Here is a 111,292-nt window from a genome sequence, read left to right as displayed (position 1 = left end):
GTTCCCCGAAGGGACCAAACTGCCGACCTTGCACGAAATCCCTGGCCTGAACCTGATCTTCACCAAACAGGTGCCCGCCAATGTCACGCTGTTCGTGGCGCTGGCGGCCTGTGTGGCGGTCTGGGCGATCCTGCGGCGCACCCGTCTGGGCTATGAAATCCGGTCTTTCGGCAAATCGGAACCGGCGGCGCGCTATGCCGGAATTTCGGCGGTTCGGGTGACCATGATCGCAATGCTGCTGTCGGGCGGGCTGGCCGGTCTGATGGCCATCAACAACGTGATGGGCGAAAGCGAACGGCTGCTGCAGAATTCGGCCGAAGGTGCCGGGTTCATCGGTATTGCTGTGGCGCTGATGGGGCGCAACCATCCGTTCGGGGTGCTGCTGGCGGCGCTGCTGTTCGGGTTCCTGTATCAGGGCGGGGCCGAGTTGGGCCTCTGGACCTCAATCCCGATCGAGTTGCGCACCGTGGTTCAGGGTCTGGTGATCCTGTTCACCGGCGCGCTGGACATGATGGTGCGCATGATGCTGGGCTGGGTGTTCCGTGCCCGGCGGCTGGCTGCGGCATAAGGGGCGGAAACCATGGATTACGCAACCCTTCTGCAAATCCTCGACACCACGCTGCGGCTGGCGACACCGCTGCTGCTGGCCTGTCTGGCGGGGCTTTATTCCGAACGTGCGGGCGTCTTTGACATCGGGCTGGAAGGCAAGATGCTGATGGCCGCCATGAGCGCAGCCGCCGTCGCCGCCGTGACCGGATCAGTCTGGATCGGACTTTGCGCCGGCATTCTGGGATCGATGATGTTTGCACTGGTGCATGGCGTCGCCTCGATCACCTTCCGCGGCAATCAGCTGATTGCCGGGGTCGCGCTGAACTTCGTGGCCTCGGGCATCACCGTGCTGATCGCGCAGGCCATGTTCGGCCAGGGCGGACGCACCGCACCGCTGACAGGCGATGCACGGTTCAATGCCATCACCTTGCCGGGAGCCGAAGCCTTGTCGGGCGTGCCGCTCATCGGCCCGCTTTATGCCGAGGTGATCTCGGGGCATACGCTGCTGGTCTATGTGGCGCTGGCGCTGGTGCCGATCAGCTGGTGGGTGCTGTTTCGCACCCGCTTTGGCCTGCGGTTGCGCGCCGTGGGCGAAAACCCGGCCTCGGTCGATACGGCGGGGGTTTCGGTCAAGCGGCTGCGCTTCACCGCCGTGCTGATCACCGGCATTCTGTGCGGGTTGGCCGGGGCTTACATGTCCACCGGCCTGCAGGCGGGCTTTGGCCGCGAGATGACGGCGGGCCGGGGCTATATCGCGCTGGCCGCGCTGATCTTTGCGAAATGGCGGCCATGGCACGCGCTCTGGGCCTGCCTGCTGTTCGGCTTCTTCCAGTCGCTGGCGCTGCGCCCTGATGTGATCGAAAAGACCTTCGGTCTGGCGATCCCGGTGCCCGCACTGGATGCCCTGCCCTATGTGCTGACGGTGGTGGTGCTGGCCGGTCTGGTGGGCAAGGCCATCCCGCCCCGCGCGGGCGGCGAGCCCTATGTGAAGGAGCGCTGATGACCGATCTGCTGCAATCCGTTCAGGCCCGCGCCGGGGCCGATCCAGTTCGGCTGGGCCTGATCCTTGGCTCTGGCCTTGGCCATCTGGCAGGTGCAGTGCAGGGCGTGGCGATCCCCTATGCCGATCTGCCGGGCTTTCCCCATGCCGGTGTATCGGGCCATAACCCGCAACTTGTGATCGGCGATCTTGAGGGCGTGCGCGTCGCAGTCTTTGGCGCGCGCGAGCATTACTATGAAAACGGCAATCCCGCAGCGATGCGCCCGGCGCTGGAACTGCTGAAGGGTCTGGGGGCTGATGCGCTGATCGCCACCAATGCGGCGGGCAGCCTGCGCCCCGATATTCCACCGGGCGATCTGATGCTGCTGTCGGATCACCTGAACTTCTCGGGGCTGAACCCGCTGATCGGCGAACGCACAGATGCGCGGTTCGTGCCGATGGGCGATGCGCATGATCCGGCCATGCGTGCTGCCCTGCGCGCAGCGGCGCAGGCCGAAGGCGTGGCCCTGCCCGAAGGGGTTTACACCTGGTATTCGGGACCCAGCTTCGAAACTCCGGCCGAAATCCGCGCCATCAAGATCCTGGGTGGCGATGCAGTCGGCATGTCCACCGTGCCCGAAGTGATCCTGGCACGGTTTCTGGGGCTGAAGGTGGCCTGCATTTCGACCATCACCAACATGGCGCAAGGCATGTCGGACGAAAAGATCAGCCACGAACATACCAAGGCCATGGCCCCCTTGGGTGCGGCCAAACTGGAACGGGTGTTGCGCCGTTACCTGCGTGATCTGCAATAGTCGCCGCAGCGCCGCAAAACGCCGGACAAGCATTTGACAGCACAGGGAAAGGGCGCAACAGTCGATGCTGCGCCCTTTCCCTTGTCCCCGACCGGCCCGCCCATGACGCTTTACCTCCCCATCGCCGAGGTTTCGGTCAATGTCTATCTTCTGGTGGGCATTGGCGGCATCGTGGGCTTTCTGTCCGGCATGTTCGGCGTGGGGGGCGGGTTTCTCATCACGCCGCTCTTGTTCTTCATTGGGGTGCCACCTGCCGTTGCCGTGGCGACCGGCAGCAATCAGGTGGTCGCCTCGTCGATTTCCGGCGTGCTGGCGCAGTTCAAGCGCAAGGCGGTGGATGTGCCGATGGGGCTGGTGCTGCTGGCTGGCGGTCTGGCTGGATCTGGTTTCGGCATCTGGGTCTTTGCGATCCTCAGCGCGGCCGGGCAGGTCGATCTGTTCGTGCAACTGTCCTATGTGCTGTTTCTGGGCATTGTCGGGGCCTTGATGCTGCAGGAAAGTCTGCGGACAATGATGAAAACCCGCAAGGGCGTTCCGCCGCTGCGTCGTGCGCATCAGCACAGCTGGGTGCATGGCATGCCTTTGAAGATGAAATTCCGCGCCTCGGGCCTTTATATCAGCGTCATCCCGCCGCTGATGATCGGTGCCTTTGTCGGCTTTCTATCGGCAGTGATGGGCGTGGGCGGTGGTTTCATCATGGTGCCCGCGATGATCTATCTGCTGGGGATGCCGACCAAGGTGGTCATTGGCACCTCGCTGTTCCAGATCATCTTTACCACAGCCTTCACCACCGTGATGCATTCCGTCACCAGCCAGACGGTCGATCTGATGCTGGCGCTGGCACTGATCGCGGGGGGGGTTGTGGGGGCACAGATCGGCGCGCGGATCGGAATGCGGCTTCGGGCCGATCAACTGCGGGTTCTGCTGGCGCTGCTGGTGCTGGCAGTCTGCATCCGCGTTGCGATGGATCTGCTGCTAACCCCGGACGAGGCCTTTTCGATCACAGCGGTGGCCCTGCCATGATCCGCTGGCTGGCCCCCCTGCTGTTCTGTGCCCTGCCCCTTCAGGCGGCCGAAACCATTGTAGTCGGGCTCAGTCAATCCTCCGTGTCGATCACCGCCGATTTCGACGGGTCGGAAATTCTGGTCTATGGCGCGGTAAAGCGCGAAAGCCCGATCCCCACGGAAGAGCCGCTGCGGGTGATCATCACCGTGCAGGGGCCGGATACCGCGCTGACCGTGCGGCGCAAGGATCGCCATTTCGGCATCTGGCAGAACCGCGCCGCCATCACGGTGGATCGCGCGCCCAGCTTTTATGCCATCGCAAGTTCGGCCCCCTTGCGCGAAAGCCTGTCCGAAACCGAAGACCTGCGCCACCGCATCACCATCCCCCGCGCGATCCGCGCCGTCGGTATCAGCGCCGAGGCGGAAAGATCGGGTGATTTTCTGGAGGCGCTCTTGCGCATCCGCCGGGCCGAGGGGCGCTATAGCCTGCGCGAAAGCAGCGTCGCGCTGACCGAACAGACACTGTTTCGTGCGGATATTGCCCTGCCCGCAGCCCTGACCGAAGGCGATTACAAGGTGCGCATCTTCCTGACCCGCGATGGCCGGGTGGTGGATCGGATGGAGCGCGCGATCTGGGTGCGCAAGGCCGGGCTGGAGCGGTTTCTCTACCAATCCGCCCATGAACAGCCGCTGCTGTATGGTTTTGCCGCACTGATCGTGGCGGCGGCGGCAGGCTGGGCGGCTTCGGCCCTGTTCTCGCGCGTCAGGTGGTAAGGCGCTGCGCAATGCCGGGCCAGCGCAGGGTCTGTGTCAGTCCGCGTAGCACATAAAGCCCCATCATCGACGCCCAAAGCCCGTGATTGCCGAAGGCGGGCACCAGCATGGCCAGCAGTGCGGCATAGGCGCTGACGCACAGGATCATCAGATTGCGCATCTCGCGCGTCGCGGTGGCCCCGATATAGATGCCATCCCACAGCCAGCTCGTTACGCCCAGCAGCGGCGCGGCCACCATCCACCACAGGTAATCGCGCGCGGAAATCCGCACTTCGGGCGCGGTGGTCATCACATCAATGATGACTGGCCCCGCCAAGGCGAAGCCAAGTGCCAGCAGGCCCGCGCCGATACATCCCCAATGAAACACGATGCGGATGGTGCGGCGCAGATCGCCCGCAGCCCGTGCGCCCACGGCCTGCCCCACAAGGGTTTCCGCCGCAACGGCAATCCCGTCCAGCGCATAGGCGGTGATTTCCAGAAACTGCATCAGCACCTGGTTGGCGGCCAGCGTCACATCGCCCTGCCGCGCCCCCAGAAAGATGAAGGTTGTAAAGGCCCCCTGCAGCAGGACCGACCGCAGCATGATATCGCCATTCACCCCGACCAGCCGCCGCCAGGCCGGGGCATCGAACAGCCGCCCGCGCGGCAGTCGTCGCAGCCCGTCACGGCAGAGCCACAGGCCAAGCGCCAGCCCGCTCCATTCCGCGATCAGCGTGGCAATCGCGACGCCCGGCACCCCCCAGCCCAGACCCAGCACGAACCACAGATCCAACCCGATGTTCAGCCCGTTCATCCACAGCTGCAACAGCAGCACGCCCCGGGTGCGCTCCAGCGCGATCAACCAGCCGGTCACGGCATAAAGCGCGATGGTGGCAGGTGCCCCCCAGATGCGCAGCGCCAGATAATCGCGCGCCAGCGCCTCCACCTCGGCACTGGCGGGGGCCACGCGAAAGGCCAGCCAGAACAGCAGCACCTGCCACGCGATGAAGACAAGCCCCGCCCCAAGCCCGATCAGCAAGGCCCGGATCAGCGTGGCATCGCGCTCGGCCAGGTGGCCAGCCCCATGGGCCTGCGCCGCCAAGCCGCTGGTGCCCATGCGCAAAAAGCCGAAGATCCAGTAGAAGGTGGCCAGCACCACCGCCCCCAGCCCCACCGCGCCAATCGGGGCCGCCTGCCCCATCTGCCCCACGACCCCGGTATCCACCGCGCCCAGCAGCGGCACCGTGGCATTGGACAGCACGATGGGCAGCGCGATGCGCAGCACCCGGCCATGGCCGATGGTGTCAGCCATCGCGATCGGGCATCAGGAAATGCCCCGTGGCCTGTGCAAACAGCCGCGCGCGATTGTCCTGCCAGGCTTCGACATGCACGCTGGCATAGCGCCGCCCCGACCGGTTCACCCGCGCCCGCGCATAGGCATCGCGCGGCAGGCCGGACCGAAGATAGTCCACCGTGAAATCAATCGTCTTGGGCAGGCGCGGCAAATGCGCGGCATCCAGCGCCGCCGGGTCCAGCGTGCCGGATTCCATATCTTCCCAGAGCGTGGCCCAGCTCAGTTCGATGATCGCCGCCACTTCCAGAAACGCGGCAGTTGCGCCGCCATGCAACGCCGGGATCAGCGGATTGCCGATCAGATCATCGCGAAACGGCAGGATCGCGGTCAGCTCATCGCCGCGCCGGTCGAACTGGATACCCAGAAAGCTGATATAGGGCACCCCGTCGATCAGCCGCCGCAACGCCCCGTCGCGGCGCTGCTTCACCACCTGGACGGGTTCGGGTTTCATGCGCGGGGTCATGACTTGGCCCTTTCGATGGTAAAGGCACCATTCACGGCGGCAACCGGACGGCTTTCATCGTCATCGGTGGCGGTTGCACGCACGAAAGCCACGCTTCGGGTGACGTGATAGCATTCGGCCCGCGCCCGGATGGTCTGGCCCGGCGTGGCGGCGCGCATGTAATCGATCCGCAAATCCAGCGTGGCGGTGGCCCCCGGGCTTGCCGGATGTGCCATCACCGCCGCACCGCTGGCTGTGTCCATCAGCGCCGAAACCGCGCCGCCATGAATGACCCCGGTTGCCGGATCGCCCACGAAGCGCGCGTCCCAGGCCATGGCGATCACCGCCCGACCGCCGCCGAAATGTTCAAGTTTCATGCCCAATGCCTTGGCGTGGGGCAATGCTTCGATGAATTGCCGCGCGATCTTTTCCCGGTCCATCCCCTGCCCTCTCGCGATCCGGTGCCAGCAAACACCGCCCGCGCGCCGCCCGCAAGCCCCGGCAGGATTGCGCGCGCCCCGGCTTTGCCTTTAGGGTGGCGGCAGGAGGAGAGCCGCATGACCGAACCCCGCCTCAGCTTCAAGGAAATGTGCGCCCGTTTTGACGTGACGCCGCGCACCTTGCGCTATTACGAATATATCGAGCTGCTGGCCCCCCAGAAGGAAGGCCGCGCCCGCTTTTACGGCGCGCGCGAAATCGCCCGGATGACGCTGATCCTGCGTGGCCGCCGCTTCGGCTTCAGCCTTGAGGAAATCCGCCAATGGCTGTTGATCTATCAGCAGAAGGGAACCCGCCCGCAACTGGAGGCCTGGATCGCCATGGCCGATCGCCAATTGGCCGAACTGGATCGCCAGCGCGCAGAACTGGATGTCACCATCGGGGATCTGCGGGCGCTGCGCGAAACCGCAAGATCCGAGCTGGACAGCTGAGTCGGCCCGCAGCGCGACCCAATCCGCCTTTGAAGCCGCCCCTGTCGGGGCGGTTTTCGTTTGACGTGAGGTCATATTCTTTCGCGCCCCGGCGCGACGGTTTTACCGACATTACGTCACCGCAGACACGACGCGACGTTACATTTACGTTAACGTAACTCTCTCTGGTATGAATGGGGTCAACCCCACATGTTTGACGCAGAGTAATCTGCGAGACCCAATCCATGACCAGTACCGAAAAAACCGAAGGCAAGCGCGACCTCAGCGATGTGATGTCGATCCGCGAGATGTGCGACGCCTTTGATGTGACCCCGCGCACGTTGCGCTTTTACGAGCAGAAGGAACTGCTTTTTCCCATCCGCCAGGGCACCAGGCGGCTGTTCACCCGGCGCGATCGTGCCCGACTGAAACTGATCCTGCGCGGCAAGCGCTTTGGCTTCAGTCTGGAAGACATCCGCCAGCTTCTGGACATGTACAACCGCGATCCGGGCCAGCAGGAGGCGCAGCTCAAGCGCACCTATGAACTGGCACAGGACCGGCTGCGCCAGATGGAACAGCAGCGCGACGAGCTGAACGAGGCGATTGCCGACCTCAAGGCCCAGATGGCCTGGGGCGAAGACATGATGGCGAACCTGCACAAGGCCGCCAAGAACTGACGATCCAAGGGAGAGACCCATGACGCGCTACACCGCCCCCGTGAAGGACATGCAATTCCTGCTGCAGGACGTGCTGAAGGTGACCGAAACCGGTATCCCCGGCTATGAAGACCTCGATGCGGGCTTCACCTCGGCGGTGCTTGAAGAAGCGGGCAAGGTGGCCAGCGATGTGCTGGAGCCGCTGAACGTCGTGGGCGACCGCGAGGGCTGCGTGCTGGAAAACGGCGTGGTGCGCACGCCCGAGGGCTTCAAGGCGGCCTTTGCCGCGATGAAAGAGGGCGGCTGGACCGCGCTGGATTGCGACCCGGAATATGGCGGCCAGGGCCTGCCCTACGTCATGGGCACCGCCGTGGGCGAGATTTTTGTCAGCGCCAACATGGCCTTCAACATGTATCAGGGCCTGACCCATGGCGCCTATTCGGCGATCCATGCCCATGGCACGGCGGAGCAGAAGGCGACCTATCTGCCCAAGATGGTATCTTGCGACTGGACCGGCACGATGAACCTGACCGAGCCGCATTGCGGCACCGATCTGGGCCTGCTGCGCACCAAGGCCGAACCGCAGGCCGATGGCAGCTACAAGATCACCGGCCAGAAGATCTTCATTTCGGCAGGCGAACATGATCTGGCCGAAAACATCATCCATCTGGTGCTGGCCAAGGCGCCCGGCGGCGGCGAGGGCACCAAGGGCATCTCGCTCTTCATTGTGCCGAAATTCCTGGTGAATGCCGATGGCACCCTGGGCGCCCGCAACCCCGTTTCGGTTGGCAAGATAGAAGACAAGATGGGCATTCACGGCAATGCCACCTGCGTGCTGAACTATGATGGCGCCACAGGCTATCTGCTGGGCGAGCTGCACAAGGGCATGCGCGCCATGTTCACCATGATGAACGAGGCGCGTCTGGGCGTGGGCCTGCAAGGCTACGCCGTGGCCGAGGCCGCCTATCAGAACGCGCTGGATTACGCCAAGGACCGCCTGCAAGGCCGGGATGTGACCGGCGTGAAAAACCCCACCGGCCCGGCCGATCCGCTGATCGTGCACCCGGATATCCGCCGCAACCTGATGGATCAGAAAAGCTTTGTCGAAGGCGCACGCGCGCTGACCTTCTGGGGCGCCTCGCTGATCGACCGCCACCACCGCCAGAACGATGCGGCGGCGGATGGCCTGATCGGTCTCCTCACCCCGGTCATCAAGGGCTTCCAGACCGACAAGGGCTTTGAAATGGCGGTGCAGGCCCAGCAGATCTATGGCGGCCATGGCTATATCGAAGAATGGGGCATGAGCCAGTTCGTGCGCGATGCCCGGATTGCCATGATCTATGAAGGTGCCAATGGCGTGCAGGCGCTCGATCTCGTGGGTCGCAAACTCGCCACCGATGGCGGCAAGCATGTGATGGCCTTCTTTGAAATGGTGAAGGCCGAATGCAAGGCGCATAACGGCGACGACCGGATGAAACCCTTCACCGATGCGCTGAAACTGGCGTCAAAGCAGATGCAGCAGGCAGGCATGTTCTTCATGCAGAACGGGATGAAGAACCCCAATGCAGCACTCGCGGGCAGCTATGATTTCATGCACCTGATGGGCCATGTCTGCCTCGGCCTTATGTGGACGCGAATGGCCAAGGCCGCCTTCACCGCGCTGGATGCAGGTGCCGCCGACAAGACCTTCTATGAAACCAAGATCGCGACGGGCCGCTATTACATGGCCCGCCACCTGCCCGCTTGCGGCATGCATCTGGCGCGTATCGAAACTGGCGCTGAACCGGTTATGGCGCTGGCAGCCGAGGCGTTCTAAACTCCGCCTATGGGGTGCGGTCCGGCCAGACCGGATCGCACCCACCCCAAACGGAGACCACCATGCCGCGCCGCTTTCGCCTGACCCGCCGCTTTCCCGTCGCCATGACCGAAGACGGCTATCGCCGGTTGCGCGCCTTTGCGCAGGAAGCCGGGCTCGACGAAGGCGAGGCGCTGTCTTTCCTGTTTGAAAACTGGACCAGCGTGATCGACCACGACACGCTGACCCACCGCCTGCGCCTGTTCAACGCGGAACTGGAAGACCGCAAGCGCTGATCCCAAGGATGCGCGCGGCAACCGCCCATCACGAAACGTGATTTCCCGTTTTGCACTTTGTCCAAATACTCTGCGGGCGATGCGGGTGCGCCAAGCCCCGCGCCTTGCCACAAAGGACAGTTGCATGACCACGACGCTCTATTGTTTCGGCGAATCCGGCCACAGCTACAAGGTTGCCCTTGCCCTTGCGCTGACTGGACAGACCTGGCAGCCGCGCTTTGTCGATTTCTTCAATGGCGAAACGCGCAGCCCGGAATTCCGCGCCCTGAACCCGATGGGCGAATGCCCGGTGCTGGTGGAGGGCGACACGGTCCTGACCCAGTCGGGCAGTATCCTCATGCATCTGGCGGAAAAGACCGGGCAACTGGCAGGCCAGACCCAGGCCGAACGGACCGAAGTCTTGCGGTGGGTACTCTGGGACAATCACAAGATGTCGTCGCAGGTCGGGATGCTGCGGTTCCTCAGGAATTTCCTGCCTGCCGACAAACGCCCGGCCGAAGTCATCGCCTTTACCGAAGGCCGGGTGAAATCGGCCTATGCCGTGCTGAACACCCAACTGGCGACCCGCGACTGGCTGGCCGGTGGCAATGCCATCACTGCGGCCGATATCTCCTGCTGCTCGTATCTGTTCTACCCTGAACCCTTCGGTTTCGACCGCGCCGAATGGCCCCATATCGACAGCTGGCTGACCCGCATCGCCGCCCTGCCCGGCTGGAAACACCCCTATGCTCTGATGCCGGGCAATCCGTCAGATCGCGCGGCGAAGTGACGTGACGTGACAGTTACGTCAACCTTGTTGCGACGTGACGGCATTTACACATCCCCTGCAATGGGCTGCTAACCTTCTTGCAACCGACCACATGCCCGCAATGCACGACCGGAGGAAACCATGACCGAGGCTTTCATCTACGACGCCATCCGCAGCCCGCGCGGCAAGGGCCGTCCCGATGGCGCGCTGCACGAGGTGACCTCGGTCAGCCTCTCGGCCCAGATGCTCAACGCGATCCAGTCCCGTAATGGCCTGACCGGCCATGCGGTCGAAGATGTGATCTGGGGCAACGTCACCCAGGTGGGCGAACAGGGTGGCTGCCTTGCCCGTTCGGCGGTGCTGGCCTCGAATCTGGACGAACGCATCCCGGGCCTGGCCATAAACCGGTTCTGTGCCAGCGGGATCGAAGCGGTCAACCTGGCCGCCAATCAGGTGAAGGGCGGGGCAGGTGCGGCCTATATCGCCGGCGGCGTGGAAATGATGAGCCGGGTGCCGATGGGCAGCGATGGCGCGGCCATCGCCGTCGATCCGCAACTGGCCATGAAGACGAACTTTGTGCCGCAGGGCATTTCGGCGGACATCATTGCCACCGAATACGGCTTTACCCGTGAAATGGCCGATGCGCTGGCGGTGGAAAGCCAGCGGCGCGCGGTGGCGGCCTGGGCCGAAAACCGCTTTGCCAAATCCATCGTTCCGGTGACCGACCGCAACGGGCTGACCATTCTGGACCGTGACGAATATATCCGCCCCGGCACCGATATGGCCGCACTCGCCGGGCTGAAGCCGGCCTTCAAGGACATGGGCGAAACCATGCCCGGGTTCGACAAGGTCGCCCTGATGAAATACCCGCATCTGGAGCGGATCAACCACATCCACCATGCGGGCAACAGCTCGGGCATCGTGGATGGGTCTGCCGCCATGCTGATCGGCAATGCCGATTTCGGCAAGGCCCATGGCCTGACGCCGCGCGCGCGCATCCGCGCCACGGCCAAGATCGGCACCGATCCGACCATCATGCTGACTGGCCCGGTTCCGGTGACGGAAAAGATCCTGGCCGACAGCGGCATGAAGATTTCGGACATCGACCTGTTCGAGGTGAACGAGGCTTTCGCCAGCGTCGTGCTGCGCTTCCAGCAGGCCTTCGACGTTGATCCGGCGCGGGTCAATGTGAATGGCGGATCGATCGCCATGGGCCACCCGCTGGGCGCCACCGGCTGCATCATCATCGGCACCTTGCTGGACGAACTGGAACGCAGCGGCAAGTCCACCGGTCTTGCCACCCTCTGCATCGCAAGCGGCATGGGCGTCGCCACCATCATCGAACGGGTCTGATCATGGCCGGTCGCCCTGCCTTCGCACGGCTCTTTCCCGGCAAAAGCCCCGTTTTTTGTGGTTTTCCGTTAGCGCGTCGTCAAATGCAGGGCATAAACTTTCGGTTATTCCTTGCTTTTGCGCGATTCTCGGCGGATGCTCTGACTGTGGCGGGGGAAACTCTGGCCACAGCAGAGGAGGGCGCAAATGCTTGGACGGGTTCAAGCCTTGCTGAACGACCTGACCACCCAGTTCGAGGCTGGCAATCTGTCGGGTGTGATCACGCATTACGACTTTCCGCTGCATCTCGATCTGGAAGACCGATCGGTACTTCTGACCGGACCGGCCGAGATGGAAGCGCTTTTGCAGCATGTGATGCAGACCTATCACGAAAAGGCCTGGACCCGAACCGTCGCGCAGATCACCGCTTTGGAATTGCCACGCCGTGGCAGAATGCGCGCTTGGGTGCGGTATCATCACAGCGATTCCACCGGCAAGGTGATGCAGCATTCCGACCGGATCTTTCACCTGCGCGACCGGGGCAATCGATTTGTGATCGACGCGCTGGAAATCACCCGGCTGGCCACATCGGAATTTCGGATCTGGCACCCGCCGCGGCGCCGCAGCGCCTGATCACAGCCTGTCAGACCGGGGGCCATCATGCCCAAGCTTGACCTTGCACAGGTGCCGGTCAAGACCGGCTCGATCTATCCCGAACCCTATGCCAGCATGATGCAGGGCCGCTCTTCGTTGCGCCTTGGGCAGGCTGGTGGGCTGACCCAGTTTGGCGTGAACCTCGTCCGGCTGGACCCTGGCGCGCTGTCCTCGCTGCGGCACTGGCACCTGAACGAAGATGAATTCGTCATGGTCACCAAAGGTGTCTGCACCCTTGTCGAAGACCAAGGTGAAACAGATCTGCATCCGGGCGATTGCGCAGCCTTCCCAGCCAATACGCCGAACGGGCACCATTTCATCAACCGCAGTGCCGAACCCGCCGAATTTCTGGTAATCGGGACCAAGGCCCCGCGCGAGGTGGCCACCTATTCCGATGTCGACCTTCGGGTTGAAATGGAACATGGCACGGCGCGCTTCACCTACCGGGACGGCACCGATTGGCGGGGGCCACGCTGATGCCCAAACTGCAGCCACCGCCCTTTGTCACCGAAACCGGATCTGTCCACCCGATCACCGGGCCGCTTCCTGCACCCTATGCCTATCAGCTGCTCTCTGATCCCGGTGGTCTGACACAATTCGGCTGCTTCATCGAAGAACTGCCGCCCGGATCAAGCTCCAGTCACCGTCATTGGCACGAAAACGAGGATGAAATGATCGTCCTGCTTTCGGGCAACCTGGTGCTGGTTGAAGAGACCGAAACCCCGCTCGGCGCCGGCGATGTGGCCTGCTGGCCTGCGGGCCATCCGATCGGCCACCGGCTCGACAACCGTTCCGGGGAACCGGCCCGCTACCTGGTGATCGGCACCCGCGCCACCACCGATACCATTCACTACACCGACCATGACCTCATCACCCTGAAGGACGGCACAGCCCGAACCTATCTGCATCGCGACGGCACCCCCTGGCATCTGCCGGGCTGATCCGCTGCCCTTTACCTTGGACCAAATATCCCGCGGGGGTCCGGGGGCGCGAAGCCCCCGCTTCCACGGCCGGAGAGGAGACGAAGATGACCGATTTCACCTATGCGCTCGATGCCGATGGCGTCGCCACCATCACCTGGGACGTTCCCGGCAAAAGCATGAACGTGATGTCGCTGGCGGGGTTCTCGCTGCTCAGCGATCTGATCGACACGGCTCTGGCCGATGCGGCGGTCAAGGGCATCATCCTGACCAGCGGCAAGAAGGATTTCGCCGGCGGGATGGATCTGAACGTCATCGCCCGTATGAAAGAGGAAGGCGGCGATCAGGCGGCCAAGGCCGTGTTTGACGGCGTGATGTCGATGCATGCCATCCTGCGCAAGATCGAACGCGCCGGGATGGACCCGAAAACCCTGAAGGGTGGCAAGCCGATCGTGGCGGCCCTGCCCGGCACTGCGCTTGGCATCGGCCTTGAACTGCCGCTGTCCTGCCACCGCATCATCGCCGCCGACAATCCCAAGGCCAAGATCGGCCTGCCAGAAATCATGGTCGGCATCTTCCCCGGCGCAGGCGGCACCACCCGGCTTGTGCGCAAGATGGGGGCCATGATGGCCGCTCCCTTCCTGTTGGAAGGCAAGCTTTCCGATCCCAAGGCCGCCAAGGCCGCCGGTCTGATCGACGAAGTCGTCACCCCCGATCAGCTTCTGGTCCGGGCGAAGGAATGGGTTCTGGCCGCCAAGGAGGCCGATCTGGTCAAGCCCTGGGATGCCAAGGGCTACAAGATGCCGGGCGGCACGCCCTATCACGCGGCGGGCTTTGGCACTTTTGTCGGGGCCTCGGCCATGGTTCTGGGCAAAACCCAGGGCGTCTATCCGGCGGCCCGCGCCCTGCTTGCCGCCGTGTACGAAGGTGCGCTGGTCCCGTTTGACACCGCGCTGAAGATCGAGGCGCGTCACTTCACCAGCGTCATCCTGAACCCGTCCTCGGGCGCGATGATCCGGTCGCTGTTCATCAACAAGGAAGCGCTGGAAAAAGGCGCCAACCGTCCGAAGGTTGAAGATCAGCAGGTCAGCAAGGTGGGCGTGATCGGCGCAGGCATGATGGGCGCGGGCATCGCCTATGTCAGCGCCAATGCCGGAATCGAAGTCGTCCTGATCGACGCGGCACAAGAGGCAGCGGATCGCGGCAAATCCTATTCCGAAACCCTGCTCGACAAGGGCATGAAGCGCGGCAAGGTCACGGCTGACAAGAAGGCCGAAGTGCTGGGCCGCATCACTGCCACCACAGATTACGCGGCCCTTGCAGGCTGCGACCTGATCGTGGAAGCCGTGTTCGAGGACCCGAAGGTCAAGGCCGAGGTGACCGCCAAGGTCGAGGCCGCTGTCGGCCCCGACTGCATCTTTGCCACCAATACCTCCACCCTGCCGATCACCAGCCTGGCCAAGGCCAGCGCACGGCCGGCACAGTTCATCGGCATCCATTTCTTCAGCCCGGTGGACAAGATGAATCTGGTGGAAATCATCCGCGGCAAGGAAACCGGTGACCGTGCAGTGGCCAAGGCGCTGGATTATGTGCGTCAGATCCGCAAGACGCCCATCGTGGTGAACGACGCCCGCTTCTTCTACGCCAATCGCTGCATCATCCCCTATCTGAACGAAGGGATGCGCATGGTGGCCGAAGGGGTGGAACCGGCGCTGGTGGAAAATGCCGCCAAGTTGGTCGGCATGCCGCTGGGCCCGCTGCAGCTTGTCGATGAAACCTCGATCGATCTGGGGGTCAAGATCGCCAAGGCGACCAAGGCCGCCATGGGCGACGCCTATCCCGATGGCGCGGTGGACGAGGTGATCTTCCGCATGGCCGATATGGGGCGTCTGGGCCGCAAATCCAATGCGGGCTTCTACGCCTATGATGACAAGGGCAACCGGTTGGGCCTGTGGGATGGGCTTGCGACCGAATGGCCCGTGGCGGAGACCCAGCCCGATCTGGCCACCGTGCAGCAGCGCCTGCTGATGGCGCAGGTGCTGGAGGCGGTGCGGGCGCTGGATGAAGGCGTCTTGACCGACATCCGTGAAGGCGATGTCGGCGCGATCCTTGGCTGGGGCTTTGCGCCCTGGTCGGGAGGCCCCTTCGGCTGGCTCGACATCCTGGGTGCGGGCCGCGCCGTAGAGATTTGCGATGATCTGACCGCACGCTTCGGGAACCGCTTCATCACACCGCAAAGCCTGCGCGAGATGGCCTCAAGCGGGGGCAGCTTCTACGGCAGCAAGGCCCGCAAGGCCGCCTGATCCAGCACGGGTGCGGGGGCCCGGCCCCCGCCGCCCAATCGGCCAACAAGGCCTGCACCACGGGCCCATCGGCCACAGCCCAGCCTTCGGGGTTGAAGCCCCCCGGGCCGGGATCGAGCATCAGAACCGGCGCGGGACAACTGATCAACACCCCGCCTGCCGCGTGAATGACCACTGGCCGCGCAAATCCCAGACGCAAGACGCTTTGCCCCGGATCGGGCCTTTGTCGGCAAATGCCCCGCCAGCCATCCAGCGCGGCTGCCGGGAATAGAACAAAGGCATCGCCCAGCATATCTTCCGCCAGATCGCTTTCCAGCAGAACCTGCGCCTCGGGCATCAGCCGGATTGCGCGGTCATTGCCAAATGCCCCGGCAGGCAGGCAAAGCGGCCAATGCTGCGGCAGATCGGAAGGCCGGTCGAGCGTCTGATAGGCCAGTTCCAGCAAGGGTTGCGGCCCGGCATCGAAACACATCACCAGATCACCGGGCGCAAGCTGCCCTGCAGCCCGCCAGCCGGCAGCCGTTGCCACCGGGGTTTCCGGCAGGATCCCGTCCGCCAGCGGGGGCGGAAGGTCTGGGGTGGCCCTTGACCACATGCGCGCGCGTCTCCTCTGGCCAACCGCACGGATCATCGGGCTGGCGGATGGAGGGACAGGCTGGCCCAGCTTTGCGGCGCAAGTTGGACGCTATCGCGGCAGGGCGTCGTCAAACCCATAGCCGAACCGCACGATATCCTCGGCGCAGAGATCCGCCACCAGCGCCGCATCGGCATCGCAGTAGCTGGGCCGCCAATCGCGCGGGCGGGTGCTTTCGTTGGCGACGGTGATCGGCCCCAGCCGCAGCCCGGCATGGGCCTCGAAAGGCCGCAAATCATCGGCCAGATGTTCCAGCCGCACATAAAGGCTGGCCCGTTCCTGCCCGAACCGATCGGTCATATAGGCCCGCGCGGGCCAAAGGGCGAGCGCCGTCCGCGTCTGTGGATGGTTGAGAAAACCGCTGAAGGACAGTGCCTTGGCCAGGCCGACTGCCGGATGCGCAAATCCCTGCCCGCGCAGCCAGTGGTAATAGCTGACCATCCGATCCCACGGGTTGCGCACCAGCGTGAAGGTAAAGAAATCCGCGATTTCCTGATCCGAGGCGAGACCGGCAATATCGGACAGGGTGGCATGTTTCCACAACCGCCCATGGGCCTTTGCCCCCTGCCAGCGGGTCTTGCGCGCCCGGGCCTTTGGCGTGTCGCCGATCAGGACATCGTCCTTCATCGCCCGCGCTTCCAGCGCCAGGGCCAGCGCGGTGCCCCCGGTCTTGGGAATATGGATGAATATGAAGCGACGGCCGCGCGACAGGATCATGGGATTTCCATATCCGGGGGGGCCGTCCGCAGGGGCATTGAGCCCCCTTGGACGGCATTGCCATGGACGGCTTTGCCCGATCTGCCCTGCCCCCGGCGGTGGATGGGCGGGGAAGGTGGGCAGTGGGGCAAGATGCAAGGGGCCATGGCTGCTCCCCGGTCAGACCGGGTTGGGCAGCGGGCGCCCCTCGGCAAAGGCGATCAGATTGTCGACCGCCATCATGCCCATGGCGCTGCGCACCTCCAGCGCCGCCGTGCCCAGATGCGGCAGCAGGGTCACATTCTCCAGCGCGCGCAGGGCTTCGGGCACATGCGGTTCCTGTTCATAGACATCCAGCCCCGCCCCCGCGATACGACCCGCCTGCAAGGCTGCGATCAGCGCGCCTTCATCCACCACATCGCCCCGCGCGATATTGACGAATATGCCATGGGCAGGCATGGTGGCCAGCGCCTGCGCATCGATCAGATGCCGGGTGGCAGGACCGCCGGGCACAGCAACCACCACCACATCGGCGGCCATGGCCTGCAGCAGCGGCACGGCCCGGGCCGGAAGCCCCGGATCCATGGGGCTGCGGGTGTGATAGACCACCGACATGCCAAAGCCGAAATGGCAGCGCCGGGCGATGGCCTGACCGATGCGCCCCATGCCGATCAGGCCCAGCGTCTTGCCACTGACATGCTGGCCCAGCAATTGCGTCGGGTGCCAGCCCTGCCAGTCGCCCCGGCGCAGCAACCGTTCGCCCTCGCCCGCGCGACGGGCTGTCATAAGGATCAGGGTCAGGGCGATATCGGCTGTGGCATCCGTCACCGCACCCGGCGTATTGCTGACTGCCACCCCTGCGGCATGGGCCGCCGCCACATCGATATGGTTGTACCCCACGCCGAAATTGGCCAGCAGCCGGGCGCGCGGGCTGGGCACATCGGCAAAGACCCCGGCATCGAAGCGGTCGCCCAGCGTGGGCAGCACGAGGTCGAATTCGGTCAGCGCCGCGCGCAGTTCGGCTGGGGCCAGCGGCAGGGTATCGGGCCGCACGACCGTATCGAACTGCGCCCGTGCTGCCTGCAACACCGCATCGGGCAGGGGTCGGGTGATGAACAGCCGCATCAGAACAACCTGCCGCCGAGGGGAACTTCGTGTCCCGGGCCGATCAGCACCACTTCGCCCGCAGCATCGGGCACGCCCAGCACCAGCACTTCGGATTTCACGGGGCCGATCTGGCGCGGCGGAAAGTTCACCACTGCCAGCACCTGTCGCCCCAGCAGGGTTTCTGGGGTGTAATGCGCGGTGATCTGCGCCGAGGACCGTTTCTCGCCGATCTCCGCCCCGAAATCGACCCAAAGCCGATAGGCCGGCTTGCGCGCCTCGGGAAAGGGTTCAACGCGGGTGATGCGCCCCACCCGGATATCGACGCGGGCGAAATCGTCATAGGTGATGGTCATTTGCCCAGCTCCCGCCCGCGATCTGCCGCCGCCTGCACCGCCCGCGCCATCAAGGGCGGCAATCCGGTATCCGGCGCCATCAACACGGACAGCGCCGCCGCCGTGGTGCCCCCGGGCGAGGTGACATTGATGCGCAATTGCGCCGCCGTCTCGGCTGATTGATGGGCCAGCTCGCCCGCGCCGCAAACCGTCGCACGCGCCAGCTGCATCGCGAGCGCCTCTGGCAGGCCCTGCGCCACACCGGCCGCAGCCAGCGCCTCGATCAGGTGAAAGACATAGGCCGGGCCCGATCCCGAAACGGCGGTGACGGCATCCATCTGATCCTCACGTTCCAGCCGGACCACCTGCCCGACCGCCGAAAGCAGGGTTTCCGCCAGTGCCAGATCGGCTTCCGAAGCGCGGGCATTGCCGATGATCGCGGTAATCCCGCGCGCGACGGCGGCAGGCGTATTGGGCATCGCGCGGATAATCGGGGTGGCAGGCCCGAAAGCCGTTTCGAAACTGGCTATGGTGGTGCCCGCGGCAATCGACAGGAACACCGTTGTGCCACCGCCAAGCGCGGTGACGGCGGGCAGCGCCGCCCCCATCATCTGCGGCTTTACCGCCAGCAGCACGATGGCGGGGGAAGGAGGAAGACCCGTGTTCAGCGCAACGCCCGTACTGCGCAGCCAGTCCGACGGGTGGGGTTCGATTACCGTCACGGATTCGGGCGGCACGCCCTGCCGCAGCCAGCCTTCCAGCAGCGCCGACCCCATCTTGCCGCAGCCCAGCAGCACAAGGCCCCGTTCGCGCACCCGTTCCAGCATGTCATTCCTCCGACTGTTGGCGGCAGATTAGGCAGAGCGCCGGGCGTGTGCAATGGCGCGAACCAGCACCGGGCTTGCAGCGCGGGCTGGACCGGCCTAGCTTGCCCCCACATCCTGCAGGAGATCCGCGCCATGTTCATCCGATCCGTTCTAGATGCCATCGGCGATCGCCCTCTGGCCGCCGTTCCGCCAGGCACCACGATCCGCGATGCGGCCCATCTGCTGGACCGCTACAATATCGGCGCATTGGCGGTGATGGCGGAGGGCGCGTTGCAGGGTATTCTGTCGGAACGCGACGTGATCCGTCGCTGCATCGCACAGGATGCAGACCCGGCAACCACGCTGGTCGATGCGGTGATGACCCGCGATCCGGAAACGGTCGATGCCGCGGCCGGGCTGGCCGATGCCATCGCCCGGATGGAGGCCGGACAGTTCCGCCACCTGCCGGTGATGCGGGATGGCACCTGCATCGGTATCCTGTCGATCCGCGACATTCCGACCGAATACCGCATGATGTTTGAACGCTTCCGCGAGATGCGCGGCTGAACCGGCCCTTGCCGGGGGGCGCAGGGCGGGTTACGGCTGGGCCATGCTGTCTTATCAACATATCTACCATGCCGGGAACCTGGCCGATGTGCAAAAGCACATGTGGCTGTCCCATATCCTGTCCTATCTGACCGAGAAGGACAAACCGCTTTCCTATATCGAGACCCATGCCGGCCGGGGCCTGTATGATCTTGGCAGCGCCGAGGCCGAAAAGACCGGCGAGGCCGCACAGGGGATTGCCGCGATTGAAAAGCGCATCCGCCCCGATCATCCCTATCGCCAGCGTCTGGCTGAGACCCGTGCCCGATGGGGCGATGCGGCCTATCCCGGATCGCCGCTGATTGCCGCGCTGACGCTGCGCGACAGCGATACGCTGCATCTGTGCGAACTGCATCCGCAGGAACATCACGGGCTTTACCTGGCGACCGCGGATTTCACCGCCAACCTGTACCAGAAGGACGGTTTTCAGCAGGCCCTGTCGATCACCCCGCCGATGCCACGCCGTGGGGTACTGCTGTGCGATCCATCCTATGAGATCAAGGAAGATTACACCACGATCCCGGGCCATTTTGCTGCGATCGCGCGGAAATGGAACGTCGGCATCCTGATGCTGTGGTATCCGATCCTGACTTCGGGTGCCCATGTGCCGATGCTGGAGACGATGGAACAGAACCATCCCGAGGCGCTGCGCCACGAAGTACGCTTTCCACCGGTGCGCGACGGGCACCGCATGATCGGATCGGGCATGTTCATCATCAATCCGCCCTATGGCAGCGACCGGGCCGCCGCCGAAATCAGCAGGCTGTTCCGGGCTTGAACAGGCATGGGGGGAAGGAAAGACCGGCGATGACGACAGGGAACTGGCTGGAGTTTCACACGCTGGATGTCTTTACCAACCGCGCCTATAGCGGCAATCCGCTGGCCGTCGTGCTTGGGGCCGAAAACCTGTCGGTGGCCCAGATGCAAACCATCGCGCGCGAATTCAATCTGTCCGAGACCATCTTCGTGCAGCCCCCGGTGAACCCCGCCCATACCGCCCGGGTGCGTATCTTCTTTCCCACCGCCGAAATTCCCTTTGCCGGGCATCCCACCATCGGTTGTGCCATCCATCTGGCCAGTGCCGCGCAGCCCGAAGGGGATTTCACCGCCGATCTGGTGCTGGAGGAAGAGGCCGGTCTGGTGCCAGTGCGCGTCACCCGCACAGGCGCGCGGATCGAGGCCGAATTCACCGCCCCCGTGCTGCCACATGCCGCCCCCGGTCAGGCCCCCGGTGACCTGATTGCCCGCGCGCTTGATCTGGCACCCGCCGATATCGGTCTGCCCGGCCATGTGCCCGCGATCTGGCAGGGAGGCCCCAGCTTTTTATATGTCCCCATCGCATCGCTGAACGCGCTTGGGCGCGCCCGCCCGATCGAACCGCATTGGTCCGACCTGATGGAGTGCGCCGGGGTGGACAGCGCCTATCTCTACACCCCGGGCCTGTCCGCCCCTGAACCGGGCTGCGATTTTCAGACCCGGATGTTTTCGCCCACCGCAGGCATCCCCGAAGACCCGGCCACCGGTTCGGCCACCGCCATTCTGGCCGCGCAATTGCGTGCCGCGGGCATGCTGCGCCCGGGCAGCCAGCGGTTCCGCTTGCGTCAAGGCGTGGAAATGGGTCGCCCCTCGGACCTGACGCTGACCATTGACAGCGGCCCTGAAGGCCTGCGCGCCGTTCGCATCCGAGGCGCGGCTGTGCCGGTGTCGCAGGGGCGACTTCTTGTCCCGCAGGAGGATCACCCATGACCAAAGGCTATTGGATCGGCCATGTCGATATCAGCGACCCTGCCGCCTATGAGGCCTATCGGCAGGCCAATGCCGCCCCGCTCGCCCGGCATGGGGCGCGGTTTCTGGTGCGCGGCGGGGCGCAGACCGTGGTCGAAGGCACAATCCGCGCCCGCACGGTGGTGATCGAGTTTCCCAGCCTGCAAGCCGCGATGGATTGCTATAACGACCCCGAATATCAGGCCGCGATTGCGTTGCGCAGCCCGGTCTCCATCGCAGATGTGATGATCGTGGCCGGATATGACGCATCGTGATGTCGCGCCCTGACTTGCATCGCCCGCCGCTTGGGCACAGGCTGCGCCCATGTTCGATACGCTGATCCGCCGCCTTCTGGCCCCCGCCCCTGACCGTTTGCCCGCCCCCGAAGGGCGCTTGGCCATGGCTGCCCTGCTGGTGCGGGTGGCCCGCGCCGATGGCCGCTATGACGCGGATGAAATCGCCCATATCGACCGCGTTCTGGGCCAGACCTATGCGCTGACGCCTTTCGCCGCCGCCGCATTGCGGGCCGAGGCCGAGGGGTTGGAGCGCGAGGCCCCCGATACAGTCCGCTTTACCCGTGCGCTCAAAGATGCGGTGCCGCTGGAAGATCGGCTGGCTCTGGTCGAAGGGCTCTGGTCGGTGGCGCTGGCCGACGGGCAGCGCTCTGACGAGGAGGACCAGCTGCTGCGCCTGATCGCCCGGTTGCTGGGCCTGACTGATCCACAATCCGCGCAGGCCCGCCATCGGGCCGGGGGGGCCGCATGATCGCCGCATTGGGTATGTATGACCGGGCTGAACTGCGCAGCCAGACCGATGCCTATTGGGGCGCGATCCGCGATGGCCTGCGCACCCGCGGGATTGCCGCACCCGATACCCTGACCCGCGATGACCGGGCCTATTGGGCGGGCTGGACGGACCCCGACCTTCTGCTGTCGCAGACCTGCGGCCTGCCCTTCCGCGCGCGCCTGCATGACAAGGTAGCGCTGGTCGGCACGCCGGATTTTGCCGTGCCGGGATGCCCGCCCGGGCATTACCGCAGCATGTTGGTGGCTCGTGCCGATGACCCCCGCGATCTGACGGCATTGGCCGAGGCGCGCTTTGCCCTGAATGAAGACTTGTCGCAATCCGGCTGGGGCGCGCCTTGGGCGCATATGACCGGGCTTGGCCTGCCGATCCGCCCCGCCCTGCGCACGGGCGGCCATGTGCTGTCCGCCCGGGCCGTGGCCGAAGGCGCGGCGGATTGGGCGGCGCTGGATGCGGTGACCTGGGCGCTGATCGAAAGTCATGATCCGGCGCTGGCCGGGCGGTTGCGCGTGGTCGATGCCACGGCCCCTACCCCCGGACTGCCCTATATCACGGCACTGACCCGCGACCCCGAACCGATCCGCGCCGCCGTTGCCGAGGCCATCGCCGCCTTGCCCGCAGAGACCCGCGCCGCGCTGCGCCTGCAGGGAATCGTTGCCATTCCCGTGGCGGCCTATCTGGCGCAGCCTCTGCCCCCCGCGCCGGAGCTGCCGGATCATTGACCGCTTTGGCTTGTCAATTCGCCGGTTTGGGCGTTCAGTCTGACCGGTATGGCATATTGTTTCGGCACAATTGGCATTGCAAACTGGCAGAACATCCGCGCTAACTTGGCGTAACAGGGTGCCTTTCAGGCCAAAGAACAAGCGAGAAACCGTGACCGCCGACCGAACCACCGCCGCCCCGGCCCAGAATTCCCCCGCGGCCGATGTGCCCGTGATCGAAATCCGCGATCTGCACAAGGCTTATGGCCAGCTCGAGGTGCTGAAAGGCGTCGATCTGCGCGCGCCCAAGGGCAATGTGATCTCGCTCATCGGGTCGTCCGGCTCGGGCAAATCCACCTTGCTGCGGTGCTGCAACCTGCTGGAAGACAGCCAGCAGGGCGAAATCCTGTTCGAGGGCGAAGCGGTGCATTGGAAAGGCACCGGCCTGAACCGCCACCCCGCCGACAAGGCACAGGTGCTGCGCATCCGTACCAATCTTTCGATGGTGTTCCAGCAGTTCAACCTGTGGTCCCACCTGACCATCCTGCAAAACGTGATGGAAGCGCCGGTGACCGTGCTGAAACGCGACCCGAAAGAGGTAGAGGAAAAGGCCCGCCACTACCTTGCCAAGGTCGGCATTGCCGACAAGGCCGATGCCTGGCCCGCCATGCTGTCGGGCGGCCAGCAGCAGCGCGCGGCCATTGCCCGCGCGCTGTGCATGGAACCGCGCGCTTTGCTGTTTGATGAACCGACCTCGGCGCTCGACCCGGAACTGGAACAGGAAGTCGTGAAGGTGATCAAGGCCTTGGCCGAAGAGGGCCGCACCATGATCATCGTGACCCATGACATGAAGATGGCCAATGACGTGTCGGATCATGTCATCTTCCTGCACCAGGGCCGGATTGAGGAACAGGGCGCCCCTGCCGATCTGTTCGGCAACCCGCAGACCGAACGGCTGAGGGGTTTTCTTTCCGCGACAATGGCGTGACAATCGCCAGCGCGAAACAGGCGCGAACGGCGCCAAAGCAACCACCAACGGGAGTAACACCATGAAAAAACTGCTTCTTGCCACCGCGCTCGTGGCCCTGTCGGGCGGCATTGCCGCCGCACAACAGACCGTGCGTCTGGGCACCGAAGGCGCCTACCCGCCCTTCAATTTCATCGACGATTCGGGCAATGTGGCGGGCTTTGAACGCGAAGTCGGTGACGAACTGTGCAAGCGTGCCGGGCTGACCTGCGAATGGGTCACCAATGACTGGGACAGCATCATTCCGAACCTGCAGTCGGGCAACTATGACGTGATCATCGCCGGCATGTCGATCACCGACGAGCGTGAGCAGGTCATCGACTTCTCGGAAAACTACTTCCCGCCGGCCGCCTCGGCCTATGTCGCCGCAGCCGCGGATGCTGATACCAAGGGCGGCGTCGTTTCGGCCCAGGTAGGCACCATTCAGGCGGGCTATGTCGCTGAATCCGGCGCGACCCTGCTGGAATTCGCTACCCCTGATGAAACCATCGCCGCCGTGAACAATGGCGAAGCGGCTGCCGTCTTTGCCGACAAGGACTTCCTCAAGCCCTATGTCGATCAATCGGAAGGCAAGCTGATGTTCGTGGGCGAGGATGTCCAGCTGGGTGGGGGCGTCGGTCTGGGCTTCCGCGACAGCGATGACGAGCTGCGCGGCAAGTTTGACGAAGCGATCAAGTCGATGAAGGCCGATGGCACGCTGAACGCCGCCATCGAAAAGCACTTCGGGCCGGAAACCAACAAGTTCTGATCCATTTCGATTCCGTCCCCGTCCGCCCCCGGCGGACGGGGTCTCCCTGACCGGCTTTCCTGCCCCGGCCTCTCCAGCCCCGGACCCCCGCCATGTTCAGCACCTGCGCCGACCCCAAGACGCTTGAGGGCCTTTCCTGGCTTTTCTGCTATCTTACCTCTGGCAAGCACATTGATTTCTATTGGTCTTTCCTGACGGTGCTGGTGCTTCTGGCCGTCACCGCCCCCACGGCGCTGGCCTTCGGCTTTGGCGGTGCCATGGCGGCGCGCAGCCCGTTTCTGCCGCTGCGGCTGTTCGGCAAGACCTATACCGCCATGGTGCGCGGCGTGCCCGATATCGTGTTCTTCCTGTTCTTTGTGATCGCGCTGGATCAGGGGATCGAATGGATGAAACACCAGATCGTCTGCCCCGACTGGAAGGAACCGATCCGGCAAGGGCTGGAGTTTCGTGTTTGTCCAGAGGCCAAGGTGCCATTGGGCAACAGTGCCCAGATCTGGCACCAGCTTTATGGCTTTGCGCTGGCAGTCTTTACCTTTGCCATCGTCTTTGGCGCCTTTGCGGCCAATGTGCTGTATGGTGCGATGAATGCCGTGCCCAAGGCGCAGCTTGAAACCGCAGAAAGCTATGGCATGTCGCATGGCCAGGTTTTTCGCCGCATCCTAGTGCCGCAGATGTGGACCTATGCGCTGCCGGGGCTGTCGAACCTGTGGATGATCCTGATCAAGGCGACGCCGCTGCTGTTCCTGCTGGGGGTCAAGGACATCGTCTATTGGGCGCGCGAATTGGGCAGTGCCAAGACGCAGGCCTATGCCTATCCCCATCCCGACTGGCGGCTGTGGTATTTCCTGTTCCTGATGGTGGTCTATCTGCTGATGACGCGCGGGTCTGAAATCATTCTGGGCAAGCTGTCACAACGGCTCAGCCACGGGCAGGCCACCGCGGCCGGCGAAGCGATGCGGAGGGCCGCGCAATGACCTGCTGGGATACCATCGGCGCCTATGCCTTCCGCAGTCTGGGCTATGGCGAAAAGCTGTTGCCGCGCAGTGATTTCACCCTGTGCCAGCAATTCACCCTGATCGGATCGGGGCTGATCTGGAACATCTATTTCGGTGCAGTCGCACTGATGCTGGGCTTCTTCTTTGCCAATGCCCTGGCCATGGCCAAGGCCAGCGCCAACCCGTGGCTGCGCAAACCGGCAGACTGGTTCATCTTTGTGTTCCGCGGTTCGCCGCTGTTCATCCAGTTCTTCCTGGCATATTCCGCGCTGGTGATGGTGCCGCGTGGCGGCATTGACATCTTTGGCCTGCACATCGCGACGAACTGGCTGACGGCAGCCTGGGCAGGGGCGCTGTTCGTGTTGTTCCTCAATACCTCTGCTTATGCGGCGGAAATCTTCTATGGCGCGCTGCAATCCATCCCCAAGGGCGATCTTGAGGCAGCCGAGGCCTATGGCATTTCAGGCTGGTCCAAGTTCCGCCGCATCCAGTGGCCCACCATGCTGCGTCTGGCCTGGCCCGCCTATACCAACGAGGCGATCTTCCTGTTTCACGCCACCACGCTGGTGTTCTTCTCGGGCTTCCCGGCGTTCCAGCAAAGGGGCGATGCGCTCTATTACGCGAACTATTTCGCCGACAAGACCTTCAACCCCTTCGTGCCCTATCCGATCGTCGGCTTCTACTTCATCCTGCTGACTTTTGCGCTGATCGGGCTGTTTGGCATGATGAACCGCAGACTGAACCGGCACCTGCCGTCCAACACACGCAGCAAAATTCGCTTGCGTCCGCAGTTGATCCGGTAGTAGCCTATATTTGATCAAATTCTTCGGGCCGTCGCCCGAACCGTGCCACTTGACGGGGGCATGGCGTCCCCTGCCCCTCCGGGCGGCCCAACCCCGTAAGGGGCGCGGATGGCAAGGATCAAAAAAGGGAGAACGGGCCGGGGCCCATGGAAACGCGCCCCCGCTCTTTGATGACGACATGACAATGAAGGATTGGCTTCGCAAGCATCCGCAGGTTCGCACCATTCGTGTGGCGGCAGCGGATTTGAACGGTCAGGCACGGGGCAAACGGGTTCCCGCGCGATTTGCCGAAAACGTGGTGAAAAGCGGCACGCGCTTCCCGTTTTCGGTGCTCAATCTCGATATCTGGGGCGAAGATATCGATGACAGCCCGCTGGTATTCGAACAGGGCGATCAGGATGGCGTGCTGAAACCCACCGAACGCGGTTTCATGCCGATGCCATGGCTGGAGGCCCCGACGGCGCTGCTGCCGATCTGGATGTTCCGCGAAAATGGCCAGCCCTATGAGGGCGATCCGCGCCACGCGCTGAATGCCGTGGTGCAGCGCTACAAGGCGCGGGGGCTGACCCCGGTTTGCGCAGTCGAACTGGAATTCTTCCTGATCGACGATTCGGGCAAGACCATGCAGGTGCCCGCCTCGCCCCGTTCGGGCAAGCGCCGCAAGGCGGCAGAAACGCTGTCGATCCGCGCGCTGGATGCCTTCGACACCTTCTTCACCGATCTGTATGACGCCTGCGAGGCGATGGACATTCCGGCCGATACCACCACATCGGAAACCGGTCTGGGCCAGTTCGAAGTGAACCTGATGCATTGCGACGATCCGCTTCGGGCCGCCGATGATGCCTGGTTGTTCAAGATGCTGGTCAAGGGCCTGGCCCGTCGTCATGGTTTTGCCGCCAGCTTCATGGCGAAACCCTACCCGGAATATTCCGGCTCGGGCCTGCATACCCATTTCAGCGTGATTGATGAAAAGGGCGACAATATCTTTGACAGCGGCGGCCCCAAGGGCACGGCGATGCTGCGCCATGCCGTGGCAGGTTGCCTGAATGCGATGCATGACAGCACGCTGATCTTTGCACCGCACCAGAACAGCTATGAACGGCTGGTGCCCGGCAAACATGCGCCGACCTCTATCGGCTGGGGCTATGAAAACCGCACAACCGCCATCCGTATTCCGGCGGGCAATCCGGCGGCGCGGCGGATCGAACATCGCGTCGCGGGCGGCGACGTGAACCCCTATCTGATGCTGGCGGCCATTCTGGGCGCGGCGTTGTCCGGGATCGAAGACCAGCAGGAACCGCCCGCGCCGATTACCGGCAATGCCTATTCGCTGGATCTGCCGCAGATCCCCGACAGTTGGGAAGCCGCCATCGACGCCTTTGAACACAGCGACACGCTTTATCGCTTCCTGCCCAAGGAACTGATCCGCAACATGGTTCAGACCAAGCGGCAGGAGTTGCACTATATCGCAGAGCTGACCCCGGAAGAGCGGGTCGAACTGTACCTCGATACGGTGTGATCCTGTGATGACCGGGCGGCAAGCCTGCCCGGTTCTCTCCCTGCCCCCTTGCCCAGTGCGGGGGGGCGTTGTTACATCTTGAACAGAGTGAAGACGGAACGCCCCATGCGCATCGGCATCCTGCAGACCGGATTGGCCCCCGAGGCTCTCGCCCCGCAATCGGGCGATTACCCCGACATGTTCGCCCGGCTGCTGGCAGGACAGGGCTTTACCTTCCGCACCTATCGGGTGGTGGAGATGGAGTTTCCAGCCGATGTGCATGACTGTGACGGCTGGCTGATCACCGGATCGCGCCATGGCGTTTATGAAGATCACCCCTTCATCCCGCCACTGGAAGATTTCATTCGCAAGGCCCATGACAGCGCCGTGCCCATGGTCGGCATCTGCTTTGGCCATCAGATCGTGGCCCAGGCGCTTGGCGGCAAGGTCGAACGCTTCGCGGGTGGCTGGGCCGTCGGTCCCACCGAATACGATTTTGGCGGGCAGACCCTGCGGCTGAACGCCTGGCATCGCGATCAGGTGGTGCAGGCGCCCGAAGGCGCCACCGTCCTTGCCTGCAACGATTTCTGCCAGAACGCGGCGCTGGCCTACGGCGACCGCATCTTCACCGTACAGGCCCATCCCGAATTCAAATCGGAATTCGTGGACGGTCTGATGAAGACCCGGGGCAAGGGCCTTGTTCCGGACGAGGTCATGGCCGAGGCGGGCGCGCGTCTCGATCAGGCCATTGATGACCAGACGATTGCGCGCCGCATCGCAGAATTTTTCAAAGCCCCCCGGCTGCAGACCGCCTGACCAGGTGGTCGCGGCCTTCGGGCCAGAACCAAGAGTGTGCCCCATGTCCGACTGGACCAGCAAGCTGCCCGAGGCAGCCCGCGCCTTCATTGCCGACCGCCGCATCGACGAAGTGGAATGCGTGATCGGCGACATTGCCGGCGTGGCGCGCGGCAAGGCCATGCCCGCCGCGAAATTCGCCAAGCAAACCAGCTATTTCCTGCCCAACTCGATCTTCCTGCAGACCATCACCGGGGATTGGGCAGACAACCCGTTTGATGCCTTCACCGAACCGGACATGATCCTGGAACCCGATTGGTCCACCGCCACTGCCGCGCCCTGGACTGCGGATGTGACGCTGCAGGTGATCCACGATGCGAAGGACCAGCAGGGCAATCTGGTGACCTTCAGCCCGCGCAATGTGTTGAAGCGTATTCTCGCGCTCTATGCCGCACAGGGCTGGCAGCCGGTGGTCGCGCCGGAAATGGAATTCTTCCTGACTGCACGCAATCTGGACCCCAATCAGCCGGTGATCCCGCCGATGGGACGTTCGGGCCGCCGCGCGGCAGGCAAACAGGCCTACAGCCTGTCGGCGGTCGATGAATATGGCAAGGTGATCGACGACATCTACGATTTCGCCGAAGCGCAGGGCCTTGAAATCGACGGCATCCTGCAGGAAGGCGGCGCGGGCCAGATCGAACTGAACCTTGCCCATGGCGATCCGGTCCGGCTGGCGGATGACGTGTTCTTCTTCAAACGCCTGATCCGCGAAGCCGCGCTGCGGCACGATTGCTTTGCCACCTTCATGGCGAAACCCATTGCGGGCGAACCGGGCAGCGCCATGCATATCCATACGTCGGTGGTGGATACAAAGACCGGCAAGAACATCTTTGCCGGACCAGACGGCGCAGAAACCGAGGCATTCCAGCATTTCATCGGCGGGCTGCAGAAACATCTGGGCGCAGGTGTCGCGCTGTTTGCCCCCTATGTGAACAGCTATCGCCGCTATGTCCCGGATTTCGCCGCCCCCATCAATCTGGAATGGGGCCGCGACAACCGCACCACGGGCCTGCGCGTGCCGATCTCCAGCCCTGCGGCGCGACGGATTGAAAACCGCTTGCCCGGCATGGATTGCAACCCCTATCTGGGCATCGCCGCCACACTGGCCTGCGGCTATCTGGGGCTGATGAACAAGGTCGCCCCGCGCCCCGAATTCAAGGGCAATGCCTATATCGACAGCGACGAAATCCCGACCACGCTGGGTGATGCGCTTGATCTTCTGGAGGAGGACGCCGCCCTGACCGAGGTGATGGGGGCCGATTTCTGCAAGGTCTATGACAGCGTGAAACGGAATGAATACAAAGAGTTCCTGCAGGTCATCAGCCCATGGGAACGCGAGCATCTTCTGCTGAACGTGTGACGCGATGAACCTGCTTTATGCCAATGACAGGCCGGGAGAATACCCGGCCTCCTATTACGCTGCGACGGCGGCGCCGCTGGCGCGGTTTGCCCCCCTGCGCGGCGAAACCACGGCCGATATCTGCATCATCGGCGCAGGCTATACCGGACTTTCGGCGGCGCTGCATCTGGCACAGGCAGGCCGGCGCGTGGTGGTGGTGGAAGCCCATCGCGTGGGCTTTGGCGCGTCAGGCCGCAATGGCGGTCAGGTCGGCAGCGGGATGCGGCTGGATCAGGACGATATGGAACGCATCGCCGGCCGCGATGCTGCGCGCCAATACTGGGCTTTTGGTGAAGAGGCAAAGGCACTGGTGCGCGATCTGATCCGCGAACACGCCATGCCCTGCACCTTCCATCCCGGCGTGGCCCATGCCTGCTGGCAGGAGCGCGAGGTCCGCGCGACCCATGCCTATGCCGAAAAGCTGGCCCGTGATTACGGCTATACCCAGTTGGAACCGCTGGATCGGGCCGGGATCCGCGATCTGATCGGATCGGATGCCTACAAGGGCGGCGAGATTGACTGGGGCGCGGGCCATGTTCACCCGCTGAACTATGCCATCGGTCTGGCACAGGCGGCCACAGCGGCGGGTGCGGTGATCCACGAATGCAGCCCCGTGCATCACATTCAACATGGCGCGAAAGCCGTGGTGCAAACCGACAAGGGCCGCGTCGTGGCCGATCAGGTGATCCTGGCCTGCAATGGTTATATTGGCGGGCTGGAACCCAAGGTGGCGGCCAAGGTCATGCCGATCAACAATTTCATTCTGGCCACCGCCCCGCTGGAGGATCCGGCGGCGATCCTGTCAAAGCCGGTGGCCGTGGCCGATACCAAATTCGTGGTGAATTACTGGCGATTGTCGGAAGACAACCGGCTGCTGTTCGGCGGCGGGGAAAGCTATGGCTGGAAATTCCCCGATCTGGTGAAAACGGTGATGAAGCCGATGCTGGAGGTCTATCCCCAGCTGCGGGGGATCAAGGTCGATTACGCCTGGGGTGGCACGCTGGCCATCACCATGAACCGCCTGCCCTGCTTTACCCGCCCAAATCCGAATGTCTGGTCGGCCTCGGGCTATTCCGGTCACGGGGTCGCCCTGGCCACGCTGGCGGGCAAGATGATGGCCGAGGCCGTGGCAGGCCAGACCGGGCGCTTTGATGTGATGGCTGCGCTGCCGCAGCCGCGCTTTCCCGGGGGGGTGGCCCTGCGTTGGCCGCTTCTGGTTGCAGCGATGACCTGGTTCTCGCTGCGCGACCGACTGGGCATATAACCGCCACCTGCCGTGGCGGAAGCACCGCCACGGCCCTTTGTCATGAACTTGTCGCTGGAAAATCCGGCGCCTCCGGCTTACAGCTTTCCTGAATGACAGTTTCAGGAAAGCTGTAAATGGCCGCTGACGGACAGATTGCCCCGCCCAATGTTTACGATGCCGAACCGATCCCCGAAGCCGCGCGGGCCGAGATCGACCGGCTGCTCGCCTCGGGCGATCTGTTCCGCTACACCGCGCCCGAAGGGGCACCGGTGGCGCTGCTGGAGACCGAATTTGCCGCCCTTCTGGGCAGCCGTTATGCGCTGGCGGTTTCCTCCTGCTCGGCCGCGCTGTTCCTGTCGCTGAAAGCGCTGGACCTGCCCCGTGGCGCCCGGGTGCTGACCCCGGCCTTTACCTTTGCCGCCGTGCCTTCGGCCATCGTTCATGCCGATTGCACCCCGGTTCTGGTTGAGGTTGGCGCGAATTACCGGGTGGATATGGCCGATTTCGCCGCCAAACTGCCGGGCGCGGGCGCAGTGCTGATCAGCCATATGCGCGGCCATACCTCAGATATGGATGCGATCATGGCGCTGTGCGATGCCGCGAGCGTGCCGGTGGTGGAAGATGCGGCCCACAGCCTTGGCACCGTCTGGAACGGGCGCAATATCGGCACCATCGGCAAGATCGGCTGTTTCAGCTTCCAGTCCTACAAGATGATTAACGCGGGTGAGGGCGGGATTCTGGTCACCGACGATCCCGAACTGGCGGCGCGCTGCGTCATCATGTCGGGTGCTTATGAACATAACTGGAAAAAGCACCACGGGCTGCAGAACAGCTATATGTTGTGGCAGAACAAATTGCCGCTCTACAACATGCGGATGCAGAACCTTTCGGCTGCCGTGATCCGCCCGCAATTGCCGGAACTGGCCCGCCGCGTGGCGCAGGGCCGGTTCAACCACGATCACGTCGCCGCCCGGCTGAATGCCTGCCCTTGGCTGCAGGTGCCCGATGCCCTGCCCGGCGAAGACCGTGCACCCGACAGCATCCAGTTCAACCTTTTGGGCTTTGATACCGACGCTCAGGCCCGCGCCTTTCAGGCCGAAGCGAAGCTGCGCGGTATTTCGGTGCAGGTTTTCGGCCTGTCGGAAGACAACGCGCGTGCCTTCTGGAACTGGCAGTTTCTGGGCGACCAGCCCGATCTGCCGCAGACCCGCGCCATGTTGATGCGCGCCTGCGACGTGCGCCTGCCCACCCGCCTGACCGAGGCAGAGCTTGATTTCATTGCCGATGGTCTTGTCGCCGCGGCCATGGCCGTCCGGGGCTGAAATGGCCCCGTTTCCTGGGCCTGGTCAGAACGCGTTCATCACCACGAAGATCACGGATTTGACCAGCCCATAGGCAATGCTGCCGACCCAGCCGAAGGCGGCCACGGTGCTGGCGAGGCCCAGCACCACCCAGAACCCGTCGCGCTCCAGCAGGGCCAGTGCGATCACGCAGATCGCGACCGAAGGCATCAGATTTCCCAGCGGAATGGGCAGCGACAGCAGCACCGCCAACGCCAGACACACACCGCCCAGAACCCGTTCCATCATCGGGCTGACCAGCGGCCACCAGCGCTGGCGCAGCATGCGCTCGGCCCGGTTCAACACCGGCATCGCCCGCGACACGATCATGGCAAAGGTCTCGCGCGTCATCGAGCGATCGGCGATGAAACGCGGCAACCAGGGTTGCCGACCCAGCATCAGCTGAAACGACAGATAGATCAGCGGCAGGCCCAATACGGCCGCAAGCCCGGGTGGCGTCGGCAAGATATTGGGGAAGGCAAAGATGAACAGCAGCGCCGCAATCGCACGCCCCTCCATCGCGTGCAACAGATCGGCCACGCTGACACGCTCGCCCGGATGATCGGCGGCAAACTGTTCCAGCAGTTCGGAAAATCGGCGCCGGGCCAGGGCCGGGGCGGCCATCGGTTCCGCGTCTTGGGCTGTCATGGCGCGCATCCGCGTATAGGGTCTGACAACAGCTAGGCATAGACTGAGGCCGCCGCAAGCCCCGTCACAAAACCTTCAGATCGCCGGCAAGCCAGGGCCAGCGCCCCAACGTTGGTGCAACCACCTCGGCCTGCAAAAGTCCGCGCAGCCGTGTGGCCAGTTGCGCGGGCATTTCCTGCAACATGCCCGCCCGGGCCGACACAGTGATCACGCGGTCAAACCTGCCAAAAGGCAGGGGGGCCACCGTCACCCCGGCACGAAACTGTGCCGCATGATGCAGCGCAAGCGGCGTCAGGATCGACCAGCCTTGCCCGCCCGCCACCATGGCCAGAATGGCGGAATAGCTGTCCAACTCGAACCGGCTGGCCAATGTCAGGTTCTGCCCTGCCAGATGCGCCGAGATTTGCCGCCCCATGTGATGCCGCGCCGAATAGCGGATCAATGGCAGATTGCGCAGACTATCCGGATCGGTTGCCACGCCTGACGGGGCTACGGCCAGAAACGGCTCAGACAAGAGCGGATGGATCTCAAGCCCCGCTTCGGGTGGTTGGGCCGCGCCCAGATCGGCGGCCACCACCATATCCAGCGCGCGCGCCTCCAGCCCGTCGCGCAGCCGATGGCTCGGCCCGGTTTCCAGCAAAAAGCGGCAGGTGCGCAAATCTTCGGCCAGCCCCTGCAACAGCCGGGGGGTGACATCGGCATCCAGATCCTCGATCACCCCCAGCCGCAGCGTGGTCAGCCCCGACAGATCGGCCATGGCCAGCGCCGCCTGCGCCTCTTGCGCCGCGTTCAGGATGGTCTGGGCATGGCGACGGAACAGCGCCCCTGCAGGTGTCACCTGCATGGGCCGCGCTGCCCGATCCAGCAGCACTGCGCCCAATGCGGTTTCAAGTCCGGCCAGCTGCTGGCTTACGGCAGAAGGACTGGCCCCCAGCCGCCGCGCTGCGGCAGAAATGGCCCCCTCTTCCGCTGTGGCCAGAAAGACCTCGATCCCCCACAAGGTGACACGGCCAGAACCGCTTTCCGGCACGATCCACCCGCCCGATCAGAGCTTGGACAGTTTGGATTGCAGATCGGCCAGTTGCTTGCGGATCTGGGCCAGTTCATCACTGCTGGCCGGGGTCATCTCGCCCTCATCCTCACGCGCGGGGCCAGACGACCCGGACCAGCCCGGCAAGCCGCCCATCATGGTTTTCATGAAGGCTTCCTGCTGTTTGCGCATGGCGTCAAACCCCGGCATGGCGGCCATCGGGTTGGGAAAGCCCATATTTTCCATCAGCTTGGATTGGCCATCGCGCAGCATTTCGAAGCTGGCAGCCAGAAACTGCGGCACCACGCTCTGCACTTCGGTGGTATAGCTGCGCACCAGATCGGTCAGCACATTGATCGGCAGGACGTTTTCGCCCTTGCTTTCATGTTCGGCCACGATCTGCAGCAGATATTGGCGGGTCAGGTCATCTCCGCTTTTCAGATCGACGATCTGCACTTCGCGCCCGGCGCGAATGAAGCCTGCGATATCTTCCAGCGTCACATAATCGCTGGTTTCCGTGTTGTAGAGCCGACGGCTGGCATATCGTTTGATCAGCAGCGGTTTGTCGGTATTGGCCATGGAACCGGCCCCTCCCCCGTTTCTTTGCGCTTGCAGAGAAGCTTAGGGCAGCGGCGCAGAAAAAGGAAAGCAAAAAGAACGAGGCAGCAGCCCGAATGGAAAGGGGCGGGCCAATGGCCCGCCCCGGCGCATCCATCCGACAGGGAGGAAGGAAGGGGATGCGCGCGAAGGATTACTTCGCAGCCGCAGCGGCTTTCTTCACGGCAGCGGTGGCTTCCGTCGTGGCTTTCTTGACAGCGGCCTGAGCTTCTTCCGAAGCGTCCTTGCCAGCAGCCAGCATCAGCTCGACGGTTTCCATCTGCACTTTCTTGGCGATTTCTGCGAAAGCGGCCAGGTTCTCGGCAGCCATTTCGGCAGCAGCCGAAGCGAAGTCGGTCGCAGCTTTGGTGTATTCCGAAGCGTCAGCCTTGGCTTTCGACGCGTCGCCGATCTTGGCAAGGGTGTCCTTGGCCCACTTGGAGCTGATCTCGGTCGATTTCTCGGCAGCTTCCAGAGCAACCTTGGCGAACTTCTCGCCCATGGCAGCCTGGGTCTTGAATGCGTTCTGGAAAGCAGAGGCGTCAACCGGGAAGGCCGCCATCATGTCCTGAACAACTTTGGTGAAGTCCGGGGTCTTGGTCATTTCAATGCTCCATGCATCGGGCTGTGAACGTCGATTGGCCCGTTTCCTGAAGACAGATATAAAATGCTGCACCGCAGAAATCAAGTGAAATTTCTGCAACGCAGCGAAACCATAGGTTGCGGATCGTGCTGCGTCGCAGAATCTCGGAAAATCAAATGCTTGGCACGGCGCCCACATAGGTGCCCGGCGCGGGAGCCAGCACAGGGTTCGTCGAATCGCCCGGAACCCGGGCCGGAACCATCTTGCCAGACCGCCCGGCCAACCATTCGCCCCAGCGTGGCCACCAGCTTGCCTTGGTGAAAGTGGCCCCCGCCATCCAGTCTTCCGGCGTCGTCATCGGGGCATCATTGGTGTAATGCCCGTACTTGCCCTTGGACGGCGGGTTGACGATCCCGGCAATGTGGCCGCTTTCCGAAACGATGAAGGTCTTGTCCTTGGACCCCATCTTCTTCACGCCGTTGAAGCTGCCTTTCCAGGCGGCGATATGGTCGGTTTCGCAGGCGATGGCGCAAAGCGGCACCTTGACATCCGACAGGGTCACCATCTCGCCCAGCACCGGAAAGCCCTTGGTGGCGAATTCGTCGCGCTGACACAGGCCGCGCAGGTATTCCACCGTCATCCGGGCCGGCAGGTTGGTGCCATCGCCGTTCCAGAACAGCAGGTCAAAGGCTGGCGGGGCCTCGCCCATCATGTAGCTCTTGATCGCCGGCTGATAGATCAGGTCATTCGACCGCAAATAGCTGAAAGTCCGGCTCATGAAGAACTTGCTCAGCACGCCATCCTGACTGACCTGGCGTTCGATCCCTTCGATGAAATCGTCGTTCAGGAAAACACCCACTTCGCCCGGATCGCTGAAATCGGTCAGCGTGGTGAAGAAAGTGGCCGATTTCACCGATTTGTCGCCGGCTTTCTGCGCATGGGCCAGTGTCAGGCTCAGCGTGGTGCCCGCGATGCAATAGCCGACCGCATTCACCTGCTTTTCGCCGGTGATCTGCTTCACCTCGGCAATCGCGGCCTGATAGCCGTCGCGGATATAGTCATCCAGCCCGACATCGCGATAGCTCGGGTCGGGGTTCACCCAACTGACCACGAAAAGCGTAAAGCCCTGATCGACGATCCATTTGATCAGGCTGTTCACCGGTTTCAGATCGAGGATGTAGAATTTGTTGATCCATGGCGGGAAAATGATCAGCGGCGTCTGATGCACCTTTTCCGTGGTGGGTGCATATTGGATCAGCTCCAGCATCCGATTGCGGAATACAACCGATCCCGGTGTGGTGGCGATGTTCTGCCCCACATGGAACGCCTCGCGGTCGGCCAATGTCACCAACAGGTCGCCCCGGTTTGCTTCGATGTCACGCACCAGATTTTCCAGCCCCTGAACAAGGCTTTCACCATCAGTTGCCACCGCCTTCTCCAGCGCATCCGGGTTGGTGCCCAGAAAATTGGTCGGCGCCATCAGATCGGCGATCTGGCGGGTAAAGAACTCCACCCTGCGACGTTCGGCCTCGTCCAGCATGGTCAGGCCAGAGGTGGCATTGGTGATCGTCTCGGCGTTGATGAGGTATTGCTGCTTGAGGAAATTGAAGAACGGATGGGTATCCCAGAGCGGATTTGCGAATCGCCGATCCTTCGGTCCGGTATCGGCCGGGGGCTTGAACTGGCCCTGCGCCAGGCTCTGTTGCGCCTCGACATAGTGCTTCAGCGTCTTGCCCCAGTGCCCCACCTGCTGTTCGATGATTTTCGAAGGGTTCTGCATCATTTCCGCCACATAGGCAGCAGCGGCCTTCACAAACAGCTCCTGCGAGGGGCCATCCAGCGCCTGATCATGCATTTTTCGCGCTGTTAACGCTGATGTCAGGCGTTTTGACAACTCTTCGACCTTGGCCAGATTGGCATTCAGCCGCTCCAACCGGGCGCTCTCATCTTTGGTCGCAGTTGTCATGTTAATCTTTCCCCCCTACAGTCCAATTTCGCAAACGCAGCATTCCGCCTCCTCCTCCGCTGCCGGATCGGGGAGCGCAGCTAAGCCACGGCCCATCGGGCAAGGAGACGTGAATGAAGTATATGGCGACTTATGACCTTATGGAAACCGCCCGCAACACAAATGAATGGTTGGGGGCAACCGCGCGGGCCATGGCGTCATATCCAGCCTTCGCCCTGTCCACCAATCCGATGCTGCAGCTGACCGCAGCCTGGGGTGCGGTGGCAGAACGCACCTTCAACCGCATGGTAGCCAAACCGGATTGGGGCATCCGGTCGATCGTCGGCCCCGATGGTCAGGATCATTTGGTCGATGTGAAGAAAGTGGTCGAACGGCCATTCGGCGACCTTGTGCAGTTCTTCGTCCGCCGACGTGCGCCGATGGCCCGCAAAATCCTGCTGGTTGCCCCGATGTCCGGCCACTATGCGACGCTCCTCCGCTCCACGGTGGCAAGCTTGCTGCCGGACGCTGACGTTTTTGTGACAGATTGGCATAATGCGCGTGATATTCCGGTATCGATGGGCAAGTTTGATGTCGAGGATTACACGCTCTATCTCGTCGATTTCATGCGCCATCTGGGGCCCGACACCCATGTTCTGGCTGTATGCCAGCCGGTGCCGTTGACGCTGGCCGCCACGGCCTATCTGGCAGGCGAAGACCCCGATGCCCAGCCCCGCTCGCTGACCCTGATCGGCGGGCCAGTCGATCCTGATGCCGCCGCGACCGAGGTGACAGATTTCGGTCGTCGCGTGACCATGGGCCAGTTGGAACAATGGGCCATCCAGCGCGTCGGTTTCAAATACCAGGGCGCGGGCCGTCTGGTCTATCCGGGCCTGCTGCAACTGGCATCCTTCATGTCCATGAATGCCGAGCGCCATTCCAAGGCATTCAGCGAACAGATCCTGCGCGTCGCCCGGGGTGAGGCCAGCGATCACGATGCCCATAACCGGTTCTATGACGAATATCTGGCGGTGATGGACATGACCGCCGAATTCTACCTGTCCACGGTCGAACGCGTATTCAAGAACCGCGAAATTGCCCGCAATGCCTTTGTTGTGGCAGGGACGAAGGTGGATTTCGGCAATATCACCAAGGTCGCCGTGAAGATCGTCGAAGGGGCAAATGACGATATTTCAGCGCCTGGCCAATGCCTTGCCGCGCTGGACCTGCTGACCAACCTGCCCGACAGCAAGAAGGCCAGCCATCTGGAACCGGGTGCCGGCCATTACGGCATCTTTGCCGGCAAATCCTGGCGGCTGAACATCCGCCCGCTGGTGCTGAACTTCATCGATGCCAATTCCGGCGATGATACCGCGGGTCGTGCGGCCAAGGCACCAGTCAAGCTCACCGTCGCGCAGTAAGCGCGACGGTGCCGCTACCGCAAAAGCATCGGACCGCGCAGGAACTCTTCCAGCGCGGTCGTTACCGCCTCCGGGGCCTCCAGCGGCAAGAGGTGCCCCACCCCTTCGATCATGTGCAGCGTGGCAAAAGGCATCAGCTCAGCCACGAATTCGTGCCGACGTGGCGGCACCAGCGTATCTAGCCGCCCACCCAGGATCAGTGCCGGGATCATCGCCCGCCGCAGGGTCTTTTGCTGGTCCGGGCGGCGTTGCATGGCCTTTTGCTGGCGCAAATAGACCCCTTCGCCCAGATGTTCCGCCATGTCGCGAAGCAGCGCCTCTATCCTCGCGCGGTTTGGGCCCATATCGGCAGTGGGATATTCTTCGGCTACGGCCTGAAACAGGCGCCCACTGCGCGCCGCTACCATCCGGGCCTCACGCGCGGCGGCTATGGCCGGGGCTTCCGACAGCGGATCGGTTGAGATCAACACGATGCGTGAAAACCCGTCCAGCGACCGCCGCAGCAGGTCCAGCGCCACATCACCGCCCAAGCCCACCCCTACCAGCACCGATCGTGGCGGCAGTTGCGGCAAGAGCGCTGCCGACATTTCCTCCACCGTCGCGCCCTGTGGTTGCACCACCATGACCGGGCGATGCAACGACAAGTGCAGCAGTTGATGGCGGAACAGCCGCGCATCGCAGGCCAGGCCCGGGATCAGGACAACCGGCTCTTTCATGATCTCTCTCGTTCCTCAGGTCTGCCGTTTGGCCGACAGATCGCATTTTCTGCATCTTATCGGGATGCAAGGGCCAAGGCCAGCTTCACACGGCCTGCCTGTGGATCGCGGGGCATTCCGTGCCCCGCCGTTGCAGAAAGACAACCAGTCACAGCCAGCGCGAGGTTAAGAATAGCCTGCATATCCATCTGAATGCAGAGTTTTCAAAAGACTGCACCCAAGAGCGCCCGACCATCGAATATTGAAAATCGTCAAATCTGGCCGAGGATATCCTCGATCGCCGCCGTCATCATCGCAAGGCATTGCGGGGTAGAAAACCGGTGATCGGCACCTTTCACCAGCAACAGTTGCAGGTCGGGCGCTTCAGCATGTTCCATCAGCCGCAGGGCAACAGCCGGGGGCACATCGACATCCGCTGTTCCCTGCAAGAGCCGAACAGGGAAGGGCAGCCGCAGCGGGTTGCGCAGCACCAGATGGTTGCGCCCATCCTCGATCAGCTTCTTCGTGATCACATAGGGTTCGTCGCTATATTCCGAGGGCTGCTCCAGGCGCCCAGCCATGACTGCGGCGCGTTCAGCCTCGGTAAAGCCCGCCCACATCAGATCTTCGGTGAAATCGGGGGCGGCGGCGATACCCACCAAACCGGCCACGCGCTCCGGCATGGCACGCGCCGCCAGCAGCGCCATCCACCCCCCCATGGACGAACCCACCAGCACCTGCGGCCCTTGCGTCAGGGCTGCGATCACTGCCTGGGCATCCGCCGCCCAGTCGCCGATGCAGCCGTCCAGGAAATCCCCATCCGATTGGCCATGGCCCGAATAATCGAACCGCAGAAAGGCCCGGCCCTTCGCCTCGGCCCAGTTCTGCAGATGCACGGCCTTTGTGCCCGTCATGTCGGACTTGAACCCACCAAGAAACATCACTCCCGGCCCCTGCCCCGCAGTTTGGTGATAGGCGATCCGGCGGCCTTGCGGCGTGGTCAAGAAGTCAGGCATGGCAATTCTCCGTCTTTGCGCAGGCTTTACCGTCAACCGATGCTTTGCGCCAGAACCCGGCTGATCACATTGAAGCTGCGCCCGCTTTCCGCCCGCCACCTGTCAAATGCCGCCTGAATCGCCGCGCGCGCCTTTCGCGATGTCGGCGGCCCATCGATCACACCCTCGGCCTGCAGCCGCGCCTGCACATCGGACGATAGAAGATAGCTTTCCTTCCCCATCTGCCGGAGCATGTATGGCCCGGTCATGCCGCCCAACCGGCTGCCATGACGCTGCAACCAGTCCACCAGCCCCACGAAATCCCCGGCGGGCCAATCGGCGATCTTGCGGGCAAAGCCGCCCTCGGCCTCTTCCACCTGCCGGATGAAAGCGGCGTTGTCGCGGATGGCCACGATCTTTGGCCCGCTGCGGATCACGCGACGATCAGACAGCAGCGCCTCGATTCCGTCGTCGTCGAGCATGGATACCGGCCCGATGGCAAAGCCGCCAAAGGCCTCTTCGATGCCCGGCCACTTTGCCTCGACCACTTTCCAGCTGATCCCGGCCTGAAAGATGCCGCGCGCCATCTGCGCCAGCCAGCGGTCGGCGGGAATGGCGACCAGTGCCTCGGCAGAGAGCGGATCGCTGGTCGTTGCCAAAACAGCGGCCTCACCGCCCTTGCGCTCTGCCGCAATCGCAAGAATTTCTGCAAATGATCGCATTTCAGCCCCCTTGCTCACCCATTGACCGCAGCCTAGCGCGCGGAACTGCCAAACGTATAGCCCATCTACCGCAGCCAAGGTGCCGGGCGCAGTGTGGACATGCCGTAACAGGTTGGCTGCGCACTCGCTGAAAAGCTGAAATTGCCCAGGCGAAGATTGACTTTCGCCCCCCCAAGGCGCAGAACCGCGCCCATCATAACCCGCAACCGGGCGTTCCGTGGGCGCCAAACTGACGAGGATCAAGGCCTATGGCTCAGATTTCCCTGACATTTCCCGATGGCAACAAACGCGAATTCGCAGCTGGCGTGACGCCCGCCGAAGTGGCGGCTGCCATTTCCACCAGCCTTGCCAAAAAGGCGATCTCTGCCACGGTGAATGGTGCCCATTGGGATCTGCAATGGCCCATTTCCAGCGATGCCACCATCGCCATCCACACGATGCAGGATGACGCACAGGCGCTGGAACTGATCCGCCACGATCTCGCCCATATCATGGCCCGCGCTGTGCAAGAGATCTGGCCCGATGTCAAAGTCACCATCGGCCCGGTCCGCGACCATGGCTGGTTCTATGATTTTGACCGCGCCGAGCCCTTCACGCCCGAGGACCTGGGCGCGATCGAGGCGCGGATGAAGCAGATCATCAACGCCCGCGAACCTGTCAAAACAGAGCTTTGGTCACGCGAGAGGGCCCGCGAATATTACGAAAATCGCGGTGAGCCTTTCAAAATCGAACTTCTGGACCGAATCCCGGAAGGCGAGGACATCCGCATGTATTGGCATGGGCCTTGGCAAGACCTCTGCCGTGGCCCGCACCTGCAACACACGGGACAGGTGCCGGCTGACGCGTTCAAACTGACGCATGTGGCCGGCGCCTATTGGCTGGGCGACGCCTCACGACCCATGCTGCAGCGCATCTATGGCGTGGCGTTCAGGAACCGCGACGATCTGAAGGCCCATCTGACCATGCTGGAAGAGGCCGCAAAGCGCGACCACCGCAAGCTGGGCCGCGAAATGGACCTCTTCCATCTGCAGGAAGAAGCGCCCGGCATGGTGTTCTGGCACCCCAACGGCTGGACGATCTACCGCACGCTGGAAGACTATATGCGTAAAAGGTTGCGGCAGGCCGATTACAAGGAAATCAAGACGCCGCAGGTGGTGGACCGCATCCTCTGGGAAAAATCCGGCCATTGGGAAGCTTACCGCGAGAACATGTTCATCGTCGAAGTGGACGAGGAAGGCGCCAAGGAAAAGCGCATCAATGCGCTGAAACCCATGAACTGCCCTTGCCATGTTCAGATCTACAATCAGGGCCTGAAATCCTATCGCGATCTGCCGCTGCGACTGGCCGAGTTTGGCTCTTGCCACCGCTATGAATCCTCCGGCTCCATGCACGGGCTGATGCGCGTGCGCGGCTTCACGCAGGATGACGCGCATATCTTCTGCACCGAAGAACAGATTCAGGGCGAGTGCGCGAGCTTCATCTCGCTTTTGTCTAGTGTCTACAAAGACCTGGGCTTTGACAGTTTCGACATCAAACTGTCCACGCGCCCCGAGGTCCGCATCGGCACCGATGAACAATGGGACATCGTGGAAGGTGCGCTGAAATCCGCCATCGAACATCTTGGCCTGCCCTATCAGATCAATGAAGGCGACGGCGCCTTCTATGGCCCCAAGCTGGATTTCAAACTGACCGACGCAATCGGCCGGGAATGGCAATGTGGCACCTTCCAGGTGGACGCACAGTTGCCGCAGCGCCTTGGCGCGGAATATGTCGGCGAGGATGGCATGAAACACATGCCCTATATGCTGCACCGCGCTGTTCTGGGCTCGTTTGAACGGTTCATCGGTATCCTGATCGAAAACTACGCCGGCAAATTGCCCTTCTGGCTGGCGCCGCGGCAGGTGGTTGTCGCCTCCATCGTCTCGGACGCCGATGCCTATGTGGCCGAGGTCACCGCCGCCCTGAAGCGTGCGGGCGTTCGCGCTGAAGCCGATACCCGCAATGAAAAGATCAATTACAAGGTGCGTGAACATTCGGTCGGCAAGGTTCCCGTCATCCTTGCCATTGGCATGAAAGAGGTCGAAGAGCGTACGGTTTCCGTGCGGCGTCTGGGCGAAAACCGGACGGAAAGCACAAGTCTGGAGGCGATTCTGGCCGAACTGTCCACAGCCGCCCAGATGCCCTGACAAACACCAGTGACTGGAATTGACGCGATTTCAACGCCTTGGCGGCCCATGCTGCCAAGGCGAAATTTATTGCTTTTTGGTTGATCCGTGGCATCATCGCCCCGTGACGACAGACTTTCGACCGCCTCCTGCCAGTTCTGGCAGCCGGACAAGTGGAAGACCTGGCTGCACGGCCCGCGGCAATCTCGCCCCGGGATGGCTGACAAAGGAGAGACGGAATGCCGACCGGCACCGTGAAATGGTTCAACGCCACCAAGGGTTACGGCTTCATTGCGCCCGATGATGGCGGCAAGGACGTGTTTGTCCATATTTCTGCCGTGGAACGTGCGGGCCTAAAGGGCCTGAACGACAATCAGAAGATCGGTTACGAACTGCAATCTGGCCGCGACGGGCGTGCCTCCGCCTCGGATTTGAAACTTCTGTAAGAGACCCGGTCGGTCTTGTCCTCAGGCGGCCCCCCCTGCGGGGCCGTTTGTCATTTCAGCAGCGCAGCCTGAACGGAATCGTCCCATCCCAGATACCAGCCGGTTTCGGTTTCGATCACCGGGCGTTTCATTACCGTGGGCTGGGCGGCGATCTGCGCTTCGGGTTCCGATGCCTTCAGAAAATCGTTGAAACCGCGATAGGTGGTCGAGGATTTGTTGATCACCCGGTCGCCGAATTCGGTCACGATCCGGGCGATTTCTGCCTCGGACAGCGGGTCCTTGCGCAGATCACGGAAGCTGACATTCTTCCCCGCCGCAGCGAGCGCCTTCAGGGCTTTCTTGCAGGTGTCGCAGGTGGGAATGCCGTACAGGATCATCAAAACCTCGCAGAACAAAAGATCAGCTTTTCGCGCCAATCCATTGATAGACATTGATTTCTGGAAGTGGCAGCCCGTAGGGGAGTCGAACCCCTCTTCCCAGGTTGAAAACCTGGTGTCCTAACCGATAGACGAACGGGCCACTGTCGGTAGGCGGCTATCTACCGCCCGCGCCATGGGCGCGCAAGAGGAAAAATGCAGATTTTTCATCATGCCCGCGCAGCATCTTCCAGCCGCAACTGTACCTTGGTCCGGCCGCCATAGCTGTTCACCTCCAGCTTGCCGGCCAGGTGAAACCGTTGATGCCCGGCCTGTTCCAGCGCAGGCCCCAAGGGCCCGTCGAAGGCCCCGAACGCCACGGCTTCCAGCTTGGCACCCATGCCATCGCCGAAGGACAGCCGCAGGTGATTTTCACCGATCCGCCGCGCCTGCACTGCGCAATCGGCAAAGGCAAAGCGCGGGGCCGGGGCCGCCGCGCCATAGGGCCCCGCCTCCTCCAGCTGTTCGACCAAGGCCAGGGTCGCCGCGCCCGGCGACAAAAGCCCGGTCACCGCCAGATCGGCAGGCCCGCCTGCGCCTGCGCCCTGCCGCGCCAGCAATTCGGCCAGGCGCTCCATGGCTTCGGGCAGTTTCGCCTCATCCACCGTCAGGCCCGCCGCCATCTTGTGCCCGCCCCCCTTGATGAGCAGCCCTTCTGCCGCCACCCGCTGCACCGCAGCCCCCAGATCGACCCCGGAGACCGACCGCGCCGAGCCTTTGCCGATCCCGCCTTCCAGCCCGATGACCACGGCGGGGCGGTTGGTCGCCTCTTTCAACCGCGCGGCCACGATGCCCACAACACCCGGGTGCCAGCCTTCACCCGCCGCCCAGACAAGGGGACCATCCAGACCCCGCGCCTCGGCCTGCGCCAGGGCGGCGGCGCGCACCGCCGCCTCGATATCGCGGCGCTCGGTGTTCAGCATGTCCAGCCGTTCGGCCAGTGCCGCTGCCTCGGCCGGGTCTGCCGTGGCCAGAAGCCGGGCGCCCAGATCGGCCTGACCGATCCGCCCCCCTGCATTGACCCGCGGACCAAGCAGGAAGCCAAGCGCATAGGGCGTGGGGGCCTGATCCATCCGCGCCACATCGGCCAGCGCGCGCAATCCGGCCCGGTCGCGCCGCGCCATGACCTTGAGCCCCTGACGCACAAAGGCGCGATTGACGCCGACCAGAGGTGCCACATCCGCAACCGTGGCCAGCGCCACCAGATCAAGCAGCGCCATCAGGTCCGGCCCCTGCGTGCCCTTGGCCTTCATCCGCCGATTGGCCTCGACCAGCATGAGGAACACCACCCCAGCCGCGCAAAGATGTGCCAAAGCACCGTCTTCATCCTGCCGGTTGGGGTTTACCACTGCCAGCGCAGGGGGCAGCGTTTCGCCGCCCAGATGATGATCCAGCACAAGCACATCGGCGGCCTTGGCCGCTGCAATGGGCTCATGGCTCAGCGTGCCGCAATCCACACAGATGATCAAGTCATGCGCTGCGGCCAGGGCCTGCATGGCTGGCACATTCGGCCCATAACCTTCATCGATCCGGTCAGGGATATAAAGCGTGGCCTCGCGCCCCACTGCGCGCAGCCATGTCAGAAGCAGCGCCGCCGACGCGCCGCCATCGACATCGTAATCCGCAAAGACTGCAATCCGTTCACGCCCTGCCACGGCGCGCAGAAACCGGTCCGCCGCAGGCCCCATATCGCGCAAGACCATGGGGTCGGGCAACAAATCGCGCAGCGCGGGGGCCAGATAGCCGGGCGCCTCTTGCGCAGTGACCCCGCGCGCCACCAGCACCTGACACAGCGCCAGAGGCAAGCGCGTATCCTGCATCATGGCTTCGGCCCGGCGGGCGGGTTCGGCCCCCGGTCCCACCCATCGCCGCCCGGTCAGCGACGCCTCGACATTCAGAAATGCGCGTTCCATGTTGTCCCTCCTGCCCCGCAGCGCGGCCCCATGCAAGCCCCCACTGCGTGCGGGACCGATCAACACGGCTGCGCCTCGCGACGGGCCACATGGAATTGGGGGCGCAAAGGCCCCCTGCCCTTACCAATGGCCGGTATTGCCCATCGACAACCAGGGTTCAGCGGGAGCAAGCGCCGCGCCCTTTTGCAGCAATTCGATCGACACATTGTCGGGGCTGCGCACAAAGGCCATGCGCCCGTCACGCGGGGGGCGGTTGATCACCACGCCATTGGCCTGCAGATACGCGCAAGTCGCATAGATATCATCCACCTCATAGGCCAGATGGCCGAAATGGCGGCTGTCGCTGGGCAGGCCGTCATCGCCATCCCAGTTCCAGGTCAGTTCCACCGGGCAATCCGGCTGGCCGGGTGGGGCCATGAACACCAGCGAAAAACGCCCCTGTTCATTGTCATAGCGCCGGGTCTCTTCCAGCCCCAGCAAACGGTAAAAGGCCATCGAGGCCTCAAGATCCAGCACGCGGACCATGGTATGAAGATAGCGCAGGCCCATGCGGCCCCCCTTTTCAGACTGCGTTTCAGAAAGCCGAGCGGAAGCCCAGTTGCACACCCATGTTGCGCTGGTCGAACAGCCCGACGTCAGACTTGTTCCGTTCGGCGCTGATTTCAAGCCGGGGCGAGAACCCCATGTACTGAACCTTCTGGAATTCCACCGCAACATCCAGCGACAGACGTCGATCCTGCCGGCCATCGACAGGGTCATAGGGCGAATCCGGGTAGTCGCGCCATTCGAACCCCAGGCCTGCCTCGAACCCCAGCCCAGCCACCGGCTTGGCCTTGGTCCAGTCCAGCCGTGCGGTCATGGCGGAATTGCGCAAACCCGGGCTTTCGGTGGATGTGTCACGCCAGCCAAGCGTCAGGTTCACGCGATCGCTGTTGTGCAGCCGATGCTGCAAGCCGAGGCTGACCCCGGTCAGCGTTGCGTTGCGGGCAGAACTGTCAAGCCGCATCTGACGTTCCGCCTGGCCTGACACCGTGAATGCCGTCCGATCCGAAATCGGACGCTCCACTTGACCTGTCAGCCGCAAGGTATCTGACAGGTTCCCACCACCTGACCAATCATGCCCCGCCCAAAGCCCGTAGGAAAACACGGAGCGCGCGCCCTCGGCCCGGTATTTCTGGGTGATGCCAAGGCTGATCCCGGCCCGGTCATAATCTGACCCGCGCGCCGCGGGGGCCAGGGCCTTGGCTTCCGATGACAGAAAGACATCGGTACGATCAGCCCGCAGATGCAAGGCGGTCATCCGAGTGGCAGAGGGTTTCAACCGCCAAGTCAGATGCGCTGCAAGCTGCGCTTCATAACCAGAAAGGGCTTTCTGCGAGTCATCAATTTCGATTTCCGGGGGCAGCCACGGAATCCCCGGGTTGCGGAAGCTTGATGCATTGGAGCCACTGTTGACATTGTTCGACGGCGTGACCGAGGCCGACATCGAAAACAACATCGGATTGCGCGACCGGAAGGTATCGTAATCCCGAGCAACCGCCTTGCGCGATGCCTCGTCGGGGGCCGTCTGCGCGGCCCGGCGCAGCCAAAGCTGCCCATGGGTCAGGAACCCGTCGCGTGCCAGGGCATGCGCCAGAAAATAGGCCGCACCAAAGCGTTCTTCTGCTGAAGCTGGCAGGCGATAGGCCGTGCGGGCGGCGCGCCGGGCAGAGCCGCGACGCCCCTGATCCTGCAAGGCCTGCGCCCGCAGCATATGCGCCGCAAAGTCACCCCGGTCGCGCTGGATCAGCGCATCGGCCACCCGAAGCGCCCCCGCCGCATCCCCCGCATCCAGCAGGGTGGAGGCCAGCTGCCGCGCCTCGGCCGGACTGAGATCTGCCCGATCCTGCGCAACCCCGGCCCCGGCGGCCAACGCCAGGATCAGCGCAGCAGCCCAGGCGACCTGCCACATCGGTCTTACTCCGTGGCCTCTTCCCCGCGATCGAGAATGAACCCGCCCGTCTCACGCACGGTCACATTGTCAGCGCGCGGATCATCGGCCTCGACAACAACGACCCCGACGACGTTCTCTGCGTTTTCGCCCCCGACCAACGCGTAATAGCGCCCGGTTTCGTAGGTTTCCAACGCACCATCGCCGTTGCGATAGGTACTGAAAACCTCACCGGTGATTTCGCCATTGTCGTTCATTACGCCAGGGCCGACACGGAAACGGATTTCCGGCAGGCGCGTCTGGTTACGTTCGGACGTTTCCGTCAGCGCCGTGATGACGTCATTGGTGATATCATTCCCGTTCACATCGAAAATGGCCCGGTTGCGGATCACACCCTTCACACCATTCCCATCGTTGAAATCATCAAAGTCGATGTCCAGCGTCATGTCGCCCGTGGCATATTCCAGCCCGTCATCGTTCTTGAAATCGCGGATGCCCGCATATTTCCCGGTATAGGTGGCCTGACCGCGGAACTCGCCAGTATCCTCGCCCGTCGCCGGAAGGGTCACACCGCCATCGCGCTGATAGATGAACCCGCCGAATCCGTAATCCACATAGCCACCGGTCCGCACGATGGCGAATTTCATCGTCCCATCCGGGCTGACGCCGTAAAGCGCACGGTGCGGGGTAATCTGGGTGACCGGATCGCCCGAGAAATCATCGGGAACCGTGGGCTTGCCCTCATAGACTGCGACCGAGCCAAGGCTGCCGACACGCTTGCCGCGTTTGTAGACGTTATCGCCGTCAAAGGCCAAACCATCGATCATCAAACGATCATTCTTCGACCGATAGGTGACGCCGGTTACATAGCCATTGCCCTCGTCGGTCTTGGCCTCATACCGCACAATCCCCGCCCCGGCGGTCGGGCTTGTGGTGCCGGGCGGAAGCTCTCCATCAATGCCGGTGCCGCCGTCGGTCCCTCCATCGGTGCCGCCGTCCGTACCGCCATCGGTGCCGTCGTCCACCCAAGGGCTTCCGCCACAGGCCGTCAGCAGCAGCAGGGCTGCAATCGTCAATCTGAGATTCATCGGAAAGCTCGCTCGATTTTTCGTTTTGCGGCAAGTTTTCGCCCGAAACCCCCACAAGTCAACGCAATGTTTGAACTTTTCTGCCATTGCGTGACCTTCCTGCCGCGATCAAGCAATGCCTGTCCTTCATCTCGCCTAGCCAGCCCCGCCTGCCGCAAGATATAGTCGTCACGATTCTGACGAGGATAAAGCCATGCCCCTGACCGCCGACCAGCTAGCCGAGATCGAAGCCCAGAGGGCGACACCGCGCCCCACATTGCGGGCGGTTTCCGAAGGGGCAGAGTCGCACCTGTATCTGGCGCATGAAGTGCTGGACCACGGCTTCATCCGGGTGATCGACTATATGGGCAACGATGCCGCCATCGTGCAGGCGGCGCGAGTCAGCTATGGCGCGGGCACCAGACAGGTGAACGATGACAGCGGCCTGATCCGCTATCTGATGCGGCACTGGCATTCGACCCCGTTTGAAATGTGCGAGATCAAGCTGCATGTGAAGCTGCCGATCTTCGTGGCGCGGCAGTGGATCCGCCACCGCACGGCCAACGTGAACGAATACTCTGCCCGCTATTCGATCATGGACCGCGAATTCTACATTCCGCAGCCCGAACATCTGGCGGCACAAAGCACGGTGAACAACCAGGGTCGCGGCGCGGTGCTGGAGGGGGCCGAGGCCGCGCGAGTGCTCGAGATCCTTAAATCCGACGCTGCCCGCAGCTATGATCATTACGAAGAAATGCTGAGCCAGGATGGCCAGCAAGGCCTTGCCCGCGAACTCGCCCGGATGAACCTGCCCGCCAACATCTATACCCAATGGTATTGGAAGGTGGACCTGCACAACCTGTTCCACTTCCTGCGCCTGCGCGCCGATGCCCATGCCCAGTACGAAATCCGCGTCTATGCCGAGGCGATTGCCAAGGTGGTCGCCGATTGGGTGCCCGTGGCCTATGCCGCGTTTGAAGATTATCGGATGGGTGGCGTCACCCTTTCGGCCAAAGCCATCGCCGTACTGAAACGCCGGCTTGCGGGCGAAACCGTCAGCCAGGAAGACAGCGGAATGAGCAAGGGCGAATGGCGCGAGTTTATGGCCGTCTGGGGCTGATCGCGCCGGGCAAGACCAGTTGGCCCTGTTGGGGCCAACTGTCTGCATCTTGTGACAGATAGATCTTCAATGCGCTGCGGCGCAACTTGCAGCCCAGTCAGCCAAGCTTGGCGCAGGCCGCCGTGATGCGGGCCAGTGCTTCGGTCAGTTCAGCCATCGAACTGGCATAGGAGATGCGGAAATAGGGCGACAGGCCAAAGGCCGCGCCGGGCACCGTGGCGACATGCGCTGTTTCCAGCAGCCAGGCACAGAAATCGCGGTCCGTGCTAATCACCTGGCCTTCCGGCGTGCGCCGCCCCAACAGCCCAATGCAATTGGCGAAGGTGTAAAACGCCCCCTCCGGCATCCGACAGGTGATCCCGTCGATGGCATTCAAGGCCGTCACCACCAGATCGCGGCGGGCGCGGAAACTGTCGCGACGTTCGGCAAGAAACTCTTGCGGCCCGTCCAGCGCGGCCACCGCCGCCGCCTGCGAAATCGAACATGGGCAAGAGGTTGACTGGCTTTGCACCACGGCCATTGCCTTGATCAATGCCTCTGGCCCCGCGGCATAGCCGATGCGCCAACCAGTCATCGCATAGGCTTTTGACACGCCATTCACCGTCAAGGTGCGCCCGGCCAGGCGCGGCTCCAACGCAGCCGGGGTGGTGAAGGCAAAATCGCCATAGACGATATGTTCATACATATCATCAACCATCAGCCAGACATGGGGCGCCGCCAGCAGCACCTCGATCAGGGGCAGATAATCCTCTGCCCGATAGGCCGCGCCTGAGGGATTTGATGGCGAGTTCAGCATCACCCAGCGGGTTTTCGGCGTAATCGCCGCCCGCAATTGCGCAGCCGTCAGCCGAAAGCCCGAGGTATCATCGCAGGGCACCAGCACCGGCACCCCGCCCGCCATGACCACAATATCGGAATAGGTGGTCCAATAGGGCGTGGGGATGATCACTTCATCCCCCGCGTTCAACGTGGCCATCATCGCGTTGAAGATGATCTGCTTGGCCCCGGCGGAGACCGTCACATGCGCCGGAGTGACCACCAGCCCGTTTTCCCGGGCGAACTTGCGCACAATCGCAGCTTTCAGTTCGGGCGTGCCATCCAGCGCGGTATATTTGGTCAACCCGGTCTGCATCGCCTCCGATGCGGCCTGTTTTACATGGTCCGGCGTGTCGAAATCGGGCTCCCCTGCCCCAAGAATGATCACCGGATGGCCTTCGCGCTTCATCGCCTGCGCCCGCGCCCCGATCTGCAGGATTTCGGAAACACCAATGGCGGCAATACGGTCGGCTTTGATCAGATCGGTCATCAGAAACGGGCCTCGACAAGGTGAAGGGCAGCCGCGCCAAGGCTGTAATAGGCCTCGCGCAAGGAAGGGAAGCTGGGCAGGCTGATCGTCGTGACCGGAAGCGGCATGTCCGCAAGACCGATCTCGCCCAGCACATGCCGGGCCAGCAGCTGCCCAAAGACAGTGCCGGGTGAAATGCCACGGCCATTATAGCCTGATACGCCAAGTGCTTGTGGGCCAAAGCTGTGCAGCCGAGGCAGGTTGTCTGCCGTCATGCCGATGCGGCCATACCACCCGGTTTCGAACTCCACCCCCTTCAGCGAAGGGAACAGCCGGGTCATTGCCCGCATGGCCCAATTGCGGTGAACGCCAGCTGCAGCATCCAGCGCCCCCACACTGCCAAAGACCAGCCGCCCTGCCTGATCCATACGGAACGAAGACAAGACTTCGCGCGTATCCCAGCACCCATGGTTCTGCGGCAGGATTGCGCCCCGTTCGGCGGCGGTCAGCGGGCGGGTGGCGAAGTTGAAATAGGGCAGCCCCACCTGTTCGGCCGCGATGTCGGTCTGCACATGGCGCGCATAGGCATCGGTGGCAAGGATCACCCAACCTGCCCGCACCTCGCCCTGCGGCGTGGTGATCTGCCAACCATCGCCGTGACGGGTCAGCGCCGTCGCGGGGGATGACCCGTGCAGCCTGCCCCCCGCACGCACGACCGCATGGGCCAGACCGCGCGCATAGGCCAGCGGCTGCACAGTGCCCGCCCGCCGATCCTGCAGCGCCCCGGCATAGGCGCGCGTCCCGATCAGCGCCGCAGCCTCACTGTCAGTCAACAGATCGACAGGCGCGCCGCGCCGCGACCATTGGGCGTGGCGTTCGCGCAATTCGGCCAGCCCCTTTGCGCCCACGGCACAATGCAGGGTGCCGACCGGATTGGCCTCGCAGGCGATCCCTTCACGGGCGATGGTCTCGAAGACAAGCTGTGGCCCATTGCCCAGCGCCTCGATCAGCCGTGCGCCATAGGGCTGCGGCAGGGTCTGTTCCACGATGTCGGGCTGCACCCACATGCCCGCATTCACCAGCCCGACATTGCGCCCCGCCCCGCCGAAGCCGGGCTCTGCCGCATCGATCAGCGTCACCGATCGCCCCGCGCGTGCCAGATGAAGTGCCGCGGATAGCCCGGTATAGCCCGCCCCGATGATGGCCACATCGGCCTGGGCCGCCCCTGCCAATGGTGGCATGTCGGGCCCGGCTGGCGCCGTCTGCGCCCAAAGGCCATGGGTCAGTGGATCAGATAGGGTATGCGAATTCTTCATGGGTTTGGCAGCCAGCACAGGAGCGTGCTTTCATCTATCTGCCAAAAAGTGCAGAATGCCAGCAATGGATTGGAACTATCCCATTCCATTTGGGAATGATCATGCAGACACCGCGCCGTTTTCTTCCGCCCACCGCGCAGCTTGCCGCCTTTGAGGCGGTCGCGCGGACCCTGTCGATGACCGAGGCCGCACGCGAACTGGCGCTGACCCAAAGCGCCGTTTCGCGCCAGATTCGCGCTTTGGAAGATCAGCTTGGCGCACAGCTGTTTACCCGCGATCATCCTGCCCTGCGGCTGACAGCGGGTGGTGAGGCCTATGCGCGGGAAATCCGCGACGCGCTGCGCCGGATCGGTCAGGCGACACTGGCGTTGCGGGCCAATCCGGACGGTGGAACGCTGACGCTGGCAATCCTGCCCACCTTCGGCACCCGATGGCTTGCCCCGCGTCTGCCGCGCTTTCTGTCGGCGCATACCGGTGTACAGCTCAATCTGGTGACCCGGTTGAACCGGTTTGATTTCGCAGCCGAGACGGTGGATGCCGCCATCCATTTCGGACACGCGGATTGGCCCGGCACGGATCAGGCCTTTTTGCGGGATGAAACTGTCGTCCCTGTTGCTGCGCCCGAACTGGTGGCCCGGCTGCAGATCGGCAGCCCCGAAGCCCTGCCTGCAGCACCGCTCTTGCATCTGGCATCGCGCCCGGATGCCTGGGAAACATGGTTGACGACCTATGGCGTAGCCTACAGCGCCGTGCGCGGCATGCTGTTCGACCAGTTCGCCACCCTTGCACAGGCGGCAATTTCAGGTCTTGGCATCGCGTTATTGCCCCGGTTTCTGTTCCACGATGAACTGGCGCAAGGGCGGCTGTGCGTGGTGCTGGATCGCCCCATGACCAGCCGCGGAAGCTATTGGCTGTGCTGGCCACCCGATCGGGCAAGCTATCCGCCTTTGGTCGCCTTTCGGGGTTGGCTGCAAACCGCCATAGCCGATGATCCGCGTGCTGATCTGTAAGGGCAGGCTGTCGGTCAAAGGCCTGCGGCACGCTGACCGGGTTGCTCCGGTTCGGGCTCCAGATGCACGCGCACGCAACCGCGACCCGCACGCTTGGCCGAATACAGCGCCTGATCGGCATCGTTCAGCATGGTATCTGCGTGGCGCAGGGCATATTGCGATGCAAGCGCAATTCCGGCCGAGGCCCCGATGCGGCAGACCTGATCTTCATAGGGGATGGGCTGCAGCAGGCGACGGATGATCCGTTCGACAATCTGGCGGCTGCGCTTTGCATCATCCAGCCCATGCAGGATGATCACGAATTCATCGCCGCCGACACGCGCCACGGTATCCTGCCCCCGGGTTTCCTCGACCAGCACCCGGGCCACTTCGCGCAGAACATGGTCCCCGGCGGCATGGCCCAGCGTATCGTTCACGGCCTTGAAGAAATCGAGATCCAGATGCACCAGCGCGAAGGGATGGCTGCTGGCCGCCGCACTGCGCAGGGCCAGATCAAATGCCCGGCGGTTGCGCAACCCTGTCAGCGTATCGGTCAGTGCCTGTTCTTCTGCCTGGGATCGCGCACCTTCCAGCCGCAGGTTGAGACCGCGCAATTCCTCCATCACGGCCGATTTCGCCTCGACCAGATACAGCAGCTCGACCGCCAGTTCCGTCGGCGCGAAATCTGCATCGGTCAGGGCGTGATCACGCACGGCATCGATGATGCCGATGCCGAAAGACAGGTTCAGCAACATCCCCAGACCATCGGATTGCGGCACCGCAAGCCCGCGGAACCCCGGCCCCGGCAGATCGCGGGCCACAAGGTAGATCCGCTGCCCCGCCCGGGCTGCCAACCCTGCGGGATCAGAAATGCCGGATGGGCGGCGCACATCGAACAGGGCAAACATGTCCTGCCCGATCAGGGATTTGTCTCCAAACAGCTTTTGCAGCGTTGCCCCCGCCGTGGTGATCTGCCCGACCGGATCAATGGCCAGATGCATCGGCATCAGCTTGCCCAGGACGTCGGGCTGCAGGCAGATCGTCAGCGGCTGTTTCATAGGCCCCCTCCCTGCACGGCCAGATCGAACCGCCGCCCTTCGGAAAATCCGGTCTGGGCCAGGGTGATCGCAATCACTTCATCCCCCTGTTCGTCGGTGCCCTGATGATCGACCAGCCCCAAAACGCCGTAATCATCGGCCATCGCACGCAACATGCCCACGATGACATGACCGGCACCGGCAATCTCGGATCGGCAGCTCAGACTGAATTCTGTGCCGGAATGATCGGTCAGCGCCAGATTGGGCAGATCGATATCCGGCACGGCAAGCCGCGCCCGATCCGGCATATCGTCCAGCGAATGCAGAAAATCTTCGTAAGTCACACCACCGAAACGCAAAAGGCGCCTCAGCGCCTGCAGGTTCGGATGCGAGACGAGATAGATACCCAGATCTTCCAGCACCGTATCGCGCGGGCGGCGCAGCAGGGTGGAGGCCGCATCGATCACAGCGTCGGTCAGGGATGGGTCATAAGTGAGCATCGGTTCGAAGGAATCAAACCGCAATCCAGCCTCACGCGCGACAGCAGACCAGATGGCCCCGCCATAGGTATCGCGCACGAAGCACTGGATAGCCCGGTTTATCAACCCATGCATCGGAACCCCCTGATTCCGGGCAAGGCTAATCCTGCCAGGTTAACAAAGCCCTTAGGGGATCAGGATGATCTCTTGCCCGCCCAGCTGCAGCCGGTTCAACCGCAAGGGCGTCAGCACGGGGGCGCCACCCGATTGCAGATCTTCCAGAAGACCCGCATCCCAGCCCATATCCGGGCTGTTCAGCCGGAAGCTTTGCGGCCGGATCACCTGACCGTCCCGCAGTGCCAGCCCTTGGGCATTGATCCAGCCGCTGCGGCCCTGCTCCACCATAATGGCTTCTTCCCCCGGCAGATCAGGCCAGAGATCCGCCACCACCAAGGCGCAACCGGGCTTGTCGCTATCGGGCAAGAGGATACGGCAGCTCTCCAGCCAGACAGACAGTTGATCCGCCTCCACGCCGTTCAGCAGCGCATCGCGGGTGGCTGCGGCGTCTGGCGGGATCACCGGAAGAACCGCAACAAGCGCGGTCCGCAGCGCATCGGCATCTGGCAGCCCCCCTTCGGCCCTTGATGCCAAGGCGGTCGCCAGGGCCTCTTGCCCCGGATGGGTTGCGCGCTCGCGCAGATGGGCCAGCACGGTTTCCCCGGCCCGGCCCCAGTCTTCCAGTGCCGCGACATCCAGCTGTGCGGCGGGCACCGCGCCCCTGTCGAAACGTGCCAACTGACTTTGCGCTGCAATGCGTTCCGGATTTAGCACAGGCGTCAGCACCAGAGCAGCCAAAGCAATCAACGCCAGCGCCATGGTGATATTGGCCTGACGGACGCGTTCCTCCCAGCCTGCGCCGCGCAGCACGGCCAGCAGATAGAGCAGCCCGTAACCCAGACCGAGAGCCGCAACCTGGACCGCAAATACCCGATCCGGCGTCCAGCCATGCTGGGCCACCCGCAGCCAGACGGCCCATGCACCCAAGGCAGCCGGGGCAAGGATCAGCGCCGCCATGATCTGTGCCGCGCGACGGACCACCGGGCTGCGTGTGGCTTCAGCCGCCGATTGGTCAAGCGCAGCCGTCACAAGCGTAGCCCCGGTTGCTGCCATCGTGAGCAGGATGGTGGCAGCCGACAATTGTCCGAACAGATTGTCCAGCCCGCGCACCGGCAGCATGACCAGAAAGACCGCCAGCACCAGAAGCACCGCCGGCAACAATAGCCGCAACAGGCGCAGCACCAGGTCGGGGCCGACCACCTCGGCCATTTCCTGCACGACCGCCATGGCAAGGCCAAGGGTCGCACCGGTCAGCACCATCGATACCAGCGGCTGCTGCACCAGATCAGCGATCAGCGTGATACCCACGATGGTCAGCAAAGTATCCGACAGCCAGATCAGCAGCCAGACCAGGCCGACAAACAGCCATGACGCGGCAAAGCGGATGACGATGGTCCAGGCTTCGGAAAACAGCAGCGGATAGTCACGCCAGCCCAGATGCGACGCTGCGATACAGAAGGGCAAAGGCACAAAGACCAGAACCAGCCCGGCCAGAACCGGGATCGGGCTGTCGAACAATCCCTCCACCGTGTCAAAGCGCAGGCTCGCCAACGCCATCAGCACGGCCAGCAGCAGCCCAAGACCAAAGGCAAAAGGCAAGGCCCGGCGCAGGGTCAGCGGGCCGGTCAGCGCCAGCAAGGCGGTAAAGAAGGTCACGGCGAGGCAGGTCAGGGCAAAGGCCAGCCGTTCGGCCAGCAGGTTCTGCTCCATAAGCTCGACCAATCCCCACAGGGAAAGGCCGGCCAAAGCCCCGATCAAGGCCAACGCGCCCCGCGCCCGGCTGTCCAGTTCTGTTGCCATGGCCTGTATCTCCGTCCTGCTTTTGCGCCAACCTAGCGAAGGTCCTGGGCAGACGAAAGCCGGGATCAGAAATCGGTCGGGGCGCCGCCTTCCTGTTTGCGTCGGGCGACGAAGCGTTGCAGTTCCTCGCGGCAGGCCCCGTCCATCGGCGGTGCTTCGAATTCGGCCAGAATCTGTTTGTAAAGTCGGTGCGCGCGTTCCGATGTCCAGACCCCGCCATCCTGTTGCCAGGCCTCATAGTTGCGCCAATCGCTGACAAAGGGCGCATAGAAAGCGGTCTGATAGCGGTCCTGCGTGTGCTGACAACCAAAATAATGCCCGCCGGGACCAACTTCGCGGATCGTGTCGAAGGCCAGATCGTCATCGCTGGTGGACCAGAGCGGCGCTTCGCAATAGCGCTGGATCATCTGCAGCACTTCGCAATCCATCACGAATTTCTCGGGGCTGGCGATCAGCCCGCCCTCCAGCCAGCCCGCCGCGTGATACACCATGTTCGTGCCCGACTGCACTGCCGCCCAAAGCGAATTGCAGGTTTCCCACATGCTTTGCGCATCGGGCACATTGCCTGCGCAGACCCCCGATGACCGCATCGGCAGCTTGTAGAAGCGCGCAAGTTGCCCGGTCATCTGGGTGGCGCGCATGTATTCGGGCGTGCCAAAGGCCGGGGCCCCCGATTTCATGTCCACATTCGATGTGAAGGTGCCGATGGCCACCGGGCAACCGGGGTTGATATACTGCAGCAGCACGATGGCCGCCAAGCCCTCGGCCAGGCTGAGCGCGACGGCACCTGCCATGGTGACTGGGGCCATGGCACCCGCCAGGGTGAAGGGCGTCACCACCACCGGCTGTCCGCGCTTGGCCAGACGCATCGCGCCATCCAGCATCGGGAAATCATGCTTCAGCGGCGAGACCGAATTGATGTTGGTGTACATCCGCGGTGCCGCGTCGAATTCATCTTGCGTCAGGCCTGCGGCGATGCGGGTCATCTCCATCACATCTTCAACCCGCTCTGCGCCCAGGCTGTAGGCGTGAACCACCTTGTCGGTCAGCGTCAGCTTTTCAAACAGGCAATCCAGATGCCGGACCGAAGGGTGGATATCCACCGGTTCAACCGGATAGCCCCCGGCAATATGGATGCAGTTGAAATACTGCGTCAGCTTCATGAACTCTTTGAAGGTTTCGAAATCGCCGGTGCGCTTGCCGCGTTCCAGATCCCAGGCGTTGGGCGGGCTCGAGACGTTGACAAACGCCATGTGCCGCCCGCCAATCGGCACGGCCCGATCTGCGTTGCGGGGGGTGATGGTGAATTGCGCCGGCGCATGCGCCAGCATTTCCATCACGAAATCCTCATCCATCCGCACATTGGTATCGCGCACCCGGCACCCTGCCTTGCGCAGGATCGCCACGGCATCGGGGTTCAGGAATTCGATCCCGATTTCTGACAGGATGCGCATGGCGGTCTTGTGAATCCGCTGCACGCCTTCGTCATCCAGCGGTTCGATCGGGCGGTCAGGCACAACCGGGATGCGCCATGGCATCTGTTCGATGACTGCGGATCCGGCCCGGGCCTTGTTGCCCGCCCGTCCGCCGGCCCGGCTGCGCTTGCGCCCTTGATCGTCGCTCATGCCATATCCTCCGGTTGACGCCCTTTCCGGGCAGAATGGCGGAAAGAGCATTGTCACGCAGACAATATTTGCGACGCAAACCTGTCGTTTTCAGGAAAAGTTCATTCAGGCCGGGACGGACTCGGCCAGCCAAGCCGGCAAATGGCCGATATCAGGCAGAACCACGTCGGCATGCGGGGCCAGTTCTGCATGATCGGCGATCCCGGTCAGAACGGCAACACACACCATCCCGGCCGCGCGCCCGGCTTCCATGTCATGGCGGCTGTCACCCACCATCGCAATCCGGGCTGGGGGTAGCCCGACCTGCCGAGCAAAAGCCAGAAGCTGGCCAGGTGCCGGTTTACCACCATGACCGGAATCGTAACCCGCCACGAAATCGAACAGGTCGATCACACCATGGTTGGTCAGATGCGTTCGGGCGGGGGCTTCGGTGTCATTGGTGGCAAGGCCGATCTTTAGGCCCCTGTCCCTGAGCGCCTGAAACAAGGGGCGCAGCGGAACGGCTTCGGCCATGTCGGCCTGCCCGGCAAGCCGGTTCATCCGGTCGGTCAGCTCCTCATGGCTCATCCTTGGCAGATGACCGTTCATCCGCGCCGCGATTTCCGGCGCAGTGGCAGCAATGACCGGACTGTCGGGCGCAAAGTCGATCCGGTCGATATCAAAGCCAATGCTGCGCGCCAGCTGGTTGCGGTGTTCCGGTCCGTCTGCGATCCCTTCAAGCAACCGGATCACCCAATTGCCCCAACTGCGGCGAAAATCGAAAAGCGTTCCGTCCTTGTCGAAAACCAGCCCTTCGATCATGCCCGGCACTCCCTGTTTGCGGGGCTGAGCATAGGCAGGGCCGGGCATTTGGCAAGCGGTTCAACGTGCTTTCTACCTGTCAGGTCCAATGCGGCCCGGGCCCGCCCGGCAACTGGGCACGGGCCTGCATCGGGCGATCATAGGCCAGCCCGGAGGCATCGCAGAACGCCATCACCAGTGCATCTTCGGTTAAGAGGAAGTCCAGCACAGCCCCAAGAAACACAGGGTCGCGCACCAACCCGGCCAGATCATCAACTGTCGCTCCCGTTGCTTCGAAGAATCGCGGAATCAACTCTGACTGGCCAATCAGCCATGAAACGGCTTGCAGGGCGAGTGTTTCGGCAGTTTCTTGCCCATTCATGGTTGCGCTCCACAAAAAGTGATCATTTTCCTGTCGTCATGCCCCGAGGGTTAACAATTGGAAAGCATTTCTTAACCATCTGGGTGGATGTTGACCTTGAACAGGAACAAGTGGGGCGCAAGTATTGCCATGGTCGGGAAGATACTCATCGTTGATGATGTGGCGACCAACCGCATCGTCTTCAAGGTCAAGCTGGGGGCGGCCTGCTACCAGCCCCTGATGGCATCAGATGGGAAAAGCTGCCTGCGTCTTGCCCGTGAAACCCTGCCTGATCTGATTCTGCTGGACCTTGTCCTACCTGACCTTAGCGGAATCGACGTGCTCAGATCGTTGCGCGCCGATCCGTTGACCGCAGACATTCCCGTGCTGATGTTCTCGGCCAGCCTTGATCCACAGGCAAGGCTGGCAGCCCTGGCAGCCGGAGCCGATGACTTTCTGACAAAACCCATCGACGACACGATCCTGATGGCCCGTCTGCGCAACCTGTTGCGCAGTCATGAGGCATTGGCCGAACTCGGGCAGCGCGGGGCCACGCTGAAGGCGTTGGGGCTGGCCGAAGCGCAATCCGATTTCGCGCCGCCCGGCCTGATCGCGCTGGTGACGGAACGCCCTGAACTGGCCATGCGCCTGCGCCGCGATCTCGCAGGCCAGCTGCCCGACCGTGTGGTGGCACTCAGCCGCGAAGAGGCGCTGGCAGAAGGTTCGTTGGGAACGGCACCAGATGCCTTTGTCATCGATGCCGATCTGGGGGGCGAAGGTGGCGGAATGCGCCTGATGTCGGAACTGCGGTCGCGTTCTGCCACGCGCCATGCGGCGGTGGTGCTGATTCATGCGGCGCCCCGGTCGGAAGATATGGCCATGGCGTTCGACATGGGGGCCAATGACGCCTTGCCGCTGGGTTTGCCGGCAGGCGAACTTGCCATCCGCCTGCGCACCCATCTGCGCCGCAAGAAGGCTGGCGACCGGCTGCGCCATTCGGTGCAAGACGGGCTGCGCCTTGCCGTCATCGACCCGCTGACCGGGCTTTATAACCGTCGCTATGCCCTGCCCCGGCTGGCCAGCATCGCCGAACGGGCAGAGGCCACGGGTGGCAGCTTTGCCGTGATGATTGTCGATCTGGACCGTTTCAAGGCCGTCAACGATTGCTGGGGCCATGCTGCGGGCGATCAGGTTCTGATCGAGGTTGCCCGGCGGCTGGGTGACAATCTGCGCGGGTCCGATCTGATCGCGCGGATCGGGGGCGAGGAATTTCTGGTCGCCCTGCCCGATGCCAGCATGGCCGAAGCGCGCCAGACTGCGGAACGCCTGTGCCATGCCGTCCACCGCCAGCCCATCGCCTTGCCCGACGGGTCAGAGCTTTCGGTGACCATCTCCATCGGCCTGGCCGTGGCCCAGGGACCGACGATCCCTTCCCCCGAAAGAGTGGCCGATGTGGTGGATCGGGCCGATCAGGCCTTGCTGGTGGCAAAGGCCGAAGGGCGCAACAAGGTGATCCTGAGCCGGACAGCCGCCTGAAGCCTATCCACCAGCGCATACCGGCAAAAGGGGACGGGGGCCATGCCCCTGTCCCTGCCACCTGTGCGACGGGTATTGCCTAATCGTGCTTGTGCCTGCGCAGCAGACTGGCCTCCAGGCGGTCGGCAAATTCCCGGCGTTCTGCAACCGACATCGCAACCAGCCGGTCGCGCAACAGATCCTGCCCCTGATCCAGTTTCTCCCGCAGCCGCTGCTTCTGTCGCGCCAGGGCGGCCTCCAGTATCTCGGGCTGGAACGGATCGGCGCGCAGGGCCTGCAAAACCGCGTCAAGATCATCGCGCATCAACCGACGGACAGCCTTTGGATCGGGAAACAGCGCGCGGAACGCCTTGCGCAATTCCTTGCGATCCTCTTCGGACAGGGCGGCAGAATAGGGGCCGAAGCCCAGATCCCGCACCATCTCGAACCCTTTGGGCGGGCCGCGCATCACGGCACCCACAACCACCCCCGCAATCATCAGATTGACCGCAGCGGAAAGAAAGAACGCCAGCCGCCAGCGGTTCACCCCGGGTTTGACTTCTGCCATCGCTCAGCCCTCCGTCAGCCAGCCATCAAGGCTGGGGATCAGTTCCACCATGTCCAGTGGCGCCTGCGTGCCCGGCCACTCCAGCGCGCTCGGCTGAGCAAAGCCAAGCCAGAATCCCGCCAGGGCGGCAGTAGCCAGCCCGGCAAAAGCCCCCGCAGGCACCCATTGACGGATGAACCAGAAGGCGTCCGGCCGCTTTGGGGCCGGTTTCGACAAGGGGGCAGACACGGGCTGCAGATCATGGGCATCGGCCAGCACCCGGGCCAGCAGATGCGACGGGGCCTCGCGCCGGTCATCGCGCGCCACGGCAAGAAATGCGTCCAGATCGTCGTCGTCCATCTTCCGCCTCACTTTCGGCCTTCAGGCCGCTCCCCCCGCATCACCATATCCCAGATCGGCCCGTCGTCCTGCCAGTGCCGCCGCAAGCGCACGCTTGCCGCGTGCCGTCAGGCTTTCCACGGCCTCAACCCCGATCCCGAGAATCTCGGCAATCTCGGGATTGGCAAGCCCTTCAATATGGCGCAACACCACGGCCTGCCTTTGCCGGTCGGGCAGGCAGGCCAGTGCCGCATCCAGTGCCGCCAGCCGATCCGCAGCCATCAGCCGCATTTCGGCCCCGGGCTGGCCATCGCCGATCTCGGGCGCGTCCTCCAGCGATGTGGCCGGCCTGCGCCGCCGCATGCGAGCACGATCCGTTACCAGATTGGTCACCACACGATAGAGCCAGGTGGCAACCTGCGCCTCGCCGCTGCGCCAGTCGGGCGCGATCCGCCACAGGCGCAGCATCGCTTCCTGCGCCACATCCTCGGCTTCGGCCCGATCCCCCAGAAGCCGCGCCGCATAGCCCAGGACGCGCGGCGTAAAGCGCAGCGTCAGGGCCCGCGCCGCCATACGGTCGCCGGTGGCATAGCGCGCCAGCAAGGCCGCATCGTCAAGATCGGACAGGTCATCAAGCGGCATCGGCATCCCGACAGGTGGTAATCGTAAAGTCGGGGCGGGGCAACGCCGCGCGGCATCGCCCCGCCTGTTGCATCAGCCTTCGTCGCCGAATCCATGGCCACGCTTGTGACCGCGCTTCATCATCCAGTCGCGAGCGGCTTCCAGTTCGGCGCGCGACAGGGCACCGTCGCCATCGGCATCGACATGCTTCATCATCTTGCGCCCGGGCCCTTTGCCCATCTGCTCCTGCATCTCGGCGACGGTCAGCGTGCCATCCTTGTCGCCGTCCAGCCGTTCCATCATGCGGGCGCTGCGGGTCTTGGCCATGTCATTGGCCATTTTCAGGTGCGCGGCTTCAAGCTCGGCAGCGGAAATCTTGCCATCCTTGTCGCCGTCCATCTCGGCCACGCGCGCCGCGCGATGGGCTGCCATCTCATCGGGCGAAAGCTTGCCATCCTTGTCAGTGTCGATCACATCAAACTGCGCCAAGGGGCCACCCATCATCATCATGCCCATGGGGCCACCTTCGCCACCATGTTCACGGGCCTTGTCGGCCAGTGCGGCACTTCCCAGCCCGCCAACGAGAAGGGCGGTCACAGCCAGCGTATAGGCGATATTGCGTTTCTGCATGGGTCTCAATCTCCTGTCATTGCGGGGGCGGGCCTCTGCCTTGCCGCCTTCCTGAACAGCAAACGTGCCGATGCGGGCTTTCCGTCGCTGCGGGACAAAGATTTCTGCATCGGAGCAAATGCGACTTTGCGGCGCATGTTATCGGAACCCCTTCCCGTTTGCCCGCCGCTGCCCTTATGCTGCACAGGCCACAGCCCCAAAGGATCCACCATGACCGACACGGCAACCGATATGCAGCAGCCGCTGCCCGAAGACCGTCCAGTCGGTCAGGCGCTCTGGCGGGGCTGGCGTGGGCGCTGCCCGAATTGCGGCGGCGGGCCGATCCTGCGCAGTTATCTGAAGGTGCGCGATCACTGCCCCTCCTGCAACGAAGCGCTGCATCACCAGCGCGCCGATGATGGGCCGGCCTATATCACCATTCTGATCGTCGGCCATCTGGCTGGGCCTGCCCTGCTTTGGGCCTTTGTGAAATGGCGGCCCGATCCCTTGATCATGGTCGCGGTGTTTTCGGTCCTCTCGGTGGCACTGACACTCTGGTTGTTGCCGCGGGTGAAGGGGGCCTTTGTGGCACTGCAATGGTCACGGCGCATGCACGGATTCGGACGTGACAGCTGATCTGCCCATCCGCCCCGCCGCCACAGTCATCCTGACACGACAAGGGGCTTCGGGTCCCGAAGTGCTGATGGGCCAGCGCGGCGCCGGGGCAGTGTTCATGCCCTCGAAATACGTCTTTCCGGGTGGGGCTGTCGATGCCACGGATGCCGGAGTTCCGCTTGCCGCCCCCCTGCCCGATGCCTGTACGGCACGCCTGACGGGGGAACCCGGGGCCGAAACCCTGGCCGCCGCCGCGATCCGTGAAGTGTTCGAGGAAACCGGTCTGGCCCTGGGCCGATGCGGGTCATGGCCCGGTGCGATCCCGGCAGGGTGGGAGTCATTCGCCGCGCGTGGGCTTGTGCCTTGTGCCGCCGGATTGCGCTTTGTGTTCCGCGCCATCACCCCGCCGGGGCGCCCCCGGCGCTTTGACGCCCGGTTCTTTCTGGCCGATGCCGCTTCAGTCGCGGGCGATGCCACCGATTTCAGCGCCGCCACCGACGAGCTGTCGCATCTGCACTGGATCGCGCTTGCCGAGGTGCGCAACCTCGATCTGCCCTTCATCACCGAGGTGGTGCTGTCAGAGATCGCGCTTCTGCTGGCAGGCGGCGATCAGCCGGGCGTGCCGTTCTTTGACAATTCCGGCCCCCGCCCGACATTCCGCCGCATCCCCTAGGATTTGCGCACGGGCCAGACCGGATGCGGCACCGGGTCTTTGGCACGGGTCAGATACAGCCGGAAAATCTCCAGATAACTGCGATAGACATATCCATCGTTGCGACGCTGGTAATGATCGCGGTTCGCCCGATACATGGCGGGCAGATCGTACCACGGCACTGCCGGATGCATGTGATGCACCACATGCAGGTTGTTGTTCAGAAACAGCAGGGCAAGTGGCCCCCTGTCTTCGATGATCACGGTGCGGGCGCGGCAGGCGTCATGGGCGCGGTGTTCCAGAAAGGTGCGGATCTTCAACAAGGCATGCCCAATCCAGGCAGCGGCCAGATAGGCCCAGCCCGACATTTCGGCCGTCCAGATCCACCAGACCACCGGCACCAGACCCAGCAGGTGCAGCCCCCAGTCGCGGATCACGGCGCGGTTGCCACCGGCAATCAGCCGCGCTTCGGACCACAGCCACATCACGGTGCCGATGATCGGGCCCAGCACGATCCGCCCCAGAAGGGTATTATTGGCCATCAGCAGAAATTGAAAAACTTTCGGCAGGCGATCCCATGTTGCCGGATCAAAATAGTTCGATTCCGGATCGTCATAGGGATCGGTCAGCGCCGGGTCATGGTGGTGCTGCAGATGGGTGTCACGAAACCGGCCATAGGGAACCGTCAGCGAAAGCGACGGAATAACCAGCAGTTCATTCAGCCAACGCTGCCGGAACGGGTGGCCATGCAACACCTCGTGCTGGAGACTGGAAAACTGCGCAATCGCGATCCCGGTCAGGATGATCCCCAGCAGGGGCGACCAATGGCTGACAGTCGTGCTCCCCAAACCCCAAAGCAGGTAGGTCGCGATCAGCAGACCAAGCGTAATCCATTCGATGGCAGGTTGGCGGCGGGACATGACATTCTCCTTCCCCTTCCAGCTATCACTGGACAGACGCGCCGGGAATTCCGAGAATACGCATCGCAAAGTCAACAGCGCAGATAATAATCACGGGATGTGACAATGATCGACAAGCGCGACCGCGCGCCGCAATTTCGCCAGCGCCTGCGCGAGGCGATGGCCCGGCGTGGGCTGAGCCAGAGCGCGCTGGCGCGGGCCACCGGGGCTGATCGGTCCACCCTGTCGCAATTGCTGGCCGAAGGCACCCGGCTGCCCAATGCGGGACTTGCCGCCGAATGTGCCATCGCGCTTGGCGTTTCTGCCGATTGGCTGCTGGGCCTTTCAGACCGCCCCGAACCGCTGGACGACATTCTGGCGACCCAATTGTCCATGCCCGAAGCCCCCCGCGCCCTGTTTGACGACGCCATCTTCGGCTGGCACCGTGACGCGGCGGGCTACAAGATCCGCCATGTGCCAGCCACCCTGCCCGACATGCTCAAGACCCGTGCCATGGTGGAATGGGAATACCGCCCGCAATTGGGGCGCACCGCGGAACAGGCCTTTGCCGCATTTGAAGATCAGCTGAACTGGCTGGCCGATGCGCGGTCGGATTATGAAATCGCCCTGCCCATGCACGAACTTGCGGCCTTTGCCGGGGGGACCGGCTATTATGACGGGCTGCCCGTCGAGACTCGGCTGGGCCAGTTGAACAGGTTTGCCCAGTTGGCGGATGATCTGTATCCGGCGTTGCGCATCTATCTGTTCGACGCAAGACGGCTGTTTTCCGCCCCGATCACCGTTTTTGGCCCCATGCTGGCGGTGGTCTATCTGGGGCGCCATTACATCGCGTTCCGCGACAGCACCCGCGTTGCCACCGTGACCAGCCATTTCGATTGGCTGGTGCGCGAAGCGGCACTGGGTGCGCGCGATTTCGCGAACCATGTCAGAGCGTTGCGTGACGGTGTTCAGAACCGCTGAAGCCGGGACAGATCATAGCCATTCCAGATCAGAATCTCGCGCGCTGCAGCCCAGCGGTCAGGCGGCAACGAGCCGCCCCGGTTCAGGATGAACCCCATCTCACCCGTAGGTGTGCCGATGACAAGCGTGCGCAGATCGACATCAGCCCAGAGGATCCACCAGGGTTGGGCAATGCCCGGCCCTGCGGGTTGCGGGGCAAGACGCCCGGGGCCGGGCACGGTCGCAAGGCCGCTCTGGCGCATTCGGGCACCGTTCAGGCATAGATCGGCCTCCAGCCTCACACCGCTCGGCTGGGCTTGGCCGATGCGCACCCGGCCTAGCGCGCAGCCCCCCGGGGCCGTAGCAAAGGCCGCGACCTGCTGCCAATCTCCGGCCAGCTGCCCGGGCTGCACCACCGCATTGGACCAGATCGGCGCCGCCCGGTCACGGAACGTGACACGCCGGTCAGGCTGGGCGCCCGGCATGCAGGCCGCCAGCACCAGCAGCGCCAACAGGATCATTCGAGGCAAAGGGTCACCCGCCTTCCATCTTTTTGCAGGATGTCATTGCAGCCAAACATCGGTGTCACTGGCGCGCAGGTGCCGGAACGGGCCAGACATAGCCCTTCGCAATCGCTTTCCTTGCGGCAACTGCGACCGGCGTCACGGGTGCGGCGCACGCAGGCAAAACTGGCCTCGCCCCCCGCGCGCGACCAGACGCCCCCCCGCGTCTCGCAGCGCAATTGCGCCTCGGATCGCGGCGCGACAGGGGCAGCGGCAGGCTGGGCCTGGGCTTCAGGCTGCGCTTTGCGGGCCGGTGCAGGCGCTACCGGCGCGGCCCCTTCCGGTTTCGCAACAGCCGGGGCGCCAGCGGGTGTGACGGGCTTCACCGAGATCGGCCCGCCTGTGATCGGGCTTTGCGCCGCTGCAGCGGTTACAGTCGGGTTTGGCGCACCGCCAGATCGCCCCGGCAGGGTCAATTGGCAGGCGCATAACGCGACAAGGCACAGAACTGCCAGCCCCTGCCCAACCCTGCTTAGCATCCCCGGTCCGGTCATCAGTAGGGTGCCGGATGTTCGCGGTGCAGCGCGGCAATCCCTGCCATCACCTCGTCATCCAGCCGCAGCCCCGCCGCCCCCAGATTGGTCTGCAGTTGCGCGACCGAGGTGGCCCCGATGATCGGGATGCAGGGGAAGGGCCGGGTGCGGGTAAAGGCAATTGCCATCTGGCACGGGTCCAGCCCGTGGTCACGCGCCAGCCCGAGATAAGCCGACACTGCCGCAAAAACCTGCGGCGTGATCCGGCCACCCAGATCGGGATTGCGGCTGCGCCTTGTGCCATCGGGCACCACATCCCCGGCATATTTGCCGGAAACCAGACCACAGGCCAAAGGCGAAAAGGCCAGCAGCGGCATATCCTCCATCGCCGAAAGCTCGGCCCAGTCGCTGTCGAACTGGCGGCACAGCAGGGAATATTCATTCTGCACTGTGGCCATGCGCGGCAAGCGGTGGTCATCGGCCAGCCGCAGCCATTGCGCCGCGCCCCAGACGCTTTCATTCGACAGCCCGATCGCCCGGATCTTGCCTGCCGCGATGGCCGTTTCGGCGGCGCGCAGGATTTCCTCCATTTCCGCCAGGACAGCGGCACGATCAACGCCCGGTTTATACCCCCATATCTGGCGGAAATGGTAAGATCCACGGTTGGGCCAATGCAGTTGATAAAGATCGATGTAATCGGTCTGCAGTCGCCGCAGCGATCCCTCCAGCGCCGCCGTAAAACTGGCAGCGGTAATGGGTTGGCCGGGCCGCAGGATCTGGCCCTTGCCAGTGATCTTGGTCGCCAGAACAACCTTGTCACGCCCGCCTTGGTTTGCAAACCATGTGCCGATGATTTCCTCGGTGCGGCCAGCCGTTTCGGCCAGGACCGGAGCCACCGGGTACATTTCGGCAGTGTCGAGGAAGTTCACCCCATGATCCAGCGCGCAGGCGATCTGGGCGTGGCCTTCGGCTTCGGTATTCTGACTGCCCCATGTCATGGTGCCAAGGCACAGTTCGGAAACGGTCAGGCCGGTGCGGCCAAGGGGAAGCTGTTGCATGGCGGGTCTCCTTCCTGCGACAGCCTATCCCGGCGCAGGGCAAAGGCAAGGGGTGAACGATCCGGCACGCGAACCGCTTGCTCCGGGCCCTCGCGGTCCGAGATGCCGATAGAGTGAGCACCAGCCAATCAGATTTGGGGTAGGCTTCGCTCTGACCTGTTCACATAACACCCAAAGGTCCGATCCCTTGCGCCACCTGCTCCCCGCCTTGCTCATGCTGGCCTGCCCTGTCTGTGCCGCTCCGGTGGATTACGCCTTGCAGCCCGAGACATCTTATGTCGGATTCTCTGTGGATTTTGATACACAAGATATCAGCGGCCATTTTCCCATCATCACCGCCGATCTGACACTCGATTTTGACACGGTTGCCCGCTCCACCATCGACGTCACGCTGGACGCACAGCACGCCACCGCCAACTTTCCTTTCGCCGCCGAGGCGTTGAAAGGAGCAAATGTGCTGGATGCGCGCCATCATCCAACGATCCATTTTGCATCCACCAAAGTTCTCTCGCACGGCAGCGGTGCGTTGGTTCAGGGAAACCTGACCATGCGCGGAGTGACCCGACCGATCACCCTGCATGCCTCGATCTTTCGTCAGAAAGGCCATGATACCGGGGATCTGTCACATCTGACCGTCCACTTGCAGGGCAGTTTGCGGCGCAGCGCCTTTGGTGCCACAGGATTTGCAGATGCGGTTGGCGATGAGGTCCGGTTGGACATCCGGGCGCGGATAAAGCTCCTGCAATAACGCCGACAGCTTCCCCCTACCGCTCTGCCGAACCTTGCGCTAAACCGCGTCCGGTAGACGAAGGAAGACCCAATGGCGCGGATTCTCATTACCTCGGCGATTCCCTATATCAACGGGATCAAGCATCTGGGGAACCTCGTGGGCAGCCAACTGCCTGCCGACCTGTTCGCGCGCTACAAGCGCGGGCGCGGCGATGAGGTCATGTTCATCTGCGCCACCGACGAACACGGCACCCCTGCGGAACTCGCCGCTGCCAAGGCAGGCAAGCCTGTGGCCGAATATTGCGCCGAGATGCATGATGTGCAGGCCGAGATTGCCAAGGGGTTCCGGCTGTCCTTCGATCACTTTGGCCGCTCCTCCTCGCAGCGCAACCACAAGCTGACCCAAGCCTTTGCGGGCAAGCTGGCCGAAAACGGGTTGATCCGCGAAGTCTCGGAAAAGATGATCTATTCCATCGACGACGGCCGCTTCCTGCCCGATCGCTATGTCGAGGGCACCTGCCCGAATTGCGGCTATGACTCGGCGCGCGGCGATCAATGCGACAATTGCACCAAGCAGCTTGATCCCACCGACCTGATCAACCCGCGCTCCACCATTTCCGGCTCCACCAATCTGGAAGAGCGCGAGACCAAGCATCTCTACCTCATGCAGCGCTCGCTGAAGGACAAGCTGGAGGCCTGGATCGACAGCAAGACCGATTGGCCGGTGCTGACCACCTCGATTGCGAAGAAATGGCTGCACGACGGCGACGGGTTGCAAGATCGCGGCATCACCCGCGATCTGCATTGGGGCATCCCGGTCAAGAAGGGCGATCAGCCCTGGCCGGGGATGGAGGGCAAGGTCTTCTACGTCTGGTTCGATGCGCCCATCGAATATATCGCAGGCACCGCCGAATGGGCCGATGCCAATGGCAAGACCGATGCCGATTGGGAACGCTGGTGGCGCACCGACAAGGGCGCGGCGGACGTGACTTATTATCAATTCATGGGCAAGGACAACGTGCCCTTCCATACGCTTTCCTTCCCCGCCACGATCCTCGGTTCGGGCGAGCCGTGGAAGATGGTCGATTACCTCAAGTCCTTCAATTACCTGAATTATGATGGGGGCCAGTTCTCCACCTCGCGCGGGCGGGGCGTGTTCATGGATCAGGCGCTGTCGATCCTGCCGTCCGATTACTGGCGCTGGTGGCTGCTCAGCCACGCGCCCGAATCCTCGGATGCCGAGTTCACATGGGAGAATTTCCAGGCTTCGGTGAACAAGGATCTGGCCGATGTGCTGGGCAATTTCGTGTCCCGCGTCACCAAATTCGCCAAGTCGAAACTGGGCGAGGTGGTGCCTGCGGGCGGCGAGTATGGCCGCGAAGAGGCCGCGCTGATCGCCGATCTCGGCGCGCGCATCCGCGAATATGAAGCGCTGATGGACGCCATCGAGGTGCGCAAGGCCGCGGCTGAACTGCGCGCCATCTGGGTGATCGGCAACGAATATCTGCAAGCCGCCGCCCCATGGAGCGCGATCAAGACCGATCCGGCCCGCGCCGAGGCGATGATCCGCCTCAGCCTGAACCTGATCCGCGTCTATGCCATCCTCTCGCGTCCCTTCATCCCCGATGCCGCCCAGGCGATGATGGAGGCGATGGGCAGCAGCGACTGGACATGGCCGAGCGATGTGCCGGAAGCCCTGCGCGCGCTGGAACCCGGCCACGCCTTCACCGTGCCGGAAAACCTGTTCCGCAAGATCACCGACGAAGAGCGCGCCGATTGGCAACAGCGCTTTGCGGGCAAGCGCGACTGACCGATCAGGGGCTGCCAGCCTGCCCCTGACACAACCGTTTCTCGAAAAACACCCGATCAAACCCCTGATCCTGCCGCCGCCCGGTGATGGCATATCCAAGATGCGGGTAAAGCTGCAGGTTTTGGGTCATTAAAGCGTTGGTGTAGAGCCGAACCGCAGGCAACCCTGCGGCGCAGGCCAAGGCCTCGCACTGCCGGATCAACGCGCGGCCAATCCCCTGCCCGCCCCATCTGGGCAGCACGGCCACCGTATCCAGCAGCATCGCCTCGCTTTCGGCCCGACAGATCAGATAGCCCGCCAGCTCGCCACCCCGTTCCGCCAGCCAAACCTGCCCGGCAGCGATTGCGGCGGGAAAATCGGTATCCATCGGGGCGGGGCGTCGCCCGATCAGCGGAACATAGGGCGCAAAGGCCGCCTCTGCGCACCTGCGGATCGCGCCTGCATCCTCAGGGGTGGCGGGGCGGATCATGCGCCGCCCTTTCAGGCCAGACCCAGGGCGGCCAGATCGCCCCCGGCTTCGGCGATACGCTGGATCAGCCGGTCCAGAAACGGGCGGCGGGCGTCGATGTTGCGGCGCTTGAGAAACCACAGAAGAAAAGCCGCGTAGGGCCATTGCGTCGTCAAAGCACGGTTTAGCGCGGCGGGCCAATCTTCGGGGCGTTCCACCATCGCTGCGCAGTGATGCAGGTCGGTTGCCCCGAAGAAAATGGCAGGGACGCCATGCAACATCCCTTCCAGCCCGACGGAAGACGAGATCGACACCGAAACCGCCGCCCCGTCCAGAATGTCATGCAGGTTGGCCTCGGTCACCGTGACCCCCGGGCGTCGGTCCAGGCGGCGCAGGATTGCTTCGGTCTCAGGCCCCCGATTGCGCGGATGGGGCTTGACCACCAGATGCCGCCCATCGCGATGGGCCAGAACCGTCTCGATCATCTGCAGGGCCGTCATGTGCCGGGCGCGTTCCACCGGGTCCGACAGATCCTGCAGGAAAACGGCGATATGCCCGCCTGCAAAGCTGGCCCGCGCTTCGGGTTGGGCATGGCGCGACCGGCGCGGCACGACATGGGCGGCGTGCAACTCCGCCAGAAAGGCGGCAGCCCGGTCCGATGGCACCGCATCGGCGCGATACCGGGCCTGAACCGTGCTGCTTTCGAAGAAAATTCCCTTCGGATCGGCATAGAAGAACCGGTCCAGATAGGCCGTTCCCAAGATCAGCGCCTGTCCGCGCCCCACCGCCGCCGCATGAACCAGATCGAATCCGTCGCTCTCGGGCCCGGCCTGCAAAGCCGCGATGTCACGATGCACGATCCGGGTGCGGGCCCCTGCCCCGGCCAGACCATCCAGCACGCGGCGATAAAACTGCGGCATGCGCGCGCAAGCGTTTTCCAGCATATGTGCCGGAAGATGCAGCCTGATCTCCGCCATCCTGCCCCCTTTTCGGGCAGTCTAGCCCCCACCCGGCAGGCCCGCAATCCGCTTTGCCCTTGACTTTTGGCCAAGGCATGCGCATGTCGCCCCCAACCGTCGCCCGTGCCGCGTGAGCACCATTCCAGGGCGCGGGGACCGGGTTCCCACCATCACGCAGGGGCGCCGCGGTGTGACGGTCGCTGGAACACGATGTTCCGGAGGCGAGGCACAACCGCCCCCTCGATGCCGCGGCACCCGCGGCAAGGCAGGTTTGCGCCTGCCGGAAAGCCATTCATGACCACCTTCGCCGATCTGGGCCTGTCGCCCAAACTGTTGAAAGCCCTGCCCGATACCGGGTTTACAACGCCTACGCCCATTCAGGCGCAGGCCATCCCGCATGTGATGCAGGGCCGCGACCTGATGGGCCTTGCCCAGACGGGCACGGGCAAGACGGCGGCCTTTGGCCTGCCGCTGCTGCACCGCCTGCTCGACATCACCCATCCGCCGGGGCCACGCAATGTGCGCGCGCTGATCATGGCGCCGACCCGCGAACTGGTGCAGCAGATCTACGAGCATCTGTTCACCTTTACCAAAGGCACGCCCTGCAAGATCACCATGGTTGTGGGCGGCGCATCGATCAACAAGCAGGTTGATCGGCTGGCCAAGGGCACCGATGTGCTGATCGCCACGCCGGGCCGGTTGATCGACCTGCTGGATCGCGGGGCTGTCAGCCTTGAAAAATGTGGCTATCTGGTGCTGGATGAGGCCGACCACATGCTTGACATGGGCTTCATCCATGCCCTGCGCACCATCGCCAAGCACATCCCGCTGAAGCGCCAGACACTGCTGTTCTCGGCCACCATGCCGAAGGACATCGAGGAAATCGCGGCAACCTATCTGCGCGATCCGGTCCGCGTGCAGGTTTCGCCCCCCGGCAAACCTGCCGACAAGATCGTGCAGGGCGTGCATTTCACTCCGCAGGGCGACAAGGCACGGTTGCTGGAAACCTATTTGCAGAAGCACCCGGGCGAAGCCGCCATCGTCTTTTCGCGCACCAAGCATGGCGCGGACAAGCTGGCCAAGCTGCTTGTGGGCTGGGGCTTCAGCGCCGGGGCGATTCATGGCAACCGCAGCCAGAACCAGCGGGAACGCACCTTGGCGGAGTTCCGCGAGGGCAGCCTTGCGGTGCTGGTGGCAACCGACGTGGCGGCACGGGGGATCGACATTCCGCTGGTGCGGCATGTGTATAATTACGACATGCCGAATGTGCCGGAAAACTATGTCCATCGGATCGGCCGCACGGCCCGCGCCGGGGCAGAAGGCGCAGCTGTGGCCTTCTGTGCCCCTGCCGAGATGGAAGAGCTGATGGCGGTGGAAAAGGTGCTGAAAAAGCCGATCCCGGTGATCGGCGGCGCGCCTTGGGCGATGGAGATGGTGAAGGCCGCACCGAAGCCGGGCCAGAACCGGGGTCGCCCGCAGGGTGGTCGTCCGCAGGCGGCCGCAAAGCCCGGTGCCAAACCGCAATCTGCCCGCCCGCAAGGCGCTGGCAAGCCCCAGGGCAAACCTGCCGCAAAACCGGTTCAGGCCAAGGCAGTTCAGGGGGGTCAGGGTGCCCCCAAGCGCAACGCGGGCGGACAACAGCGCCGTCCGGCAGGCCGGGGCTGATTGGATCGACTGCGGGCGGGCCAAGGTCCGCCCGGTCTGCCGGATCGGGCCATGCGGATGGGCCCAGGATGGCCCACCCATTCCCTGATACGGACCCGGTTACGGGTTGACCTCGTCTTCCAGGTTCAGTTTCATCTCCAGCAAGACCTGCTGAATGGCCAGCGTTTCGCGCAACAGCCGCTTGGCCTCGTTCACCGAAATCTTGCCATCCCCAATCGCCTGATTGTATTCGGCCATCAGCATGCCAAAGCGCTGCGCCAAGGCGACCACATCGGAATTGATGCCACCCGATTGCGAATTGCGCCGTTCCGTATCGTAGCTGAGCGTGATGCCGCGCAGATCAGCCAGCGCCGAGGTCACATGCGGAAAGCGCGACGCGGCCTCCAGCTGTGCCACGACGTCAATCGGCATGAAGCGATCGCCATGCTCATCCTGATCGGAATAATAGCGCCCGATCGTGGCCTTTGATTTGCCGGTCAACTCGCAGGCCGCCTCGATCCCGACGTCCTTCACAAGTGCTTCGGTGTGCTTCTTCAGATACGAGCCGATCGACATACTTGGGGTCCTGGCATGATCCCGGACGGGCCGGGGAAAACAGATAGTCTTTTCCCATTAATCGGATGGCAGGATTTTGTCATGCATTATTCAGTTCCGGGTAACCGGGGCCTTAATGAGTGGTCGGCGTCCCCAGCGTCGGCATGGGTGGGGTCCGCCGTGTGAAGGCCTGCACCGGAAAACCGGATCGCTGGCTTGGTCTGCATGGCGGACCTGCCCTCGCAACTTGCCGTTGCCCTGTCCCTCGGGTGCATTGGTGAAGACCTGCGGCAAACCTGCTGTGGTGGTTCGGTTTCTCGGGGCGGGTATCGCCGTCGCCACCGCTGGCGGCGGGCCCCATCCAGCTTTCGTGCCAGTGGTAATGGTGCCCCTGTGGTGCAAGTTGGTCAAAAGTGCCAAAGGCCCCGCTTGCACAAGGCGGGGCTTTTGCGTTACCGCGCGCACCATCATGGCCAAGCTTTACTTCCATTACTCCACGATGAACGCGGGCAAATCGACCGCGCTCCTGCAGGCATCGCATAACTACCGCGAAGGTGGGATGCAGACCCTGCTCATCACCGCGCAATTTGACAACCGCGCCGGGCAGGCGCGGATCGCCAGCCGGATCGGTATTGGCGAGGATGCAGATACTTTCGCACCGGGCGAGGATCTGTTTGCGAAGCTGGAGGCGCGCCTTGCCCAAGGCCCCATTGCCTGTATCTTCATTGATGAGGCGCAGTTCCTGTCAAAGGAGCAGGTCTGGCAACTGGCCCGCGCCGTGGATGATCTGGGCGTACCTGTCATGTGCTATGGGCTACGGGTGGATTTCCGGGGCGAACTGTTTCCGGGTTCGGCTGCCCTGCTGGCCTGGGCAGACGAGATGCGCGAAGTTCGCACGATCTGCCATTGCGGCAAGAAGGCGACCATGGTGATCCGCCGCGGCCCGGATGGCCGTGCGCTGAAAGACGGCGATCAGGTGGTGATCGGCGGCAATGAAACCTATGTCAGCCTCTGCCGCCGCCATTGGCGCGCAGCAGTGGCCGATTGAACGGCGCTTGGCCATAGAGGGCTGATTGGCCCCCGCTTGCGTTCATCGCGCCGAACGCGACCGTAGCGCAATCATGACCCCAGCCGCCGTGATAAGCACCATTCCGAACACGGCAAGCGGTGTCAGCACCTCGCCCCAGATGACCCAAGACCAGAACGCCGAAGCGGGCAGAATGATGTATTCAAAGACGGAAACCCGGCTGGCATCGGCCAGCTGATAGGCCTTGATCATCATCCCCACACCCAGAAGTGACCCTGCCGCCTGCACGAAGGTCCAGAAATAAAAGCTGCCCGATACGGCCACCGCCCCCCGCTGCACGAAGCCATCGGCCCCATCGGGCACCGGCAGCGGGAACAGATGCAGCAGCGCCATCCCGACTGCACCCAGGATGCCAAGCGCCAGAAAGAACCCACCCAAAAGCGTTTCCGCTGTTTCGCCGCCACACCATTCGCGCGTGGCGATATTGCCCAGGGCGTAAAGCGCGCCCGCCAACACCGGCAAGGCGGCAGCCAGGCTGGCCCCCGCCATGGCCTCGGGCCCCAGTACCAGTACGACGCCGACAAAACCGACGGCAACGGCCAGAACCCGCACCGGCCCGATCCCGTGCCCATAGACAAAGCGGGAAATCAGCAGCACGAAGATCGGCGCAGTGAACAGGCCTGCAGCCACCTGCGCCACCGGCAGAAAGGCCAGCGCCCCGAAATAGATCAACATTGCCGCGCCATGAATGGCCGAACGCGCCACCACGGCCCGCAGGTTGCGCGGACGCAAGCGCAGGCCCAGCGGCACCATCAGAGCCAGCAAGATGCCCCATGCCATGACCGACCGCGTGGCATGGAACTGCCACAACCCGCCCTCGGCGGCGACCACCCGCACATAATTGTCGGTATAGCCGATGATCGTGGCATAGACCACCACCAGCCCGGCGGCGGCAAGGGTGCGATCCGGCACCTGTGCCGGGCTGTTAGCGGATGACATCTGCAATTTCCTTTCGTCTGCCCTTTTCAATGCCGCAACTGGGCATCATTCTGCATGCCGGAATGCGACACGATATTGCCGAAGGGGGGTTACATGGGGTGGCTGGCAGATGAAAGCGGGTTGGAACGCAACGCGGCAAACCATGTGCCGTTGACCCCATTGTCGCATCTGCGGCGCGCGGCGGATGTGCATGCGGACCGGCTGGCCATCGTCTGGCGCGATCATCGTGTGACCTATGCCGAATATGCCGCCCGAGTGACGCGCCTGGCATCGGGGCTGGCGCGGCGCGGCGTGCGGCCCGGCGATGTCGTGGCGACCCTGTTGCCCAACATTCCCGCACAGGCCGAGGCGCATTTTGCCGTACCGGCCTGCGGCGCAGTGCTCAACACCATCAACACCCGGCTGGATGCCGATACGGTGGGATATATCTTCGGTCATGCCGGAGCGCGGGTGGTGCTGGTCGATACTGCTCTGCTCCCCTTGGCCGAAGCGGCGATCCGCAAGATGGAGGGACCTGCCCCGCAGATTATCGAGGTCTGCGATCACGCGGCGGGCCATGTGCCATCGGGGCATTATCTGGGGTATGATGACCTTCTGGCCGAGGGCGATCCGGGGTTCGACTGGGTGTTGCCGCAGGACGAATGGGAAAGCATCGCCATCAACTATACATCAGGAACCACGGGGCGGCCCAAGGGTGTGGTTTATCACCATCGCGGGGCCTATCTGGGCACCATGGCCTCGGTTATCGGCTGGCGGATGCAGCTGTTCCCCAAGGTGCTGACCATCGTGCCGATGTTCCATTGCAACGGCTGGCTGCAGCCCTGGATGGCGCCGATGATGGGCGGCACGCTGATCTGCTGCCGCGATGTCACGGCAAAGGCGATCTATGACGCGATTGCCGACGAGGGTGTCACCCATTTCGGCGGGGCACCCATTGTGCTGAACACCATCATCAACGCGCCCGAAAGCGACCGCCGCCCCTTCAACCATGTGGTCGAAGTCTTCACCGCAGGGGCGCCGCCCCCGGCTGCCACCCTTGCCGCCATTGAACCGCTGGGCTTCAATGTCACTCAGGTTTACGGACTGACCGAAACCTATGGGCCTGCAACGGAATGTCTGTGGCAACCGGAATGGGACAGCACGACAGGCGAAGACCGTGCAACGCTGAAGGCCCGTACCGGGGTCGCCATGGCCCAGATGGACGCTGTCACCGTGCTGGACAGCCACGATACGCCCGTGAAACGTGACAGCGCCCATCTGGGCGAAATCGTCATGCGCGGCAATCTGGTGATGAAAGGCTATTACAAGAACCCGCAAGCCACGGCCGAGGCCTTCAAGGGCGGCTGGTTCCGGTCCGGCGATATCGCGGTGCAACACCCCGATGGCTATATCAAGATCACCGACCGGGCCAAGGATATCATCATTTCGGGCGGCGAGAATGTCTCCTCGGTCGAGGTTGAGGGCGCCCTGATGCACCATCCGGCGGTCAGCCTTTGCGCCGTGGTGGCCAAGCCCGACGATAAATGGGGCGAAGTGCCCTGCGCCTTTGTCGAACTGAAACCCGGAATGACCGCAACCGAAGATGACCTGATCCGCTTTGCCCGCAGCCGCCTTGCCGGTTTCGCCACCCCCAAGGCCGTGGTGTTCTGCGATCTGCCCAAGACATCGACCGGCAAGATCCAGAAATTCGAACTGCGCGCAGTGGCCAGGCTGATGGCCCAACAGGGCTGAGCGGTGGCACCTTCCCGCCGGTCGCGGTTGTGACGGCGCAGCAGACCAGCTAAGGTTCTAAAAAAGCGGCCAAACAGGGCAGGAATGCGCAACAGCACCGCGCTGAAGGAATTTGCGAAACTGGAAAGCCCGGGCCTTTGGCGCGAAGGCCCGGAATTGCGGCGGCGCGATGTGATCGTGGCATTTGGCGAAGCCAGCCTGACCCTGTCTGACCCGCGCAGCGAACTGGCCCTGTCGCATTGGTCGCTGCCTGCGGTGGAACGGCTGAACCCCGGCGAACTGCCTGCACTTTATGCACCGGGCCGCGATGCGCTTGAAACGCTGGAACTGGAAGACGAGCTGATGATCGGGGCCTTGGAGCGGGTCCGCCTTGCTTTGGCCGCTGATCGGCCCCGCCCCGGCCGGTTGCGCACAGGTCTGGTTCTGGCGACGGCCCTGCTGGTGCTGGGTCTGGGCGCGGTTTTTGTGCCCCGTGCGGTCGTCAACCACACCGCGGCCATGTTGCCGGATGCAACCCGCCGGGCGATTGGCCAGATGGCACTGTCGGACCTGAGCCGGGTTGCAGGGGCCCCCTGCAGCGATCCCAGCGGCCTTGCGGCGCTGGAACGCCTGACACGGCGGCTGTTCGGCATCGGTAGCCCACAGCGCCTGATCGTGCTGCGCGATGGCACAGCTAATTCGCTGTCGCTTCCCGGGCATATCATCACGCTGAACCGCCGTCTGGTGGAAGACCATGACAGCCCCGACATTGTGGCAGGCTTTGCTTTGGCCGAGGCGCAACGGGCCGCGCAATCCGATGCGATGGTGCCGCTGTTGCATCATGCCGGCCTCGGTGCGGCGGCGGGCTTGCTGACCAGCGGCACGTTGGATCCAGCATCCGTCGATGGCTATGGGCGTGTTGTCATGCTTGCCACGCCGGAGGTGCCGCAGACCGAAGCCTTGCTTGCGCGCTTTGCCACGGCAGGGCTGCCATCCACCCCCTACGCCAAGGCGATCGATCCCACAGGCGAAGCCACCTTGCGGCTGATCGAGGCAGATCCCTATGCCCGCCGCGTGGTGGACCCGGTGCTGACTGACAGTGACTGGATCAGCCTGCAGGCCATCTGCGCCGAATGAAAACCCCGCACCGAAGCGCGGGGAGAGGATTTCAGAATGCCGTCAGCGAATGAAGGCGTCGCCAAAGCCCGTGGCGCGGGCCGCACGCAGAGCTGCCTGAGCAGAGCCTGCATCAGCAAAGGGGCCAGCCATCACGATCTGCAGGGCCTTGCCGCCCTTGGTCACTTTCGCCGTGCCGGTAGGCAGACCCGCAGCATGCAGCCTGGCCCGTGCGCCATCCGCATTTGACGGTTGACCGAACGTACCCACCTGAACATAGAAACGCCCGGTTCCCGCCTGCGGCTTGGCCGCCCGCGGTGCCGCCTGCGGATCAGCCTTGGTGGAGACCTGCAATTGCGGCTTCTTCTGATCCTTGGAAGACACCACGATCACACGGCGCTTGCCCTGTGGCTGTTCGGCGACCAGACGAGCGGGAACCTCGCGCGTCCAGATCTGATCCTGCGCCGCTTGCCCGCTGGCTGTGCCCATACCGCGATAGGGATTCAGCCGGTCATCGGTCCAGGCCAGTTTGAACCCTTCGGGAACCACGGTCCGCTCAGGTTCCGCCACCGCAACGGCAGAGCCTTGTCGGGCAATCACGGTGGCCCGATGCGGGCTGCCCAGATCATCCACGGTCATGGCCCCCCGGCTGACCCGGGTGCCATCGGGTTCATACTGACCCGCACCAACCCGACGGCCTTCGCCCATGGCCACCTTGTCATAGATCGGGGCTTTTGCGCCATTCAGGCTGCCATCACCCTTGGTGCAAAGCACCGCAGTTCCCCCGTTCGACAGCGCTACCAATTGCGGAACCGGAGCCGAGGCATAGCAGCCGATCTTGCCACCCGTCGCACGGGCCTGCCGGACGGTGACCGCGCCCGCAGCCGGTGCGACCGTACCGGGCACCACTACCTGCGCCTGACGCGGGGCAGACGCAACCGGGGCTGGTTGCGATTTGGCCAGATAGGGATCGATGCGCGGGGGCGGAGCGACCTTGATGCGTGGCTGGGTGGTCAGGCTGGCCACAGTATCCATCGGCGCCCCCTTGGCGCGCGGTGCGACAGGCGCAGCCGCCACCACGACCGGAGCAGGCTCCGGCACGGTGGCCGGTGCCACGGGGATCGGCTTTGCCATGGCCTGAAGCGTGGGCGGATAGCCACACAAAACCTTGCGGTCGCGATTGACGCGCGGCACCCAGTTCGCCCGACCGTTCAGCCCCGCCTTCAGAAAGACGCAGCCACGGCTGTCCACATACATCTGGCCCTTGAAGCTGGGCGGCGGCAGTTCAGCTGGCCCGCCGATCTGCGAAACAGTTTGCGCTTGCGCAACAGTAGTTCCAGCGACGGCCGCGAAGACCGCAGCCGTGACAAGACGACGAAACATGACAACCCCCATGCAGACTGGGCGAATCATGCAACAGTATTGTTTTCGGGTAAAGGGGTAATGGCTTATTTAGTGCCAAACATCCGATCACCCGCATCCCCTAGGCCCGGTACGATATATCCGTGGTCATTCAAATGGCTATCGAGCGAAGCTGTCACGATTGGCACGTCGGGATGGGCCTCTTTCATCCGCGCCACGCCCTCGGGGGCGGCCAGAAGGCACAGGAAACGGATGTTGCGGGCCCCCGATTGTTTCAGCAGGTCGATCGCTGCGGCACTGGAATTGCCGGTCGCCAGCATCGGATCGACAACAATGCAGATGCGCTCCTCCAGCGCATCAGGCAGTTTGCAATAGTATTGCACCGGCTGCAGCGTTTCCGGGTCGCGATACAATCCGACAAACCCCACGCGCGCCGCCGGGATCAGTTCCAGAATTCCGTCCAGCAGCCCATTGCCTGCGCGCAGAATGGAAATCAGCGCCAGCTTCTTGCCATCCAGGGTGGGGGCCTCCATCGGCTGCAGCGGTGTTTCGATCCGGGTCGTCGTCATCTCCAGTTCCCGCGTGACCTCATAGGCCAGAAGCAGGCTGATTTCCTTCAACAGACGGCGAAACCCGGCGGTCGAGGTTTCCTTGTCGCGCATGATCGTCAGCTTGTGCTGCACCAGCGGGTGATCCACGACCGTCAGATGCGGCAGGGGGGAATGATCGGTCATCGGGCGGGCTCCAGTTTCTTGGCGATCTCGGCTTTGGTTTCGGCGTCGCAAAAGGCGGCGTCAAGGGCGGTACGGTTCAGCGTGTCGAACACGCCCTGATCCCAATCGAAGGCATCGGCCAGCCGATCCCATTCGCGGGTCATCGTGGTGTGAAAGAAGGGCGGATCATCGGTCGATACGGTGACCTTGACGCCCCGATGGTGCAATTGCCCGATCGGGTGCTTGCGCCAGTCGGGATACAGGCCAAGCGCGATGTTCGATCCAGGGCAGACCTCCAGCACCGTGCCGGTTTCGGCCAGTTCATCGACCAGCGCCAGATCCTCGATGGCGCGGACACCATGGCCGATGCGCGACGGTTTCAGATCGCGCAGCGTGGCACGGATGTGATCGGGGCCGCGCCATTCGCCGGCATGGGCGGTGATGCCAAGCCCGGCTTCGCGGGCGCAATCGAAGGACCAGAGGTAATCTTTCGGCTCCAGCACCTTTTCATCCCCGGCAATGCCAAATCCGGTAACAAAGCGCCCCGCGGTTTCGGCGGCACATCGCGCAGTTTCGCGGGCCTTTTCGGGGCCGAAATGCCGGATCGGCGTGACGATGGCGCGCAGGGTGATGCCCATGGTCGCCTCGGCCTCGCGGGCCGCGTCTTCGATGGCCGCCAGATAATCGCGCCAGGCTGACAGATCGCGCCCGCCGCAGAAATCGGGCGACAGGAAGGTTTCGCTGTAGATCACCCCCTGCGCGGCGCTTTCCTCCAGCACGGCCAGGGTCAGGCGGCGGTAATCCTCGGGGCTGCGCAGGACCGAAGTGGCCACCTCATACACCTTCAGGAAATGCCAGAAATCGGTATAGCTGTAATGGCCGCGTTCATCGAAAATGCCGCCGATATCCTCGTGCTTTTCGCGGGCCAGCCCCCGGATGAAGGCAGGCGGGGCCGCCCCTTCCAGATGCAGGTGCAGTTCCAGTTTCGGCTGGGATCGCAGGGTCATGCCGTCACTCCCAGATGCGCGGCCACCTGTGCGGCCACATCGGTAAACGCACACAGCCCCAATTCGCCCGCACCCTGCCCTGCAATCAGGACCGGCACCCGCTCTCGCGTATGTTCGGTGCCCACCCATGTCGGATCATTGCCGTGATCGGCGGTGAACAGCGCCATGTCACCGGGGCGCAGGCGCGGCAGCAATGCCGCAACGCGGGCATCAAACCATTCCAGCGCGCGGGCATAGCCCGACACATCACGGCGATGGCCGTAAAAACTGTCAAATTCCACAAAGTTCGCAAAGGTCAAGGAGCCGGGCTCGGCGAACTCCACCAACCGGTCCAGATGATCGAAAAGTGCTGCATCATCTGGGCCCTTATGCAGGTGGGAAATGCCGCGATGCGAGAAGATGTCACCGATCTTGCCAATGGCATGGGTCACCCGGCCTGCCGCCTGCACCTGATCCAGCAGCGTCGGGGCCGGGGGGGCGATGGCGAAATCGCGGCGGTTGGCGGTGCGTTGAAAACTGCCGGGTTCGCCGACAAAGGGGCGGGCGATGACGCGACCCACCTTCATCCCGTGCACAGTCGGTGCCAGATCACGGCACAGGGCAATCAGCCGGTCCAACCCGAAGGCAGTTTCGTGCGCCGCAATCTGCAGCACGCTGTCAGCCGATGTATAACAGATGGGCCAGCCGCTGCGCAGATGCTCGGCGCCAAGCGCGTCGATGATCGCCGTGCCGCTGGCGTGGCAATTGCCAAGGATGTCCGCCACCCCGGCCCGGGCGCAGATCTCGGCCACCAGCGGTTCGGGAAAGGTTGGCACGGTTTCAGGGAAATAGGTCCAGTTCCATGGCACCGGAACACCCGCCAGTTCCCAATGGCCTGAAGGTGTGTCCTTGCCCGGCGACACTTCGGTCGCGGCCCCCCAACGGCCCTTGGGACGGGCCCCCAGGCCCGGAGCGGAAAAACCCGAGGCCAGTTTCAGCGCGGCCCCTAGGCCCAGACCATCCAGCGCGGGCATGTGCAACGGCCCGCTGCGCCCCTGCTCGGCTCTGCCCTCCGCACAGGCCTGGGCGATATGGCCCAAGGTGTTCGACCCGGTATCGGGCACCCCGCCCGAAAAGAAGCGATCCGCATCCGGCCCGCCACCAATGCCGACGGAATCAAGCACAATCAGGAAAGCCCGGTTCATCCGGTGATCCTTTCAATGATCAAGGGCTGGGTGGTGGCCGGGGCTGGCTCCAGCCGATAGGCCGCGAGCACGGCCAGTTCGGCCTGTGCAGCCGCGTCGAAACTGCTGGCATGGATGCGTGCAAGTGGCACGCCCCGATGCATTTCATCGCCAAGGCCCGCCAGATCGGACAGTCCGACCGAGGGGTTCACCCGGTCACCATCGCGAAGCCGCCCGCCTCCCAGATGCACGACAGCTTGCCCAAGCGCAAATCCATCAATTGCGGTGACGAACCCGGCGCCGGGCGACAGCACATCGCGGACCACGGGGGCGGATGGCAGCCGATCTGGCCATCGTTCCAGAAAATCGGCTGGCCCGCCCTGCGCCGCGACCATGCGGCCAAACCACTCCGCTGCCGCGCCCCGGGCAAGCGCGCGATCCATCCGGTCGGTCGCGTCATCCAGATCCTCGGCCAGCCCGCCCAGCACCAATGCCTCAGCCCCAAGCGCCACAGTCAGATCATGAAGTCTGCGGTTGATGGATGTGCCGGTCAGCGTTTCCATGACTTCGATCACCTCCAGCGCATTGCCCGCCGCCGTAGCGAGAGGCTGATCCATATCGGTGATCAGCGCCGTGGTCCGGCACCCGGCGCCGCCGGCTGTGGTCACCAGCGCCCGCGCCAGCGCCGTGGCCTGATCCAGCCCGCGCATGAAGGCCCCCGAGCCAAGTTTCACATCCAGCACCAACCCTTCAAGCCCCGCAGCCAGTTTCTTGGACAGGATGGAGGCGGTGATGAGATCAATGCTCTCGACCGTCGCGGTCACATCACGGATGGCGTAAAGCCGTCGGTCGGCAGGGGCCAGATCGGCGCTGGCGGCCACGATGGCACAACGGCAGGCGTGCATCTGCTGGCGCAACTGATCTTCCGACATAGCGGTGCGAAACCCGGGGATTGCCTCAAGCTTGTCCAGCGTACCACCGGTATGGCCAAGGCCCCGCCCGGAAATCATCGGCACATAGGCCCCGCAGGCGGCCAGTGCGGGTGCCAGCAAAAGGGACACGCAATCCCCGATCCCGCCGGTGGAATGTTTGTCCAGCACCGGCCCCGGCAGATCCCAAGCCAGAACCTTGCCGCTGTCGCGCATGGCTTGTGTCAGTGCTGTGCGACCGGCTTCACCCAAGCCCTTCAGCAAAACCGCCATGGCAAAGGCCCCGGCCTGCGCATCGCTCACCGCGCCCGAAGCCAGCCCCGCCGCGAACCAGCGCAGGTCAGCCCCGGACGGAACGCGCCCGTCGCGGATGGTCGCGATGATGCTGCGCGCATCGGTCATGTGCGGGCCATATGCGCAGCCGTAAAGACCCCTGGCAGAAGATCGGCCACGGTCATCTGCCGCTGCTTGCCATCAGTGGTGCACAGCGTGACCACCACATCCGGGTCGGCAAATTCCGCGATCTTCTGGCGGCACCCGCCACAGGGCGGTACGGGATCGGGGCTGTCAGCGATCACAAGGATTTCGGCAATTCGCCGATCGCCCGTGGCGCACATGGCGGCAATCGCCCCGGCCTCGGCGCAGGTACCTTCGGGATAGGCCACATTTTCCACATTGCAGCCCACATGCAGCGCCCCCGAACTGCTGCGCAGGGCCGCGCCCACCTTGAAGCGGGAATAGGGGGCATAGGCATTTTCGCGCACCTCGGTGGCGGCTTTCAGCAGGTCCATGGGCGATGCTCCGGCAGTTTGACCAATAGGTCAGATTGTGCGGCAGGCCAGCGCCGGGCGCAACCGGGTCATGCCGGGCGGGTGGCAAAATCGCCCGGCAGCGCGACCTCCAACAGTTCCAGATCGGCAGACGCTGCCGCGTGACGTGCCGCAAGGCCCGGCGGAATGACAAAAGCATCCCCAGAAAACAGGGTGACAGGGTCCCTGCCCTCGCCCTCCAACCGCATGCTGCCTGCCATCACGAAGGTAAACAGGATATCGGCATCATGGCGCAGCCAGGGCGCCTCTTGCCCCGCAACGGGCCGCGCGACCATCACCGAGGCGACGCCTTTGGTATTGGCGTTGATCGTGGTGTCGCGCGCAACAAAGCCCGGAATACGGAACGGTGCGAAGATGCCGCTTTCGCCCCGATTGAACACAAAGCGCTGGCCCTGCCATTCTCGCTCGGGGCGCAGGTCAAGGGTCGGCAGGGGCAGATCATGGTCGATTTCGGTCACATGTTCGGCCGGAACCCCGATTTCGATGACCTCGATCCCGTCGCTGGCCTCCAGCACGCGGTGACGGATTTCGGGGGGCTGGATGAAGCAATCGCCGCGTGTCAGCCGGATGGGCAGGCCCTGATCTTCATTGACAACATCAACCCAGCCATTGATGCAGAAGATGAGCTGAAACCCGACCTTGTGGAAATGCACCATGTCGGGCACCGGGCCGCCATCGGGGATGCGGATGTGGCTCGCGATCACCGCCCCGCCCAGACGTGAGGGCACCAGATCGCGATACTGCATCCCGGCGCGCCCGATCACCCAAGGGGCCTGATCGGCCAGCCGGCGCACCACAAATTCGTGCTGGGTGGGTGGCTGCACGACCGGCGGGTCCAGCGGTTCAATCAGAACCCGCGTGCCACCGGGCGCGCGTAGTTCGGTAGCACCGCCCGCAATCAGCACCGGATCATCCGCCAGAAGTGTGATCGCGCCGGGAGGCGCATCGGACACATCCAGCCGGAACCGCAACCCATGGCCCGAAAAGGCCGCCATGCGCGGATTGTCGGCGGGAAAAATGCGGTCCATTCGCAATCCCAGCTTGCGGAAGAAGCCGATATCCTCGGCCAGGGCCGTGGTGGTCAGATGTGCCTGCGCCCGAATATTCTGCATGACGCCCCCCAGAAGATTTGATCAAGACTGCGAAACCCCAGTGCGGAAGTAAAGCCCCGAGGACGGCCCCCGGATTGCGGGTTTCCGTCATTGCCAGAACCCGGCCTTTGCGGGCAGACTGGGCCAATGGTGAACCGGGGTTGCACCCTGTGCAACGCAGCCATTCCAAGGAATGTTAGCGCAATCATATTGCGGCATTTTGCAGATGGTTTAATGGCAAACCAAATTTGCGGGAGGGCAATATGGAAGACGCACGGCAAGACACGGCGCGACAGGCGGCACTGGACTATCACGAATTTCCGAAACCCGGAAAGCTGGAAATCAGGGCCACCAAGCCGCTGGCCAATGGCCGCGATCTGAGCCGCGCCTACAGCCCTGGCGTGGCTGAGGCCTGCCTTGAGATCAAGGCCGATCCATCCACCGCAAGCCGTTATACCGCAAGGGGAAATCTGGTCGCCGTCGTGTCGAACGGCACTGCCGTTCTGGGGCTTGGCAATATCGGCGCGCTGGCCTCAAAACCGGTGATGGAAGGCAAGGCCGTCCTCTTCAAGAAATTCGCCAATATCGATTGTTTTGACATTGAACTAAATGAGCCAGACCCGGTGAAACTGGCGGAAATCGTCTGCGCGCTTGAGCCGACCTTCGGCGCGATCAACCTTGAAGACATCAAGGCACCTGATTGCTTCATCGTGGAAAAGCTGTGCCGCGAGAAGATGAATATCCCGGTCTTCCATGACGACCAGCACGGCACGGCCATCGTGGTGGGGGCTGCGGCCACCAATGCGCTGCATGTGGCAGGCAAGCGGTTCGAAGATATCAGGATCGTCTCTACCGGCGGCGGCGCGGCAGGTATCGCCTGTCTGAACATGCTGCTGAAACTGGGCGTGAAGCGCGAGAATGTCTGGCTCTGCGATATTCACGGGTTGGTCTACGAAGGCCGCGAGATCGACATGAACCCGCAAAAGGCCGCCTATGCGCAGACCAGCGACAAGCGGACACTGGACGAGGTGATCGACGGCGCGGACATGTTCCTGGGTCTCTCCGGCCCTGGCGTGCTGAAGCCTGAAATGGTGGCCCGTATGGCCGAAAACCCGATCATCTTCGCCTTGGCCAACCCGACCCCGGAAATCCTACCCGATCAGGTGCGCGAAGTGGCCCCCGGTGCCATCATCGCCACCGGACGCAGCGACTTTCCCAATCAGGTCAATAACGTGCTGTGCTTCCCCTTTATTTTCCGGGGCGCGCTGGATGTGGGGGCAACCCAGATCAATGATGCGATGCAACTGGCTTGTATCGAGGGCATCGCCGCGCTGGCCCGCGCCACCACCAGCGCCGAAGCCGCCGCCGCCTATCGCGGCGAAAAGCTGTCCTTCGGGCCGGATTATCTGATCCCCAAACCCTTTGACCCCCGGCTGATCGGCGTGGTTGCCTCTGCCGTGGCCAAGGCCGCGATGGAAACCGGCGTCGCCACGCGGCCCATCGAAGACCTGAATGCCTATCGTGAGCGCCTGAACGGCTCGGTCTTCAAATCGGCGCTCATCATGCGCCCGGTCTTCGAGGCTGCCCGTCAGGCCACCCGCCGCATCATCTTTGCCGAAGGCGAAGAAGAACGTGTGCTGCGCGCCGCCAATGCGATGCTGGAGGAAACCACCGACAAGCCGATCCTGATCGGCCGCCCCGATGTCATCGCCCGCCGGGCCGAGCGTGCGGGCCTGCCCATTCGCCCTGATCGCGATTTCGAAATCGTGAACCCGGAAAACGACGCCCGCTACCGCGATTACTGGGGCAGCTATCACGAGTTGATGGCCCGCCGCGGTGTGACGCCCGATCTGGCCCGCGCGATCCTGCGCACCAATACCACTGCCATCGGTGCCATTGCGGTGCATCGCGGCGATGCCGACAGCCTGATCTGCGGCACGTTCGGCCAATATCTGTGGCATCTGAAATATGTCACCGAGGTGCTGGGGCGCGATGGCCTCTCGCCGCATGGGGCGCTGTCCCTGATGATCATGGAAGACGGCCCGTTGTTCATCGCCGATACGCAGGTGAACCCGGTCCCGACGCCCGAACAGATTGCACAATCGGTGCTGGGCGCGGTGCGCCATGCCAAGCGCTTTGGCGTTACGCCCAAAGTGGCCCTATGCAGCCATTCCAACTTTGGCAACCTGGACACCGATAGTGGCCGCCGCATGCGGGCCGCCATGGAAATTCTGGACGCCGAAACCCGCAACTTCGTCTATGAAGGCGAAATGAGCATCGACGCCGCGCTGGACCCGGACCTGCGGGCGCGCATCTTCCCCAATGCACGGCTGGAAAAGGCCGCCAACATCCTGATCTTCGCCTATTCCGATGCCGCCAATGCCGCGCGCAACATCCTGCGGATGAAGGCGGGTGGGCTGGAGGTCGGGCCGATCCTGATGGGCATGGGCAACAAGGCGCATATCGTCACGCCGTCGATCACCGCGCGCGGCCTGCTGAACGTGTCCGCCATCGCGGGAACACCTGTGGCCCATTACGGATGAAACGGACAGGCCATGCCCTTGTCATTCTTGGCCTGACAATTCTGACGCAACTTGGGGGGCTGGCCTGGGGGCTGGCCCTTTTCACACGCTGGCGCTGGCGGGCCTTTCCGCTGATCTATCTTGCAATCTGGGTGGTTGCACAGCTTCTGGCCCCATTGGCGGGACGCCAGCCTCTGCCCTGCACCGGTGCCCCGCTTCGGATGCAATCGATTTTCTACTGTGCCGCCCTGCGCAATTTCGCGGTGCCGGAACTGGCCGATCTGGCACATGACGCCGCCGCTCGGGTCGCGGACAAACATCCCGGCACGATTACCCTTGCACTTGATGGCGGCTTTCCCATTCCTGGTCTGCCGATGTTACCGCATCTGTCCCATGCCGATGGGCGCAAACTGGATTTCGCACTATTCTACAAGAATTCAACAGGAGACTATCTGCCGGGCAAGACGCGGGCTCCGCTGGGCTATTTTGCATTTGAAACGCTGGATCATCCCCAATGTCCGGCGGCCTTTCCGACGCTGAGGTGGGATTTCCGCTGGATGCAGGCGATTTACCCAGATCGACCAATCGATGACCGGCGTACCAAGGCGCTTGGGCAGGCCTTGCTGGATGATCCGCGCCTGGGCAAGATGCTGCTGGAACCCGCATTGGCCGAACGGCTTGGACTGGCCGATCCAAAGTTGCGCTTTCAGGGATGCAGGGCGGCCCGGCATGATGACCATTTCCATGTGCAACTCTGAAACAGCCCCCCTGAATAAGGCGGGGGCGCCGCAGCGCCCCCGGCAGTCCCGCATCAGGGGTTGAGCTTGGCCGGATCGACATCCTTCAGTGTCGGCCATTTTCCGTCAGCTTCGCTGATCAGATTGGCCGTGTCGGCCTTCCAAAGCTCGGCCACCTTCGGCGAGAGGTTCACATACAGCTTGTCATCGACAATCTTCCAGACATTCGGATCGCCGTCGAACTTGAAGCCCTTTGCCAGCCCATAGGCGCAATAGCCGCCGAACTGCGGGGCGTATTTTTCGGGATTGGCCAGAAAAGTCGCCTTGTTCGCCTCTGACGCAAAGCGGTAGGTGGCGCCGTGATGGGTGGTATTGATCTCCACCTCGCCCGGCACTGGTTTGCCTTCGGTGAAATAGGACACCGGATCAACCCCGCGCAGCGCAAGGTTGGTTGTGGTGACATTGACATCAAAGCCTTCGGCCCAGACGGGCGCGGCGAAAGTGGCAACCGACAGGGCGGCAGCCGTGGCAAGCGACGCAAGCGCGCCCTTGAACGTGGTTTTCATGATGATCTCCAGACAGGAATAAGGCCCGGAATATGGCCGGAGCGATCAAAAGGCGTCTGAAAAGGACTTGGACGACGAATGCGCAGATGAAAGCGTGGTTCAATGCCTCAGCCTAACCGGCCTTTACGAGATCGCGCAAATCACGTCCGATCACGTCCGGGTCATCGCGGCGGAGATCGCCAGACTGATTCTGCAATCATTAATGAATAGTTTGCAAACTCTCTAAAATTATACGGATATTCCTTGTTTCACTGGCCTGTTTGCAAAAATTTGCTGCGGCATGCCGCATCCTCTGCAAATTTTTCGCCCTTGTCCGCGCCCGTGACCGGTAACAGCGTTGCCTGACAGGCGCGACGTGACGTAACACTTCGACAGACCGGAGGAGGGCCGCATACAATGGCATACAAGGACATCTACGACAGCTGGAAAGCCGATCCCGAAGGGTTCTGGATGAAGGCGGCAGGCGCGATCGACTGGGTCAAGCCCCCCTCCAAGGCGCTGAATGCAGACCGCGCGCCGCTGTATGAATGGTTCACCGACGCCCAGGTGAACGCCTGCTGGAACGCCGTGGACCGCCATGTCGAAGCTGGCCGCGGCAATCAGCTTGCCATCATCCATGACAGCCCGGTGACCCATCTGCGCAAGGGCATCACCTACAAGGAACTGCAGACCCGTGTGGCCAGCCTCGCCGGTGCCCTGCGTGCCAAGGGCGTGGAAAAGGGCGACCGCGTCATCATCTATATGCCGATGATCCCCGAAGCGCTGGAGGCCATGCTGGCCTGTGCCCGGCTGGGGGCCATTCATTCGGTGGTGTTCGGCGGATTTGCCGCCAATGAACTGGCCGTGCGGATCGACGATTGCAAACCCAAGGCGATCATCGCAGCCTCTTGCGGGATCGAACCCAACCGCATCGTGCATTACAAGCCGCTGCTGGACGGGGCGATCGATCTGGCCAGCCACAAACCCGATTTCTGCGTGATCTTCCAGCGCGAACAGGAAGTCGCCAAGCTGATCGAGGGCCGCGATGTGGCCTGGCACACCTTCCAGTACGGTGTCGAACCTGCCGATTGCGTGCCGGTATCGGGCGATCACCCGGCCTATATCCTCTATACCTCGGGCACGACCGGTGCGCCCAAGGGCGTCGTGCGGCCCACCGCCGGGCATCTGGTCGCGCTGAACTGGTCGATGCGCGCGATCTACAATGTGGGGGTTGGCGATGTGTTCTGGGCCGCGTCGGATGTGGGCTGGGTCGTGGGGCACAGCTATATCTGTTATGGCCCGCTGATCGCGGGTTGCACCACGGTCGTGTTTGAAGGCAAGCCCGTCGGCACGCCGGACGCGGGCACCTTCTGGCGGGTGATCTCCGAAAACAAGGTGAAAAGCTTCTTCACCGCCCCCACCGCCCTGCGCGCCATCCGCCGTGACGATCCCGAAGGCCTGTTCATCAAGGAATACAATCTCAAACATCTGCAGGCCCTGTATCTGGCGGGCGAACGCGCCGACCCCGATACGATCCAATGGGCCCAGCAGCACCTGAAGGTGCCGGTGATCGACCACTGGTGGCAGACCGAAACCGGCTGGGCCATCGCGGCCAACCCGCTGGGGATCGAAGAACTTCCGGTCAAGCTGGGCAGCCCGTCGGTGGCCATGCCGGGCTATGATGTGCAGGTGCTGGATGAAGGCGGCCATCCGGTTTCGCCGGGCACCCTGGGTGCCATCGCGATCAAGCTGCCACTGCCCCCCGGCACCCTGCCGACCCTGTGGAATGCCGAAGAGCGGTTCAAGAAGGCCTATCTCGGGCATTTCCCCGGCTACTATGAAACCGGGGATGCGGGCTATGTCGATGCAGACGGCTATCTCTACATCATGGCGCGCACCGATGACGTGATCAACGTGGCCGGGCATCGCCTGTCCACCGGCGCGATGGAAGAAGTATTGGCCAGCCACCCGGATGTGGCCGAATGTGCCGTGATCGGCATTTCCGATGCGCTCAAGGGTCAGTCGCCGCTTGGGTTCCTGTGCCTGAAGAAAGGGGCCAGCCGCGCTCATACCGATGTCGTCGCCGATTGCGTGAAGCTGATGCGTGACAAGATCGGCCCGGTCGCCGATTTCAAGCGCGCGCTTGTGGTGGATCGCCTGCCCAAGACAAGGTCGGGCAAGATCCTGCGATCGACGATGGTCAAGATCGCCGATGGGCAGGAGTACAAGATGCCCGCCACAATCGACGATCCTGCGATCCTTGATGAAATCCGGGGCGCGCTGCAAACCATCGGCTTGGCCAGCAGCTGACACGCGCCACGGTGCTCTCTCAGGCGGCCCCGGCAAGTGGCCGCCTGTCTGCAAGCCGGGACTCGACACAAGGCCCATTCACTGGATAACGTGCCATATAGACCGTGCATTTATTCAGGGTGATTGGTGGCAGGGTATGACGTCGGATTCCTTCGATCCCGGTAGCATCACCCCAGTGCCTGCGGCATGGCAAACCGCTGGCCAGGCTGCACACGGTCGCGATCCCCTTTTGTGGCACGACCTTCGCGATGCATTGGCCGACATGCGCGCCGGGCTGCTGAAACTGGCCAGCGAAAACCTGGAACCCTCTCAACGCTCCCAGCTGGAACGCGCCACAATGGCTGGCGAAGCGCTGGATCGTCTGATGGCGCTGGCGGCCAACGAAGGCACGGAAAGCACCGATCAGCAGATGCCCGTCAATCTGCGAAGGTTTCTGCATGGGTTGGAAACCCGCCACGGCCTGCGGGCCATCGAGGCGGGGCCGGCCTTCCAGCTTTTCGCCAGCCCTGATTTACCCCCGGCGATTCTGACCAACCGCACCGCGTTGGAGCGGCTGTTGAACAACCTTCTGTCCAATGCCCTGCGCCAATCATCGCATGGCTGCATCACCCTTACGGCGCGCGTTGCCCGCGATCAGCGGCACATCGATATCCTGATTGCAGATGTCGGTTCGCGCCATGGCTGGTCTGCCTCCCAAGCTCAGCCAGAAGGGTTTGATCCCTGGCTGGTGATTTGTCGCCAGATGGCAGACAAGCTTGGCGCGACGCTGACCTTTTCGGACACACCCACCGGAAATTCGGTCGCCTCAATTCGGGTGCCCGCCGCAATGATGCCCGCGCTGGACCCAGGTGCCCATCCCATGCCGGATCTGGCGCAGCTTCGGGTTTTGCTGGTCGAGGCCAGCACCACCTGCCGCCTCCTGTTGGCACGGCTTTTTGCCCAGTTTGGCGCAGATCTTGATGCCGCAGAATCCGGGGCTCAGACCTTGGCCCGGCTCGGGCGGGACGTGCCCGACCTTGTGGTCATCGATACCCACCTGACCGACATGCCCGGCATCGAGCTGATCCATCAGATCCGTGCCCTGCGCGGCCCGGCCGCTCAGGTGCCGATCCTGATGGTCACGGCTGAACAAGGGCCGGAAACGGAACTGGCGCTGTTGCGGGCGGGGGCAGATGCCGTGATCCAGAAGCCGCTGACCGGGATCGACGATATGGCGCAGGCGCTCAGCACTTTGCCGCTGGGGGCAGGCACCCGCACTGGTCTGCCGGATCGGCTGTTGTCGCTGCTGTCGATTGCCGATGCCGAAACGGCCAATGACCTGATCGGGCAATTGGCGCAGGATCTGGCCGATGTGCGCAACCGTTTGCGCAGTGCCTTGCATCTGCCGGATCTGAACGATCTGCGCGACCAGAGCCATATCCTGATCGCCCTTGCCGGATCGGTCGGTGCGGTGCGGCTTCAGGCCCTTGCCCAGAGGCTGCACCTTGCCAGCCAGCACGGGACAAGCCTCTTGCTGCCGGATCTCGGGCGTTTGGTCATCGACTGCATCAGCGCCCTGCTGGACGAAATCGCCGAAACGACCCGGAAGATGTAACGCGCAAGACCGGCGGCCAAGGGACCGGGCATTGCTTGCATTTGGCAGGTCGGGGCCAGCCGGCCCCGACCCGTTTGTCACTGTCAGCGCGTCACTTCGGATGTCGGGCGCGGCGTTGCCTCGGTTTCGGGCGGCAGGACAGGCACGGTGATCTCCGGCAGCTTTCCGGTCAGGCTGTCCAGAAAAGCCACCATCTGCGCCGTTTCTTCCGGCTTCAGGCTTTCACCCAGCTGGCTTTCGGCCATGATTTCCACGGCAACCGACAGGTTCCAGACCTTGCCAGAATGGAAATAGGGGGCAGTCAGGGCGATATTGCGCAAGGGTGCAGCGCGGAACACATAGGCATCGTCGGCCGTCTCGGTCACGGCAAAGCGACCCTTGTCCCCGGGCGGCAGAACATCGGCGCCGGGTTTTTCCACCAGGCCGAAAGGATAGTATCCATGCCCGCCGACATTCACGCCGGAATGGCAGGACGAACAGCCCTTGTCGATGAACAGTTGCAGCCCGGCCTTCGCCTGATCGCTCAGCGCGGCGTCATCACCATTCAGCCAGGCATCGAACGGGGCCGGAGTGATCAGTGTCGCCTCAAACGCCTCGATCGCCTTGGCCATATTGTCAAAGCTGACCGGTTCGCCTTCACCGGGGAAGGACGCCTTGAAGGCCGCAACATAGGCGGGCATCGAATTCAGCGTCAGAACCACCTGTTCCGGGGTGTTCGCCATTTCGACACCGGCCTGAATTGGCCCCTTGGCCTGCGCCGCAAGATCCTCGGCGCGGCCATCCCAGAACTGCGCCTCGTTCAGCACGGCATTCAGCGCCGTTGGCGCATTGCGCGGCCCCTTCTGCCAGCCATGCCCGACCGAGGTTTCCATATTGTCATCGCCGCCCGTCGCCAGGTTGTGGCAGCTATAGCAACTGAACACGCCCGAGGCCGAAAGACGCGGATCAAAGAACAGCGCCTTGCCAAGCTCCACCTTCTCTGGGGTGACCGGGTTGTCCTTCACGGCAGGCACGGTGGAAGGCAGCGGCTTGAACATCTGCAAGGCCGCGTCACGCAGCGCATCGGCCTGTGCCGCACCAGTCAGACACCCCAATGCGGTTGCCATCATCAGAACTCTGCGGATCATCTTCCCTTCCTCCAGATTGGTGGGTTCGGGAAGAATGAACAGAAAGCGCCGCTCAGATGTAATGACTTAGATCAATTCTAATACCAATCTGGCGCGGCAGGCTGTCGCATTTGCACCATGCGCAGTTGCGTCTTTGCCGATCACAAAGGCCCCGCGCGCGCCTGCTCTGTCATCCCTGGGCCCACCACAGGATGGCGAGCCCAGGATCAGGCAACTCACAAACCCGGATAGATCGGGAACTTCTCGCACAGCGCCTCGACCTTGGCGCGCACCGCGGCCTCCACGGCGCCATTGCCCTCTTCGCCATTGGCGGCCAGACCATCCACCACTTCAACGATCCAGTCGGCGATCTGGCGGAACTCGGCCTCACCAAAGCCGCGGGTGGTACCCGCCGGGGTGCCCAGACGCACGCCCGATGTGATGGTGGGCTTTTCGGTGTCGAACGGAATGCCGTTCTTGTTGCAGGTGATATGCGCGCGGCCCAGGGCCTTTTCGGTCGCATTGCCCTTCACGCCTTTCGGGCGCAGGTCCACCAGCATCAGGTGGGTGTCGGTGCCGCCGGTGACGATATCCAGGCCGCCCTTCATCAGCTGATCGGCCAGCGCCTTGGCATTGGCGATCACTTGGGCCTGATAGTCCTTGAACTCCGGGCGCAGCGCCTCGCCAAAGGCCACGGCCTTGGCGGCGATCACATGCATCAGCGGGCCACCCTGAATGCCCGGGAAGATGGCCGAGTTGACCTTCTTGGCGATCTCTTCGTCATTGGTGACGATCATGCCGCCGCGCGGGCCGCGCAGGGTCTTGTGGGTGGTCGTGGTCGCCACATGCGCATGCGGGAAGGGCGAGGGGTACAGACCCGCCGCCACCAGACCGGCGAAATGCGCCATGTCCACCAGCAGATAGGCGCCCACCGAATCCACAATCTCGCGCATCTTGGCGAAATCGATGATGCGCGGGATGGCGCTGCCGCCCGCGATGATCATCTTCGGCTTGTGCTCGGCAGCCAGTTCCGCCAGCTGATCATAGTTCAGCTCCAGATCCTGCTTGCGCACGCCATATTGCACGGCCTTGAACCACTTGCCCGACTGGTTCGGGGCAGCACCGTGGGTCAGGTGACCACCGGCATCCAGGCTCATGCCCAGAATGGTATCGCCGGGCTTCAGCAGCGCGTTGAACACGCCCTGGTTGGCCTGGCTACCGGAATTCGGCTGCACATTTGCGAAAGCGCAGCCGAACAGCTGTTTTGCGCGCTCGATCGCCAGGTTTTCCGCGACATCCACAAACTGGCAGCCGCCATAATAGCGCTTGCCCGGATAGCCTTCGGCATATTTGTTGGTCATCACCGAGCCTTGCGCTTCCATCACGGCGCGGCTGACGATGTTCTCCGAGGCGATCAGTTCGATCTCGTGGCGCTGACGGCCAAGCTCCGAAGTGATCGAGCCAAACAGCTCAGGGTCGCGGGAGGCGAGGGTTTCGGTAAAGAAGCCGGTATCGCGGGCGGTCATGGGCGTCTCCTGTTGGGGAAGGCGGGATTCGCGGCCATTTAGACCACGCCCCTTGCGACAGGGAAGGGCAGAAACCGACATTGCCCCAATTTTGAGCGAACAGTTTGACGCCTATCGGAAACTTTTCCCGGCCTGCCGACGTGTCACGGGGCTTGAGTTCGGCGCTGCGAAGCCGCAAGACTGGCGCGCAGAGGAAGGGAGACCCCATGCGCATCAGTTTCCGTGCCAGCACAAGCCCCACGGCGCTGGCCGCCTATGCCGCACTGTCCGACCGCTATGGCGATTGCCCGATCCGGCAGGCCGAGGTGATCGTGGCACTTGGGGGCGACGGGTTCATGCTGACCACCCTGCACGAAACCCAGACCCTTGAATTGCCGGTTTACGGCATGAATTGCGGCACAATCGGCTTTTTGATGAACGCCTATGCCGAAGAGGGCCTGCCAGACCGGCTGCGCGAGGCCGAAGAAACCGTGATCAACCCTTTGGCCATGCATGCCGTCAGCGCCTCGGGGCGCGACCATCATGCGCTGGCGATCAACGAGGTCAGCCTGCTGCGCGCAGGTCCGCAGGCCGCCAAGCTGCGGATCAGCGTGAACGGGCGCGAACGGATGCCGGAACTGATCTGCGACGGTGCGCTGGTCTGCACGCCTGCCGGGTCCACCGCCTATAATTACTCGGCCCATGGCCCGATCCTGCCGATCGGGTCCGAAGTGCTGGCACTGACGGCGATGGCGGCCTTCCGTCCCCGGCGCTGGCGCGGTGCGCTGTTGCCCATGAATGCCGAAGTGCGCTTCGATGTGCTGGAAGGGGCCAAACGCCCAGTCATGGCCGATGCGGACAGCCGGTCATTCCGCGATGTGGTGCGGGTGGATATCCGGTCGGAACCGACGATCCGTCACCGTATCCTGTTCGATCCCGGTCATGGGCTTGAGGAACGCCTGACGCATGAGCAGTTCACCTGACCAGCCTGACCACGCAGCGCGTCAGTGCCGCGCCTCATCCGGGCCGGGGGCGGGATCGTCTTCTTCCTGTGCCGCGCCGGGAATGACATAGCTGCCTTTCAACCAGCGCCCCAGATCAATATCGGCGCAGCGCCGCGAACAGAAGGGGCGGTATTTCGGATCGGTGTCCTTCTGGCAGACCGGGCAGCTCATGCGCGGGCCAGCAGATCGCTCAGCGCGGCGCGGTCGCGCTTGCGCACCAATTCGTAAAGGCCAAGGTTCGTCCAGCCCGACAGGCTAGTTTCGGCGGCTTCGCCCTTGAAGGCGGCTTTCAGAACCTGATCCAGAACCGTGCGGTCTTTCTTGGGCATCGGCGCGAAATCGACCACCACCTGCCCGCCCAAACCCCGCAGCCGCAACTGTCGCGGCAGGTCGCGGGCGGCGGCGACATTGGCCTTCAGCGCGGCGGCGGGGGTCGTGTCATTACCGGTATTCACATCCACGGCAACCAGCGCGCGGGTCGGCTCCACCATCATATGCGCGCCACCGGGCAGAACCACACGGGGGGACAGCAGCGCATCGATCATTTCCAGCACGCCGTGGCTGGCGAAACAACCGGCTTCCTGCACCACCTCGTCGGGTGCCGGGTCAGACCATTCGCGCCAGGCCAGATCTTCTGCCCCCGGCCCATCGACCAGCAGTTCCGGCCCGCCCGTGGTATCGGCCAGCACCGCCTGTGCCAGATCGCGCATGGCAAGGATATCTTCGGCAATTTCGGCTTCATCCGCATCCATGCAGGCCGAGCGCAGGATCAGGCCCAGATCACGCGGCGCGCCTTCCATCCCGGCTTCGGCCAGCGCCTGCAGATCGGCGCGCAGCTCTTCATCATGGATGCGGCGGCTGATGTTCAATCCCGGCGCGCCCGGCGTCAGGATCGCGAAACGGCTTTTGAACAATAGCCGTGTGGTCACCGGCAGCGCCTTGCCCGGTTCAGCCACGCCCGTGATCTGCACCAGAACCGCCTGCCCGGGCGCCAGCCCCGAGACCTGCCGCAGAAACCCGGATTGCCCGCCCGGCAATTTGACGAAAACCCCGCCCTGCCCCTTCATCGGTCGATCCACGATCCCGCGCAGAATGGCACCTGGAAGCGCCCCTTCCCCTTCGGGATCAATGGCCAGTTCGACAATCTGGCCATCGACAATCAGCGCCGCCGCATCGCGGCCCTGTATCTGGTCCAGCAGGATCACCCGGCCCTTCATGCGCAGTCTCCGTAAACCGGCCAGCCCGCGGCGGCCAGAAGTTGGGCGGTTTCGGCCACAGGCAGCCCGACCACCCCGGTGAACGACCCGGAAATCCACGGGATGAAGGCCCCGGCCAGACCCTGGATCGCATAGGCCCCGGCCTTGCCTTGCCATTCATTGCTGGCGAGATAGCCGTTCAGTTCGGCGTCTGACAGACGCTTCATCTTTACATCCGTCACCACATCGCGTGCCCAAAGCCGATCACCCCGGCGCACCGCAACAGCGGTGATGACCTGATGGCGACGCCCGCCCAGCATGGTCAGAAAAGCCGCAGCCTCGCCCGCATCGCGGGGTTTGCCCAGAATACGGCGTCCAAGCGCCACGGTGGTATCGGCACACAGCACAATGTCATCCGGCCCGGCAGAGACCGCCGCCGCCTTTTCGCGGGCCAGCCGCGCACAATAGGGCCGTGGCAATTCACGCGGAAGCGGGTCTTCGTCAATGTCGGGGGGCAGGATCGCATCGGGCACGATGCCCAGCTGCGCCAGAAGATCCTTCCGGCGCGGGCTGGCGGATCCGAGGATCAGTTTCACTTGAAGCGGTAGTTGATGCGGCCCTTCGACAGGTCGTAAGGGGTCATTTCCACCTGCACCTTGTCGCCTGCCAGAACGCGGATGCGGTTCTTGCGCATCTTGCCTGCCATCGTTGCGATCAGTTCATGGCCGTTTTCCAGCTCGACCTTGAACGTCGCGTTCGGCAGGAGTTCCTTCACGACGCCGGGGAATTCGAGCAGTTCTTCCTTGGCCATGGTCACTCCGAAATAGCGTTTCGCCCGCGAAACATTGCGCAGGCACGCCGGGCTAATGCGCCCGAATCCCCCATAATTCAAGGGGAAAAACGCAAGTTCAGGCGGTTTTCACGCCCATGGCCACGCGGCTTGCCTGTTCGGCCCAATGCCGGTGGTTCAGCACGGCCCCATTGCGCCGCACTTCGGCAATGGCGTCAAGGCGAATGTCGGCATAGGCCCAGCCGGGCTGGTTCAGCGGCGTCTCGGCCAGGATGCCGGTTTCGGGGAACCCCAGGTCGGGCGGGCCGTAAATTGCGGCGCTGCCCACGTTCTCATCCACCGCGGGGCAGAAATCGCACAGCCCCACCGTGGGGGCGTGCACGACAATGCACTGGTTTTCCAGCGCCCGCGCCATGGCGCCCACGCGCACCCGGGTAAAGCCGCGATGGCTGTCGGTGCAGGATGGCGCCAGCAGGATGTCTGCCCCCGCCTCGACCAATGCGCGTGCCAGCAAAGGAAATTCGCTGTCATAGCAAATCACCACGCCCAGACGGCCCAGTGGCGTATCAAAGACCGTCAGCCCCTGCCCCGGTTCGACAAACCATGTTTCACGTTCAAACCGCGTCATGATCTGTTTGTCCTGATGGCCCAGAATGCCGCCCGGCCCATAAAGCGTGGCGCGGTTCACCGGCCGCTGCTGCCCCGGCAGGAACACCGGGCCCGACGCGCCCAGGATAAGCACCCCATGTCGCGCGGCGAGATCCAGATGCAGCGCATCGACCTGCGGCTTCCAGCGGGCGACTTCGTGCAGGCAGGCCTCCAGATCAGCCGCAATGTCGCGGCCCCCAAGGCTGCCCAGTTCCATCGCGCCATATTCGGGAAAGACCAGCAGGTCTGCCCCCTGACCGGCGGCATCGGCCACCCAGGTTTCCAGCTTGGCGGCATAGGCGTCAAAGCCGGTGAAGAAGTCGAAAGGATAGGCAGCGGCGGCGATCTTCATGGGCAAACCTGCGGGATCGGAAAGGGGCGGCAGGGGCGCTAAAGCGCCCGCATCCAGAATTGCAACGGTTTGCGGGTTTCTTCACGTTCCCCCAGATCGCGCCAGGAAAAGCTGGCCATCGCTCCCGGCAAGGGCGCATAGCCACGCTTGGCCCAGAACGCATCATTGCTGCGATATTCGGCAGGTCGCATCGGGTGATCGTCGGGGCGTTTCACCGAACAGAAGGCAACATGGCTGCGGCCAAGCGCGCGGGCATGGGCCTCGCGCGCATCAAAGAATGCATGTCCCAACCCCTGCCCCCGCCATGCGGGCAACAGAACCGATTCCGCGCAATAGAAGATGGAAGCCAGCGGCACCCCGCAATCGGCCAGCGCCGCGCCCAGATCATCGGCGTGATCTTCCATCGGCGTGCCGGTCGAGGCCCCGACCAGCCGCGCCCCATCAAAGGCCCCGACCAGAATGGCACCGGGACTGTCGCGATAGGTTTGCAGATAGTCCCGCTCATATTCCAGCGACCCATCGTAAAGATAGGGCCAGTCGCGAAACACGGTGATCCGCAACCGCGCCACATCCTCCAGCGCCGCATCCAGCGCGGTGCCGGTCAGAACGCGAACCTCGGTCACGTCGAAACCTGCGCGATCCAGTCGTTCAGATTGTAAAAGGTGGTGACGCGCGAAATCCGGTCGCCCTTCAGATCGAAAAACGCCCCGGCGGGCAGAACATAACGCTGGCCGCGCGCCTCGGGCAGGCCCGGATCGGTTTGCAGATATTCGCCATGCACCACAAACTCTGCCGCGCCGCGGGTGCCGTCCTCAGAGACGAAGATCACCATGTCGCGCAATTCTTCGCGGTAGCTGACGCCCATATGGCTGCAGAATTCCGCGAACAGGGCGCGGCCATGACGGATCGCCCCTTCATTGACCCGGTGTTCGATATCCTCGGTGACGCGATCCAGCATACCGGCAGCATTGCCAGCGTTGAAAGCATCGTAATAGGCCTGAATGGTGGCGCGGGCGGTCGCGGCGGACATGCTGGGTTCCCCTGCTGGTTTTGCACCCATTCTGCCGGGGATTGCCGCCGGGGCAAGGCCCGGAGCGGAGCGGAATCGCAGAAATGCGACATATGGGCCCCCGCAGCGGCACGGCAGCGGGGGCCCGGCCCCGTCAGGCCAATGCGGCGCGGACTGTTTCGGCCATCGGGGTCGTGGGGCGACCGATCAGTGCAGAGAGGGTCCGGCTGTCATCAAACAGTGCCCCCTGTGCCGCATGGTGGTCGCTGTCGGCCAATGCGGCGGTCAGCACGGGCGGCAGACCGAAACCTTCCAGCGCCTTGGCATAGTCTGCCTGCGGCAGGTTCACATAGGCCACCGGCTTGCCTGCCTGCCGGGACACCTCGGCCGCAAGCTCTTCCAGGGTGAAGGCGGTATCGCCGGCCAGTTCATAGGTCTTGCCGATATGGGCATCATCCAGCGCGGTAACAACGATGGCTTCGGCATAGTCGGCGCGGGCCGCCGTGGACAGCTTGCCCTGCCCGGCTGCGCCGATGATCGCGCCATGCTGCAAGGCGGCCCCAAGGGCACCGGTGTAGTTTTCTGTATACCATCCGTTGCGCAGGATCGTTACCGCAAGGCCCGAGGCATGAAGCGCGGCTTCGGTCGGGCCATGGGCCTGCACCAGAAACATGGCTGACTGATCGGCACGCAGGATGGAGGTATAGATGATCCGCCGCACCCCTGCCGCCTGCGCCGCCGCAATCACATTGCGGTGCTGCTCGGCGCGGTCGCGTTCAAGATCGCTGGACGAGATCAGCACCAGCGTATTGATCCCCTGCAAGGCGGCGGCATCTGCCGCATTGTAATCGAAGGCGCGGGTTTCCACACCCAGATCGGCCGCACGGGCCGGATCACGGGCGAGCGCCACTGGCGCTGCGCCGCGTGCTTTCAGCCCGGCAATGGCAAGGCGGCCCAACTGGCCGGTGGCTCCGGTAATGGCAATGGTCATGGCGGTTCCTTTCAGGTTGCGATGCTGCCAGGATGCACCATTGACTTACTAATAGTAAGTACATACATTTTTGTAAGTATCCCGCGAGGCCGCACATGACCCCCGAAACCAAAGCACAGACCCTGTTGAACCGGTTGCCCGCCAATGTTCTGGCAGCGGAATGTCCATCCCGGCAGGTACTGTCCCATCTGAGCAGCCGGTGGGGCACATTGGTGATGTTGGCCCTGCTCACCGGCACACATCGCTTTTCCGACCTGCGCCGCAGGATCGGCGGCGTCAGCGAACGGATGCTGGCCCAGACGCTGCAGCAACTGGAGGCCGACGGCTTTCTGCTGCGCATTGCGCATCCGGTGGTGCCGCCGCATGTCGAATACAGCCTGACCCCGCTGGGGCAAGAGGCGGCAGAACATATCGCGGCCCTGACGCATTGGATTGAAACCGCACTGCCCCGCATCCTGGGGGCAAGGCAGGCTGCCTGACCTGGCCCGCGCGGGCAGGTTCAGCCCGGCCCGCCAGCGCCGGCCCAAAGGCCCTGCATCCGCCCCCCGACCGACGCCTGCGGTTGAGAATTCTCATGGATCCCGATCCCTTTGCGCCGCTCGTATCCCTGTACTCGCGAACGGGTGCGCAAATAGACATCCTGCCAGCTGCCACCCTGCTGCAACTCTTCGACCAGCGAACGGATGAACCATGTGTTATTGCTTCCGGGCGCGCAGCCAAACGAGGTTCGATCCGCGCGCGCCGCCGTCAGAATGATGCGATTGGGGCTTTGCAGCGCCGGGATAAGCGACCCTGAATAGCAGGCCTGCAGGATGACCACATGGCGGTCATTTTCCAGTGGGCGCAGAAGCTGCCGCAGATCACTGGCCGTAAGGCTGGTATGATGTTTCATGCCCGGATGCCTGACGGCGATTTCCCCTGGCAGGCCATGCGATGTCAGCAGCACCACCACCAGATCGCGGCCATCGCGGGCGCTGCGGGCCAGATCGGCCAAGGCGGCTGCAGCCGCCGGATCCGAGAGGTTCGACACCTGGCCACCGTGATGGCCCACCAGAACACGCCCGTCCAGCCCGCCATAGCGCTGCGCCAGGGCACGACCCATCGCGACGACATCGCCATCAAAGACCTTGTCCTTGAACAGGGCCTGTCCGAAGTAATAGACCCTGTCGCCATCATTCGGGCGCCCCGTCACAACAGGGGGCGGGGGCGAAACTGTCTGGCACGCCGCCACTACAGCCAAGATCAGAAAAATCTTCAGAAAACGCATTAGAACCCCCAAAATACCGCCCGGTTGCGGGCACAAACTCATGTCGCCCCGTTTCCTTCGGGGGCAGGCGGACCAAAGCGGGCAATCAGCCGGTCGCGAATCTGGTCGCGCGCCTGCCGATAGGCCATCAGCTTGCTTTCTCGTCCCTCACCAATCGCGGTGGGGTCGATGATCGGCCAATATTCAATATCCATGTGGTAGAATTTCGTGAGCGACAGTGCCGCCCGCTGGCTGGCCGCCGACAAGGCGATGATCAGATCGAACTGGCTCAGATCATCGCCCCATTCCTGCATCTCTTCGAAGGAACGCGACCGGTGACGGCTGAGCTCGATCCCGATTTCCTTGCAGACCGCGATGGAAAACCCGTCAATCTCCATGTCATTGGCCACGCCCGCCGATTGGACATAGGCGCGCTGACCGTAGAATTTCTTCATCAGGCCTTCCGCCATAGGCGAACGGACGGCATTGTGATCACAGCAGAACAGGACCGAAGACGGGAAGTGCTCTGCCAAGATCTACCCCCAATGCAGAACGCAGATCAGGGTGAACAGGCGCCGCGCGGTATCGATATCGACATCGGCCTTGCCTTCCAGACGCTCCTGCAACACCCGCGCGCCTTCGTTGTGAATGCCGCGCCGGGCCATGTCGATTGCCTCGATCTGGCTGGGCGGCAGGCGTTTCACCGCATCGAAATAGCTTTCGCAGATCTGGAAATAATCCTTCACGACCTGCCGGAACGGACCCAGCGACAGATGGAACTCACTGATACGGGTGGCATCTTCGGTCGCAATATCGAACACCAGACGCCCTTCGCGGATGGCCAGAGCCAGCCGGTAAGGACCGGGTGCCACGGCACGGCCTTCGCGCGGGGGTAACCCGAAGCTGTTGTCCTCCAGCAGATCAAAGATCGCCACACGGCGTTCCTGTTCGATTTCGGCCGTCGGCCGGGCAAGGCCCCGGTCGTCGATCTCGATATGGCAGATACGGTTGGTCATTGGGCACTTCCACAAGGCAACCCCGCCTTTCTGCCCGAGAGATCAGGGCTTCGCAAGCCTGCCGACACGCCTCCGCGATGGATCAGCCGTTCAGCCGATCCAACCGCGCCCGCACGGAAAGACCATGCGCCCCAAGGCTTTCCGATTGCGCCAGCCGCTCCGCCGCAGGCCCGATGGCCGCCAGAGCGGCGGGTGTCATCTTTGCCAGCGTGGTCCGTTTCAGGAAATCCATCACCGACAGGCCGCTGGAAAAGCGCGCCGACCGCGCCGTGGGCAGCACATGGTTCGGCCCACCGACATAGTCGCCGATCGCTTCGGGCGTCCAGTGGCCCAGGAAGATGGCGCCCGCATGGGTGATCCGGGCCGACAAGGCATCGGGATCGGCCACGCACAGTTCCAGATGCTCGGGCGCGATCCGGTTGGACAGCGCCGCCGCCTCGGCCAGATCACGGGTGACGATGATCGCGCCGAACTCTGCCCAGCTTGCACTGGCAATCTCGCGCCGATCCAGCGTTTCCAGACGCCGTTCGACCGCTGCGCCGACTGCACGGGCAAAGCCCTCGTCCGGGGTGATCAGGATGGCCTGTGCTGAAACATCATGCTCAGCCTGCGACAACAGATCGAGTGCGACCCAATCCGGGTCTGTCTGGCCATCCGCAATCACCAGAATTTCTGACGGGCCGGCGATCATGTCGATCCCCACCTTGCCGAAAACCCGCCGCTTGGCCGCCGCCACCCAGGCGTTGCCAGGGCCAGTAATCTTGTCCACCGGTTCGATCGTGTCTGTGCCATAGGCCAGCGCCGCAATCGCCTGGGCACCACCGATGCGATAGACCGTATCAACACCAGCCAAGTGTGCCGCCAGCAACACCAGCGGGTTGAGCGCGCCATCCGGTGTCGGGCAGGCGATCACCAACCGCTCCACCCCCGCCACCTTGGCGGGAATGGCATTCATCAACACCGATGATGGATAAGACGCCGTGCCCCCCGGCACATAAAGCCCCGCAGCAGAAACCGGGGTCCAGCGCCATCCCAGCGTTTCGCCATGCGGTCCGGTCCAGCTTTCCTCGGCCATTGGCATCTGCCGCAGGTGATAGGCCCGGATACGCTCTGCCGCCAGTTCCAGCGCGGCACGATCCTCGGCCCCCACCTTTGCCACTTCGGCCGCCATCTCGTCGGGGGAAAAGGCCAGCGTTTCCGGGCTGAGTTGCAGGCGATCAAACCGGGCTGTCAGGTCGATGACCGCCTGATCGCCCCGCGCCCGCACATAGGCGATGATCGCGGCCACATCGGCATCGACCTCGGGGCTGTCTTCGCGCTTCATGCCAAGGAGCGCGGTGAAGGCCATTTCGAAATCGGCCTGCGTGGTGGTCAGGAACTGGGGCATGGCACGTCCTTCCGGGCAATTTGCCCCCGTGACATAGCGGCGAAGCCCCCCCGGCTCAAGCGGATGAACCCGCTCACAGGATGCTGGTCATCCGCGTGACCACATGCAAATGCAATACGCTCGCGATTCAGAGATTGTAGGCGATGATCGTGGATGAAATGGTGCTGCAAGAGAGGATTGAACTCTCGACCTCTCCCTTACCAAGGGAGTGCTCTACCACTGAGCTACTGCAGCACTTGCACCATCTGGCGGCTTCCCGCCCGGCGTGGCGGCTAACTAGCCCCATTCGCCGGAGGGCGCAAGGGCCTTCTGGACGGTTTTTTTCACCTGATATACAGAAAGGGCATGAAGGCACCTTCCGATCTCCCGCCCCGCTCCGATGGCCCCGGACCGAACCCCGCGCCGAAAGCCCAGGGGGCAGAGAAATCGCGCGAAGACCGGCTGAAAGCCGCGCTCAAGGCCAATATGGCCCGGCGCAAGGCACAGGCCAGGGCGCGTGCCGGGGAAAAGGGCGCCACGGAACAAGAGAACAAGTGAGGCATGGCGATGGATTCGATTCTGGTGCGGGGCGGCGGTGAACTGAACGGGGTGATTCCGATCGCCGGGGCCAAGAATGCCTGTCTCACCCTGATGCCCGCGACGCTCTTGACCGAAGAGCCGCTGACGCTGACCAATGCGCCGCGCCTGTCGGATATCCGCACGATGACGCAATTGCTGCAATCTCTGGGGTCCGAAGTGTCTGCCCTGCAGGGCGGCAAGGTTCTGGCCATGTCATCGCATGACATCCACAACCACCGGGCCGATTATGACATCGTGCGCAAGATGCGCGCCTCGATTCTGGTGCTGGGTCCGATGCTGGCCCGGGATGGCCATGCAGTGGTGTCGCTGCCCGGCGGCTGCGCCATTGGGGCACGGCCTGTCGATCTGCATCTGAAGGCGCTGGAGGCGATGGGGGCCGAACTGGATCTGCGCGACGGCTATGTGCATGCCAAGGCACCGGGCGGGCGTCTGCAGGGGGCGATTGTCGAGTTTCCCTTTGTTTCGGTCGGGGCGACCGAAAACGCGCTGCTGGCCGCAACGCTGGCCAAGGGCACAACGGTGCTGAAAAATGCCGCGCGCGAACCGGAAATCGTCGATCTGGCGCAATGTCTGCGCCGGATGGGCGCGCAGATCGACGGTGAAGGCACCAGCACCATCACCATTCAGGGCGTGGATCGCCTGGGCGGGGCCACGCATCCGGTGGTGACAGACCGGATCGAACTGGGCACCTATATGCTGGCCCCGGCCATTTGCGGCGGCACGGTGGAATGTCTGGGTGGCCGCATGGATCTGGTGGGCAGCTTTGCCGAAAAGCTGGATGAGGCCGGAATCAGCGTCACCGAAACCGACCGCGGCTTGCAGGTCAGCCGCAAGAACGGGCGGGTGCGCGCGGTCAATGTGACGACCGAGCCCTTCCCCGGCTTCCCCACTGATCTGCAGGCGCAGATGATGGCGCTGCTGTGCACCGCTGACGGCACCAGCGTGCTGGAGGAAAAGATTTTCGAGAACCGCTTCATGCATGCGCCGGAACTGATCCGCATGGGGGCCCGGATCGACGTGCATGGCGGCACGGCCACGGTAACCGGGGTGGACCGTCTGCGCGGAGCCCCGGTCATGGCCACCGACCTGCGGGCCTCGGTGTCACTGATCCTTGCGGGCCTTGCCGCAGAAGGCGAAACCGTGGTCAGCCGGGTCTATCATCTTGACCGCGGCTATGAGCATGTCGAAGAAAAGCTGGGCGCCTGCGGGGCCCAGATCGAACGGATCCGGGGCTGATGGCAGACGCGCGCTTTGAAGACGGGGCGGATCGCCCGCTGTGGTTGGGGGCTGCTGATGCGCAGGATCTGCAGGTCATCGCCAGCCTGATCCAGGATGCGGTTCTGACGACCGCCGATATCACCTGGGCCAAAGCGCGCCGCGAATTCGCGCTTCTCGCAAACCGGTTCCGCTGGGAAGACCGCGAGGCCGCCGAACGTGCCCGCCGCCCGGTGGAACGGGTGCGCGCGATACTCTTGCTGCGCGACGTTCTGGCTGTGCGGGCGCAGGGGATTGATCCGCGTGATCGCGACACGGTGCTGTCATTGCTGGACATCAGCTTTGCAAGCGGGGCGGATGGTGCGGGCACGGTCACGCTGACCTTTGCCGGGGATGGCGCGATTGCGATCGACGTCGAAGCTCTGGATGTCACCTTGCGGGACGTCACACGGCCCTATGCCGCGCTTTCGGGCCGTGTGCCGGATCACGGGTGAAGCCACGGCAGGGGCGCTGCCCCTCTGGGCCTTCAGGCCGCACCCCGGGATATAGGGGGACCAAGATCAAGGAAGCCTGAGCGGGAAACCGGCCACACTCAGGCGTGGTGGCGGGGCAAAATGAAACCTGCGGCGCGGCTGTCATGGCCCCGCAGCCAAGGGAGCTGGCGAATTGCTGGACATCAGAAGCCGGTTTCACAGCGCAGGCGCAGCGCGTCGAGCATGGTGGCGCAGCGATCCATCTGTTCGATGGTCACATATTCATCGGGCTTGTGGCCCTGTGCCATGCTGCCCGGGCCGCAGATGACCGTGGGCACACCCAGCCGGGCCGAGAACAGCCCGCCTTCGGTGCCGAATGCCACTTTCATCGTGCCATTGGCGCCAGTCAGCCCTTTGACGAAGTTCACCACCGCCGCATCGGAGGGTGTTCCGAGGCCCGGATAATCCCACAACCGTGCGACTGTGATTTCGGCTTCGGGGAATTCGGCCTTCAGCGGGGCGACAAGGGCGGCGGCGCGGGCGCACATCTCTTCGATCAGCGCGGCGGGGTCGTCTTCGGCCAGACTGCGGATTTCGAAATCCAGCGTGGCGGTATTGGGGACGATATTCACCTGCACCCCGCCCGACATCTTGCCCACATGAATCGTGGTATAGGGCACATCATAGTCACCGTCACGCGTGCCGGTGGCGGCAATCCTGGCCTGCATGGCGCGCAGTTCGGCCATGAAATCTGCCGCCAGATGCAGGGCATTCAGGGCCAGCGGGGCGAGCGCCGAATGGCCCTCGCGCCCGGTACAGGTGGCGCGCAGGGCCACCTTGCCCTTGTGCCCGGTGGCGACCTGCATCCCCGTCGGTTCGCCCACGATGCAAAAGCGCGGCTTGACCGGGGCCTGCGCCAGCATCTCCACCAGGCTGCGCACCCCCATGCAGCCGATTTCCTCGTCATAGGACAGGGCCAGATGCAGCGGCACCTTCAGGGCAGGCCCGGCAGCGGCCTTCAGCATCGTGTCGATGGCAAGCGCACAGAACCCCTTCATGTCGGTCGTGCCCCGGCCATAGAACCGGCCATCGGCCTCGGTCAGGGCGAACGGGGGTTTGGTCCAGACCTGACCTTCGACCGGGACGACATCGGTATGGCCCGACAGCATGACCCCCGGAACCCCTTGCGAGCCGAGCGTGGCGAACAGATTTGCCTTCTGGCCTGACGGATCTGGGATCAGCGTGACGGCGATCCCCGCCCCTTCGAGCAGATCCCGGACATAGTGCATCAGGGCGATATTGGGCTTCGCGCTGACCGTGTCGAACTGCATCAGGGTTTCAAGGATCGCGCGCATTGCTGGCCCCATTTTATGTATAGTCATAATAGCAGGGCCGGACCGGATGTCCATCTCCGCTTCGGCCTTTTCTTCCCCGGCATGACCGGGCAGGATGCCGCCCGACACCCTAATGACCCGAGTATCCCATGCGACTGACCCTGCCCAGCCTCCTTGTCTTTGCGCTGTCGGCCTTGCCCGCTGCGGCGGAACCGCCCCGGGCGGTGGAACGGATGGTGCAGGCCCATCGGCTCATGCTCATCGGCGCTGCGGAACGTGACGGGCTGACACAAATCGCTGCAGCGCGTCTGGCCGCAGGGGTGGTGCTGCAAAGGGTGGAACGTGCACCAGAAGTGGCAGGCAAACCGGCCAAGGCCGATGACCTGCGCCCCGGTCCGCGCGAAACTGGCGCCTTGCTGGAAGAGGCCCGCATGGCGGT

Annotated in this window: 119 protein-coding genes and 2 tRNA genes (2 of these 121 only partly in view); 55 read left to right on the top strand and 66 right to left on the bottom strand. The window is 63.4% G+C overall.

From position 1 onward, the window contains the following. The 5 genes from V6590_RS13050 to V6590_RS13030 all read left to right on the top strand — a co-directional run. Positions 1-568: the 3' portion of an ABC transporter permease gene (locus V6590_RS13050; protein WP_335423775.1), read on the top strand. The gene continues 524 nt to the left of window position 1, outside the view; the window shows 568 of its 1,092 coding nt (coding positions 525-1,092); its start codon lies off the left edge, out of view; it ends in the stop codon at positions 566-568. Between the two features lie 12 nt (positions 569-580). Continuing rightward, complete coding sequence (locus V6590_RS13045; protein WP_335423773.1) at positions 581-1,549, top strand: ABC transporter permease; 969 nt, start codon at positions 581-583, stop codon at positions 1,547-1,549. Then, positions 1,549-2,343, top strand: coding sequence for a purine-nucleoside phosphorylase (locus tag V6590_RS13040; RefSeq protein ID WP_434063257.1), 795 nt, complete (start codon positions 1,549-1,551; stop codon positions 2,341-2,343). The genes V6590_RS13045 and V6590_RS13040 overlap by 1 nt, the downstream gene beginning before the upstream one ends. A 102-nt stretch (positions 2,344-2,445) precedes the next feature. Beyond that, on the top strand, positions 2,446-3,366 hold the full coding sequence (locus V6590_RS13035; RefSeq protein ID WP_335423771.1) for a sulfite exporter TauE/SafE family protein: 921 nt from the start codon (positions 2,446-2,448) through the stop codon (positions 3,364-3,366). Beyond that, complete coding sequence (locus tag V6590_RS13030; protein WP_335423769.1) at positions 3,363-4,121, top strand: TIGR02186 family protein; 759 nt, start codon at positions 3,363-3,365, stop codon at positions 4,119-4,121. Before V6590_RS13035 ends, V6590_RS13030 begins: the two co-directional genes overlap by 4 nt. On the opposite strand, the gene V6590_RS13025 is transcribed toward V6590_RS13030, so the two are convergent. Genes V6590_RS13025 through V6590_RS13015 form a run of 3 tightly spaced genes read right to left on the bottom strand, consistent with a single transcriptional unit; the run spans position 4,111 to position 6,336 of the window. Beyond that, positions 4,111-5,412: an MATE family efflux transporter gene (locus V6590_RS13025; protein ID WP_335423767.1), complete on the bottom strand. Its 1,302-nt coding sequence runs from the start codon at positions 5,410-5,412 to the stop codon at positions 4,111-4,113. The two genes, V6590_RS13030 and V6590_RS13025, sit on opposite strands and share 11 nt — an antisense overlap. After that, positions 5,405-5,917, bottom strand: coding sequence for a PaaI family thioesterase (locus V6590_RS13020; RefSeq protein ID WP_335423765.1), 513 nt, complete (start codon positions 5,915-5,917; stop codon positions 5,405-5,407). The genes V6590_RS13025 and V6590_RS13020 overlap by 8 nt, the downstream gene beginning before the upstream one ends. Beyond that, on the bottom strand, positions 5,914-6,336 hold the full coding sequence (locus V6590_RS13015) for a PaaI family thioesterase (RefSeq protein WP_335423763.1): 423 nt from the start codon (positions 6,334-6,336) through the stop codon (positions 5,914-5,916). The genes V6590_RS13020 and V6590_RS13015 overlap by 4 nt, the downstream gene beginning before the upstream one ends. A gap of 117 nt (positions 6,337-6,453) precedes the next feature. Between V6590_RS13015 and V6590_RS13010 the strand changes: the two genes are divergently transcribed. The 10 genes from V6590_RS13010 (at position 6,454) to V6590_RS12965 (ending at position 15,508) form a co-directional block, all read left to right on the top strand. Beyond that, positions 6,454-6,825, top strand: a complete 372-nt coding sequence (locus V6590_RS13010; protein ID WP_335423761.1) for a MerR family transcriptional regulator — start codon at positions 6,454-6,456, stop codon at positions 6,823-6,825. A 224-nt stretch (positions 6,826-7,049) separates the two neighbouring features. After that, the gene (locus V6590_RS13005; protein ID WP_335423759.1) at positions 7,050-7,481 is read left to right on the top strand and encodes a MerR family transcriptional regulator; all 432 of its coding nucleotides are present in this window, start codon (positions 7,050-7,052) and stop codon (positions 7,479-7,481) included. Between the two features lie 19 nt (positions 7,482-7,500). Then, complete coding sequence (locus tag V6590_RS13000) at positions 7,501-9,276, top strand: acyl-CoA dehydrogenase C-terminal domain-containing protein (RefSeq protein ID WP_335423758.1); 1,776 nt, start codon at positions 7,501-7,503, stop codon at positions 9,274-9,276. A gap of 62 nt (positions 9,277-9,338) precedes the next feature. Continuing rightward, a complete protein-coding gene (locus V6590_RS12995) occupies positions 9,339-9,551 on the top strand; it encodes a hypothetical protein (protein WP_335423755.1) in 213 nt (70 codons plus the stop codon). A gap of 124 nt (positions 9,552-9,675) precedes the next feature. Further along, entirely contained in the window at positions 9,676-10,320 is a 645-nt protein-coding gene (locus V6590_RS12990; RefSeq protein WP_335423754.1) for a glutathione S-transferase family protein, read from the top strand. A gap of 120 nt (positions 10,321-10,440) precedes the next feature. After that, on the top strand, positions 10,441-11,652 hold the full coding sequence (locus V6590_RS12985; RefSeq protein ID WP_335423752.1) for an acetyl-CoA C-acetyltransferase: 1,212 nt from the start codon (positions 10,441-10,443) through the stop codon (positions 11,650-11,652). Positions 11,653-11,838: 186 nt separating this feature from the next. Continuing rightward, entirely contained in the window at positions 11,839-12,264 is a 426-nt protein-coding gene (locus V6590_RS12980) for a DUF6841 family protein (protein WP_335423751.1), read from the top strand. 27 nt (positions 12,265-12,291) lie between these two features. After that, on the top strand, positions 12,292-12,762 hold the full coding sequence (locus tag V6590_RS12975) for a cupin domain-containing protein (RefSeq protein WP_335423749.1): 471 nt from the start codon (positions 12,292-12,294) through the stop codon (positions 12,760-12,762). Next, the gene (locus tag V6590_RS12970) at positions 12,762-13,226 is read left to right on the top strand and encodes a cupin domain-containing protein (RefSeq protein ID WP_335423747.1); all 465 of its coding nucleotides are present in this window, start codon (positions 12,762-12,764) and stop codon (positions 13,224-13,226) included. The genes V6590_RS12975 and V6590_RS12970 overlap by 1 nt, the downstream gene beginning before the upstream one ends. A gap of 86 nt (positions 13,227-13,312) precedes the next feature. Further along, positions 13,313-15,508: a 3-hydroxyacyl-CoA dehydrogenase NAD-binding domain-containing protein gene (locus V6590_RS12965; RefSeq protein ID WP_335423745.1), complete on the top strand. Its 2,196-nt coding sequence runs from the start codon at positions 13,313-13,315 to the stop codon at positions 15,506-15,508. Here V6590_RS12965 and V6590_RS12960 read toward each other — a convergent pair. From V6590_RS12960 to proC, 5 genes are all read right to left on the bottom strand, one after another. Then, entirely contained in the window at positions 15,432-16,103 is a 672-nt protein-coding gene (locus V6590_RS12960) for a Hint domain-containing protein (RefSeq protein WP_335423743.1), read from the bottom strand. The two genes, V6590_RS12965 and V6590_RS12960, sit on opposite strands and share 77 nt — an antisense overlap. Before the next feature lie 90 nt (positions 16,104-16,193). Continuing rightward, positions 16,194-16,859 carry a sulfotransferase family 2 domain-containing protein gene (locus tag V6590_RS12955; protein ID WP_335423741.1) on the bottom strand — a complete coding sequence of 222 codons (666 nt, stop codon included), beginning with the start codon at positions 16,857-16,859 and terminating at the stop codon, positions 16,194-16,196. A 159-nt stretch (positions 16,860-17,018) separates the two neighbouring features. Continuing rightward, complete coding sequence (locus V6590_RS12950) at positions 17,019-17,963, bottom strand: 2-hydroxyacid dehydrogenase (protein WP_335423739.1); 945 nt, start codon at positions 17,961-17,963, stop codon at positions 17,019-17,021. After that, on the bottom strand, positions 17,963-18,298 hold the full coding sequence (locus V6590_RS12945) for a tRNA-binding protein (protein WP_335423737.1): 336 nt from the start codon (positions 18,296-18,298) through the stop codon (positions 17,963-17,965). Before V6590_RS12945 ends, V6590_RS12950 begins: the two co-directional genes overlap by 1 nt. After that, positions 18,295-19,104 carry a pyrroline-5-carboxylate reductase gene (gene proC / locus V6590_RS12940; RefSeq protein WP_335423734.1) on the bottom strand — a complete coding sequence of 270 codons (810 nt, stop codon included), beginning with the start codon at positions 19,102-19,104 and terminating at the stop codon, positions 18,295-18,297. Before proC ends, V6590_RS12945 begins: the two co-directional genes overlap by 4 nt. A 132-nt stretch (positions 19,105-19,236) precedes the next feature. On the opposite strand from proC, the gene V6590_RS12935 reads away from it, so the two are divergent. The 15 genes from V6590_RS12935 to V6590_RS12865 all read left to right on the top strand — a co-directional run bounded on the left by V6590_RS12935 (position 19,237) and on the right by V6590_RS12865 (position 32,851). Then, positions 19,237-19,650, top strand: a complete 414-nt coding sequence (locus V6590_RS12935; RefSeq protein ID WP_335423733.1) for a CBS domain-containing protein — start codon at positions 19,237-19,239, stop codon at positions 19,648-19,650. A 43-nt stretch (positions 19,651-19,693) separates the two neighbouring features. Next, complete coding sequence (gene rlmJ, locus V6590_RS12930; RefSeq protein WP_335423731.1) at positions 19,694-20,467, top strand: 23S rRNA (adenine(2030)-N(6))-methyltransferase RlmJ; 774 nt, start codon at positions 19,694-19,696, stop codon at positions 20,465-20,467. A 29-nt stretch (positions 20,468-20,496) separates the two neighbouring features. Then, entirely contained in the window at positions 20,497-21,435 is a 939-nt protein-coding gene (locus V6590_RS12925; protein WP_335423729.1) for a PhzF family phenazine biosynthesis protein, read from the top strand. Next, a complete protein-coding gene (locus V6590_RS12920; RefSeq protein ID WP_335423727.1) occupies positions 21,432-21,728 on the top strand; it encodes a DUF1330 domain-containing protein in 297 nt (98 codons plus the stop codon). The genes V6590_RS12925 and V6590_RS12920 overlap by 4 nt, the downstream gene beginning before the upstream one ends. Before the next feature lie 49 nt (positions 21,729-21,777). Further along, positions 21,778-22,218 carry a tellurite resistance TerB family protein gene (locus V6590_RS12915; protein ID WP_335423725.1) on the top strand — a complete coding sequence of 147 codons (441 nt, stop codon included), beginning with the start codon at positions 21,778-21,780 and terminating at the stop codon, positions 22,216-22,218. Beyond that, complete coding sequence (locus V6590_RS12910; protein WP_335423723.1) at positions 22,215-22,979, top strand: phosphate/phosphite/phosphonate ABC transporter substrate-binding protein; 765 nt, start codon at positions 22,215-22,217, stop codon at positions 22,977-22,979. Before V6590_RS12915 ends, V6590_RS12910 begins: the two co-directional genes overlap by 4 nt. Before the next feature lie 151 nt (positions 22,980-23,130). After that, positions 23,131-23,946: an ABC transporter ATP-binding protein gene (locus tag V6590_RS12905; protein ID WP_335423722.1), complete on the top strand. Its 816-nt coding sequence runs from the start codon at positions 23,131-23,133 to the stop codon at positions 23,944-23,946. A gap of 61 nt (positions 23,947-24,007) precedes the next feature. Further along, entirely contained in the window at positions 24,008-24,733 is a 726-nt protein-coding gene (locus V6590_RS12900) for a transporter substrate-binding domain-containing protein (RefSeq protein ID WP_335423720.1), read from the top strand. Between the two features lie 92 nt (positions 24,734-24,825). Further along, the gene (locus tag V6590_RS12895; protein ID WP_335423717.1) at positions 24,826-25,707 is read left to right on the top strand and encodes an ABC transporter permease; all 882 of its coding nucleotides are present in this window, start codon (positions 24,826-24,828) and stop codon (positions 25,705-25,707) included. Beyond that, complete coding sequence (locus tag V6590_RS12890) at positions 25,704-26,531, top strand: ABC transporter permease (protein WP_335423715.1); 828 nt, start codon at positions 25,704-25,706, stop codon at positions 26,529-26,531. Before V6590_RS12895 ends, V6590_RS12890 begins: the two co-directional genes overlap by 4 nt. A gap of 184 nt (positions 26,532-26,715) precedes the next feature. Next, complete coding sequence (locus tag V6590_RS12885; protein ID WP_335423713.1) at positions 26,716-28,050, top strand: glutamine synthetase family protein; 1,335 nt, start codon at positions 26,716-26,718, stop codon at positions 28,048-28,050. Positions 28,051-28,155: 105 nt separating this feature from the next. Beyond that, entirely contained in the window at positions 28,156-28,845 is a 690-nt protein-coding gene (locus V6590_RS12880; protein WP_335423712.1) for a type 1 glutamine amidotransferase, read from the top strand. A 43-nt stretch (positions 28,846-28,888) separates the two neighbouring features. Beyond that, the gene (locus tag V6590_RS12875) at positions 28,889-30,244 is read left to right on the top strand and encodes a glutamine synthetase family protein (RefSeq protein ID WP_335423710.1); all 1,356 of its coding nucleotides are present in this window, start codon (positions 28,889-28,891) and stop codon (positions 30,242-30,244) included. 4 nt (positions 30,245-30,248) lie between these two features. Then, positions 30,249-31,547 (top strand): NAD(P)/FAD-dependent oxidoreductase, encoded by a 1,299-nt coding sequence (locus V6590_RS12870; RefSeq protein ID WP_335423708.1) that lies wholly within the window; start codon positions 30,249-30,251, stop codon positions 31,545-31,547. 116 nt (positions 31,548-31,663) lie between these two features. Beyond that, entirely contained in the window at positions 31,664-32,851 is a 1,188-nt protein-coding gene (locus V6590_RS12865; RefSeq protein ID WP_335423707.1) for a DegT/DnrJ/EryC1/StrS family aminotransferase, read from the top strand. A 24-nt stretch (positions 32,852-32,875) separates the two neighbouring features. Here the strand turns inward: V6590_RS12865 and V6590_RS12860 are convergent, their stop codons facing one another. The 5 genes from V6590_RS12860 to phaC form a co-directional block, all read right to left on the bottom strand. Then, positions 32,876-33,517 (bottom strand): exopolysaccharide biosynthesis protein, encoded by a 642-nt coding sequence (locus V6590_RS12860; protein ID WP_335423704.1) that lies wholly within the window; start codon positions 33,515-33,517, stop codon positions 32,876-32,878. Between the two features lie 64 nt (positions 33,518-33,581). Further along, positions 33,582-34,547 carry a LysR family transcriptional regulator gene (locus V6590_RS12855; protein ID WP_335423702.1) on the bottom strand — a complete coding sequence of 322 codons (966 nt, stop codon included), beginning with the start codon at positions 34,545-34,547 and terminating at the stop codon, positions 33,582-33,584. A gap of 15 nt (positions 34,548-34,562) precedes the next feature. Next, on the bottom strand, positions 34,563-35,126 hold the full coding sequence (gene phaR / locus V6590_RS12850; protein WP_335423701.1) for a polyhydroxyalkanoate synthesis repressor PhaR: 564 nt from the start codon (positions 35,124-35,126) through the stop codon (positions 34,563-34,565). Positions 35,127-35,298: 172 nt separating this feature from the next. Next, a complete protein-coding gene (locus tag V6590_RS12845) occupies positions 35,299-35,748 on the bottom strand; it encodes a Phasin (protein WP_335423698.1) in 450 nt (149 codons plus the stop codon). A gap of 151 nt (positions 35,749-35,899) precedes the next feature. Further along, positions 35,900-37,693 (bottom strand): class I poly(R)-hydroxyalkanoic acid synthase, encoded by a 1,794-nt coding sequence (phaC, locus tag V6590_RS12840; RefSeq protein ID WP_335423696.1) that lies wholly within the window; start codon positions 37,691-37,693, stop codon positions 35,900-35,902. Positions 37,694-37,806: 113 nt separating this feature from the next. Here phaC and phaZ point away from each other — a divergent pair, with 113 nt between their 5' ends. Continuing rightward, the gene (gene phaZ / locus V6590_RS12835) at positions 37,807-39,093 is read left to right on the top strand and encodes a polyhydroxyalkanoate depolymerase (RefSeq protein ID WP_335423695.1); all 1,287 of its coding nucleotides are present in this window, start codon (positions 37,807-37,809) and stop codon (positions 39,091-39,093) included. A 14-nt stretch (positions 39,094-39,107) separates the two neighbouring features. Here the strand turns inward: phaZ and V6590_RS12830 are convergent, their stop codons facing one another. The 3 genes from V6590_RS12830 to V6590_RS12820 all read right to left on the bottom strand — a co-directional run bounded on the left by V6590_RS12830 (position 39,108) and on the right by V6590_RS12820 (position 41,505). Next, on the bottom strand, positions 39,108-39,809 hold the full coding sequence (locus V6590_RS12830) for an alpha/beta fold hydrolase (protein WP_335423693.1): 702 nt from the start codon (positions 39,807-39,809) through the stop codon (positions 39,108-39,110). Positions 39,810-40,060: 251 nt separating this feature from the next. Continuing rightward, complete coding sequence (locus V6590_RS12825; protein WP_335423801.1) at positions 40,061-40,810, bottom strand: alpha/beta fold hydrolase; 750 nt, start codon at positions 40,808-40,810, stop codon at positions 40,061-40,063. Between the two features lie 26 nt (positions 40,811-40,836). Further along, positions 40,837-41,505: a DNA-3-methyladenine glycosylase I gene (locus tag V6590_RS12820; protein WP_335423692.1), complete on the bottom strand. Its 669-nt coding sequence runs from the start codon at positions 41,503-41,505 to the stop codon at positions 40,837-40,839. 248 nt (positions 41,506-41,753) lie between these two features. Here V6590_RS12820 and thrS point away from each other — a divergent pair, with 248 nt between their 5' ends. Beyond that, positions 41,754-43,691, top strand: coding sequence for a threonine--tRNA ligase (gene thrS / locus V6590_RS12815; protein ID WP_335423690.1), 1,938 nt, complete (start codon positions 41,754-41,756; stop codon positions 43,689-43,691). Between the two features lie 218 nt (positions 43,692-43,909). Beyond that, a complete protein-coding gene (locus V6590_RS12810; RefSeq protein ID WP_189634377.1) occupies positions 43,910-44,116 on the top strand; it encodes a cold-shock protein in 207 nt (68 codons plus the stop codon). Between the two features lie 50 nt (positions 44,117-44,166). On the opposite strand, the gene V6590_RS12805 is transcribed toward V6590_RS12810, so the two are convergent. The 6 genes from V6590_RS12805 to V6590_RS12780 all read right to left on the bottom strand — a co-directional run bounded on the left by V6590_RS12805 (position 44,167) and on the right by V6590_RS12780 (position 49,463). Further along, a complete protein-coding gene (locus V6590_RS12805; RefSeq protein ID WP_335423685.1) occupies positions 44,167-44,493 on the bottom strand; it encodes an arsenate reductase family protein in 327 nt (108 codons plus the stop codon). A 67-nt stretch (positions 44,494-44,560) separates the two neighbouring features. After that, positions 44,561-44,635 (bottom strand) — tRNA-Glu (locus V6590_RS12800). Positions 44,636-44,702: 67 nt separating this feature from the next. Beyond that, positions 44,703-46,445 carry a single-stranded-DNA-specific exonuclease RecJ gene (gene recJ, locus V6590_RS12795; RefSeq protein WP_335423683.1) on the bottom strand — a complete coding sequence of 581 codons (1,743 nt, stop codon included), beginning with the start codon at positions 46,443-46,445 and terminating at the stop codon, positions 44,703-44,705. A 120-nt stretch (positions 46,446-46,565) separates the two neighbouring features. After that, positions 46,566-46,994 carry a VOC family protein gene (locus V6590_RS12790; RefSeq protein WP_335423680.1) on the bottom strand — a complete coding sequence of 143 codons (429 nt, stop codon included), beginning with the start codon at positions 46,992-46,994 and terminating at the stop codon, positions 46,566-46,568. A 25-nt stretch (positions 46,995-47,019) separates the two neighbouring features. Continuing rightward, the gene (locus V6590_RS12785) at positions 47,020-48,396 is read right to left on the bottom strand and encodes a tetratricopeptide repeat protein (protein ID WP_335423678.1); all 1,377 of its coding nucleotides are present in this window, start codon (positions 48,394-48,396) and stop codon (positions 47,020-47,022) included. Between the two features lie 5 nt (positions 48,397-48,401). Continuing rightward, complete coding sequence (locus tag V6590_RS12780) at positions 48,402-49,463, bottom strand: hypothetical protein (RefSeq protein WP_335423676.1); 1,062 nt, start codon at positions 49,461-49,463, stop codon at positions 48,402-48,404. Between the two features lie 193 nt (positions 49,464-49,656). Between V6590_RS12780 and thyX the strand changes: the two genes are divergently transcribed. Further along, entirely contained in the window at positions 49,657-50,562 is a 906-nt protein-coding gene (gene thyX, locus V6590_RS12775; protein ID WP_335423674.1) for an FAD-dependent thymidylate synthase, read from the top strand. A gap of 97 nt (positions 50,563-50,659) precedes the next feature. Here the strand turns inward: thyX and V6590_RS12770 are convergent, their stop codons facing one another. Beyond that, on the bottom strand, positions 50,660-51,868 hold the full coding sequence (locus tag V6590_RS12770; protein WP_335423672.1) for a pyridoxal phosphate-dependent aminotransferase: 1,209 nt from the start codon (positions 51,866-51,868) through the stop codon (positions 50,660-50,662). Continuing rightward, on the bottom strand, positions 51,868-53,163 hold the full coding sequence (locus V6590_RS12765) for an NAD(P)/FAD-dependent oxidoreductase (RefSeq protein ID WP_335423670.1): 1,296 nt from the start codon (positions 53,161-53,163) through the stop codon (positions 51,868-51,870). The genes V6590_RS12770 and V6590_RS12765 overlap by 1 nt, the downstream gene beginning before the upstream one ends. A 101-nt stretch (positions 53,164-53,264) precedes the next feature. Here V6590_RS12765 and V6590_RS12760 point away from each other — a divergent pair, with 101 nt between their 5' ends. Further along, the gene (locus tag V6590_RS12760; protein WP_335423668.1) at positions 53,265-54,173 is read left to right on the top strand and encodes a LysR family transcriptional regulator; all 909 of its coding nucleotides are present in this window, start codon (positions 53,265-53,267) and stop codon (positions 54,171-54,173) included. 14 nt (positions 54,174-54,187) lie between these two features. Here the strand turns inward: V6590_RS12760 and V6590_RS12755 are convergent, their stop codons facing one another. The 6 genes from V6590_RS12755 to V6590_RS12730 form a co-directional block, all read right to left on the bottom strand. Continuing rightward, the gene (locus V6590_RS12755; RefSeq protein ID WP_335423666.1) at positions 54,188-55,210 is read right to left on the bottom strand and encodes a diguanylate cyclase domain-containing protein; all 1,023 of its coding nucleotides are present in this window, start codon (positions 55,208-55,210) and stop codon (positions 54,188-54,190) included. Next, complete coding sequence (locus V6590_RS12750; protein WP_335423664.1) at positions 55,207-55,803, bottom strand: heme NO-binding domain-containing protein; 597 nt, start codon at positions 55,801-55,803, stop codon at positions 55,207-55,209. The genes V6590_RS12755 and V6590_RS12750 overlap by 4 nt, the downstream gene beginning before the upstream one ends. 51 nt (positions 55,804-55,854) lie before the next feature. Further along, positions 55,855-57,585, bottom strand: coding sequence for a DUF4153 domain-containing protein (locus tag V6590_RS12745; protein WP_335423662.1), 1,731 nt, complete (start codon positions 57,583-57,585; stop codon positions 55,855-55,857). Positions 57,586-57,650: 65 nt separating this feature from the next. Next, entirely contained in the window at positions 57,651-59,210 is a 1,560-nt protein-coding gene (locus V6590_RS12740; protein WP_335423661.1) for a trimethylamine methyltransferase family protein, read from the bottom strand. Positions 59,211-59,315: 105 nt separating this feature from the next. Continuing rightward, on the bottom strand, positions 59,316-60,011 hold the full coding sequence (locus tag V6590_RS12735) for an HAD family hydrolase (RefSeq protein ID WP_335423659.1): 696 nt from the start codon (positions 60,009-60,011) through the stop codon (positions 59,316-59,318). Between the two features lie 79 nt (positions 60,012-60,090). After that, positions 60,091-60,372: a DUF3572 domain-containing protein gene (locus V6590_RS12730; protein WP_335423657.1), complete on the bottom strand. Its 282-nt coding sequence runs from the start codon at positions 60,370-60,372 to the stop codon at positions 60,091-60,093. Between the two features lie 129 nt (positions 60,373-60,501). Between V6590_RS12730 and V6590_RS12725 the strand changes: the two genes are divergently transcribed. Next, positions 60,502-61,887 carry a diguanylate cyclase gene (locus V6590_RS12725; protein ID WP_335423655.1) on the top strand — a complete coding sequence of 462 codons (1,386 nt, stop codon included), beginning with the start codon at positions 60,502-60,504 and terminating at the stop codon, positions 61,885-61,887. Between the two features lie 79 nt (positions 61,888-61,966). Here V6590_RS12725 and V6590_RS12720 read toward each other — a convergent pair whose 3' ends face one another. The 4 genes from V6590_RS12720 to V6590_RS12705 all read right to left on the bottom strand — a co-directional run bounded on the left by V6590_RS12720 (position 61,967) and on the right by V6590_RS12705 (position 64,003). Next, positions 61,967-62,434 carry a periplasmic heavy metal sensor gene (locus V6590_RS12720; RefSeq protein ID WP_335423653.1) on the bottom strand — a complete coding sequence of 156 codons (468 nt, stop codon included), beginning with the start codon at positions 62,432-62,434 and terminating at the stop codon, positions 61,967-61,969. A gap of 3 nt (positions 62,435-62,437) precedes the next feature. After that, on the bottom strand, positions 62,438-62,773 hold the full coding sequence (locus V6590_RS12715) for a dihydroorotate dehydrogenase (RefSeq protein WP_335423652.1): 336 nt from the start codon (positions 62,771-62,773) through the stop codon (positions 62,438-62,440). Between the two features lie 21 nt (positions 62,774-62,794). Beyond that, positions 62,795-63,400: an RNA polymerase sigma factor gene (locus tag V6590_RS12710; protein ID WP_335423650.1), complete on the bottom strand. Its 606-nt coding sequence runs from the start codon at positions 63,398-63,400 to the stop codon at positions 62,795-62,797. A 66-nt stretch (positions 63,401-63,466) separates the two neighbouring features. Next, a complete protein-coding gene (locus V6590_RS12705; protein WP_335423648.1) occupies positions 63,467-64,003 on the bottom strand; it encodes an EF-hand domain-containing protein in 537 nt (178 codons plus the stop codon). A gap of 210 nt (positions 64,004-64,213) precedes the next feature. Here V6590_RS12705 and V6590_RS12700 point away from each other — a divergent pair, with 210 nt between their 5' ends. Beyond that, entirely contained in the window at positions 64,214-64,618 is a 405-nt protein-coding gene (locus V6590_RS12700; RefSeq protein WP_335423646.1) for a DUF983 domain-containing protein, read from the top strand. Beyond that, on the top strand, positions 64,608-65,270 hold the full coding sequence (locus tag V6590_RS12695) for an NUDIX hydrolase (RefSeq protein ID WP_335423644.1): 663 nt from the start codon (positions 64,608-64,610) through the stop codon (positions 65,268-65,270). Before V6590_RS12700 ends, V6590_RS12695 begins: the two co-directional genes overlap by 11 nt. On the opposite strand, the gene V6590_RS12690 is transcribed toward V6590_RS12695, so the two are convergent. Further along, positions 65,267-66,169, bottom strand: a complete 903-nt coding sequence (locus V6590_RS12690) for a fatty acid desaturase (protein ID WP_335423642.1) — start codon at positions 66,167-66,169, stop codon at positions 65,267-65,269. The genes V6590_RS12695 and V6590_RS12690 overlap by 4 nt on opposite strands. 105 nt (positions 66,170-66,274) lie before the next feature. Here V6590_RS12690 and V6590_RS12685 point away from each other — a divergent pair, with 105 nt between their 5' ends. Continuing rightward, positions 66,275-67,129, top strand: a complete 855-nt coding sequence (locus V6590_RS12685) for a helix-turn-helix domain-containing protein (protein ID WP_335423641.1) — start codon at positions 66,275-66,277, stop codon at positions 67,127-67,129. On the opposite strand, the gene V6590_RS12680 is transcribed toward V6590_RS12685, so the two are convergent. From V6590_RS12680 to V6590_RS12670, 3 genes are read right to left on the bottom strand one after another with little or no spacing between them, the layout of a single operon-like run. Then, positions 67,117-67,629 (bottom strand): lipocalin family protein, encoded by a 513-nt coding sequence (locus tag V6590_RS12680; RefSeq protein WP_335423639.1) that lies wholly within the window; start codon positions 67,627-67,629, stop codon positions 67,117-67,119. The two genes, V6590_RS12685 and V6590_RS12680, sit on opposite strands and share 13 nt — an antisense overlap. Next, positions 67,626-68,150, bottom strand: a complete 525-nt coding sequence (locus V6590_RS12675; protein WP_335423637.1) for a hypothetical protein — start codon at positions 68,148-68,150, stop codon at positions 67,626-67,628. The genes V6590_RS12680 and V6590_RS12675 overlap by 4 nt, the downstream gene beginning before the upstream one ends. 14 nt (positions 68,151-68,164) lie before the next feature. Beyond that, positions 68,165-69,202 carry an aldo/keto reductase gene (locus V6590_RS12670; RefSeq protein ID WP_335423635.1) on the bottom strand — a complete coding sequence of 346 codons (1,038 nt, stop codon included), beginning with the start codon at positions 69,200-69,202 and terminating at the stop codon, positions 68,165-68,167. Between the two features lie 244 nt (positions 69,203-69,446). Between V6590_RS12670 and V6590_RS12665 the strand changes: the two genes are divergently transcribed. Further along, on the top strand, positions 69,447-69,950 hold the full coding sequence (locus tag V6590_RS12665) for a YceI family protein (protein WP_335423633.1): 504 nt from the start codon (positions 69,447-69,449) through the stop codon (positions 69,948-69,950). Between the two features lie 72 nt (positions 69,951-70,022). After that, the gene (gene metG, locus V6590_RS12660) at positions 70,023-71,741 is read left to right on the top strand and encodes a methionine--tRNA ligase (protein WP_335423631.1); all 1,719 of its coding nucleotides are present in this window, start codon (positions 70,023-70,025) and stop codon (positions 71,739-71,741) included. Between the two features lie 4 nt (positions 71,742-71,745). Here the strand turns inward: metG and V6590_RS12655 are convergent, their stop codons facing one another. Together V6590_RS12655 and V6590_RS12650 are read right to left on the bottom strand one after the other, a co-directional pair. Further along, a complete protein-coding gene (locus V6590_RS12655) occupies positions 71,746-72,210 on the bottom strand; it encodes a GNAT family N-acetyltransferase (RefSeq protein WP_335423629.1) in 465 nt (154 codons plus the stop codon). An 11-nt stretch (positions 72,211-72,221) separates the two neighbouring features. Then, positions 72,222-73,166, bottom strand: coding sequence for a hypothetical protein (locus V6590_RS12650; RefSeq protein ID WP_335423626.1), 945 nt, complete (start codon positions 73,164-73,166; stop codon positions 72,222-72,224). 276 nt (positions 73,167-73,442) lie between these two features. Here V6590_RS12650 and V6590_RS12645 point away from each other — a divergent pair, with 276 nt between their 5' ends. Next, on the top strand, positions 73,443-74,813 hold the full coding sequence (locus V6590_RS12645; RefSeq protein WP_335423624.1) for a DEAD/DEAH box helicase: 1,371 nt from the start codon (positions 73,443-73,445) through the stop codon (positions 74,811-74,813). A gap of 99 nt (positions 74,814-74,912) precedes the next feature. Here the strand turns inward: V6590_RS12645 and V6590_RS12640 are convergent, their stop codons facing one another. After that, the gene (locus V6590_RS12640; protein ID WP_335423622.1) at positions 74,913-75,368 is read right to left on the bottom strand and encodes a hypothetical protein; all 456 of its coding nucleotides are present in this window, start codon (positions 75,366-75,368) and stop codon (positions 74,913-74,915) included. A gap of 448 nt (positions 75,369-75,816) precedes the next feature. On the opposite strand from V6590_RS12640, the gene V6590_RS12635 reads away from it, so the two are divergent. Further along, positions 75,817-76,395: a thymidine kinase gene (locus V6590_RS12635; protein WP_335423620.1), complete on the top strand. Its 579-nt coding sequence runs from the start codon at positions 75,817-75,819 to the stop codon at positions 76,393-76,395. A 42-nt stretch (positions 76,396-76,437) separates the two neighbouring features. On the opposite strand, the gene V6590_RS12630 is transcribed toward V6590_RS12635, so the two are convergent. After that, positions 76,438-77,373 (bottom strand): DMT family transporter, encoded by a 936-nt coding sequence (locus V6590_RS12630; protein ID WP_335423618.1) that lies wholly within the window; start codon positions 77,371-77,373, stop codon positions 76,438-76,440. A 93-nt stretch (positions 77,374-77,466) separates the two neighbouring features. Here V6590_RS12630 and V6590_RS12625 point away from each other — a divergent pair, with 93 nt between their 5' ends. Both V6590_RS12625 and V6590_RS12620 read left to right on the top strand, forming a co-directional pair. Continuing rightward, positions 77,467-79,104 (top strand): AMP-binding protein, encoded by a 1,638-nt coding sequence (locus tag V6590_RS12625; protein WP_335423617.1) that lies wholly within the window; start codon positions 77,467-77,469, stop codon positions 79,102-79,104. An 84-nt stretch (positions 79,105-79,188) separates the two neighbouring features. Next, a complete protein-coding gene (locus V6590_RS12620; protein ID WP_335423615.1) occupies positions 79,189-80,220 on the top strand; it encodes a hypothetical protein in 1,032 nt (343 codons plus the stop codon). Between the two features lie 42 nt (positions 80,221-80,262). Here V6590_RS12620 and V6590_RS12615 read toward each other — a convergent pair whose 3' ends face one another. The 7 genes from V6590_RS12615 to V6590_RS12585 form a co-directional block, all read right to left on the bottom strand. After that, positions 80,263-81,582: an SPOR domain-containing protein gene (locus V6590_RS12615; RefSeq protein WP_335423612.1), complete on the bottom strand. Its 1,320-nt coding sequence runs from the start codon at positions 81,580-81,582 to the stop codon at positions 80,263-80,265. Between the two features lie 65 nt (positions 81,583-81,647). Next, a complete protein-coding gene (upp, locus tag V6590_RS12610) occupies positions 81,648-82,295 on the bottom strand; it encodes a uracil phosphoribosyltransferase (RefSeq protein WP_335423610.1) in 648 nt (215 codons plus the stop codon). After that, a complete protein-coding gene (locus tag V6590_RS12605) occupies positions 82,292-83,281 on the bottom strand; it encodes an adenosine deaminase (RefSeq protein WP_335423608.1) in 990 nt (329 codons plus the stop codon). The genes upp and V6590_RS12605 overlap by 4 nt, the downstream gene beginning before the upstream one ends. Continuing rightward, positions 83,278-84,465 (bottom strand): phosphopentomutase, encoded by a 1,188-nt coding sequence (locus tag V6590_RS12600; RefSeq protein ID WP_335423605.1) that lies wholly within the window; start codon positions 84,463-84,465, stop codon positions 83,278-83,280. The genes V6590_RS12605 and V6590_RS12600 overlap by 4 nt, the downstream gene beginning before the upstream one ends. Then, positions 84,462-85,775 (bottom strand): thymidine phosphorylase, encoded by a 1,314-nt coding sequence (locus tag V6590_RS12595; protein ID WP_335423604.1) that lies wholly within the window; start codon positions 85,773-85,775, stop codon positions 84,462-84,464. Before V6590_RS12595 ends, V6590_RS12600 begins: the two co-directional genes overlap by 4 nt. Next, on the bottom strand, positions 85,772-86,164 hold the full coding sequence (locus tag V6590_RS12590; RefSeq protein ID WP_335423602.1) for a cytidine deaminase: 393 nt from the start codon (positions 86,162-86,164) through the stop codon (positions 85,772-85,774). Before V6590_RS12590 ends, V6590_RS12595 begins: the two co-directional genes overlap by 4 nt. Before the next feature lie 68 nt (positions 86,165-86,232). Beyond that, positions 86,233-87,315 (bottom strand): cupin domain-containing protein, encoded by a 1,083-nt coding sequence (locus V6590_RS12585; protein ID WP_335423600.1) that lies wholly within the window; start codon positions 87,313-87,315, stop codon positions 86,233-86,235. A gap of 242 nt (positions 87,316-87,557) precedes the next feature. On the opposite strand from V6590_RS12585, the gene V6590_RS12580 reads away from it, so the two are divergent. Both V6590_RS12580 and V6590_RS12575 read left to right on the top strand, forming a co-directional pair. Then, complete coding sequence (locus tag V6590_RS12580; RefSeq protein ID WP_335423598.1) at positions 87,558-89,837, top strand: NADP-dependent malic enzyme; 2,280 nt, start codon at positions 87,558-87,560, stop codon at positions 89,835-89,837. Next, complete coding sequence (locus V6590_RS12575) at positions 89,834-90,574, top strand: hypothetical protein (protein ID WP_335423595.1); 741 nt, start codon at positions 89,834-89,836, stop codon at positions 90,572-90,574. The genes V6590_RS12580 and V6590_RS12575 overlap by 4 nt, the downstream gene beginning before the upstream one ends. A gap of 53 nt (positions 90,575-90,627) precedes the next feature. Here the strand turns inward: V6590_RS12575 and V6590_RS12570 are convergent, their stop codons facing one another. After that, complete coding sequence (locus tag V6590_RS12570; protein ID WP_335423593.1) at positions 90,628-91,119, bottom strand: YHS domain-containing (seleno)protein; 492 nt, start codon at positions 91,117-91,119, stop codon at positions 90,628-90,630. Between the two features lie 396 nt (positions 91,120-91,515). Here V6590_RS12570 and prpE point away from each other — a divergent pair, with 396 nt between their 5' ends. Further along, positions 91,516-93,408, top strand: a complete 1,893-nt coding sequence (gene prpE / locus V6590_RS12565; protein WP_335423591.1) for a propionate-CoA ligase PrpE — start codon at positions 91,516-91,518, stop codon at positions 93,406-93,408. Positions 93,409-93,670: 262 nt separating this feature from the next. Then, positions 93,671-95,002: a response regulator gene (locus V6590_RS12560; RefSeq protein WP_335423589.1), complete on the top strand. Its 1,332-nt coding sequence runs from the start codon at positions 93,671-93,673 to the stop codon at positions 95,000-95,002. An 83-nt stretch (positions 95,003-95,085) separates the two neighbouring features. Here V6590_RS12560 and V6590_RS12555 read toward each other — a convergent pair whose 3' ends face one another. Further along, positions 95,086-96,129, bottom strand: coding sequence for a cytochrome-c peroxidase (locus tag V6590_RS12555; protein ID WP_335423587.1), 1,044 nt, complete (start codon positions 96,127-96,129; stop codon positions 95,086-95,088). A gap of 215 nt (positions 96,130-96,344) precedes the next feature. Beyond that, a complete protein-coding gene (glyA, locus tag V6590_RS12550) occupies positions 96,345-97,634 on the bottom strand; it encodes a serine hydroxymethyltransferase (protein ID WP_335423585.1) in 1,290 nt (429 codons plus the stop codon). A 206-nt stretch (positions 97,635-97,840) separates the two neighbouring features. On the opposite strand from glyA, the gene V6590_RS12545 reads away from it, so the two are divergent. Beyond that, the gene (locus tag V6590_RS12545) at positions 97,841-98,596 is read left to right on the top strand and encodes an NAD kinase (protein WP_335423583.1); all 756 of its coding nucleotides are present in this window, start codon (positions 97,841-97,843) and stop codon (positions 98,594-98,596) included. 21 nt (positions 98,597-98,617) lie between these two features. Here V6590_RS12545 and V6590_RS12540 read toward each other — a convergent pair whose 3' ends face one another. From V6590_RS12540 to V6590_RS12505, 8 genes are all read right to left on the bottom strand, one after another. Beyond that, the gene (locus tag V6590_RS12540) at positions 98,618-98,788 is read right to left on the bottom strand and encodes a DNA gyrase inhibitor YacG (protein WP_335423581.1); all 171 of its coding nucleotides are present in this window, start codon (positions 98,786-98,788) and stop codon (positions 98,618-98,620) included. After that, positions 98,785-99,834, bottom strand: a complete 1,050-nt coding sequence (locus tag V6590_RS12535) for a ribonuclease E/G (protein ID WP_335423580.1) — start codon at positions 99,832-99,834, stop codon at positions 98,785-98,787. The genes V6590_RS12540 and V6590_RS12535 overlap by 4 nt, the downstream gene beginning before the upstream one ends. Then, positions 99,831-100,409: a Maf family protein gene (locus V6590_RS12530; RefSeq protein WP_335423578.1), complete on the bottom strand. Its 579-nt coding sequence runs from the start codon at positions 100,407-100,409 to the stop codon at positions 99,831-99,833. The genes V6590_RS12535 and V6590_RS12530 overlap by 4 nt, the downstream gene beginning before the upstream one ends. Next, positions 100,406-100,624, bottom strand: coding sequence for a translation initiation factor IF-1 (infA, locus tag V6590_RS12525; protein WP_054301515.1), 219 nt, complete (start codon positions 100,622-100,624; stop codon positions 100,406-100,408). The genes V6590_RS12530 and infA overlap by 4 nt, the downstream gene beginning before the upstream one ends. A 97-nt stretch (positions 100,625-100,721) precedes the next feature. Continuing rightward, a complete protein-coding gene (locus tag V6590_RS12520; RefSeq protein WP_335423565.1) occupies positions 100,722-101,603 on the bottom strand; it encodes a carbon-nitrogen hydrolase family protein in 882 nt (293 codons plus the stop codon). A 38-nt stretch (positions 101,604-101,641) separates the two neighbouring features. Continuing rightward, a complete protein-coding gene (locus V6590_RS12515; RefSeq protein ID WP_335423562.1) occupies positions 101,642-102,226 on the bottom strand; it encodes a GNAT family N-acetyltransferase in 585 nt (194 codons plus the stop codon). Beyond that, a complete protein-coding gene (locus tag V6590_RS12510) occupies positions 102,223-102,633 on the bottom strand; it encodes a nuclear transport factor 2 family protein (RefSeq protein WP_335423561.1) in 411 nt (136 codons plus the stop codon). The genes V6590_RS12515 and V6590_RS12510 overlap by 4 nt, the downstream gene beginning before the upstream one ends. 133 nt (positions 102,634-102,766) lie before the next feature. After that, the gene (locus tag V6590_RS12505; protein ID WP_335423559.1) at positions 102,767-103,603 is read right to left on the bottom strand and encodes an SDR family oxidoreductase; all 837 of its coding nucleotides are present in this window, start codon (positions 103,601-103,603) and stop codon (positions 102,767-102,769) included. Between the two features lie 95 nt (positions 103,604-103,698). Between V6590_RS12505 and V6590_RS12500 the strand changes: the two genes are divergently transcribed. Continuing rightward, positions 103,699-104,082 carry a winged helix-turn-helix transcriptional regulator gene (locus V6590_RS12500; RefSeq protein WP_335423557.1) on the top strand — a complete coding sequence of 128 codons (384 nt, stop codon included), beginning with the start codon at positions 103,699-103,701 and terminating at the stop codon, positions 104,080-104,082. 20 nt (positions 104,083-104,102) lie between these two features. Here the strand turns inward: V6590_RS12500 and V6590_RS12495 are convergent, their stop codons facing one another. The 5 genes from V6590_RS12495 to V6590_RS12475 form a co-directional block, all read right to left on the bottom strand. Further along, positions 104,103-104,870: a C13 family peptidase gene (locus V6590_RS12495; RefSeq protein ID WP_335423555.1), complete on the bottom strand. Its 768-nt coding sequence runs from the start codon at positions 104,868-104,870 to the stop codon at positions 104,103-104,105. 38 nt (positions 104,871-104,908) lie between these two features. After that, positions 104,909-105,382 (bottom strand): arsenate-mycothiol transferase ArsC, encoded by a 474-nt coding sequence (locus V6590_RS12490; protein ID WP_335423554.1) that lies wholly within the window; start codon positions 105,380-105,382, stop codon positions 104,909-104,911. Positions 105,383-105,385: 3 nt separating this feature from the next. After that, on the bottom strand, positions 105,386-105,865 hold the full coding sequence (locus V6590_RS12485; protein ID WP_335423552.1) for a UPF0262 family protein: 480 nt from the start codon (positions 105,863-105,865) through the stop codon (positions 105,386-105,388). A gap of 82 nt (positions 105,866-105,947) precedes the next feature. After that, a complete protein-coding gene (gene hisD / locus V6590_RS12480; RefSeq protein WP_335423550.1) occupies positions 105,948-107,252 on the bottom strand; it encodes a histidinol dehydrogenase in 1,305 nt (434 codons plus the stop codon). A 159-nt stretch (positions 107,253-107,411) separates the two neighbouring features. Next, positions 107,412-107,486, bottom strand: a tRNA-Thr gene (locus tag V6590_RS12475). A 111-nt stretch (positions 107,487-107,597) separates the two neighbouring features. Here V6590_RS12475 and V6590_RS12470 point away from each other — a divergent pair. The 3 genes from V6590_RS12470 to V6590_RS12460 are packed head-to-tail and all read left to right on the top strand — an operon-like array spanning position 107,598 to position 109,540. After that, a complete protein-coding gene (locus V6590_RS12470; RefSeq protein WP_335423548.1) occupies positions 107,598-107,789 on the top strand; it encodes a hypothetical protein in 192 nt (63 codons plus the stop codon). 9 nt (positions 107,790-107,798) lie between these two features. Next, positions 107,799-109,067 (top strand): UDP-N-acetylglucosamine 1-carboxyvinyltransferase, encoded by a 1,269-nt coding sequence (gene murA, locus V6590_RS12465; RefSeq protein WP_335423799.1) that lies wholly within the window; start codon positions 107,799-107,801, stop codon positions 109,065-109,067. Then, positions 109,067-109,540: a DUF2948 family protein gene (locus V6590_RS12460; RefSeq protein ID WP_335423546.1), complete on the top strand. Its 474-nt coding sequence runs from the start codon at positions 109,067-109,069 to the stop codon at positions 109,538-109,540. The genes murA and V6590_RS12460 overlap by 1 nt, the downstream gene beginning before the upstream one ends. A 182-nt stretch (positions 109,541-109,722) precedes the next feature. Here V6590_RS12460 and argE read toward each other — a convergent pair whose 3' ends face one another. Beyond that, the gene (gene argE / locus V6590_RS12455; RefSeq protein WP_335423545.1) at positions 109,723-110,874 is read right to left on the bottom strand and encodes an acetylornithine deacetylase; all 1,152 of its coding nucleotides are present in this window, start codon (positions 110,872-110,874) and stop codon (positions 109,723-109,725) included. Between the two features lie 128 nt (positions 110,875-111,002). Here argE and V6590_RS12450 point away from each other — a divergent pair, with 128 nt between their 5' ends. Further along, positions 111,003-111,292: the beginning of a hypothetical protein gene (locus V6590_RS12450; RefSeq protein WP_335423542.1), read on the top strand. It continues 352 nt past the right edge of the window; 290 of the gene's 642 nt are visible here — the first part of the coding sequence; it begins with the start codon at positions 111,003-111,005; its stop codon lies off the right edge, out of view.

Source organism: Gemmobacter denitrificans (assembly GCF_036964905.1).
In the GTDB taxonomy this organism is placed as follows: domain Bacteria; phylum Pseudomonadota; class Alphaproteobacteria; order Rhodobacterales; family Rhodobacteraceae; genus Gemmobacter; species Gemmobacter denitrificans.
This window is presented reverse-complemented; position numbering and strand designations above follow the sequence as displayed.

Bases quoted from the DNA above. Each gene is read 5' to 3' on its own strand.
- V6590_RS12680 (WP_335423639.1), bottom strand. From the start codon at position 67,629: ATGATCCTGTTGGCGCTGCTGGTGCTGGCGGCCTGCATGCCGGGCGCC.
- V6590_RS12645 (WP_335423624.1), top strand. From the start codon at position 73,443: ATGACCACCTTCGCCGATCTGGGCCTGTCGCCCAAACTGTTGAAAGCC.
- infA (WP_054301515.1), bottom strand. From the start codon at position 100,624: ATGGCCAAGGAAGAACTGCTCGAATTCCCCGGCGTCGTGAAGGAACTC.
- prpE (WP_335423591.1), top strand. From the start codon at position 91,516: ATGGCATACAAGGACATCTACGACAGCTGGAAAGCCGATCCCGAAGGG.
- V6590_RS12995 (WP_335423755.1), top strand. From the start codon at position 9,339: ATGCCGCGCCGCTTTCGCCTGACCCGCCGCTTTCCCGTCGCCATGACC.
- V6590_RS13020 (WP_335423765.1), bottom strand. From the start codon at position 5,917: ATGACCCCGCGCATGAAACCCGAACCCGTCCAGGTGGTGAAGCAGCGC.
- V6590_RS12650 (WP_335423626.1), bottom strand. From the start codon at position 73,166: ATGGCGGAGATCAGGCTGCATCTTCCGGCACATATGCTGGAAAACGCT.
- V6590_RS12820 (WP_335423692.1), bottom strand. From the start codon at position 41,505: ATGCGATCATTTGCAGAAATTCTTGCGATTGCGGCAGAGCGCAAGGGC.
- V6590_RS12765 (WP_335423670.1), bottom strand. From the start codon at position 53,163: ATGAAGAATTCGCATACCCTATCTGATCCACTGACCCATGGCCTTTGG.
- V6590_RS12955 (WP_335423741.1), bottom strand. From the start codon at position 16,859: ATGATCCTGTCGCGCGGCCGTCGCTTCATATTCATCCATATTCCCAAG.
- V6590_RS12720 (WP_335423653.1), bottom strand. From the start codon at position 62,434: ATGGCAGAAGTCAAACCCGGGGTGAACCGCTGGCGGCTGGCGTTCTTT.
- V6590_RS12505 (WP_335423559.1), bottom strand. From the start codon at position 103,603: ATGACCATTGCCATTACCGGAGCCACCGGCCAGTTGGGCCGCCTTGCC.
- V6590_RS12965 (WP_335423745.1), top strand. From the start codon at position 13,313: ATGACCGATTTCACCTATGCGCTCGATGCCGATGGCGTCGCCACCATC.
- V6590_RS12880 (WP_335423712.1), top strand. From the start codon at position 28,156: ATGCGCATCGGCATCCTGCAGACCGGATTGGCCCCCGAGGCTCTCGCC.
- V6590_RS12615 (WP_335423612.1), bottom strand. From the start codon at position 81,582: ATGTTTCGTCGTCTTGTCACGGCTGCGGTCTTCGCGGCCGTCGCTGGA.
- V6590_RS12970 (WP_335423747.1), top strand. From the start codon at position 12,762: ATGCCCAAACTGCAGCCACCGCCCTTTGTCACCGAAACCGGATCTGTC.
- V6590_RS12635 (WP_335423620.1), top strand. From the start codon at position 75,817: ATGGCCAAGCTTTACTTCCATTACTCCACGATGAACGCGGGCAAATCG.
- V6590_RS12810 (WP_189634377.1), top strand. From the start codon at position 43,910: ATGCCGACCGGCACCGTGAAATGGTTCAACGCCACCAAGGGTTACGGC.
- phaC (WP_335423696.1), bottom strand. From the start codon at position 37,693: ATGACAACTGCGACCAAAGATGAGAGCGCCCGGTTGGAGCGGCTGAAT.
- V6590_RS12920 (WP_335423727.1), top strand. From the start codon at position 21,432: ATGACCAAAGGCTATTGGATCGGCCATGTCGATATCAGCGACCCTGCC.
- V6590_RS12540 (WP_335423581.1), bottom strand. From the start codon at position 98,788: ATGAGCTGCCCGGTCTGCCAGAAGGACACCGATCCGAAATACCGCCCC.
- V6590_RS12580 (WP_335423598.1), top strand. From the start codon at position 87,558: ATGGAAGACGCACGGCAAGACACGGCGCGACAGGCGGCACTGGACTAT.
- rlmJ (WP_335423731.1), top strand. From the start codon at position 19,694: ATGCTGTCTTATCAACATATCTACCATGCCGGGAACCTGGCCGATGTG.
- V6590_RS12860 (WP_335423704.1), bottom strand. From the start codon at position 33,517: ATGACAGCCCAAGACGCGGAACCGATGGCCGCCCCGGCCCTGGCCCGG.
- V6590_RS12890 (WP_335423715.1), top strand. From the start codon at position 25,704: ATGACCTGCTGGGATACCATCGGCGCCTATGCCTTCCGCAGTCTGGGC.
- murA (WP_335423799.1), top strand. From the start codon at position 107,799: ATGGATTCGATTCTGGTGCGGGGCGGCGGTGAACTGAACGGGGTGATT.
- hisD (WP_335423550.1), bottom strand. From the start codon at position 107,252: ATGCCCCAGTTCCTGACCACCACGCAGGCCGATTTCGAAATGGCCTTC.
- V6590_RS13040 (WP_434063257.1), top strand. From the start codon at position 1,549: ATGACCGATCTGCTGCAATCCGTTCAGGCCCGCGCCGGGGCCGATCCA.
- V6590_RS12915 (WP_335423725.1), top strand. From the start codon at position 21,778: ATGTTCGATACGCTGATCCGCCGCCTTCTGGCCCCCGCCCCTGACCGT.
- V6590_RS12630 (WP_335423618.1), bottom strand. From the start codon at position 77,373: ATGTCATCCGCTAACAGCCCGGCACAGGTGCCGGATCGCACCCTTGCC.
- V6590_RS12715 (WP_335423652.1), bottom strand. From the start codon at position 62,773: ATGGACGACGACGATCTGGACGCATTTCTTGCCGTGGCGCGCGATGAC.
- V6590_RS12770 (WP_335423672.1), bottom strand. From the start codon at position 51,868: ATGACCGATCTGATCAAAGCCGACCGTATTGCCGCCATTGGTGTTTCC.
- V6590_RS12925 (WP_335423729.1), top strand. From the start codon at position 20,497: ATGACGACAGGGAACTGGCTGGAGTTTCACACGCTGGATGTCTTTACC.
- V6590_RS12605 (WP_335423608.1), bottom strand. From the start codon at position 83,281: ATGACCCTGCGATCCCAGCCGAAACTGGAACTGCACCTGCATCTGGAA.
- recJ (WP_335423683.1), bottom strand. From the start codon at position 46,445: ATGGAACGCGCATTTCTGAATGTCGAGGCGTCGCTGACCGGGCGGCGA.
- V6590_RS12495 (WP_335423555.1), bottom strand. From the start codon at position 104,870: ATGCGTTTTCTGAAGATTTTTCTGATCTTGGCTGTAGTGGCGGCGTGC.
- V6590_RS12690 (WP_335423642.1), bottom strand. From the start codon at position 66,169: ATGTCCCGCCGCCAACCTGCCATCGAATGGATTACGCTTGGTCTGCTG.
- V6590_RS12990 (WP_335423754.1), top strand. From the start codon at position 9,676: ATGACCACGACGCTCTATTGTTTCGGCGAATCCGGCCACAGCTACAAG.
- V6590_RS12520 (WP_335423565.1), bottom strand. From the start codon at position 101,603: ATGAAGATCGCCGCCGCTGCCTATCCTTTCGACTTCTTCACCGGCTTT.
- V6590_RS12900 (WP_335423720.1), top strand. From the start codon at position 24,008: ATGAAAAAACTGCTTCTTGCCACCGCGCTCGTGGCCCTGTCGGGCGGC.
- V6590_RS12830 (WP_335423693.1), bottom strand. From the start codon at position 39,809: ATGAAAGAGCCGGTTGTCCTGATCCCGGGCCTGGCCTGCGATGCGCGG.
- V6590_RS12470 (WP_335423548.1), top strand. From the start codon at position 107,598: ATGAAGGCACCTTCCGATCTCCCGCCCCGCTCCGATGGCCCCGGACCG.
- V6590_RS12750 (WP_335423664.1), bottom strand. From the start codon at position 55,803: ATGCATGGGTTGATAAACCGGGCTATCCAGTGCTTCGTGCGCGATACC.
- V6590_RS12625 (WP_335423617.1), top strand. From the start codon at position 77,467: ATGGGGTGGCTGGCAGATGAAAGCGGGTTGGAACGCAACGCGGCAAAC.
- V6590_RS12570 (WP_335423593.1), bottom strand. From the start codon at position 91,119: ATGAAAACCACGTTCAAGGGCGCGCTTGCGTCGCTTGCCACGGCTGCC.
- V6590_RS12865 (WP_335423707.1), top strand. From the start codon at position 31,664: ATGGCCGCTGACGGACAGATTGCCCCGCCCAATGTTTACGATGCCGAA.
- V6590_RS12745 (WP_335423662.1), bottom strand. From the start codon at position 57,585: ATGGCAACAGAACTGGACAGCCGGGCGCGGGGCGCGTTGGCCTTGATC.
- thrS (WP_335423690.1), top strand. From the start codon at position 41,754: ATGGCTCAGATTTCCCTGACATTTCCCGATGGCAACAAACGCGAATTC.
- V6590_RS12675 (WP_335423637.1), bottom strand. From the start codon at position 68,150: ATGCTAAGCAGGGTTGGGCAGGGGCTGGCAGTTCTGTGCCTTGTCGCG.
- V6590_RS12910 (WP_335423723.1), top strand. From the start codon at position 22,215: ATGATCGCCGCATTGGGTATGTATGACCGGGCTGAACTGCGCAGCCAG.
- phaR (WP_335423701.1), bottom strand. From the start codon at position 35,126: ATGGCCAATACCGACAAACCGCTGCTGATCAAACGATATGCCAGCCGT.
- V6590_RS12510 (WP_335423561.1), bottom strand. From the start codon at position 102,633: ATGTCCGCCGCGACCGCCCGCGCCACCATTCAGGCCTATTACGATGCT.
- V6590_RS12885 (WP_335423713.1), top strand. From the start codon at position 26,716: ATGAAGGATTGGCTTCGCAAGCATCCGCAGGTTCGCACCATTCGTGTG.
- V6590_RS12760 (WP_335423668.1), top strand. From the start codon at position 53,265: ATGCAGACACCGCGCCGTTTTCTTCCGCCCACCGCGCAGCTTGCCGCC.
- V6590_RS12710 (WP_335423650.1), bottom strand. From the start codon at position 63,400: ATGCCGATGCCGCTTGATGACCTGTCCGATCTTGACGATGCGGCCTTG.
- V6590_RS13030 (WP_335423769.1), top strand. From the start codon at position 3,363: ATGATCCGCTGGCTGGCCCCCCTGCTGTTCTGTGCCCTGCCCCTTCAG.
- V6590_RS12545 (WP_335423583.1), top strand. From the start codon at position 97,841: ATGCGCATCAGTTTCCGTGCCAGCACAAGCCCCACGGCGCTGGCCGCC.
- V6590_RS13035 (WP_335423771.1), top strand. From the start codon at position 2,446: ATGACGCTTTACCTCCCCATCGCCGAGGTTTCGGTCAATGTCTATCTT.
- V6590_RS12500 (WP_335423557.1), top strand. From the start codon at position 103,699: ATGACCCCCGAAACCAAAGCACAGACCCTGTTGAACCGGTTGCCCGCC.
- V6590_RS13045 (WP_335423773.1), top strand. From the start codon at position 581: ATGGATTACGCAACCCTTCTGCAAATCCTCGACACCACGCTGCGGCTG.
- argE (WP_335423545.1), bottom strand. From the start codon at position 110,874: ATGCGCGCGATCCTTGAAACCCTGATGCAGTTCGACACGGTCAGCGCG.
- V6590_RS12485 (WP_335423552.1), bottom strand. From the start codon at position 105,865: ATGACCAACCGTATCTGCCATATCGAGATCGACGACCGGGGCCTTGCC.
- V6590_RS12620 (WP_335423615.1), top strand. From the start codon at position 79,189: ATGCGCAACAGCACCGCGCTGAAGGAATTTGCGAAACTGGAAAGCCCG.
- V6590_RS12980 (WP_335423751.1), top strand. From the start codon at position 11,839: ATGCTTGGACGGGTTCAAGCCTTGCTGAACGACCTGACCACCCAGTTC.
- glyA (WP_335423585.1), bottom strand. From the start codon at position 97,634: ATGACCGCCCGCGATACCGGCTTCTTTACCGAAACCCTCGCCTCCCGC.
- V6590_RS13015 (WP_335423763.1), bottom strand. From the start codon at position 6,336: ATGGACCGGGAAAAGATCGCGCGGCAATTCATCGAAGCATTGCCCCAC.
- V6590_RS12575 (WP_335423595.1), top strand. From the start codon at position 89,834: ATGAAACGGACAGGCCATGCCCTTGTCATTCTTGGCCTGACAATTCTG.
- V6590_RS12935 (WP_335423733.1), top strand. From the start codon at position 19,237: ATGTTCATCCGATCCGTTCTAGATGCCATCGGCGATCGCCCTCTGGCC.
- V6590_RS12945 (WP_335423737.1), bottom strand. From the start codon at position 18,298: ATGACCATCACCTATGACGATTTCGCCCGCGTCGATATCCGGGTGGGG.
- V6590_RS13005 (WP_335423759.1), top strand. From the start codon at position 7,050: ATGACCAGTACCGAAAAAACCGAAGGCAAGCGCGACCTCAGCGATGTG.
- V6590_RS12725 (WP_335423655.1), top strand. From the start codon at position 60,502: ATGGTCGGGAAGATACTCATCGTTGATGATGTGGCGACCAACCGCATC.
- V6590_RS12700 (WP_335423646.1), top strand. From the start codon at position 64,214: ATGACCGACACGGCAACCGATATGCAGCAGCCGCTGCCCGAAGACCGT.
- metG (WP_335423631.1), top strand. From the start codon at position 70,023: ATGGCGCGGATTCTCATTACCTCGGCGATTCCCTATATCAACGGGATC.
- V6590_RS12735 (WP_335423659.1), bottom strand. From the start codon at position 60,011: ATGATCGAAGGGCTGGTTTTCGACAAGGACGGAACGCTTTTCGATTTT.
- V6590_RS12870 (WP_335423708.1), top strand. From the start codon at position 30,249: ATGAACCTGCTTTATGCCAATGACAGGCCGGGAGAATACCCGGCCTCC.
- V6590_RS12960 (WP_335423743.1), bottom strand. From the start codon at position 16,103: ATGTGGTCAAGGGCCACCCCAGACCTTCCGCCCCCGCTGGCGGACGGG.
- V6590_RS12780 (WP_335423676.1), bottom strand. From the start codon at position 49,463: ATGAATCTCAGATTGACGATTGCAGCCCTGCTGCTGCTGACGGCCTGT.
- V6590_RS13010 (WP_335423761.1), top strand. From the start codon at position 6,454: ATGACCGAACCCCGCCTCAGCTTCAAGGAAATGTGCGCCCGTTTTGAC.
- phaZ (WP_335423695.1), top strand. From the start codon at position 37,807: ATGAAGTATATGGCGACTTATGACCTTATGGAAACCGCCCGCAACACA.
- V6590_RS12785 (WP_335423678.1), bottom strand. From the start codon at position 48,396: ATGTGGCAGGTCGCCTGGGCTGCTGCGCTGATCCTGGCGTTGGCCGCC.
- V6590_RS12670 (WP_335423635.1), bottom strand. From the start codon at position 69,202: ATGCAACAGCTTCCCCTTGGCCGCACCGGCCTGACCGTTTCCGAACTG.
- V6590_RS12705 (WP_335423648.1), bottom strand. From the start codon at position 64,003: ATGCAGAAACGCAATATCGCCTATACGCTGGCTGTGACCGCCCTTCTC.
- V6590_RS13000 (WP_335423758.1), top strand. From the start codon at position 7,501: ATGACGCGCTACACCGCCCCCGTGAAGGACATGCAATTCCTGCTGCAG.
- V6590_RS12555 (WP_335423587.1), bottom strand. From the start codon at position 96,129: ATGATCCGCAGAGTTCTGATGATGGCAACCGCATTGGGGTGTCTGACT.
- V6590_RS12845 (WP_335423698.1), bottom strand. From the start codon at position 35,748: ATGACCAAGACCCCGGACTTCACCAAAGTTGTTCAGGACATGATGGCG.
- V6590_RS12895 (WP_335423717.1), top strand. From the start codon at position 24,826: ATGTTCAGCACCTGCGCCGACCCCAAGACGCTTGAGGGCCTTTCCTGG.
- V6590_RS12685 (WP_335423641.1), top strand. From the start codon at position 66,275: ATGATCGACAAGCGCGACCGCGCGCCGCAATTTCGCCAGCGCCTGCGC.
- V6590_RS12640 (WP_335423622.1), bottom strand. From the start codon at position 75,368: ATGTCGATCGGCTCGTATCTGAAGAAGCACACCGAAGCACTTGTGAAG.
- V6590_RS12755 (WP_335423666.1), bottom strand. From the start codon at position 55,210: ATGAAACAGCCGCTGACGATCTGCCTGCAGCCCGACGTCCTGGGCAAG.
- V6590_RS12790 (WP_335423680.1), bottom strand. From the start codon at position 46,994: ATGGGCCTGCGCTATCTTCATACCATGGTCCGCGTGCTGGATCTTGAG.
- V6590_RS12595 (WP_335423604.1), bottom strand. From the start codon at position 85,775: ATGACCGATGCGCGCAGCATCATCGCGACCATCCGCGACGGGCGCGTT.
- V6590_RS12950 (WP_335423739.1), bottom strand. From the start codon at position 17,963: ATGCGGCTGTTCATCACCCGACCCCTGCCCGATGCGGTGTTGCAGGCA.
- V6590_RS12730 (WP_335423657.1), bottom strand. From the start codon at position 60,372: ATGAATGGGCAAGAAACTGCCGAAACACTCGCCCTGCAAGCCGTTTCA.
- V6590_RS12600 (WP_335423605.1), bottom strand. From the start codon at position 84,465: ATGAACCGGGCTTTCCTGATTGTGCTTGATTCCGTCGGCATTGGTGGC.
- V6590_RS12805 (WP_335423685.1), bottom strand. From the start codon at position 44,493: ATGATCCTGTACGGCATTCCCACCTGCGACACCTGCAAGAAAGCCCTG.
- V6590_RS12460 (WP_335423546.1), top strand. From the start codon at position 109,067: ATGGCAGACGCGCGCTTTGAAGACGGGGCGGATCGCCCGCTGTGGTTG.
- V6590_RS12740 (WP_335423661.1), bottom strand. From the start codon at position 59,210: ATGAGCGACGATCAAGGGCGCAAGCGCAGCCGGGCCGGCGGACGGGCG.
- upp (WP_335423610.1), bottom strand. From the start codon at position 82,295: ATGACCGATCATTCCCCCCTGCCGCATCTGACGGTCGTGGATCACCCG.
- thyX (WP_335423674.1), top strand. From the start codon at position 49,657: ATGCCCCTGACCGCCGACCAGCTAGCCGAGATCGAAGCCCAGAGGGCG.
- V6590_RS13025 (WP_335423767.1), bottom strand. From the start codon at position 5,412: ATGGCTGACACCATCGGCCATGGCCGGGTGCTGCGCATCGCGCTGCCC.
- V6590_RS12560 (WP_335423589.1), top strand. From the start codon at position 93,671: ATGCGCGCCGGGCTGCTGAAACTGGCCAGCGAAAACCTGGAACCCTCT.
- V6590_RS12655 (WP_335423629.1), bottom strand. From the start codon at position 72,210: ATGATCCGCCCCGCCACCCCTGAGGATGCAGGCGCGATCCGCAGGTGC.
- V6590_RS12975 (WP_335423749.1), top strand. From the start codon at position 12,292: ATGCCCAAGCTTGACCTTGCACAGGTGCCGGTCAAGACCGGCTCGATC.
- V6590_RS12585 (WP_335423600.1), bottom strand. From the start codon at position 87,315: ATGCAGAATATTCGGGCGCAGGCACATCTGACCACCACGGCCCTGGCC.
- V6590_RS12535 (WP_335423580.1), bottom strand. From the start codon at position 99,834: ATGAAGGGCCGGGTGATCCTGCTGGACCAGATACAGGGCCGCGATGCG.
- V6590_RS12590 (WP_335423602.1), bottom strand. From the start codon at position 86,164: ATGGACCTGCTGAAAGCCGCCACCGAGGTGCGCGAAAATGCCTATGCC.
- V6590_RS12985 (WP_335423752.1), top strand. From the start codon at position 10,441: ATGACCGAGGCTTTCATCTACGACGCCATCCGCAGCCCGCGCGGCAAG.
- proC (WP_335423734.1), bottom strand. From the start codon at position 19,104: ATGCTGGAACGGGTGCGCGAACGGGGCCTTGTGCTGCTGGGCTGCGGC.
- V6590_RS12875 (WP_335423710.1), top strand. From the start codon at position 28,889: ATGTCCGACTGGACCAGCAAGCTGCCCGAGGCAGCCCGCGCCTTCATT.